This window comes from Nonomuraea sp. NEAU-A123 (assembly GCF_018603905.1).
In the GTDB taxonomy this organism is placed as follows: domain Bacteria; phylum Actinomycetota; class Actinomycetes; order Streptosporangiales; family Streptosporangiaceae; genus Nonomuraea.
The window spans coordinates 228,975-340,882 of sequence record NZ_JAHFZZ010000012.1; the positions used below are offsets into that span (position 1 = coordinate 228,975).

At 69.6% G+C, this 111,908-nt stretch carries 110 protein-coding genes, 1 tRNA gene and 2 pseudogenes (2 of these 113 cut by a window edge); 65 read left to right on the plus strand and 48 right to left on the minus strand.

Features of this window, described 5'->3' with window-relative positions:
* Positions 1–618: the 5' portion of an enoyl-CoA hydratase-related protein gene (locus tag KLK06_RS34355; protein WP_214639751.1), read on the minus strand. Its footprint begins 159 nt before the window's first position; the window shows 618 of its 777 coding nt (coding positions 1–618); it begins with the start codon at positions 616–618; the stop codon falls past the left edge of the window.
* Complete coding sequence (locus KLK06_RS34360) at positions 615–1,391, minus strand: PaaX family transcriptional regulator C-terminal domain-containing protein (protein ID WP_308168574.1); 777 nt, start codon at positions 1,389–1,391, stop codon at positions 615–617. The genes KLK06_RS34355 and KLK06_RS34360 overlap by 4 nt, the downstream gene beginning before the upstream one ends.
* A gap of 179 nt (positions 1,392–1,570) precedes the next feature.
* Between KLK06_RS34360 and KLK06_RS34365 the strand changes: the two genes are divergently transcribed.
* Both KLK06_RS34365 and KLK06_RS34370 read left to right on the plus strand, forming a co-directional pair.
* The gene (locus KLK06_RS34365; RefSeq protein WP_020545024.1) at positions 1,571–1,738 is read left to right on the plus strand and encodes a DUF3117 domain-containing protein; all 168 of its coding nucleotides are present in this window, start codon (positions 1,571–1,573) and stop codon (positions 1,736–1,738) included.
* 79 nt (positions 1,739–1,817) lie between these two features.
* Complete coding sequence (locus KLK06_RS34370) at positions 1,818–3,224, plus strand: leucyl aminopeptidase (RefSeq protein WP_214639753.1); 1,407 nt, start codon at positions 1,818–1,820, stop codon at positions 3,222–3,224.
* A gap of 31 nt (positions 3,225–3,255) precedes the next feature.
* Here the strand turns inward: KLK06_RS34370 and KLK06_RS34375 are convergent, their stop codons facing one another.
* A complete protein-coding gene (locus KLK06_RS34375; protein WP_214639754.1) occupies positions 3,256–3,894 on the minus strand; it encodes an O-methyltransferase in 639 nt (212 codons plus the stop codon).
* Between the two features lie 182 nt (positions 3,895–4,076).
* On the opposite strand from KLK06_RS34375, the gene sigE reads away from it, so the two are divergent.
* From sigE to KLK06_RS34395, 5 genes and pseudogenes are all read left to right on the plus strand, one after another.
* Positions 4,077–4,697, plus strand: a complete 621-nt coding sequence (sigE, locus tag KLK06_RS34380) for an RNA polymerase sigma factor SigE (RefSeq protein WP_372451219.1) — start codon at positions 4,077–4,079, stop codon at positions 4,695–4,697.
* A gap of 1 nt (position 4,698) precedes the next feature.
* Positions 4,699–4,791: pseudogene (locus tag KLK06_RS60375) on the plus strand (zf-HC2 domain-containing protein); the annotation flags it as partial.
* A gap of 27 nt (positions 4,792–4,818) precedes the next feature.
* Positions 4,819–5,235 (plus strand): anti-sigma factor, encoded by a 417-nt coding sequence (locus tag KLK06_RS34385; RefSeq protein ID WP_250906522.1) that lies wholly within the window; start codon positions 4,819–4,821, stop codon positions 5,233–5,235.
* Between the two features lie 196 nt (positions 5,236–5,431).
* The gene (locus KLK06_RS34390; protein ID WP_214639757.1) at positions 5,432–6,985 is read left to right on the plus strand and encodes a trypsin-like peptidase domain-containing protein; all 1,554 of its coding nucleotides are present in this window, start codon (positions 5,432–5,434) and stop codon (positions 6,983–6,985) included.
* A 297-nt stretch (positions 6,986–7,282) separates the two neighbouring features.
* On the plus strand, positions 7,283–7,639 hold the full coding sequence (locus tag KLK06_RS34395; RefSeq protein ID WP_214639758.1) for a sec-independent translocase: 357 nt from the start codon (positions 7,283–7,285) through the stop codon (positions 7,637–7,639).
* A gap of 215 nt (positions 7,640–7,854) precedes the next feature.
* Here KLK06_RS34395 and KLK06_RS34400 read toward each other — a convergent pair whose 3' ends face one another.
* Positions 7,855–8,991, minus strand: a complete 1,137-nt coding sequence (locus KLK06_RS34400; protein WP_214639759.1) for an Mrp/NBP35 family ATP-binding protein — start codon at positions 8,989–8,991, stop codon at positions 7,855–7,857.
* A gap of 158 nt (positions 8,992–9,149) precedes the next feature.
* Between KLK06_RS34400 and KLK06_RS34405 the strand changes: the two genes are divergently transcribed.
* On the plus strand, positions 9,150–9,611 hold the full coding sequence (locus KLK06_RS34405) for a MarR family transcriptional regulator (RefSeq protein WP_308168575.1): 462 nt from the start codon (positions 9,150–9,152) through the stop codon (positions 9,609–9,611).
* On the opposite strand, the gene KLK06_RS34410 is transcribed toward KLK06_RS34405, so the two are convergent.
* Both KLK06_RS34410 and KLK06_RS34415 read right to left on the minus strand, forming a co-directional pair.
* Complete coding sequence (locus tag KLK06_RS34410; protein ID WP_214639760.1) at positions 9,595–10,062, minus strand: DUF1003 domain-containing protein; 468 nt, start codon at positions 10,060–10,062, stop codon at positions 9,595–9,597. The genes KLK06_RS34405 and KLK06_RS34410 overlap by 17 nt on opposite strands.
* A complete protein-coding gene (locus KLK06_RS34415) occupies positions 10,052–11,263 on the minus strand; it encodes a magnesium transporter MgtE N-terminal domain-containing protein (protein WP_308168576.1) in 1,212 nt (403 codons plus the stop codon). Before KLK06_RS34415 ends, KLK06_RS34410 begins: the two co-directional genes overlap by 11 nt.
* Before the next feature lie 96 nt (positions 11,264–11,359).
* Between KLK06_RS34415 and KLK06_RS34420 the strand changes: the two genes are divergently transcribed.
* The gene (locus KLK06_RS34420) at positions 11,360–12,334 is read left to right on the plus strand and encodes a DMT family transporter (protein WP_214639761.1); all 975 of its coding nucleotides are present in this window, start codon (positions 11,360–11,362) and stop codon (positions 12,332–12,334) included.
* Positions 12,335–12,377: 43 nt separating this feature from the next.
* Here the strand turns inward: KLK06_RS34420 and KLK06_RS34425 are convergent, their stop codons facing one another.
* The 3 genes from KLK06_RS34425 to KLK06_RS34430 form a co-directional block, all read right to left on the minus strand.
* The gene (locus tag KLK06_RS34425; RefSeq protein WP_250906422.1) at positions 12,378–12,743 is read right to left on the minus strand and encodes a hypothetical protein; all 366 of its coding nucleotides are present in this window, start codon (positions 12,741–12,743) and stop codon (positions 12,378–12,380) included.
* Positions 12,744–12,873: 130 nt separating this feature from the next.
* The gene (locus KLK06_RS61825) at positions 12,874–13,002 is read right to left on the minus strand and encodes a hypothetical protein (protein ID WP_284735213.1); all 129 of its coding nucleotides are present in this window, start codon (positions 13,000–13,002) and stop codon (positions 12,874–12,876) included.
* A gap of 59 nt (positions 13,003–13,061) precedes the next feature.
* On the minus strand, positions 13,062–14,063 hold the full coding sequence (locus tag KLK06_RS34430; RefSeq protein WP_214639762.1) for an ArsR family transcriptional regulator: 1,002 nt from the start codon (positions 14,061–14,063) through the stop codon (positions 13,062–13,064).
* A 267-nt stretch (positions 14,064–14,330) separates the two neighbouring features.
* Between KLK06_RS34430 and KLK06_RS34435 the strand changes: the two genes are divergently transcribed.
* From KLK06_RS34435 to KLK06_RS34445, 3 genes are all read left to right on the plus strand, one after another.
* Positions 14,331–15,746: a phenylacetate--CoA ligase family protein gene (locus tag KLK06_RS34435; protein ID WP_214639763.1), complete on the plus strand. Its 1,416-nt coding sequence runs from the start codon at positions 14,331–14,333 to the stop codon at positions 15,744–15,746.
* 1 nt (position 15,747) lies between these two features.
* The gene (locus KLK06_RS34440; RefSeq protein ID WP_214639764.1) at positions 15,748–16,611 is read left to right on the plus strand and encodes a hypothetical protein; all 864 of its coding nucleotides are present in this window, start codon (positions 15,748–15,750) and stop codon (positions 16,609–16,611) included.
* 411 nt (positions 16,612–17,022) lie between these two features.
* Positions 17,023–17,781: an ATP-binding protein gene (locus KLK06_RS34445; protein ID WP_214639765.1), complete on the plus strand. Its 759-nt coding sequence runs from the start codon at positions 17,023–17,025 to the stop codon at positions 17,779–17,781.
* 324 nt (positions 17,782–18,105) lie between these two features.
* Here KLK06_RS34445 and KLK06_RS34450 read toward each other — a convergent pair whose 3' ends face one another.
* Both KLK06_RS34450 and KLK06_RS34455 read right to left on the minus strand, forming a co-directional pair.
* Entirely contained in the window at positions 18,106–19,698 is a 1,593-nt protein-coding gene (locus KLK06_RS34450) for an ABC transporter permease (protein WP_214639766.1), read from the minus strand.
* Positions 19,695–20,624, minus strand: a complete 930-nt coding sequence (locus KLK06_RS34455) for an ABC transporter ATP-binding protein (RefSeq protein WP_214639767.1) — start codon at positions 20,622–20,624, stop codon at positions 19,695–19,697. The genes KLK06_RS34450 and KLK06_RS34455 overlap by 4 nt, the downstream gene beginning before the upstream one ends.
* Positions 20,625–20,715: 91 nt before the next feature.
* Between KLK06_RS34455 and KLK06_RS34460 the strand changes: the two genes are divergently transcribed.
* Together KLK06_RS34460 and KLK06_RS34465 are read left to right on the plus strand one after the other, a co-directional pair.
* The gene (locus KLK06_RS34460) at positions 20,716–21,258 is read left to right on the plus strand and encodes a GbsR/MarR family transcriptional regulator (protein WP_250906423.1); all 543 of its coding nucleotides are present in this window, start codon (positions 20,716–20,718) and stop codon (positions 21,256–21,258) included.
* 9 nt (positions 21,259–21,267) lie between these two features.
* A complete protein-coding gene (locus tag KLK06_RS34465; RefSeq protein ID WP_214639768.1) occupies positions 21,268–22,206 on the plus strand; it encodes a CoA ester lyase in 939 nt (312 codons plus the stop codon).
* A gap of 31 nt (positions 22,207–22,237) precedes the next feature.
* Here the strand turns inward: KLK06_RS34465 and KLK06_RS34470 are convergent, their stop codons facing one another.
* Together KLK06_RS34470 and KLK06_RS34475 are read right to left on the minus strand one after the other, a co-directional pair.
* On the minus strand, positions 22,238–22,780 hold the full coding sequence (locus KLK06_RS34470; RefSeq protein ID WP_214639769.1) for a DUF6529 family protein: 543 nt from the start codon (positions 22,778–22,780) through the stop codon (positions 22,238–22,240).
* Positions 22,777–23,505 (minus strand): hypothetical protein, encoded by a 729-nt coding sequence (locus KLK06_RS34475; protein ID WP_214639770.1) that lies wholly within the window; start codon positions 23,503–23,505, stop codon positions 22,777–22,779. Before KLK06_RS34475 ends, KLK06_RS34470 begins: the two co-directional genes overlap by 4 nt.
* Positions 23,506–23,604: 99 nt before the next feature.
* On the opposite strand from KLK06_RS34475, the gene KLK06_RS34480 reads away from it, so the two are divergent.
* From KLK06_RS34480 to KLK06_RS34490, 3 genes are all read left to right on the plus strand, one after another.
* The gene (locus KLK06_RS34480) at positions 23,605–24,606 is read left to right on the plus strand and encodes a CPBP family intramembrane glutamic endopeptidase (protein ID WP_214639771.1); all 1,002 of its coding nucleotides are present in this window, start codon (positions 23,605–23,607) and stop codon (positions 24,604–24,606) included.
* 342 nt (positions 24,607–24,948) lie between these two features.
* Positions 24,949–27,681 carry a hypothetical protein gene (locus KLK06_RS34485; RefSeq protein ID WP_214639772.1) on the plus strand — a complete coding sequence of 911 codons (2,733 nt, stop codon included), beginning with the start codon at positions 24,949–24,951 and terminating at the stop codon, positions 27,679–27,681.
* A 256-nt stretch (positions 27,682–27,937) separates the two neighbouring features.
* Complete coding sequence (locus KLK06_RS34490; RefSeq protein ID WP_308168577.1) at positions 27,938–28,690, plus strand: class I SAM-dependent methyltransferase; 753 nt, start codon at positions 27,938–27,940, stop codon at positions 28,688–28,690.
* 23 nt (positions 28,691–28,713) lie between these two features.
* Here KLK06_RS34490 and KLK06_RS34495 read toward each other — a convergent pair whose 3' ends face one another.
* Positions 28,714–29,556, minus strand: a complete 843-nt coding sequence (locus KLK06_RS34495; RefSeq protein WP_214639773.1) for an SMP-30/gluconolactonase/LRE family protein — start codon at positions 29,554–29,556, stop codon at positions 28,714–28,716.
* Positions 29,557–29,907: 351 nt separating this feature from the next.
* Between KLK06_RS34495 and KLK06_RS34500 the strand changes: the two genes are divergently transcribed.
* Positions 29,908–30,423, plus strand: coding sequence for a GNAT family N-acetyltransferase (locus tag KLK06_RS34500; protein WP_214639774.1), 516 nt, complete (start codon positions 29,908–29,910; stop codon positions 30,421–30,423).
* A gap of 150 nt (positions 30,424–30,573) precedes the next feature.
* On the opposite strand, the pseudogene KLK06_RS34505 reads toward KLK06_RS34500, so the two are convergent.
* The 3 genes and pseudogenes from KLK06_RS34505 to KLK06_RS34515 form a co-directional block, all read right to left on the minus strand.
* Positions 30,574–30,768 (minus strand): annotated as a pseudogene (locus KLK06_RS34505) (LLM class flavin-dependent oxidoreductase); the annotation flags it as partial.
* Positions 30,761–31,162 (minus strand): PPOX class F420-dependent oxidoreductase, encoded by a 402-nt coding sequence (locus tag KLK06_RS34510; RefSeq protein WP_214639775.1) that lies wholly within the window; start codon positions 31,160–31,162, stop codon positions 30,761–30,763. The gene KLK06_RS34510 and the pseudogene KLK06_RS34505, both read right to left, overlap by 8 nt.
* Positions 31,159–32,559, minus strand: coding sequence for an MFS transporter (locus KLK06_RS34515; RefSeq protein ID WP_214639776.1), 1,401 nt, complete (start codon positions 32,557–32,559; stop codon positions 31,159–31,161). Before KLK06_RS34515 ends, KLK06_RS34510 begins: the two co-directional genes overlap by 4 nt.
* Before the next feature lie 65 nt (positions 32,560–32,624).
* Between KLK06_RS34515 and KLK06_RS34520 the strand changes: the two genes are divergently transcribed.
* Positions 32,625–33,050 carry a MarR family winged helix-turn-helix transcriptional regulator gene (locus KLK06_RS34520; protein ID WP_214639777.1) on the plus strand — a complete coding sequence of 142 codons (426 nt, stop codon included), beginning with the start codon at positions 32,625–32,627 and terminating at the stop codon, positions 33,048–33,050.
* Here the strand turns inward: KLK06_RS34520 and KLK06_RS34525 are convergent.
* Positions 33,031–33,537 (minus strand): GNAT family N-acetyltransferase, encoded by a 507-nt coding sequence (locus KLK06_RS34525; RefSeq protein WP_214639778.1) that lies wholly within the window; start codon positions 33,535–33,537, stop codon positions 33,031–33,033. The two genes, KLK06_RS34520 and KLK06_RS34525, sit on opposite strands and share 20 nt — an antisense overlap.
* Positions 33,538–33,661: 124 nt before the next feature.
* Here KLK06_RS34525 and KLK06_RS34530 point away from each other — a divergent pair, with 124 nt between their 5' ends.
* Positions 33,662–34,966, plus strand: coding sequence for an MFS transporter (locus KLK06_RS34530; RefSeq protein ID WP_214639779.1), 1,305 nt, complete (start codon positions 33,662–33,664; stop codon positions 34,964–34,966).
* 30 nt (positions 34,967–34,996) lie between these two features.
* Here the strand turns inward: KLK06_RS34530 and KLK06_RS34535 are convergent, their stop codons facing one another.
* A complete protein-coding gene (locus KLK06_RS34535) occupies positions 34,997–35,392 on the minus strand; it encodes an NUDIX hydrolase (RefSeq protein WP_214639780.1) in 396 nt (131 codons plus the stop codon).
* 73 nt (positions 35,393–35,465) lie between these two features.
* Between KLK06_RS34535 and KLK06_RS34540 the strand changes: the two genes are divergently transcribed.
* The 9 genes from KLK06_RS34540 (at position 35,466) to pqqE (ending at position 42,160) form a co-directional block, all read left to right on the plus strand.
* Positions 35,466–36,092, plus strand: a complete 627-nt coding sequence (locus tag KLK06_RS34540) for a DUF6758 family protein (protein WP_214639781.1) — start codon at positions 35,466–35,468, stop codon at positions 36,090–36,092.
* A 75-nt stretch (positions 36,093–36,167) separates the two neighbouring features.
* The gene (locus KLK06_RS34545) at positions 36,168–36,878 is read left to right on the plus strand and encodes an MBL fold metallo-hydrolase (RefSeq protein ID WP_214639782.1); all 711 of its coding nucleotides are present in this window, start codon (positions 36,168–36,170) and stop codon (positions 36,876–36,878) included.
* 19 nt (positions 36,879–36,897) lie between these two features.
* The gene (locus KLK06_RS34550) at positions 36,898–37,884 is read left to right on the plus strand and encodes a PD-(D/E)XK nuclease family protein (protein ID WP_214639783.1); all 987 of its coding nucleotides are present in this window, start codon (positions 36,898–36,900) and stop codon (positions 37,882–37,884) included.
* A gap of 53 nt (positions 37,885–37,937) precedes the next feature.
* Complete coding sequence (locus tag KLK06_RS34555) at positions 37,938–39,104, plus strand: MFS transporter (RefSeq protein WP_214639784.1); 1,167 nt, start codon at positions 37,938–37,940, stop codon at positions 39,102–39,104.
* Positions 39,105–39,214: 110 nt separating this feature from the next.
* Positions 39,215–39,367: a pyrroloquinoline quinone precursor peptide PqqA gene (gene pqqA, locus KLK06_RS34560; RefSeq protein WP_214639785.1), complete on the plus strand. Its 153-nt coding sequence runs from the start codon at positions 39,215–39,217 to the stop codon at positions 39,365–39,367.
* A 12-nt stretch (positions 39,368–39,379) separates the two neighbouring features.
* Positions 39,380–40,180 carry a pyrroloquinoline quinone biosynthesis protein PqqB gene (gene pqqB / locus KLK06_RS34565; RefSeq protein ID WP_214639786.1) on the plus strand — a complete coding sequence of 267 codons (801 nt, stop codon included), beginning with the start codon at positions 39,380–39,382 and terminating at the stop codon, positions 40,178–40,180.
* A complete protein-coding gene (gene pqqC, locus KLK06_RS34570) occupies positions 40,177–40,848 on the plus strand; it encodes a pyrroloquinoline-quinone synthase PqqC (RefSeq protein WP_214639787.1) in 672 nt (223 codons plus the stop codon). The genes pqqB and pqqC overlap by 4 nt, the downstream gene beginning before the upstream one ends.
* A complete protein-coding gene (gene pqqD, locus KLK06_RS34575; protein WP_214639788.1) occupies positions 40,845–41,084 on the plus strand; it encodes a pyrroloquinoline quinone biosynthesis peptide chaperone PqqD in 240 nt (79 codons plus the stop codon). The genes pqqC and pqqD overlap by 4 nt, the downstream gene beginning before the upstream one ends.
* Entirely contained in the window at positions 41,081–42,160 is a 1,080-nt protein-coding gene (gene pqqE / locus KLK06_RS34580; RefSeq protein WP_214639789.1) for a pyrroloquinoline quinone biosynthesis protein PqqE, read from the plus strand. The genes pqqD and pqqE overlap by 4 nt, the downstream gene beginning before the upstream one ends.
* Here the strand turns inward: pqqE and KLK06_RS34585 are convergent.
* The 3 genes from KLK06_RS34585 to KLK06_RS34595 form a co-directional block, all read right to left on the minus strand.
* The gene (locus tag KLK06_RS34585; RefSeq protein WP_214639790.1) at positions 42,111–43,022 is read right to left on the minus strand and encodes an oxygenase MpaB family protein; all 912 of its coding nucleotides are present in this window, start codon (positions 43,020–43,022) and stop codon (positions 42,111–42,113) included. The two genes, pqqE and KLK06_RS34585, sit on opposite strands and share 50 nt — an antisense overlap.
* 13 nt (positions 43,023–43,035) lie before the next feature.
* Complete coding sequence (locus KLK06_RS34590; RefSeq protein WP_214639791.1) at positions 43,036–43,932, minus strand: alpha/beta fold hydrolase; 897 nt, start codon at positions 43,930–43,932, stop codon at positions 43,036–43,038.
* Between the two features lie 171 nt (positions 43,933–44,103).
* Positions 44,104–46,029: a DEAD/DEAH box helicase gene (locus KLK06_RS34595; protein WP_214639792.1), complete on the minus strand. Its 1,926-nt coding sequence runs from the start codon at positions 46,027–46,029 to the stop codon at positions 44,104–44,106.
* 337 nt (positions 46,030–46,366) lie between these two features.
* Here KLK06_RS34595 and KLK06_RS34600 point away from each other — a divergent pair, with 337 nt between their 5' ends.
* Complete coding sequence (locus KLK06_RS34600) at positions 46,367–47,011, plus strand: ferritin-like fold-containing protein (protein WP_214639793.1); 645 nt, start codon at positions 46,367–46,369, stop codon at positions 47,009–47,011.
* Between the two features lie 62 nt (positions 47,012–47,073).
* Here the strand turns inward: KLK06_RS34600 and KLK06_RS34605 are convergent, their stop codons facing one another.
* From KLK06_RS34605 to ligD (KLK06_RS34625), 5 genes are all read right to left on the minus strand, one after another.
* Entirely contained in the window at positions 47,074–47,307 is a 234-nt protein-coding gene (locus KLK06_RS34605) for a DUF3107 domain-containing protein (protein WP_250906424.1), read from the minus strand.
* An 83-nt stretch (positions 47,308–47,390) separates the two neighbouring features.
* Positions 47,391–48,011, minus strand: coding sequence for a TetR/AcrR family transcriptional regulator (locus KLK06_RS34610; RefSeq protein ID WP_214639794.1), 621 nt, complete (start codon positions 48,009–48,011; stop codon positions 47,391–47,393).
* Positions 48,012–48,073: 62 nt separating this feature from the next.
* A complete protein-coding gene (locus KLK06_RS34615) occupies positions 48,074–48,286 on the minus strand; it encodes a hypothetical protein (RefSeq protein ID WP_250906426.1) in 213 nt (70 codons plus the stop codon).
* Positions 48,287–48,319: 33 nt separating this feature from the next.
* Positions 48,320–49,201, minus strand: coding sequence for a non-homologous end-joining DNA ligase (ligD, locus tag KLK06_RS34620; RefSeq protein ID WP_308168578.1), 882 nt, complete (start codon positions 49,199–49,201; stop codon positions 48,320–48,322).
* Positions 49,198–50,079 (minus strand): non-homologous end-joining DNA ligase, encoded by an 882-nt coding sequence (gene ligD / locus KLK06_RS34625; RefSeq protein WP_250906427.1) that lies wholly within the window; start codon positions 50,077–50,079, stop codon positions 49,198–49,200. Before ligD (KLK06_RS34625) ends, ligD (KLK06_RS34620) begins: the two co-directional genes overlap by 4 nt.
* 81 nt (positions 50,080–50,160) lie before the next feature.
* On the opposite strand from ligD (KLK06_RS34625), the gene KLK06_RS34630 reads away from it, so the two are divergent.
* Positions 50,161–51,033: a Ku protein gene (locus KLK06_RS34630; protein WP_214639796.1), complete on the plus strand. Its 873-nt coding sequence runs from the start codon at positions 50,161–50,163 to the stop codon at positions 51,031–51,033.
* A 317-nt stretch (positions 51,034–51,350) separates the two neighbouring features.
* Here the strand turns inward: KLK06_RS34630 and KLK06_RS34635 are convergent, their stop codons facing one another.
* A complete protein-coding gene (locus KLK06_RS34635; RefSeq protein ID WP_214639797.1) occupies positions 51,351–51,731 on the minus strand; it encodes a hypothetical protein in 381 nt (126 codons plus the stop codon).
* Positions 51,732–52,067: 336 nt separating this feature from the next.
* On the opposite strand from KLK06_RS34635, the gene KLK06_RS34640 reads away from it, so the two are divergent.
* From KLK06_RS34640 to KLK06_RS34685, 10 genes are all read left to right on the plus strand, one after another.
* A complete protein-coding gene (locus KLK06_RS34640; RefSeq protein WP_214639798.1) occupies positions 52,068–52,967 on the plus strand; it encodes an alpha/beta fold hydrolase in 900 nt (299 codons plus the stop codon).
* A 43-nt stretch (positions 52,968–53,010) separates the two neighbouring features.
* Positions 53,011–54,192 carry an adenylyltransferase/sulfurtransferase MoeZ gene (gene moeZ, locus KLK06_RS34645; protein ID WP_214639799.1) on the plus strand — a complete coding sequence of 394 codons (1,182 nt, stop codon included), beginning with the start codon at positions 53,011–53,013 and terminating at the stop codon, positions 54,190–54,192.
* Between the two features lie 78 nt (positions 54,193–54,270).
* Positions 54,271–54,990 carry a hypothetical protein gene (locus KLK06_RS34650; protein WP_308168579.1) on the plus strand — a complete coding sequence of 240 codons (720 nt, stop codon included), beginning with the start codon at positions 54,271–54,273 and terminating at the stop codon, positions 54,988–54,990.
* Positions 54,984–56,300: a S8 family serine peptidase gene (locus KLK06_RS34655; protein ID WP_308168580.1), complete on the plus strand. Its 1,317-nt coding sequence runs from the start codon at positions 54,984–54,986 to the stop codon at positions 56,298–56,300. Before KLK06_RS34650 ends, KLK06_RS34655 begins: the two co-directional genes overlap by 7 nt.
* Before the next feature lie 155 nt (positions 56,301–56,455).
* Positions 56,456–57,256 carry a hypothetical protein gene (locus tag KLK06_RS34660; RefSeq protein ID WP_308168582.1) on the plus strand — a complete coding sequence of 267 codons (801 nt, stop codon included), beginning with the start codon at positions 56,456–56,458 and terminating at the stop codon, positions 57,254–57,256.
* The gene (locus tag KLK06_RS34665) at positions 57,250–58,407 is read left to right on the plus strand and encodes a S8 family serine peptidase (RefSeq protein WP_214639800.1); all 1,158 of its coding nucleotides are present in this window, start codon (positions 57,250–57,252) and stop codon (positions 58,405–58,407) included. The genes KLK06_RS34660 and KLK06_RS34665 overlap by 7 nt, the downstream gene beginning before the upstream one ends.
* Positions 58,408–58,429: 22 nt before the next feature.
* Positions 58,430–58,789, plus strand: coding sequence for a hypothetical protein (locus KLK06_RS34670; RefSeq protein ID WP_214639801.1), 360 nt, complete (start codon positions 58,430–58,432; stop codon positions 58,787–58,789).
* Complete coding sequence (locus tag KLK06_RS34675; RefSeq protein WP_214639802.1) at positions 58,777–59,100, plus strand: MGMT family protein; 324 nt, start codon at positions 58,777–58,779, stop codon at positions 59,098–59,100. Before KLK06_RS34670 ends, KLK06_RS34675 begins: the two co-directional genes overlap by 13 nt.
* 95 nt (positions 59,101–59,195) lie before the next feature.
* Entirely contained in the window at positions 59,196–62,048 is a 2,853-nt protein-coding gene (locus tag KLK06_RS34680) for a CDP-glycerol glycerophosphotransferase family protein (RefSeq protein WP_250906428.1), read from the plus strand.
* Positions 62,049–62,311: 263 nt separating this feature from the next.
* Positions 62,312–63,346 carry an iron-containing alcohol dehydrogenase family protein gene (locus tag KLK06_RS34685; RefSeq protein WP_214639894.1) on the plus strand — a complete coding sequence of 345 codons (1,035 nt, stop codon included), beginning with the start codon at positions 62,312–62,314 and terminating at the stop codon, positions 63,344–63,346.
* Between the two features lie 3 nt (positions 63,347–63,349).
* Here KLK06_RS34685 and KLK06_RS34690 read toward each other — a convergent pair whose 3' ends face one another.
* Together KLK06_RS34690 and KLK06_RS34695 are read right to left on the minus strand one after the other, a co-directional pair.
* Positions 63,350–63,796 (minus strand): GNAT family N-acetyltransferase, encoded by a 447-nt coding sequence (locus tag KLK06_RS34690; protein WP_214639803.1) that lies wholly within the window; start codon positions 63,794–63,796, stop codon positions 63,350–63,352.
* Positions 63,797–63,894: 98 nt separating this feature from the next.
* Positions 63,895–64,332: a nuclear transport factor 2 family protein gene (locus KLK06_RS34695; protein WP_214639804.1), complete on the minus strand. Its 438-nt coding sequence runs from the start codon at positions 64,330–64,332 to the stop codon at positions 63,895–63,897.
* An 87-nt stretch (positions 64,333–64,419) separates the two neighbouring features.
* Here KLK06_RS34695 and KLK06_RS34700 point away from each other — a divergent pair, with 87 nt between their 5' ends.
* Complete coding sequence (locus KLK06_RS34700) at positions 64,420–65,016, plus strand: TetR/AcrR family transcriptional regulator (protein ID WP_214639805.1); 597 nt, start codon at positions 64,420–64,422, stop codon at positions 65,014–65,016.
* Here KLK06_RS34700 and KLK06_RS34705 read toward each other — a convergent pair.
* Complete coding sequence (locus KLK06_RS34705) at positions 64,990–65,652, minus strand: class I SAM-dependent methyltransferase (RefSeq protein ID WP_214639806.1); 663 nt, start codon at positions 65,650–65,652, stop codon at positions 64,990–64,992. The two genes, KLK06_RS34700 and KLK06_RS34705, sit on opposite strands and share 27 nt — an antisense overlap.
* Positions 65,653–65,859: 207 nt before the next feature.
* Between KLK06_RS34705 and KLK06_RS34710 the strand changes: the two genes are divergently transcribed.
* Both KLK06_RS34710 and KLK06_RS34715 read left to right on the plus strand, forming a co-directional pair.
* The gene (locus KLK06_RS34710) at positions 65,860–69,159 is read left to right on the plus strand and encodes an ATP-dependent helicase (RefSeq protein WP_374197170.1); all 3,300 of its coding nucleotides are present in this window, start codon (positions 65,860–65,862) and stop codon (positions 69,157–69,159) included.
* On the plus strand, positions 69,153–72,410 hold the full coding sequence (locus KLK06_RS34715; RefSeq protein ID WP_214639807.1) for an ATP-dependent DNA helicase: 3,258 nt from the start codon (positions 69,153–69,155) through the stop codon (positions 72,408–72,410). The genes KLK06_RS34710 and KLK06_RS34715 overlap by 7 nt, the downstream gene beginning before the upstream one ends.
* Here KLK06_RS34715 and KLK06_RS34720 read toward each other — a convergent pair.
* The 4 genes from KLK06_RS34720 to KLK06_RS34735 are packed head-to-tail and all read right to left on the minus strand — an operon-like array spanning position 72,407 to position 77,654.
* Entirely contained in the window at positions 72,407–73,480 is a 1,074-nt protein-coding gene (locus tag KLK06_RS34720; protein WP_214639808.1) for a type III PLP-dependent enzyme, read from the minus strand. The genes KLK06_RS34715 and KLK06_RS34720 overlap by 4 nt on opposite strands.
* The gene (locus KLK06_RS34725; protein WP_214639809.1) at positions 73,477–75,042 is read right to left on the minus strand and encodes an IucA/IucC family siderophore biosynthesis protein; all 1,566 of its coding nucleotides are present in this window, start codon (positions 75,040–75,042) and stop codon (positions 73,477–73,479) included. The genes KLK06_RS34720 and KLK06_RS34725 overlap by 4 nt, the downstream gene beginning before the upstream one ends.
* Positions 75,043–76,521, minus strand: a complete 1,479-nt coding sequence (locus KLK06_RS34730; RefSeq protein ID WP_214639810.1) for an IucA/IucC family protein — start codon at positions 76,519–76,521, stop codon at positions 75,043–75,045.
* The gene (locus KLK06_RS34735; protein ID WP_214639811.1) at positions 76,518–77,654 is read right to left on the minus strand and encodes a siderophore biosynthesis protein; all 1,137 of its coding nucleotides are present in this window, start codon (positions 77,652–77,654) and stop codon (positions 76,518–76,520) included. Before KLK06_RS34735 ends, KLK06_RS34730 begins: the two co-directional genes overlap by 4 nt.
* A 136-nt stretch (positions 77,655–77,790) precedes the next feature.
* On the opposite strand from KLK06_RS34735, the gene nudC reads away from it, so the two are divergent.
* Positions 77,791–78,765 carry an NAD(+) diphosphatase gene (gene nudC / locus KLK06_RS34740; RefSeq protein WP_308168583.1) on the plus strand — a complete coding sequence of 325 codons (975 nt, stop codon included), beginning with the start codon at positions 77,791–77,793 and terminating at the stop codon, positions 78,763–78,765.
* 62 nt (positions 78,766–78,827) lie between these two features.
* Positions 78,828–79,127: a hypothetical protein gene (locus tag KLK06_RS34745; protein ID WP_214639813.1), complete on the plus strand. Its 300-nt coding sequence runs from the start codon at positions 78,828–78,830 to the stop codon at positions 79,125–79,127.
* Positions 79,128–79,226: 99 nt separating this feature from the next.
* On the opposite strand, the gene KLK06_RS34750 is transcribed toward KLK06_RS34745, so the two are convergent.
* Entirely contained in the window at positions 79,227–79,475 is a 249-nt protein-coding gene (locus KLK06_RS34750) for a glutaredoxin domain-containing protein (protein WP_214639814.1), read from the minus strand.
* Between the two features lie 64 nt (positions 79,476–79,539).
* Positions 79,540–80,346 (minus strand): alpha/beta hydrolase, encoded by an 807-nt coding sequence (locus KLK06_RS34755; protein WP_308168584.1) that lies wholly within the window; start codon positions 80,344–80,346, stop codon positions 79,540–79,542.
* A gap of 249 nt (positions 80,347–80,595) precedes the next feature.
* Between KLK06_RS34755 and KLK06_RS34760 the strand changes: the two genes are divergently transcribed.
* The 4 genes from KLK06_RS34760 (at position 80,596) to KLK06_RS34775 (ending at position 84,869) form a co-directional block, all read left to right on the plus strand.
* Positions 80,596–82,644, plus strand: coding sequence for an ATP-dependent DNA helicase UvrD2 (locus tag KLK06_RS34760; RefSeq protein WP_214639897.1), 2,049 nt, complete (start codon positions 80,596–80,598; stop codon positions 82,642–82,644).
* Between the two features lie 581 nt (positions 82,645–83,225).
* Positions 83,226–84,095, plus strand: a complete 870-nt coding sequence (locus tag KLK06_RS34765; RefSeq protein WP_214639815.1) for an acyl-CoA thioesterase II — start codon at positions 83,226–83,228, stop codon at positions 84,093–84,095.
* 113 nt (positions 84,096–84,208) lie between these two features.
* Positions 84,209–84,472, plus strand: a complete 264-nt coding sequence (locus KLK06_RS34770; RefSeq protein WP_214639816.1) for a hypothetical protein — start codon at positions 84,209–84,211, stop codon at positions 84,470–84,472.
* A 127-nt stretch (positions 84,473–84,599) separates the two neighbouring features.
* Positions 84,600–84,869: a WhiB family transcriptional regulator gene (locus KLK06_RS34775; RefSeq protein WP_103964555.1), complete on the plus strand. Its 270-nt coding sequence runs from the start codon at positions 84,600–84,602 to the stop codon at positions 84,867–84,869.
* 663 nt (positions 84,870–85,532) lie between these two features.
* Here the strand turns inward: KLK06_RS34775 and KLK06_RS34780 are convergent.
* Both KLK06_RS34780 and KLK06_RS34785 read right to left on the minus strand, forming a co-directional pair.
* The gene (locus tag KLK06_RS34780; RefSeq protein ID WP_214639817.1) at positions 85,533–86,186 is read right to left on the minus strand and encodes a response regulator transcription factor; all 654 of its coding nucleotides are present in this window, start codon (positions 86,184–86,186) and stop codon (positions 85,533–85,535) included.
* A complete protein-coding gene (locus KLK06_RS34785; RefSeq protein ID WP_214639818.1) occupies positions 86,150–87,301 on the minus strand; it encodes a histidine kinase in 1,152 nt (383 codons plus the stop codon). Before KLK06_RS34785 ends, KLK06_RS34780 begins: the two co-directional genes overlap by 37 nt.
* 156 nt (positions 87,302–87,457) lie before the next feature.
* On the opposite strand from KLK06_RS34785, the gene KLK06_RS34790 reads away from it, so the two are divergent.
* The 3 genes from KLK06_RS34790 (at position 87,458) to KLK06_RS34800 (ending at position 91,296) form a co-directional block, all read left to right on the plus strand.
* The gene (locus tag KLK06_RS34790) at positions 87,458–88,363 is read left to right on the plus strand and encodes an ABC transporter ATP-binding protein (RefSeq protein ID WP_214639819.1); all 906 of its coding nucleotides are present in this window, start codon (positions 87,458–87,460) and stop codon (positions 88,361–88,363) included.
* The gene (locus KLK06_RS34795) at positions 88,363–90,594 is read left to right on the plus strand and encodes an alpha/beta fold hydrolase (protein WP_214639820.1); all 2,232 of its coding nucleotides are present in this window, start codon (positions 88,363–88,365) and stop codon (positions 90,592–90,594) included. Before KLK06_RS34790 ends, KLK06_RS34795 begins: the two co-directional genes overlap by 1 nt.
* A 351-nt stretch (positions 90,595–90,945) precedes the next feature.
* Positions 90,946–91,296 (plus strand): hypothetical protein, encoded by a 351-nt coding sequence (locus KLK06_RS34800; protein WP_214639821.1) that lies wholly within the window; start codon positions 90,946–90,948, stop codon positions 91,294–91,296.
* Here the strand turns inward: KLK06_RS34800 and KLK06_RS34805 are convergent.
* Positions 91,293–91,892, minus strand: coding sequence for a hypothetical protein (locus KLK06_RS34805; RefSeq protein ID WP_214639822.1), 600 nt, complete (start codon positions 91,890–91,892; stop codon positions 91,293–91,295). The genes KLK06_RS34800 and KLK06_RS34805 overlap by 4 nt on opposite strands.
* Positions 91,893–91,961: 69 nt before the next feature.
* On the opposite strand from KLK06_RS34805, the gene KLK06_RS34810 reads away from it, so the two are divergent.
* Positions 91,962–92,600, plus strand: a complete 639-nt coding sequence (locus KLK06_RS34810; RefSeq protein WP_214639823.1) for a TetR/AcrR family transcriptional regulator — start codon at positions 91,962–91,964, stop codon at positions 92,598–92,600.
* Positions 92,601–92,662: 62 nt separating this feature from the next.
* Here KLK06_RS34810 and KLK06_RS34815 read toward each other — a convergent pair whose 3' ends face one another.
* A complete protein-coding gene (locus tag KLK06_RS34815) occupies positions 92,663–93,337 on the minus strand; it encodes a GntR family transcriptional regulator (RefSeq protein WP_214639824.1) in 675 nt (224 codons plus the stop codon).
* A 282-nt stretch (positions 93,338–93,619) separates the two neighbouring features.
* Here KLK06_RS34815 and KLK06_RS34820 point away from each other — a divergent pair, with 282 nt between their 5' ends.
* The 3 genes from KLK06_RS34820 to KLK06_RS34830 are packed head-to-tail and all read left to right on the plus strand — an operon-like array spanning position 93,620 to position 97,002.
* Positions 93,620–94,963, plus strand: a complete 1,344-nt coding sequence (locus KLK06_RS34820; protein ID WP_214639825.1) for an MFS transporter — start codon at positions 93,620–93,622, stop codon at positions 94,961–94,963.
* A 3-nt stretch (positions 94,964–94,966) separates the two neighbouring features.
* The gene (locus tag KLK06_RS34825) at positions 94,967–95,869 is read left to right on the plus strand and encodes a dihydrodipicolinate synthase family protein (RefSeq protein ID WP_214639826.1); all 903 of its coding nucleotides are present in this window, start codon (positions 94,967–94,969) and stop codon (positions 95,867–95,869) included.
* Complete coding sequence (locus KLK06_RS34830) at positions 95,866–97,002, plus strand: mandelate racemase/muconate lactonizing enzyme family protein (RefSeq protein ID WP_214639827.1); 1,137 nt, start codon at positions 95,866–95,868, stop codon at positions 97,000–97,002. Before KLK06_RS34825 ends, KLK06_RS34830 begins: the two co-directional genes overlap by 4 nt.
* A 52-nt stretch (positions 97,003–97,054) precedes the next feature.
* On the opposite strand, the gene KLK06_RS34835 is transcribed toward KLK06_RS34830, so the two are convergent.
* Both KLK06_RS34835 and KLK06_RS34840 read right to left on the minus strand, forming a co-directional pair.
* Positions 97,055–98,389 (minus strand): AarF/UbiB family protein, encoded by a 1,335-nt coding sequence (locus tag KLK06_RS34835; protein ID WP_214639898.1) that lies wholly within the window; start codon positions 98,387–98,389, stop codon positions 97,055–97,057.
* A 63-nt stretch (positions 98,390–98,452) separates the two neighbouring features.
* Positions 98,453–99,592 carry a ThiF family adenylyltransferase gene (locus tag KLK06_RS34840; RefSeq protein ID WP_214639828.1) on the minus strand — a complete coding sequence of 380 codons (1,140 nt, stop codon included), beginning with the start codon at positions 99,590–99,592 and terminating at the stop codon, positions 98,453–98,455.
* Positions 99,593–99,677: 85 nt separating this feature from the next.
* Between KLK06_RS34840 and KLK06_RS34845 the strand changes: the two genes are divergently transcribed.
* The 3 genes from KLK06_RS34845 to KLK06_RS34855 all read left to right on the plus strand — a co-directional run bounded on the left by KLK06_RS34845 (position 99,678) and on the right by KLK06_RS34855 (position 101,622).
* Positions 99,678–100,457, plus strand: a complete 780-nt coding sequence (locus tag KLK06_RS34845) for an enoyl-CoA hydratase/isomerase family protein (RefSeq protein ID WP_214639829.1) — start codon at positions 99,678–99,680, stop codon at positions 100,455–100,457.
* Between the two features lie 68 nt (positions 100,458–100,525).
* Positions 100,526–101,041, plus strand: a complete 516-nt coding sequence (locus tag KLK06_RS34850) for a M48 family metallopeptidase (protein WP_214639830.1) — start codon at positions 100,526–100,528, stop codon at positions 101,039–101,041.
* Positions 101,038–101,622 (plus strand): DUF2064 domain-containing protein, encoded by a 585-nt coding sequence (locus tag KLK06_RS34855; RefSeq protein ID WP_214639831.1) that lies wholly within the window; start codon positions 101,038–101,040, stop codon positions 101,620–101,622. The genes KLK06_RS34850 and KLK06_RS34855 overlap by 4 nt, the downstream gene beginning before the upstream one ends.
* Here KLK06_RS34855 and KLK06_RS34860 read toward each other — a convergent pair.
* The 3 genes from KLK06_RS34860 to KLK06_RS34870 are packed head-to-tail and all read right to left on the minus strand — an operon-like array spanning position 101,609 to position 104,400.
* On the minus strand, positions 101,609–102,604 hold the full coding sequence (locus KLK06_RS34860; protein ID WP_214639832.1) for an endonuclease/exonuclease/phosphatase family protein: 996 nt from the start codon (positions 102,602–102,604) through the stop codon (positions 101,609–101,611). The genes KLK06_RS34855 and KLK06_RS34860 overlap by 14 nt on opposite strands.
* Positions 102,605–102,640: 36 nt before the next feature.
* Entirely contained in the window at positions 102,641–103,201 is a 561-nt protein-coding gene (locus tag KLK06_RS34865; protein ID WP_214639833.1) for an NUDIX hydrolase, read from the minus strand.
* Positions 103,198–104,400, minus strand: a complete 1,203-nt coding sequence (locus tag KLK06_RS34870) for a zinc-dependent metalloprotease (RefSeq protein ID WP_214639899.1) — start codon at positions 104,398–104,400, stop codon at positions 103,198–103,200. The genes KLK06_RS34865 and KLK06_RS34870 overlap by 4 nt, the downstream gene beginning before the upstream one ends.
* Positions 104,401–104,530: 130 nt before the next feature.
* Here KLK06_RS34870 and KLK06_RS34875 point away from each other — a divergent pair, with 130 nt between their 5' ends.
* From KLK06_RS34875 to KLK06_RS34895, 5 genes are all read left to right on the plus strand, one after another.
* Complete coding sequence (locus tag KLK06_RS34875; RefSeq protein ID WP_214639900.1) at positions 104,531–105,604, plus strand: NAD-dependent epimerase/dehydratase family protein; 1,074 nt, start codon at positions 104,531–104,533, stop codon at positions 105,602–105,604.
* Positions 105,605–105,621: 17 nt separating this feature from the next.
* The gene (locus tag KLK06_RS34880) at positions 105,622–106,047 is read left to right on the plus strand and encodes a molybdenum cofactor biosynthesis protein MoaE (RefSeq protein ID WP_214639834.1); all 426 of its coding nucleotides are present in this window, start codon (positions 105,622–105,624) and stop codon (positions 106,045–106,047) included.
* 10 nt (positions 106,048–106,057) lie between these two features.
* On the plus strand, positions 106,058–107,104 hold the full coding sequence (locus KLK06_RS34885) for a PDZ domain-containing protein (protein ID WP_214639835.1): 1,047 nt from the start codon (positions 106,058–106,060) through the stop codon (positions 107,102–107,104).
* A 132-nt stretch (positions 107,105–107,236) separates the two neighbouring features.
* The gene (locus KLK06_RS34890) at positions 107,237–110,197 is read left to right on the plus strand and encodes a UPF0182 family protein (RefSeq protein ID WP_214639836.1); all 2,961 of its coding nucleotides are present in this window, start codon (positions 107,237–107,239) and stop codon (positions 110,195–110,197) included.
* A gap of 54 nt (positions 110,198–110,251) precedes the next feature.
* Positions 110,252–110,328 (plus strand) — tRNA-Met (locus KLK06_RS34895).
* Between the two features lie 305 nt (positions 110,329–110,633).
* Here the strand turns inward: KLK06_RS34895 and KLK06_RS34900 are convergent.
* Together KLK06_RS34900 and KLK06_RS34905 are read right to left on the minus strand one after the other, a co-directional pair.
* Positions 110,634–111,107 carry a hypothetical protein gene (locus KLK06_RS34900; RefSeq protein ID WP_214639837.1) on the minus strand — a complete coding sequence of 158 codons (474 nt, stop codon included), beginning with the start codon at positions 111,105–111,107 and terminating at the stop codon, positions 110,634–110,636.
* A gap of 217 nt (positions 111,108–111,324) precedes the next feature.
* Positions 111,325–111,908 carry the 3' portion of a hypothetical protein gene (locus KLK06_RS34905; protein WP_214639838.1) on the minus strand. Its footprint extends 619 nt past the window's final position, so only the last 584 of its 1,203 coding nucleotides appear in the window; the start codon falls outside the window, past its right edge; it ends in the stop codon at positions 111,325–111,327.

The following is a 111,908-nucleotide window of genomic DNA, read 5'->3' on the forward strand; positions in this document are numbered from 1 at the left end:
CGCGAACGCCATGGTCGGCCCCGCCGCCAGCCGTACGGCCAGCTCCTGGGCGGTCTTGAGCACGTCGTCGGCGGGCACCACCCGCGTGACCACGCCCAGTTCGAGCGCGCGGGCCGCGCCGAGCGGCTCGCCGAGCAGCAGGAGCTCGCTCGCCCGCCCCAGGCCGACCAGACGGGCCAGTGTCCACGACGCGCCCGAGTCGGGCGCCAGGCCGATCCCGGTGAACGCCATCGCGAACTTGGCCTTCTCCGAGGCCACCCGCAGGTCGCAGGCGAAGGCCAGCGAGGCGCCCGCCCCGGCGGCCACGCCGTTGACCGCGGCCACGACCGGCTTGGCCATCGTGGTGATCAGCTCCACGATCGGGTTGTAGTGCTCGCGGACCGTGTCGGCCAGGCCGCGGCCCGCCTCCAGGTTGTCGGCGTGCTCACGCAGGTCCTGGCCCGCACAGAAGGCCCGCCCCGAGCCGGTGAGCAGCACCGCGCGGACCTCGGGGTCGGCGGCGGCGCGGTGCAGCGCGTCGAGCAAAGCCGTCTTCAGCTCGGCGGTCAGAGAGTTCATCGCGTCGGGCCGGTCGAGTGTGATGGTGGCGACGGCATCGGTCACGTCATAGCGGATCAAGGTAGCTCCCTGTCGACGAACGCGGCGGCCGCGGGCAGCAGGCGGCCCGCCTCCTGCTCGAAGTAGGCCCTGGCCTTCTCGCCCGGCCAGCCGGGTGGCAGGAGTTCCGGCGGGAGGCCGGGATCCTGGAACAGGAAGTTGCGCCATCCGTGCACGAGCCTGCTCCTGGTCGCGAACACCTGATCACCCGGGGCGCCGCCGGGCAGCGCGCCGACCAGATTGGCAGCTTCCGACAGCCAGTGCTCGTACGCCGCGCCGATGGCGGTCAGATCCCAGGCGCGGGCCACCAGTTCGCGCGGGTCGCCCTCAAGCGCCGCGTCGAATCGGTCGGCGTGCACGCTCTCAGTCTCCAGCAGATTGTCCAGTTCGATCGACGAACGCGGACCGATCCAGGTCGTCTCCGACAGCGCGGCGTAACCCAGGAACGTCAGGTCGGCGCGGATCCGCTCCCTGCGCGGACGGTCCTTGACCGGCCCCAAAACGATCACGTGCCACCGGCCACGCCAGCTCAGAGTTCCGGCTCGGTAAATTCTCAACGCCGCCTCGTCCAGGCGTCTGACGCACTTCGGCGTAAGTCCGTAACCAGCGCCTTGGGGCAGCCTGACGGGCTGCAGCCAGCCTTGCCGCACCATGCGGGAAACAGCGGTCCGTACGGCTGGAGCGGCGATTTCCAAGGGCTTCATGAGCCGTACCAGCGCGGCCACGGACGCCTGTCCACCGCGCGAGCGCAGGTGGTCTCCATAGAGGTCGAACAGAGCGGCGCGAGCGTGCACGAAGTCCAGTTTGGACGCCTTCGCCAGCCGGGACAACGCATTCTGGGAGGAGATCGTTACCCATGAGCGCTCTCGATGCGGGAGAATAGGACATCACAGATGACGTGAATGCGTCGGCCATCCTCACGGGCGGTCGAAATCGCGGGCCGCGGGAGCCCAAGGCAGGAAGGGATGCACGCATGGCGGCGATGAAGCCGCGGACCGGCGATGGTCCGCTGGAGGTCACCAAGGAAGGGCGCGGCATTGTTATGCGGGTCCCCCTGGAGGGTGGCGGCCGGCTCGTCGTGGAGATTTCCGCCGACGAGGCGAAGGCGCTCGGCGAGGCGTTGAAGAACGTCGTCGGCTGAGAGTTTCCCGAGACACAGGTCGTTTCCCGGCCCTGGCGTGCATCCGCGCCAGGGCCGCCGACGTTTGAGGTGGAGTTCCGTGCCCATTGAGACCACGGCATCGGTGGTGGCCGACGTCCCAGCGGACGTCGAGCTGCTGGCGGTGCCTTTTGACGCCGATCTCGTTCCCGCCGTCGAGCTCGACCTGCACGTGCCGGTGGCCGCCCTGCTGGCGCACTACGACGCCAAGGGCGAGGCGGGTGAGGTGATCGAGGTCCCGGTGGCGCGGGAGGGCGGTGTCGGCCGGGTGCTCCTGTACGGGGTCGGCGACGGCTCGCCGCGCGCGCTGCGCAAGGCGGCGGCGGCGCTCACCCGCAAGGCCAAGGGCAAGCAGGCGCTGGCCGTGGTGCCGCCGCAGGGCGACGTGACGGCCTTCGCCGAGGCGGCGCTGCTGGCGGCGTACACCTTCAAGATCGGCGCGCCGGGCAAGCTGCCCGTGCGCGCGCTGACGTTCGTGGGCGCCGACGAGGGCTCGGTGCGGCGGGGCGAGACCGTGGCCCAGGCGGTGGCGCTGGCCCGCGACCTGACCAACACGCCCGCGTCGGTCAAGAACCCGGCCTGGCTGGCCGAACGCGCGGCCGAGCACGACGTGCCGGTACGCGTCTGGGACGAGGAGCAGCTCCAGGCGGGCGGCTTCGGCGGCATCGTGGCCGTCGGCCAGGGCTCGGCCAACCCGCCCCGCCTCATCCAGCTCTCCTACACCCCGGCCGAGCCGAGCGACCGGCATGTCGTGCTGGTGGGCAAGGGCATCACGTTCGACTCGGGCGGCCTGTCGCTCAAGCCGAACGAGAACATGAAGACCCAGAAGACCGACATGGCGGGCGGCGCCGTGGTGATCGCCGTGATCTCCGCGCTCGCCCGGCTCGGCGCGCCGATGCGGGTCACCGGCCTGATCGCGTCGGCCGAGAACATGCCTTCGGGTACGGCCCAGCGGCCCAGCGACGTCATCAAGCACTACGGCGGACGCACGGTCGAGGTGCTCAACACCGACGCGGAGGGCCGGCTGGTGCTGGCCGACGCGCTCGCCTACGCCGACGCCGAGCTCGACCCCGACGCGGTCGTCGACATCGCCACGCTCACCGGGGCGATCACCGTCGCGCTGGGCCGCGGCTACGGCGCCGTCTACGCCACCGACGACGACCTCGCCCGGCGGCTGGTCGACGCGGGGCAGGTCAGTGACGACCGGCTGTGGCGGATGCCGCTGATCGACGACTACGCGCCGGCGCTGGACTCGCCCATCGCGGATCTGGCCAACGTCGAGAGCGGTTCCACCTATGGGGCCGGGTCGATCACGGCGGCGTTGTTCCTGAGGGAGTTCGCGGGCAAGCGGCCGTGGGCGCACCTCGACATCGCGGGCGTCGGGCGCAGCACCGTGGACGACGGTGTGCTGACCAAGGGCGCGACCGGGTTCGGCGTGCGCGTGTTGCTGGAGTGGCTGACGCGCTAGGCGTGCGCGGGTTACCGGAGTGGCCGACCCGCTATGAGGCGGTCTTGACGGCGGCGAGCAGTCCGTCGCCCAGGGGCATCAACAGCGCGCGCAGGCGGTCGTCGGACTGCACGAGCTTGCCCAGCTCGCGCAGCGCGACCGTGTCGGGGTCGCGCTGCGTCGGGTCGGCCACACGGTTGTGCCAGAGGACGTTGTCGAAGGCGACGATGCCGCCCACGCGCAGCAGCCGGACGGCCTCGGCCAGGTAGTCGGCGTACTCCTGCTTGGCGCCGTCGGCGAAGACCATGTCGTAGCCGCCGTCGGAGAGCCGGGGCAGCACGTCGAGCGCCCGGCCGGCGATCAGCCGCACCCGCCCGCCGGAGAACCCGGCCTCCGCGAACGCCTGCCTGGCCAGCCGCTGATGCTCCTGCTCCACGTCGACGCTGGTCAGCGTGCCGTCGGGGCGCATGCCGCGCAGCAGCCAGAGACCTGAGACGCCGCAGCCGGTGCCGATCTCGACGACCGACTTGGCGTTGACGGCCGTGGCGAGGAAGCAGAGCGCCGCTCCGCCCCCGGGAAGGATGGGTGTGGCACCCATCTCCAGGCCGCGCAGCCGCGCCGCGTGCAGGATCTCATCTTCATGATGGAACTGCTCCGCATAGGCCAGAGTGGCCTCTACCGGACTGGTCATCGGCCTCCTCCCCCCACTTTCGTGCGATTGGTCACCGATCGCAGCCTAGGGGAGACACGCCGGGACGGGAACTCAAGACGGCCTCGAGGCGTTGCAGGTTTAAACGGGCTTTGCCGGTCCGGAAGGCAGGCAGTACGCACGAAGGGACGAAACCAGGCACTATGGCGGTAGCGGTGGTCCCAATGAGAGGAGTTCTGGTGGACGAAAGTGACCACCAGGCCGATACTCCCGTGTCTGACTGGACTCCTCCCACCTGGGAGGAAGTGGTGCGGACTCACTCCGCACGCGTATACCGGCTGGCGTATCGCCTGACCGGCAACGTCCACGATGCCGAAGACCTGACCCAAGAGGTCTTCGTGCGGGTCTTCAGGTCCCTATCGAGTTACACCCCCGGAACGTTCGAGGGCTGGCTGCACCGGATCACGACGAACCTGTTCCTCGACATGGCGCGGCGCAAGCAGCGCATCCGGTTCGAGGGGCTCGCCGACGACGCGGCCGAACGGCTGCGCGGGCGCGAGCCGTCACCGGCGCAGGCGTTCGATGACGCTCACCTTGAGCCGGACATCCAGGCCGCGCTCGACGCGCTCGCACCGGAGTTCCGGGCCGCGATCGTGCTGTGTGACATCGAAGGTCTGTCGTACGAGGAGATCGCGGCCACGCTCGGCGTCAAGCTGGGTACGGTCCGAAGCCGTATTCACCGTGGCCGGGCGCAGTTGCGGGAGGCGCTCGATCACCGGGCCCCCCGTAATTCCCAACTCCCCCCGCCATCATTCCCATCGGGAACCCGTGGGGAGGAAGTCTGATATGTCGCATCTTGGAGAACGTGTTTCCGCGCTCGTGGACGGTGAGCTGAATCACACCGAACGCGACCGCGCTCTAGCTCATCTGACCTTTTGTGGCGACTGCCGGAGAGAGGTCGAGTCGATGCGGGCGCTGAAGTCGCGCCTGCGCTCGCTCGACGGCCCGGTGATGCCGGCCGATCTCACCATGTCGCTGCTGCGGATGTCCGAGCCCGGCGGCCCGATGCCGCCCAGGGAGCGGCCTTTCCCTACCCGGACGTTCGGCGGGGTCCCGATCCCTGGGCCGTACAGCATCGCCCCGCTGGACAACCGCCCGCGCAGGGACGCGACCGGTGGCGCTTCGGGTCCTGGCCGCGGGGCTAGGCGGCGCAGCACCTATGTGGCGGTCGGCGTGGTCTCCGCGGCCGTCGCGCTCGGCACCTTCTTCGCCGTCTCCGGCGTCGGCCAGAGCGCCCAGGCTCCGCCGGCCGAGATGTTCGAGCAGGCTCGGCACACCCCCACGTCGTCGCCGACCACTACTCTGCCCACCGCCACGCCCTGATCCTGAGGTCCGCTCCCAGGAATGCCTGGGATACTCGGTGTGGCGTAGTCGAGGGTGTCAGGGGCATACGATCTGAGTTCGGGAATCTGTCAGGTGTCCACATATGTTCCAGGATTGCCTGACAATTGCTTTACAACTCTCGTATGCCGTTCACACCATGATTGCGGTGTCCGAGGCAAGGAGTGGTGAGATCTAGATGACCGACGAGTCGCGCCCACCTGAAGGACGCATGCCGTCGGACTTCCCTGACCCACAGGGGCGGCCGGAGTTCCTGCCCGCCGATGATCAGGCGGAGCAGTCTGGATGGCGGTCCGAGACCGCCTCGTTCGAGAGCGGCCGGTGGGGTGACCCGTCAGGCCGTCCCGCGGACACCGCGTCCTATGGCTCCCCGCCCTACGGCACCCCGTCCTACCCGGCCCCGGGCCAGGCGCGGGCCGAGGAGACGCCGCACAACAGCACGCGCGCCTACGAGAGCCCCTACTTCGGCAACCCGGCGGGGGCGCCGCCCTACGGCGGCGACAAGCGCCCGCCGCCACCGCCCAGCGCGCTCGGCATGGGCGCGGGCTGGGCGCCACCGCCCACCGGTCCGCAGGGTGGCTTCGCGGGGGCGCCGGGCAGGCGTGGTCCCGGCACCGGCGTCCTGATCGTGCTGGCCGTCGTCATCGCCCTGGTCGCCTCGGGGCTGGGCAGCGTCGGCACCTACCTGATGACCAGGTCGAGCAGCGGCGGCACCGACCCTTCCTACAGCCTCGGCCCGATCCCGAGCGCCGCCACGAACCGGGCCCCCGACTCCGTCGCCGGCGTGGCCTCGCGAGTGCTGCCCAGCGTCGTCTCGCTGGAGGTCAACGCCAGCAGCGCCGAGGGCGTGTCGGGCTCCGGCTTCCTGATCAAGGACGGCTACGTGGTCACCAACAACCACGTGGTGGCCCCGGCCGCCAAGGGCGGCGACATCCAGATCATGTTCAACAACCGCAAGACCACGAAGGGTCGCATCGTCGGCCGTGACCCGGGCTCCGACCTGGCCGTGGTCAAGCCGGAAGAGACGTTCGGCACGCCTGAGATCAACCTCGGCAACTCCGACCAGGTGGTCGTGGGCGACCCGGTCATCGCGATCGGCTCCCCGCTCGGCCTCACCGGCACGGTGACCACCGGCATCGTCAGCTCACTGAACCGCCCGGTCATCGCGGGCGACGAGAGCGGCACCAGCACCGAGGAACCCGCCTACATCAGCGCGATCCAGACCGACGCCGCGATCAACCCCGGCAACTCGGGCGGCCCGCTGGTCAACGGCAAGGGCGAGGTCGTGGGCGTCAACTCCGCGATCGCCACCCTGAGCCGCTCCATGAGCAGCCAGGGCGGCAGCATCGGCCTCGGCTTCGCCATCCCGGTCAACCAGGCGCGGCGCGTCGCCGAGGAGATCATCACGACCGGCAAGGCCAAGCGCCCGAAGATCGGCATCGTCCTGGACAAGGACTACAAGGGCCAGGGCGTCCGCATCGCCTCGGACCGCGTCGAAGGCCGCGCGCCGGTGGACGAGAACGGCCCCGCCGCGAAGGCGGGCCTCAAGGCGGGCGACGTGATCCTGGAGATCGACGGGCTGACGCTGCAGGACGGCAACGAGCTGATCGCCCTGATCCGCAGCAAGGCTCCCGGCTCCCAGATCACCATCAAGTACCAACGCGCCGGCCAGCAACGCACCGCCAAACTAACGGTCACCGCTGACGACAGCCCCGCGCCGACGCCGTCCTGATCGGTCGAAGACCTTTTTACGGCAGTTTTACGGCAAGCACGGTGGGCCCCACCCACCGTGCGGGGCTGGGCTCTGTCCAGGGGGACGCTCCTCCGGTGGAGGTGGCCAGGCGCCGTGACGAGACGGTGAGACCGCCCGCGTGGTCTGCGGTTGACCGGCGTGTTCTCGGTTTTCCCGGGATGTTGCGGTTTTGAGGTTGTTTGGTCAGGGGCTGGCGGCCAGGGTGAGGGCGATTGCCCTTAGTCTGGAGGGGTCGGGATTGTCCCCGGTCTGGTTGGACTGCGGTAGGAGCTCACGGTGTTCGGACTCGGGTGGTTGGAGGTCGGAGCGCTGATCGTCATCGCGCTGCTCGTCTTCGGTCCCGACAAGCTGCCTCAGGCGGCCTCGCAGGCCGGTAAGACGCTGCGTAACCTGCGCCGGATGGCCAACAACGCGCGAGACGACCTGCGGGCGGGCCTGGGCCCGGAGTTCCAGAACTTCGACCCCAGCGACCTCAACCCCAAGAACTTCGTCCGCAAGCACCTGCTGGAAGACGAAGACGACTGGACCAACAAGTCCCCGCAGCTCGAACCGGCCACCGCTCCTTACACCGCGGAGCCGGTCGACGAGCTGGGCTATGGCGAGCTGCCTCCCTATGACGCGGAAGCCACCTGAGGCGCGCATTCCACGCGGGCGGTCTCACCGTCTCGTCACGGCGCCCCGCCACCTCCACCGGAGGAGCGTCCCCCTGGACAGAGCCCGGCCCCGCGCGGCGGGTGGGGCTCACCGGGCCTGCCGTAAAACAAAGGGCTTGAAAGATTGTAGGGCCCGCTCTGGGAGCGGGCCCTAGCTGCGTCAGCGCCCGCTCTGGGAGCGGGCCCTAACTAGCATCAGCGGTTTGGAGAGAGCCCCAACTGGAGCCCCTTGAGGCTGCTGGAGCGCTTGCTCAGGCCGGCGGCGATGGTGCGGAGCTCGGCCGCGGCCGGAGAGTCGGGGTCCGTCAGCACGAGCGGCTTGCCCTCGTCGGCGCCCTCGCGGAGGCGCAGGTCGATCGGGATCTGGCCCAGAAGGGGGACGCGGGCGCCCAGAATCTGGGTCAGGGCGTCGGCCACGGTCTGGCCGCCGCCCTCGCCGAACACCGAGATGCGCTCGTCGCAGTGCGGGCACGGCAGCCAGGACATGTTCTCGATGACACCGGCGATCTGCTGGTGCGTCTGCGCGGCGATCGAGCCCGCCCGCTCGGCCACCTCGGCGGCGGCCATCTGCGGGGTGGTGACGACGAGGATCTCCGCCGACGGCAGCCGCTGCGCCACCGAGATGGCGATGTCGCCGGTGCCCGGCGGCAGGTCGAGCAGCAGGACGTCGAGGTCGCCCCAGTAGACGTCGGCGAGGAACTGGTGGAGCGCGCGGTCGAGCATCGGCCCGCGCCAGACCACCGCGCTGTTGCCCTCGGGCTTGAACATGCCCACCGAGATGACCTTGATGTCATGCGCCATCGGCGGCATGATCATGTCTTCGACCTTGGTGGGGCGCTCCGAGGCGCCGAGCATGCGCGGCACGCTGTGGCCGTAGATGTCGGCGTCGACGATGCCGACCTTGAGGCCGCTGGCGGCCATGGCGGCGGCCAGGTTGACGGTGACGGACGACTTGCCCACCCCGCCCTTGCCGCTGGCGACCGCGAAGACCCGGGTCAGCGAGCCCGGCTGGTTGAAGGGGATCTCCTTCTCGGGCCCCCGGTTGCCACGCAGCTTGGTCTGGAGCGTCTTGCGTTGCTCGGTGCTCATCACGTCGAGTTCGATCTCGACGCCCGTGACACCGTCCAGTTTGGTGATCGAGGTGGCGACGTCGCGCCGGATGGTGTCCTTCATCGGACATCCGGACACGGTGAGATAGACACCCACGCGCACGACACCGTCGGCACCGATGTCGATGCTTTTGACCATGCCGAGATCGGTGATCGGACGACGGATCTCGGGGTCGATGACGGTGGCGAGAGCTGCCGTCACCTGTTCCTGTGTTGGTGCCATCGAAGTCTCGGCACGAGGGAGTGCCGTCCCTCCTTAGTCGTATATGTGTGACCGGGCGCTGCACGCCGGCGAGGATGCCCCTCCATCGTATGAACCAGGGACCCCGTGCGGATAATCCGAACTGTTTAGGTGTCCGTGCAACGTTCTAAGGTTACTCCGTGACTCTTCAGCGCGACGAGGGCCTGACCACCGAGGAGCTGACGGTCTGGCGGATGCTGCAGCGGGCCCAGGTGCACATCACCCGCCATCTGGAGGCCGAGTTGCTCGTGGCCCACGGCCTGCCGCTGGCCTCCTATGACGTGCTGACCCAGTTGTCGGAGGCGCCGGGGCGGCGGCTGCGGATGAACGACCTGGCCGGCCGAGTGCTGCTCTCGCGCAGCGGCCTGACCAGGCTCATCGACCGGCTCCAGCGCGACGGGCTGGTGGCGCGCGAGGCGTGCGCGAGTGACGCGCGGGGGTTGTTCGCGGTGCTGACGGACCGGGGCGCGGCCCGGCTGGCCGAGGCCACCCCCACCTACCTGCGCGGGATCAGGTCGGAGTTCCTCGACCGGCTGGGGCCCGGTGAGATCCGCCTGGTCCGCGAGATGCTCGCCAAGCTGGCCATCACCGCCGCTCCCTGAGTTCCTCCGTCAGCCGCTGCAGCTCCGAGCGCAGGTAGTCGCGGGTGGCCACCTCACCGATCGCCAGCCGGAGCCCGGCGATCTCGCGGGTCAGGTATTCGACGTCGGCCTGGTTGCGGTCGGCCGCCGCGCGGTCCTGCTCGTACTGGACGCGGTCCCTGTCGTCCTGCCGGTTCTGGGCCAGCAGGATCAGCGGCGCGGCGTAGGAAGCCTGCAGGGACAGGATGAGCGTGAGGAAGATGAACGGGTAGGAGTCGAACTGCAGGTTCGGTGGGGCGGCGATGTTCCAGGTCACCCAGATCGCGACGAACACCGTCATGTAGACGATGAACCGGGCCGTGCCGAGGAAGCGGGCGATCTGCTCCGACAGGCGGCCGAAGGCCTCCGGGTCGTAGTGCGGGCGCAGCGAGCGGCGCAGCGCGCGTGGCTGGTCGAGGCGTTCACTCGTCACGATGGGCCCTTTCTCGCCAGTCCTCGGGAAGCATGTGGTCGAGTACGTCGTCGACTGTCACCGCGCCGACGAGCCTGCCCAGCTCGTTCACGACCGGGGCCGCCAGGAGATTGTAGTTCGCCAGGTAGGAGGCGACCTCGTGCACGGTCAGCTCCGGCCTGATCGGGTCGATCGAGGGATCGATGACCGAGCCGAGCAGCGTGGACGGTGGGTCGCGCAGCAGCCGCTGGAAGTGGGCCACCCCCAGATAGGCGCCCGTCGGCGTCTCGGTCGGCGGCCTGGTCACGTAGACCTGGGCCGCGACGGCGGGCGTCAGGTCCTTCTGCCGCATGCTGGCCAGCGCCTCGGCGACCGTGGCGGTGGGCGGCAGGATGATCGGTTCGCTGGTCATCATGCCGCCCGCGGTGTCGTCGGCGTAGGTGAGCAGCCGCCGCACGGGCGCCGCCTCCTGGGGCTCCATGAGCGCGAGCAACTGGGTCGCCTGTTCGTCGGGCAGGTCGTGCAGCAGGTCGGCGGCGTCGTCGGGGTCCATCGCCTCCAGGACGTCGGCGGCGCGCTCCACCTCCAGCGCGCCCACGATGGCGATCTGGTCGCTGGGCGGCAGCTCCTCCAGGATGTCGGCGAGCCGGTCGTCGTCCAGGGCGCGGGCGATCTCGTTCCGGCGCTTGTCCGGCAGGTCGTGCAGGGCGCTGGCCAGGTCGGCGGCCCGCATCGACTCGAAGGCGGCGATCAGCCCGGCGGCCCCCTGGTCCTTCTGCAGGACGCCGAACCCCGTCACCTCGCCCCAGTCGACGATCCGCGTCTCGCGCCGCCGCTTGCCCCGGTAGACGGCCACCTTGGTGATCTGCCAGAACGACGGCTTGGTCTCCTCCATCGCCACGTCGTAGACGGTCACCGGTTCGCCGTCGAGCCGCACGGTGAGGTCGAGCATCTGGCCGATGACCAGCGTCTCGGTGTCGCGCTGTTCGAATCTGCGCATGTTCAGCCGGCCCGTGAAGATCACGGAGCCCGCCTCGATGCCGCGCACCCTGGTGATGGGCAGGAACACCCGGCGCCGCGGCTGGATCTCGACCACCATGCCGTGCACGCTCGGCGGATTGCCGTCGTGCGGGCCGACCACGACGTCTCGGATGCGGCCGATCTGATCGCCTGCGGGATCGAAGATCGGGGTCCCCGCCAGGCGGGCCACGAAGATCTTCACGTCAGCAGGCTAACAGTGCGGGTGCGTTGCGCTTCAGACACCTGGCATGACAGTATCAAAAGTCGCTTACGGTGATTACTGAGTTGAGGTTTGGTCGTGAAGTACTCAGGGCTTGCGCTGGCTTTCGTGTCCTCGTGCTGTTTCGCCTTCTCCGGGCCGATGGCCAAGTACCTGATCGCCGCCGGGCTGGCTCCGATCGAGGCCGTCTGGGTGCGTATGGCGGGCGCGGGGCTGCTCCTGGTGGCCGTGCTGGCCGTGGTGAAGCCGCGCGCGCTGCGGATCCCGCGGTCCCGGCTGCCGTTCTTCGCCCTGTACGCGTTGGTGGCGGTGGCCGCGGTCCAGTCGCTCTACTTCGTGGCCATCACGCGGCTGCCGGTGGGGATCGCGCTGCTGCTGGAGTTCATGGCGCCGGTGATGGTGGTGCTCTGGGTACGTTTTGTGCGCCGGGTACGGCTGCACCGCGCGGCCTTCGTCGGCGCCGTGACCGCGGTGGTGGGCCTCGCCATCGTCGTGGAGGCCTGGCAGGGCCTGCGACTCGACGCCCTGGGCCTGCTGCTCGCCCTGCTCGCCGGAGCCTGCTGCGCGGGCTACTTCCTGATGAGCGACAGCTTCGGCGACGACATCGACCCCCTCGGGCTGATCGGCTGGGGCCTGGTCGGCTCGGCCGTGATCCTGGTGCCCTTCTCCCGGCCGTGGGACATCCCGTGGGACGCCTTCACCCGCACCGCCGCCCCCGAGGGCGGCCACACGCTGCCGGTGCTCGGGGCGTACCTGTGGATGGTGCTGATCGCCACCATCGCCGCGTACATCCTGAGCGTGAACGCGGTACGGCGGCTGACGGCGGCGGTGGGCGCCACGGTGGCCTCGCTGGAGGTGATCGGCGGCGCGGTGGTGGCGTGGGCGCTGGTGGGGGAGACGCTGGGTGTGTTCCAGATCGTGGGCGGCCTGATCGTCCTCACGGGCGCCCTCCTCGCCCAGACCGCCACCGCCCACCGGCCGGAGCCGAGCCCGCTGCTTGTCAGCCCGGAGCTCCCCAAGGACGAGCTCGAGCGGCCGGTCAGCGCGGTGTGACTCTTGGAGCAGTTGGTCGGCGCGGCGTGGGTCTTCGCGCCGGTCAGCGGGGCGTGAGTCGCAGTACGGTTGACTCGCGCGCCCAGCGGTCCGTCAGGTGTTCGCTGTCGGGGGCGTTGAGCCGGCCCTTGGCCAGCGCCGCGATGGCCTCGGGCGCCGCCGCCTGGTCGACCACCCGGACCTCGGCCTCGAAGTCGGCCAGCCTGGCGCCGTTGTCCTTGCTGCGCAGGATGACCTGGACGGTGTCGAGCCCCACGAGACCCGGCAACTGCTGCTCGCCGCCCCCGGTGACGAGGTAGATGGCACCCTCGTGCCAGGCGTGCCAGGCCAGGCGCGGGCGATCGAGGGTGAGCCAGAGGACGTCGGACTTCTTCGCGCCCTCTTCGATGGCCGCGGCTATGTCGCTCACGCCTCGACTGTACCCGGGCGGCCCGGCGAGACTTCCGTGGTTAGAGCCAGAACATGGAACGACGGCGCAGCCCGGAAACCTGACCGCGCCGCCCCTGTCCGCCGGGAACTATTTCCGGTCTGGTCCCCCATCACACCCGGGACAGCAGGCCGGCGACCATGAAGCGCTCGGCCGGACCGCGGTCGCCGATGGTCGCGCGCATCTGTTCGGCGTAGTAGTCGGCGAGCGTCTTGTACGGCAGTGTCCGCGTGAGACACATGCCGCCATGGTGATCCCCGGTCGTCCATGTTCGTTGCCACAGTGCCGCTGTTTCCGCGCTCAACCAAGGGTGCCTGCCACCAGGGCTTCCCCCAATGGTGTGAGCATGTGCAGCACGGTGTTGGCGATCCTGCGGGTCGTGATGAGGCCTGAGTTCCGCAAGACCCTGGTGTGCTGGCTCGCCGCGGCCGGTGAGATGCCGAGGCGGACGGCCAGGTCGGTGGTTCCGCAGGCGTCGTCGGCCAGCACCCGCAGCATCCTGCTCCTGGTGCGGCCGAGGAGTTCGGCCTGCGAGTCCCGCGGGTCGGCGGGATCGCCGCCGGCCCACAATCCGATGACGCTCTCCCCGGACCGCGACGCCGGATAGACGAGCCGCAGGGGGCACTCAGGATCGCCCGGAGTGAAGCTGAGCATGGGTTCAGGCCCGACGAAAACCGAGGGAACCAGGGTCAGCCCACGCCCGTTCAGGTACTCGTCGGCCATCGAGCCTCCCTTGGTCCTGACCTCCAGCACCGGCGGGTCCCACCGGACGGTCGGCGGATGGAGAGTGGTGAGCAACCGGTCGAGCCCGCCCTCCAGGAGGACGCGGCCCCGCATGGCCCGGTCCGCCTCCAGGTGCGAGCGCAGGCGCGTCCACTCGGGCGCGATGGCGACCTGGTGGAACTCACGCAACGCCGTGACCACCGGGGTCCTGTCCTCAGCCAGCAGGCTCCGCACCCACACGGGAGGGCTGTGTGTCATGCGCGCGAGGAGGGGGCCGATCTCGGTGCGCAGCGCCGCCCGAGGCACAGCGTGCAATCGCTCCAGGCCCTCCTCGACCGTGGGGGCCTGCCCCAGCAGTGCGAAAAGGTCGAGTCCGTGGTGCGTGTCCTGATACAGCGACCCCAGGAGCCGCAGATGGGGAGGCCGGTTCTGGCGGACCCGCCGGAACCACGTCCGGAACATCACGCCCGGCGAGGGATGGCGGAGCAACATCAGTGCGGCGGACGTCTCCGCCAGCGGGCCGAACGTCGGGGCGACATGCGTCTTCCTCAGATCCTCCGCGCTGAAGTGAATCCGCATCGGCTCTCACCCTATTTGTGCCCTGACCAGCGTTATTAAGCGCACGATTCAGGACCGTTGTGTCCTGACAGGCGGCGATTGATGATCAAAGTGTCTCAGAGATCCTGAGATGTGAAAGCCGTTCGGAGACCACCATGCTGAAGATCGCACGTCGTTACGCCCGCTACGCGGCCAGCACGATGACCGCTGTCATGTTCACCACCGGCTGACCGTTCCCGGTGATCGGGGGGTGGCCGCCTGGGCGGCCACCCCAGTGATGGAGGTGACGTGTTCGGCACGATGGTCCGGCAGATCAGGTACGGCATGGCGTTGCTGAGGGGCGGGCGACTCGACCCGGCGGGGCTGCGTGCCACGGTCGCCGATCTGCGGGCGACGATCGAGGAATTCGGCGAGCCAGGCGAAGAAGCGGGAGCGTTGCTTCCCGGTGGCGTCGACCCGGATCTGGAGATCCGCCGGACGATGGCCGACCGCCGGTTGCGCAAGACGGTACGGCAGGCCGCGGCGCACGTGCCGTACTATCGCCGTTGGTTCCGCGAGAACGGCGTCGACCCCGGCGATGTCACGCTCGACACCCTGGACAAGCTCCCGCCGACGACCAAGGCCGCGCTCCGGGGAGCCTCCGCCGACTTCGTGTCCGACGACGCCGAGCCTGTTCTGCTGGCGCAGACGACGGGGACCACGGGCGCGCCGACCAGTGTCTGGTTCTCGCGCTACGAGCTGGAGTTGGCCGCCGCGCTGTCGGCGATGTCGTTCATGATGGTCAACGGCTGCCGCGAACGGCACGTCGTGATGTCGACGATCAGCTCCCGCGCGACGCTGGCCAAGCTCACCGTGCAGCAGGCGCTGGCGATGGTCGGGGCGGGCTTCGCCGCGCTGGGCACGGTCGATCCTCGGATCGCGCTCGACCGGCTCACCGAACATCGATCGCTGCCGGGCAAGGAGCCGCAGGTCACCCATCTGATCACGACGGCCTCCTACCTCGGATGCCTGGTCCAGCTGGTCGAGCGGGGCCGGTGGCGGCCTGCCGACTTCGGGTTGCTGCAGGTGCTGGTGGGCGGTGAGGTGCTCAGCGACCCGCTGCGCCGCAGAGCCGAGCAGGCGTTCGGGGCGCAGATCACCGACACCTACTCGATGACGGAGACGATGCCCACGGCCGGGCTCGTCTGCGAGGCGGAGCACCTGCACCTCGCCCCCGAGCAGGCGCACATCGAGGTTCTCGACCCGGTCACCGGCCTGCCGGCCGCACCGGGCGAGATCGGGACGCTGGTGGTCACGCCGTACACGCAGTACCGCGACACCACGCTGCTGCTCAGGTACGCCACAGGCGACCTGGTGCGCCGCCTGCCGGCCGGCGAGCCGGTGGAGTGCTCGCTGCTGGGGATGCCCGCCACGTCCCGGCTGCTGGGGCGGACGAGCGGCGCGCGTCCGGAGCTCACCACGCGGGCGATGCTCGACCTGCTGCAGGCCGTACCCGACGTGCCGCTCCCTACCCGCTACGCCCTGGACGGGACGGTCCTGCACGTGGTGGCGGGCAAAGCGTCCAGGCCGCAGCTGGAAGACCGTGTCGGCGCGCTGCCTCTGACCGGGCTCGTCCTGGTCGAGGATGCGGTGGACCTGCCCGAACCGTGTCGCGTACGGGCCGACCTGACCGAGGACAGCTTCGAACTCCACCCGGAGACATGACATGCAGGGACTCACGCTGGTAGGCATGGTCGCCGCGATCATCGGGGCGTCCGCCGTGTACCTCCGCCTGGTGGTCATGCCACGGCCGCCGGTCGGGCGGTTCGTCGGATCGGACATCCTCATCATGGCGGCGTTCCTGATCGTGCTGCCCATGGCGTACCAGAACCTGCCGAAATGGCTGGTCGCGCTGCTGTTCGGCCTGGTGTTCACCGTCGCGGCCGCCGCGGCGCTCGGAGGGAGGGCAGGGACTCTGATCGCCTTGGCCCTCGGCGGGTTCGTCCTGGTGGCCCATTACGCCGGTTGGGACGCCGCCAGGGTGATCTCCGGCGACCTGCTGCTCGCCATCGCCGTGGTCGGGGTGACCAACATGTGGGCGCAGACGGGGATGACCGCCGCCCAGGTCACCGCCCTGGCCGCGATCCTGGCCCCCTACGACCTGGTGGCGACCGGGCTGACCTCGGTCACGGCCGACCTGCTGCGGCACCTGGCGGACGCGCCCTTCACGCCCATGCTCGCCGTCAGCACCGGCGACTCCCCGATCGCGGCCGGGCTCGGGGACTGCCTGATCCTCGCGTTGTGGCCGCTGGTGACGACCAAGGCGTACGGCAGGGCCGCCGGGTGGGCCGGCGCGGCCATTGGCCTGGCGGTCGTGGCGGTCGTGATCACCGGGGTGAGCCTCGGCTGGACGCACGGTGGCGTGCCGTTGATGACCCTGCTCGGACCGTGCATCATCGCGCAGTACTTCTTCTGGCGAGCCAGGCTCGGGGGCGAACGCCGCACGTGGGAGTGGCGCAACGGTGTCCGGCCCGGTGCGCGACGTCAACGGGTAGAACCAGCCGTCGCCCGGTCCTTGAGTAACGTGTAACCAGTGGGCTCTCCGTATCAGGAGCGGAACCGCGCACAACGTACGGTGCGACTTCCGCAAGATCCTCGACGGTGCCGATCTGGGTGGTAGGGACAGTACGGCCGTGTAGGCAATCAACTGGCAGCAGCGTGAGGCATCACCAGTAGGTACGGCCCCCGCCACGGAGCGCGGTACAGATCCGTTGGGTGCTTATCACTCACGCATCATCCGGCAGAACGCCCACGCACTCACCGGCAGAACGCCCACGCACTGGTCGGCAGAATGCCCACGCAACCCAGTTGACCTGCGATAATGTCGCAGGTGTGACGGGGCCATCTCTATTCTCGCGACGCGCCGAGGCAATGACACTCGATTTTCGCGCATGGCGCTGATGTCGCCATGCGTCCCTGTCCGCTCCGTAAGCGTGACTACGTGGACCGGGCGCTGCGCGGCGGTTACCCGGAGGCGGTTCGGCGGGATCCCGGACGCAGGCGCAACAGGTTCTTCGACTCCTACGTCACCGATCTGATCACCCGTGATGTGCGCCAGATCTCCGACATCGAACGTCCAGCAGAGATGCGCAGGCTGCTCAGCGTCATCGCGGCCCGGATGGGCGGCTTGGCCGTGGTCCAGTCGATCGCCGGCGACGTAGGACTCCCCAGGATGACGCTTTCGCGCTATCTGGACCTCCTGGAACTGATCTTCGTCATCAAGCGCATCCCGGCCTGGTCGTCGAATCTCACCCGCCGCGCCATCTCCACCCCCAAACTGATCGTCACGGACAGCGGGCTCGGCGGTCGGCTCATCGGAATGTCACCTGATCGCGCCAGGGATGTGACGGCGCCCATCGGCCCACTGCTTGAGAATTTCGCGATTGGCGAGGTAGCACGTCAGCTCACCTGGGCCAACGAATCCGTCCAGCTGTTCCCCTACCGTGACCGCGACAAGATCGAGGTGGACGTCGTTCTGGAGCACGCTTCCGGCGAAGTGATCGGCCTGGAGATCAAAGCCGCGGAAACCGTCCGCGGTGACGACTTCCGCGGACTGCGCCACTTGGCTGACCGGCTTGGAGCAAGGTTTCGGGCGGGGTTCGTCCTGTACACCGGCGAACAGATCCTGCCTTTCGGCGAGAAACTGAGGGCACTACCCATGGCATCTCTGTGGATGCTCGGCACCGCCACCCAATCGTGAATGCTCAGACCAGCTCACTGAAGCCCCTCATGGATGCCAGCCCCGTCACGGTCTGGGAGCCGAGCCGCGACCGTTGTCACCGCCGGCTGTTTCCGGCAAAACGGCAGTGAACGTGAATCCGTGAATGGACGCCGCCGCATGGCCTGGGTGCCCGACGTCGCTACGCCTCCTGGCCGCAGTGCCTTTCGAAGGATGCGGCCGGCCCCGGAAGGCGCGTGGGCGGAGCCCGCGCTTGGGGAGGGCGTCCGAGCGGAGCGAGGGCCTGTGGGGGTGGGGTGGGTCCAGGGCGGCGGTCCTACCCGTGCCCGAAGGCGGTCTTCCGGGTTATCCGAGGTCGCGACGGTGGAGCGCGGCCAGTCCGACAGCGGTGAGCCCGGTGGCGATGACGGCCAGCAGGATCAGCGGTGTCACAGTGAGTTCGGCGACCGGAAGCCCAGGCGTCTGCGCGAACGGCGACACTTTCAAGATCGACGGATCGGCGTGCAGCAGTTCCACCGCGAACTCGAGCACGAGGCACAGAGCGAGCGCCGTATAAGCGATGATCGCGGCGAGTCGGGGCAGCAGGCCGTACACCAGCGCCGAGATGGCGGCCAGCACCAGGACCGAAGGCAGCCGTGTCAGGCTCGCACCCAAGAGCTGTGAGATCTCGCCGCCCAGATCTCCCGTGGAGAGCCCGTGCACCAGACCCATCCCGAGACCGAGCCCGGCGAGCACGATCCCCGACCCGGCCGCGACGATGGCCAGGTGACCGCCTGCCCAGCGCAGCCTGCCGACCGGGCCGGTCAGGATGATCTCGGCACGGCCGGAGGTCTCTTCCGCCCGCAGTCGCAGGGTGGCCTGAATCGCGTAGACCGTGATGACCTGGCTCATCAGGTAGATGACGAAGGCGAAGAAGCCGTCGGCGGGACGGCCACCGCCACCCATCCGCTCGATCAGGCCTCTGAGGGCCTCGCTCGCGTTCAGCTGTTCGGCGGCGCTCCGCGCCACGCCTCCCAGGCCGGCGCCGAACGCGGTGAACGCGACGGTCCAGGCGAGCAGCGTGCCCCGCTGCAGTCGCCATGCCAGGGCGAGCGAGGTGCGCAAGCCCGGCGCCGCGTCGGCGGGACCGAGCCGGGGCGGGAGGATTCCGGCCCCCAGGTCCCGGCGTGCGGATATCCGGTAGGCGCCGGCCACCAGCAGCGAAATCAGGCCGATGACCGGCAGTAGCGGCCAGAGGTGGTCGCCGGCGAAGGGGCGCATGTGCTGGGTCCAGCCGAACGGCGACAGCCAGGCCACCCAGGAGCTCTTCTCGACGTCCGCGGTCGCGCGCACCGCGTACAGGACTCCCATCGCCGTGGCGGCGATGCCGGCGGCGGTACGAGAGCTGTCGGTCAGCTGGGCCGTCAGGCCCGCGAGCGCGGCGAAGACCCAACCGGCGGCGGCGACCGACAGTCCCATCACCAGGGAGCCCCGCGCAGGCAGCCCCTGGCCCATGAGCCCCAGTGCCACGACAAGGGCGGTGACCAGGTTGGCGGCGAACGCCACGGTCAGCGCGGCCGTCAGTGCCGCGTGCCTGCCGACCACGGTCGAGCCCAGCAGCTCGCTACGGCCCGCCTCCTCCTCCGCGCGGGTGCTGCGGATCACCAGGAACAGGCTCGCCAGCGCGATGAGCAGGGCGGCCTGCCCGCGTACTCGCCACACGGCGAGCCCTGCGGCGGACGAGTCATAGATCGGGCCGATCATCATGAGCTGTGTCGGGTCGCCGTTGGTCGTGTGGAGGACCGCCAGGCGCGCCTCTTCGGTGGGATAGGCGCCGGCCACCGAGCTCGCGATGCCGATCACGAGCATCGCCACCAGTCCGAACCAGACCGGTATCCTCACCCGGTCGCGTCGCAGGATGAGCCGGATCAGTCCGCCGGTGCCGGTGAGCGTGGTCATCGCTGCACCGCCGCGTGCTTGCCGGTCGCGCCCGTACCGGACGGATCGTCTTCGTAGTGGCGCAGGAACATCTCCTCCAGCGTCGGCGGCTGGCTGACCAGGCTCCGCACGCCGACCTTCACGAGCTCGCGCAGCAGCGTGTCCAGCGCGTCTCCGTCGACCCGGCAGCGCAGCCGATTGCCCTGCGTCCACAGGTCGTGCACGCCGGCTGATCCGGCGAGCTGGGGTACGGGGCCGGCGAGCTCGGCCGTGATCGAGGTGCTGGTGAGGTGGCGCAGCTCGGTGAGCGTGCCCGTCTCCACCGTGCGGCCGTGCCGGATGATGCTCACCCTGTCGCACAGGGCCTCGACCTCGGCGAGGATGTGGCTGGACAGCAGCACCGTACGTCCCTTGCGCCGCTCTTCCTGGATGCTCTCCTGGAAGACCGCCTCCATGAGCGGGTCGAGGCCGGAGGTGGGCTCGTCCAGGATGAGCAGGTCGGCATCCGAGGACAGCGCCGCGACCAGGGCCACTTTCTGCCGGTTGCCCTTGGAGTAGGTCCGCCCCTTCTTGCGTGGATCCAGCTCGAAGCGGTCAAGCAGTTCGGCTCGGCGCTGGGGGGCGAGCCCGCCGCGCATCCTGCCGAGCAGGTCGATCGCCTCGCCACCGGACAGCGTCGGCCACAGGGTCACGTCGCCGGGCACGTACGCGAGTCGGCGATGCAGTGTGGTCGCGTCTCGCCATGGATCGCCGTCCAGCAGCCGAGCCGTGCCCGAGTCCTGGCGCAGCAGGCCGAGCAGAACTCGGATGGTAGTGGACTTGCCGGCCCCGTTCGGGCCGAGGAATCCGTGCACCTCACCGGCCCGGACCGTCAGGTCCAGACCGTCGAGTGCCCGTGTCCGGCCGAAGGTCTTGATCAGGCCGGACACGGAGATCATGTTTGACATGCTTTGCAGCTTACATGAATTTCACGAAATTCATGAAGTATGGATAACCCTGTAGCCTAGGGCCCATCAGAGACGACGCGCAGGGGTGTGGATGACCGCGAGACCAGGCGACGAGAGCGGCATGATCGAGAGAAGCGGCAACGCGCCCACAGCCGACGCGCTGCGGTTCCTCGAACGCTTCGCCGTGATCATGTCCAACTCGGGTTATCCGCGCATGGCCGCACGCGTGCTCGCGGCGCTCCTCATCGCCGACGACGGCCGGCGTAGCGCCGCTGAGCTCGCCGACGTGCTGCAGGTCGGTCCGTCGGCCGTCTCGGGTGCGGTGAAGTACCTGATGCGGGTCGGGATGGTGACCCGTGAGCGGGACCCCGGAGAGCGCCGTGATCACTACCGCGTCGACCAGACGGCCTGGTACAAAGCGGCAGCGTCGAGTGACGAGGTGTTCCGTCGCTTCGAGGAGGGCGCGCGCGACGGGGTCGAGGTATTCGGTACGGACACGCCCGCGGGCGCCCGGATGGACGAGACCCGGCGCTTCTTCGCGTTCCTCCGCAGCGAGGTCCCCCAGCTTCTGCACAAGTGGAACGAGTTGAACACTCGATCCGCCGGGTGCGACGAGCCAGGGGCAGGGCATTAGCGTGTGCGCATGCGCTCACGTCGATCTGTTCTCGCTGTCCCAGGTAGTAGCCCGAGGTTCCTGGAGAAGGCTCAGACCTTGGCTGTTGACGAGGTGTTCCTCGATCTGGAGGATTCCGTCGCGGCCCTGGCCAAGGACGAGGCTCGCAAGAACGTCGTGACCGCGCTGCGTGAGGGTGACTGGACAGGGAAGACGCGGGTCGTACGCGTGAATGATCTGTCGACGCAGTGGACCTACCGTGACGTGATCGAGGTGGTGGAGGGTGCGGGGGACAAGCTCGACTGCCTGATCCTGCCCAAGGTGCAGGACTCGACCGAGGTCGTCTGGCTCGACACGCTGCTCACCCAGATCGAGAAGACGATGGGGCTGCGGGTGGGGCGGATCGGGATCGAGGCGCAGATCGAGAACGCGCGCGGGCTGGTCAACGTGGACGCCATCGCGGGGGCGTCCAGGCGGCTGGAGGCGCTGGTGTTCGGGCCGGCCGACTTCATGGCGTCGGTGAACATGCGCACGATGGTCGTGGGGGAGCAGCCGCCGGGCTACACCGAGGGCGACGCGTACCACTACATCCTGATGCGCCTGCTCATGGCCGCGCGGATGCATGATCTACAGGTGATCGACGGGCCGTACCTGCAGATCAGGGACGTCGAGGGCTTCAAGCGGGTGGCCAGGCGGGCCGCGGCGCTCGGGTTCGACGGGAAGTGGGTGCTCCATCCGTCGCAGGTGGAGGCGGCCAATGAGGTGTTCTCGCCGTCGCAGCAGGACTATGACCACGCCGAGCTCATCCTGGAGGCGTACGAGTACTACACGACGGTGGAGAAGCGCGGCGCGGTCATGTTGGGGGACGAGATGATCGACGAGGCCTCGCGCAAGATGGCGCTCGTCGTGGCGGCCAAGGGGCGGGCTGCCGGGCTGAGCCGTACGAAGACGTTCAGCCCGGAGAGTTAAGGCCTTCAAGCCGTCAAGGGTCTTCAAGCCGTCAGATCTTGAAGCCGATCGTGGTGAAGAACCAGAACGACGACGTGAGCCAGAGTCCGACCAGCGCGGTGAACGCGAGCCCGCCGATCACGGGCAGCGTCCAGCCGGGCATGCCCCGCCTGGGCAGGGCCAGCATCTTGGCCGTGAACAGCCCGTAGAAGAAACAACCGAGCAGTGAGTGGGCGAGCACCCTGGGCACGTCGTACTGCAGGCCCAGGGCGTACAGGCAGTGGAAGGCGACGGGGATGGTCAGCAGGAAGGCCAGCCGGCCCGACCAGCGATGTACCGCCGGCGGGATGGAGACCCCGAGCCTGCCCCACATGGACAGGGCGGAGATGACCTGGACGGCGGCGAGCACGAACGCGCCCGTCGTCAGCCACACCTTCATCGGCAACGCGGCGGAGAAGCCGGCCGGGCCGACCGCGAAGCCGGTGGGGGTGTGCATGCGCCCGTAGACGCCGAGGGCGATCGCCACCAGGCCGCCGACCAGCAGCGGGCCAAGCAGGGGGGTGATGCTGGTCGGCCTGTTCGCGGTGGCGGTCATTGCATCTCCTGGATGAAGCCGTCGACATCCTTCGGGTAGAGGGTGGTGTCGCCGTCGAGCGGCACCGGGGCGGTTGGCTGATAGGAGTTCAGCTCGGGGATCTGCAACTGCTTCTCGTCGGAGAACGCGGCGCCGACCTGCCTGAAGCCGCCCTGCGGTTGCTTCAGTACGATCCAGCCGGCGCGGATCTTGGCGCCTCTTACCTGCGCGGTCGCGCGGTAGAGGCCAGAGGGTTTGACGACCTTGGCCGCGGAGAAGGTCCACTTCTTGCCGCCGACCTTCATCCAGCCGGTGGCCTTGCCGCCGCCCAGGGTGCCGCCGACAGCCGCGGCGCCGAAGCCCTTCAGGGTGATCTTTCCGTCTTTCTCGTTGCCCTTGAACCAGGCCTCGGTCTTGCCGTCACAGAAATATCCGATGGTCTTGCCGTCGCGCGTGGAGATGGCGATCAGGCCGCCGTTGCCCCGGACGTAGCCTCCGTAGTCCGCCTTGTCGATGGTCTTCGCGGCGGTTTGGGTGGGTTCAGGGGTAGCGGCGGCAGCGGAGGGTTCCGCCGAAGGTTCAGCGGAAGGCTCAGCCGCGGCGGCGGTCTCGGTCGCGGGGGGTTCGTTGGAGGTGGCGGCGGCCGTTGTGTTGGCCGCCGGTGTCGCGGTGATGCTGGCGACACCCAGCCCGACAGCGAGCGCGCCGCCCGCTATCAGGGTGATGACAGGTCCCAGCCTTGACATGAACTGCTCCCAGGGTCGAAATGCTTACTCCACCGAGCATCCGCTCAAACTAACGGATCGTCTGTGAACTAATGCTCATCTCCCGGACAGAATGTAGAGATGCAGGAAAATCCTGGACCCCAGCTTCCGTACGGAACGCAGCCGCCGGGCCGACCGGCATACCCCTACCAGCCGCCGCCCGTGCCCGCTCGGGAGCCCTGGTTCCTGCCGATGCCCCAGGGCGCGCGGTACGACCACCTGGCCAGAGTGAGTGACCGCGGGCCATGGCGGGAGATCGTCGGGACGATCGTGGTGGCCATCGCGTTCGTCGTCATCGGAGCGGTGGTGCTGTTCTTCGGCGCGGTGCTGGCGACGATCTTCGGCATCCCCGCGCCGCTGAGGCCCGACCAGCTGTTCGGCGATCCGGTGTTCGGGCTGGTCGTGGTGTTGCTCTCGATCGCGGCCGTGCTTCCCTCGGTGTTCGGTACGGTCGCGCTCGTCCAGCGGCGGCGGCCCGGGTCGCTCTCCTCGGTCGCCGGGCGGTTGCGGTGGCCGTGGCTGCTGCGCTGCCTGGTGCTGGCGGTCATCGCCCTGGTGCTCGGGCAGGCCGCCCAGGCCGTCGCGACGATGGTGACCGGGGAGCAGGTCACGGACCTCTTCGGCTGGGCCGGGTGGAACGCGTTCCTGCCCTCGCTGATCGCGATCGCGCTGCTCGTGCCGTTCCAGGCCGCCGCCGAGGAGTACATCTTCCGCGGCTGGATCCTGCAGGCGTTCGGGGCCCATCTGCGGAACCCGATCTGGGGGATCCTGCTGGGTTCGGCGCTGTTCGCGGCCCTGCACGGGTACACGTGGGCCGGGCTCGTCGACGTGTTCAGCTTCGGCGCCCTCATGGGGTGGCTGGCGGTGCGGACCGGAGGGCTGGAGGCGCCGATCGCGCTGCACGTGACGAACAACATCCTCGCGTTCGGGCTCAGCGCGGCCGCGGGGCAACTGGACAAGGCGCTGCAGCAGGGGGAGGTGCCCTGGCAGGCGCTGGCGGGGACCGTGGTGCAGTTGAGTGCGTTCGCGGTTGGGGTGATGTATCTAGCTAAAAAGCGGTCAGTTAGCACTGTTTCGGGATAAATAGATAGCTGGTGCCAGGAATCTCGCTAGAGAGGTCTCGCCATTCGGGCTCAGTCGTGTTGCTCTGGATCCTGTGAGTGGGCGAGGATTCTGGAGGTGATCATCTCGGCGAGGCCGGCCTGGAACGATCCGGCATACCTCTACCGGGCTCGTTCGCTCAGTTCGATCAGTACGTACTAGGAGGTGCGAAGAGTGGCCTCCGGCCCCAGCGACCCGCCACGGCGACCGCCGGGTGACGACGACCCCCGGCCTGAGCAACCCGCCGACCCGCAGGCCGCGAGCGAACCCCGGATCCGGCACTCCCCGCCGGGTCCCAGCGATGATCGGACTCGGGGCTTACCCGTGTCCTCCCCCTGGGGTATGCCGCCCTTCTCCTCCCCCGTCCCCGAGGACGAGCCTTCGGACCCGCCCAAGGGGCGCCGGCCGTACAGCTCCCCGACGGCGGAACCCGAGACGGAGCCGCGCCGCCGCCCCCGCCGGGTCGTGAACCATCCCGACAAGCTGGTGGCCAGTGGCCCGCCCCGTCCCGAGGCCGAGCCCCAGGACGAGGACGTACCCCGATCCTGGTTCGAGACGGAGGACCAGCCCCAGCGCAAGGCCCCGTACAGCACGCCGGACCCCGAAGACCTTGACGAGCCGGAGCCCGAGGCACCTCTGGAGGAGGCCGAGGAGGAGGGCGAGGTGCGGCGCGTCGGCCGCCCGCCCGCCGGGCGGCCCACGAGGCCGGACCTGCTCGTCGCCTCGGGCCCGCCGCGGCCCGGCGGCTCCAGCGGCCGGCACCATCGTGGCCCCGCTCCGTCGGCGATCCGCAGGGCGAGTCCGGTACGTCGGCGCAGCCTGGCCGCGCCGGCGGCCGTTCTCCTGGCGCTGGTCCTGCTCGTGACCGGGGGCGTGCTCGTGTGGCAGTGGCGCTCGTCCGACCAGCCGGGACTGGCGCTGTCCGACGGCACGGAACGCTCGGGTGACGAGCTGTTCACGGTGCCCTCGGCGGGTGACGGCTCCGACCAGAAGCTCAACGACATGACCTCCGTGGGCCGCGCCGTGGTGGCCGTCGGCAGCGACACGACGAACCCGACGCCGCGGCCGCTGTTCCTGTTCTCGCCGGACAGCGGCAAGACCTGGCAGCTCGGCCAGGTCAGCGGATCGAGCACCCCGACGGTCCAGCGGGTCGTGGGCGGCGCCGGCCGCTGGCTGGCCAGCGGCGGCGACGGGGTGGGCGGCGAGCGCGGCCTGTGGACGAGTACCGACGGGTTCAGTTGGTCGGCCGTGGAGCAGAGCGGCCTGTCGGCGTTCAGGAACGGTGACCTGATCTCCGGCATCGCCAGGACGTCGTCGGGGTTCGTCGCGGTCGGCCGTACGACGCTCGGAAACGGCGGAAGCGGACCCGCGGCCTGGCAGTCGCCGGACGGGCGCGCATGGGAGCGGGTGGACACGAGCGGTCTGGGCGTACGCGAGCTCAGGGCGGTCGTGGCCAAGGGCAACACCGTCGTGGCCATCGCCGAGTCCGGCCAGGGCGACGGCTCGCGGGTCGTCAGGTCGAGCGACGGCGGCGCCACCTACCAGGCCACCGCGTTCCAGTTGCCCGAGGCCACGACCGGGTCGTCGGTGGCCGTCCTGCCCAAGCAGTTCGTCCTCGTGCCCACCAGAAAGCGGACGATCACCGGCGACGTGCGCGTCTACTGCTCGCCGACCGGCGCGCAGTGGGCGCAGTGCGGCTCGATCCGCGGCCTGAGCGGTACGAGCCCCGGCATCGATTCGCTGATCAGCTACCCGTCCGGCATCGCCGCGGTCAGCCAGGCGAACCTCGGCAAATACTCCATCCTGACCAGCTCCGACGGGCGTGGCTGGGCCAAGCGGACCGACCTCGGGAACCTGCCGGGCGCCACGCTGCGCGGCTTCACGATCTCCGACTCGGGCACCCTGTTCGCGGGCGGCGACCAGGCGACGGCGGACGTCGAGAACCAGCTCGTCCTCATGACCGCGCCCCCGCGCGGCGACGCGACGCGCATCCGGCTCGCCGGCGTCGACGGCCTGTCGAGGATCGCCCGCCAGACCACCCGCCTGGCCGGTCACGACGGCCGGTACGTCGCGGTCGGCTCGGCCTCCGGCGACGCGGGCATCTGGACCAGCCTGAACTGGCAGTCCTGGACCTCCATGAGCCTCGGCGGGACGAACCAGCAGATACTCGACGATGTCGCGTACGGCCGCCGCGGCTGGCTGGCCGTCGGCAGCACCCAGGCGGACACGTCGGTCACCGACCCGCTCCTCGTGTCCTCCGAGGACGGCCGCACCTGGAAGCGGGTGGCCGCCTCCGGCGACCTGGCACGGACCCAGGACCATCCGTACCTGGGCCTGCACGTCGTAGCCGCGGGCGAGGCGGGCTACGTGCTGGCCGGCGAGGACAGGAACGCGGCGGGCACGCCGGGCGCCGCGCTCTGGTTCACGCCTGACCTGCGCAAGTTCACCCGGTCGAAGAAGCTGCCGCAGGGCGGCTCCGGCGTGCGCGTGTACGACGTGGCCGCCACGCCGTCCGGATATGTCGCCATCGGCGGCTCGGGCGGTGGCGACCAGGAGAGCGCCGTGGTCTGGTTCTCGGAGGACGGCGTCAACTGGAAGTCCCGCGACCGCGTCTCGCCCCCGGAGGCGAGTTCCGCCGGACTGCGGCAGGTAGTGGCGTACCAGGACAAGATCATCGCGATCGGGACGGCCCAGACCCCCGGCTCGCGCCGCGCCTTCGCCGCGGTCTCAGAAGACGACGGTACGACCTGGCGTACGGCGTGGCTGCCGGCGGACCAGGCGGCGGCCGTGTACGACCTCGCGGCGGCGGACCAGGGGCTGGTGGCGGTCGGCTGGCACGGCACGCCGGGGGAAGGCGACAGCGCGGTCTGGCTGTCTGAGGATGGTTTGACGTGGAACCGGGTGGATCTGACGAAGGGACGGCTGGCGGGGCAGGGGATGCAGTGGCTGGCGGCGGTGACGGTGATGGGGTCGGAGGTGGTGGCTTTGGGGCGTTCTACGACCTACAACGCCGACCACATGATTCTTTGGACGTCGTCCCTGTCCTCTGACCGCTGACCCCAAAAGAATTTCGCCTGGGGTCGCAAAAGGGGCCTCGCTGTGCTCCCAGGAAGCCCCGTAGGCGCCCCTGACGGAGGCGCTGCCGAGCGGCGACCGCCTGCCTTGAGGAGATCATGCGACCCCTCCCCGCGGCGTCTTCAGGCCGCCCTGCAGCCCTTATGGATACCCCCTCTGACGTGGGCAAACGCAACGTAAAGCCGGTAAAATTCGAGGGTCCGGCCGCGTGGGCGGCTGTGGTCTGAGGAGGCTATGCGTGATCCGCGATATCCGTACGGCGGACGACGTTCTCAGCATGCTGGACCGGCTTTTCGCCGCGGATGCCGACCGATGGACTCCGAACGCCGCCACTTGGTGGGACAGGTTCTACTCTGACCGCTCCACGCAGATCCCCTTCTTCGTGGCCAAGCCGGACGAGAGCCTGGTGTCCTACCTCGAGCGCGGCCTGCTCGCCCCGGGCCGAGCCCTGGATCTCGGCTGCGGGCCAGGGCGCAATGCCATCCATCTCGCCTCACTCGGGTTCGAGGTGGACGCCGTCGATCTGTCCCCGGCCGCCGTCACCTGGGGCGAGGAGCGGGCCCGCGAGGCCGGCGTCGAGGTCCGCTTCCACCGCGGCGACATCTTCTCCGTCGCACTGCCGCCCGGCCAGTACGACCTGGTCTATGACTCCGGCTGCCTCCACCATCTGCCGCCGCATCGCCGGGTGAGTTACCTGAGCCTGCTGGACCGGCTCCTCGTGCCCGGCGGTCAGCTCGCCCTCACCTGCTTCGCCGCCGGAGCCATGGGATCCGAGCTGTCCGACGAGGAGTTCTATCGCCAGGGTCGCCTGGACGGCGGGCTGGCCTATACGCCTGAGGCGCTGCGCTGGATCTTCTCGGACTTCACGGAGGTCGAGTCGCGGCCCATGAAGGAGCAGTCGCCCGACGCGCCGGTCTTCGGCGTTCCCTTCCTGCTTGCGGCGTTGTTCCGGCGCCCGGAGACCTCTTCGGCCGCGCGCACCGAGCCGTGACCGCTCGACGTGCGCGGACACCTTTACGGCCAGCCGGCGCCGGGCACCTCGACCTCAGTCGAGAGCACCTGGCCGGTGCCGGGCGGCACCATCTCGGGCATGCCCCGCCACTCCGCCGCCACGATGAAGAGCGTCGTCCGGTCCTCGCCGCCGAGTTCGCAGGCGAAGGCGCCGCGGTCGAGGTCGATGGTCCGCACCTTCTCGCCGCCCTCGCGGACGCGCACGCACTGCCGGTTGGGCACGTCGGCGTACCAGACGGCGTCCTCGGCATCGACGCAGATCCCGTCCGGGACGCCGTCCCCGAGGTCGGCCCATACCCGGCCGTTCGAGAGGCCGCCGTCGACGCCGATGTCGTACCCCATGAGTCTTTTGCCGTACGAGTCGGCCACGATCAGCGTTGAGTTGTCCCGCGTCACGGCCATCCCGTTGGGAAAGGAGATGCCGTCGGCCACGTCACGTGCCAAGCCGTCGGGGCCGACGTGTGTGACGGCCCCGGGAGCGAACGCCCCACCGCTGAGCATGTCGAAGCCCGCCCGGTCGACATAGGTGTTGCCGCGGCCGTCGATGACGATGTCGTTCCAGCCGGCCCCGATGGCGGTCAGATCGGCGTGGGTCGCCAGCGATCCGTCAGGTTCCAGGCGCAGCAGCAGTCCCCGCGCGGAGTCGACGATCACCATCCGCCCATCAGGCTGCCAGGCCGTGCAGAGGGGTATCGAGTCCACCCGGGCCACGACTTCGTGCTTGCCGTCGAGGTCGAGCGCGATCACCTCGCGCGCGGTCCAGTCGGAGAAGTAGAGGCGGCCGTCGTGCCAACGTGGCGACTCGAGCAGCCCGAGATCGGTGAGCCAGGTACGCAGTTCAGACATGAAGACTCCCTTCGCGACGTCCATGATCCTGACGTCTATGAGGACGTGGAGAGCGCGAGCAGTGCACGTTTGCTGGCATTTGTAAGTGACGTAGAAGCCGAACGGCTCGTTTCGACATCCGCGGCGGGACAAAACTTCGGTCTTCTGCTCAGCCCCCGTCCCCGGGGCGCAACGGTTTGCCCGAACCGCCCGTATGTTGCTAATGTCGCGCCAGCGCGAGAGGCGCGTGATCGCCGTGTGACGAGGGAGGTTGATGAATATGGCTGCCAGCAGCCGTCATCAGCATGCCCTTGTCCGGCCCGCGCGAAGCTAGCGCGGTCCGGGTCGTACCAAAACGACCAGGAGTCACACGTGTCATCTTCCCCTTCACCGACCCACACCGATCTGACCACGGCCCGCCTCATCCTGCGGACGTGGACCGACGGTGAGGTCGCCGCCGTCCTGGACGGCACCCGCCCGGCGCACTGGGCCGCGGACTTCCCCGCCGAAGGCGATCACGTCATCGCCGGCCTCTTCGCCGAGCACCCCGCGTGGCTGGGCGAATATGGCCACCGTCAGGTCATCGAGCGCGAAAGCGGCCTGGTGGTCGGCTCGATCGGCCTGTTCTGGCCGCCCAGCGACGGCATCCTCGAGATCGGGTACGGCATCGTGGCCTCCCGGCGAGGCCGCGGCTACGCCCCCGAGGCCACCCGGGCCATGGTGGCGTTCGCCCTCACCGCGCCAGGCGTGCACACGGTGTGCGCCGATGTGGAACTGTCGAACCCGCCCTCGATCCGGGTCCTGGAGAAGGCTGGTTTCCAGCAGTGGAGCGCTGAGGAACAGACCATCCGGTTTCGTGTCATAACCGCTGATCTGTCCCAAAGGTGACATTAGCCGCGCCGAGTGCCCAAGCGGCGGCCGACGGGCTGCGGCTCCGGCGCTCGGCGCGGCACAGCCATCCGCTCGCTGCGGACAAAAATAACAGTTGATCATGGAAAAAATTCCCGCATGAATCCAGGGACGATTGAGCCGCACGCGGGTCGTGGCGGCCGCGACGTAGGAGAGCAGCGTCCAGGTGTCCAGGAACGCCGGTTGGTATGGATGGTCCTGGAAGGTGACCAGGTCGGCGCCCGCCCGCTCAGCGGCCTGTACGAGCCGTACGACGGCGCCGGGATCCTGGGCGGCGGGCGTGATGTTGGCGGCGAACAGCAGGTCGTGGCCATAGTCAGCCATCGACGCCTCCTTCGATGTCGCGGGCGCGATAGGTGTCCTCGATCGTCCGGCCGTCTTCCAGACCCCAGCTGACGATCCGCGCCGGGTACAGCAGGATCCGCGCCTGGGCACCCGGGAAGGCCTCGGCGCGACCCCGTACCTCCACCCCGCGCGGCCGCCAGGGCGGCAGGACGTCGTCGACGACCAGCGCCGCCCGGCCGGTGCGCACCACGTCCCGGAACTTCTTGGACCGGCCGAAATTACGCCCGCCGATCTCGATGACCGTGCCGGTGCCGTTCAGGGACCAGCCGACCGGCATGACATGCGGCATGCCGTCGGGGCCGACGGTGGCCAGGCGTCCCAGTCGCCGTTCGCCTCGCAGGTAGGCCAGTTCGAGCTCGCTGAAGACGCTCATGCGCGTACCGGGGTGCGCCGAACGGCGAGAGGGGAGATCGCGGCTCCCATGACCGCTGTCGCGGCACCCAGCCAGAACAGGGTGGTGAAAGCGGAATCGGGCACTCCTGAGGCGCTGCTGGAGGTATTGGAGGCGATCAACGCGGCGGCGAGCTGGCTGCCGACGACGCCGCCGACGGTGCGGGCGATGTTGTTGATGCCGTTGGCGGTGCCGGTCCGGGTCAGCGGCACGATGTCGGCGATCAGCTTGGGCAGCGAGCCCATGACGAGCCCAGAGCCCGCTCCGATGACCGCGTAGAACGCCAGGTGCTGCCACTCGGCGGTGTGGCCGAGGGCGAGCAGCGCCGACCCCGCGACGAACAGCAGGAACCCGCCCGCCAGCGGCCAGCGCGGCCCGAGCGCCGCGGAGATCCGGCCGATGGCCATGCCCGCCGGGATGATGGCCAGCATGCCCGGCAGCATCAGCAGCCCGGCGACGGTGATGGACGCCCCGAAGCCGACCCCGCCCCGCTGCTGGGCGAACAGCGGCATCGCCACGTAGAAGAAGTACGACCCCGCGCCGAACAGCAGCGCGGCGACATGCGTCGCGAGCATCGGCCGGTCGGCCAGTTCGCCGACGTCGACGAGCGCGTCGCTCCTGGCCCGCTCCACAGCCAGGAGCGCGGCCAGCAGCAGCACGCCAAGCACGAACAGCCCGAGCACCTGCCCCGAGGTCCAGCCCCATGCGGGCCCCCGCGTGAGGCCGAGCAGCACCGCGACCAGGCTGAGGCCGAGCAGTGCCGCACCGGGCAGATCGAGGCCGCCGGTCGCCCTGTGGAGGCTTTCCGGCACCCATCGCGACACCATCAGCAGGCTCGTCAGCGCCAACAGCGCGCCCAGGACGAACAGGTAGCGCCAGGACAGATGATCGGCAAGCAGTCCGCCGACCACCAACCCGGCACCCGCGCCGGCACCGACGATCCCGGAGACCAACCCCATCGCGAACGGCAGCCGTTCGCGGGCCAGCGTTTCACGCAGGATCGCCATCGACAGCGGCACCACCGCCAGTGCCGCGCCCTGAACGACGCGGGCGGCGATGAGCTGGCCGATGTCCTGAGCCAGCGCCGCCCCGGCCATCCCGACCGCGTACGCGACGAGCACGCCGATCATCACCCGCCGCTTGCCGTGCAGGTCACCAAGCCGACCCAGCAGCGGGGTCAGTACGGCGCTGGACAGCAGGAACGCGCTGAGAATCCAGGCCGACCACGTCGGGGTCGTGCCCAGCTCCCGGGTCAGCAACGCGAGGGCGGGGACCACCACCGTCTGCATGAGCGAATAGCCGAAGACGGTCGTGGCGAGCGCAACCAGGACTCGATTGGGGTTCGGGGCGGCCATACAGGAGCCCTCCAGTTCGTACAACGAATTGTTGGTAGTACGAACTAGATTAGTTGGGAGTACGAACCATCGTCAACTACACTCGAACCATGACCACCACGACGGGCCTGGGGTTCGCTGCCGCACTGGTGCGTATGTCGCATCTGGTGCAGCGCGAATTCGCCGACGTCAGCCGCCAGCACGACCTCACCCCGCAACAGACCCAGCTGTTGTGCATGCTGATCGGCGGCCCGGTCGGCATGACGGAGCTCAGCAAGCTCCTGCACCTGGAGAAGTCCAGCCTCACCGGACTCGTGGATCGGGTGGAGCGACGCGGGCTGGTCGCCCGGGTGGCCGACCCGCGCGACCGCCGCGCCTGTCAGATCGAGCTGACCCCACAGGGCACGCAGCTGGCCAACGACTCGCACGGGGAGATCACCAGAAGGCTCGACGCAGTGGCCGAGGTGCTGTCGCAGGACGACCGGGATCGGCTTCCCGTGGTCGTCGCGCAGCTTCTCACGCAGCGCGATCTCTGAGGGGCAGCTTCTTCGCCATCACCAGCTCCCGCAGTCCGTTCGGCAGCTCGTCGCCGATCTGGTCCGTGTCCTCGAACCCGTTCCGCCGATACAGCGCGATCGCCTTCTCGTTGAACGGTGCGACCGCCAGTTCCAGGATCTCGGCGCCCACCTCCACGGCCCACGACTCCACGGCTCCGATCAGGCGGTCGCCGACTCCGTGCCCCCGCGCCGCCGGGCCGACCCACATCGAGATCAGTTCGGTCACGCCTTCGCGGTCGCCCGGGATGCCGCTGGCCATCCCGGCGGGCTTGCCGTCGAGCAGGGCGATCAGGTTCCGTGAGCCGGGGATGCTCAGGCGGGCCCGCCAGCGCTCCTCGCGGTCGCCGTCGCCCTGCCAGTCCGCGAGCGGGACCCCGAACGCGTACGGCGCCTCCTCCAGCGCGACGAGTCGAAGCTCTCGCCAAAGGGGCCAGTCGTCAGCCGATAGCTCCTGCAATTCGATCATCCAGGCAGGTTGCTGCCCCGAACGTCCTGATCGCAACCGGATTAAGCGGCAGTTGAAGGTAATTGACACACTTCTTGACATCTATGAAGCTTGTCGTCATTCCGGATAGCCGAAAGGGCACCAGATGACGGCGACGGCCCGTGACCCCCAGCACATCGACCCCGCCCGCTCCCGCCGGGCCCTGATCGCCGGTTCGATCGGCAACTTCATCGAGTGGTACGAGTTCGGCGTCTACGGCTATTTCGCCACCATCATCGCCGCCAACTTCTTCACCCCCGCAGGCGCGAGCGACGCGGAAGCGCTGGTCAAGACCTACGCCTCGTTCGCCCTGGCGTTCTTCTTCCGGCCGCTCGGTGCCGCGCTCTTCGGCAGGCTCGGCGACCGGATCGGCCGCAAACCCCTGCTCATCCTGGTGGTCCTGCTCATGTCGGGCGCCACTGCACTGATCGGGGTGCTCCCGACGTACGCCACTCTGGGCGCGGCGGCTCCGTGGCTGCTGACGCTCGTCCGGATCGTGCAGGGGCTGTCGGCCGGAGGGGAGTTCGGCGGGGCGGTTTCGGTCATGACGGAGTTCGCGCCGCGCGGCAGGCGCGGGTTGTACGGGTCGTGGCAGTCGTTCACCGTGGCGCTGGGGCTGCTCGGGGGAGCGGGCGCGGCGGCCGTGCTCGCGACCGCGCTGCCGCAGCAGGACCTGGCCGACTGGGGATGGCGGGTGCCGTTCCTGCTGGCCCTGCCGCTCGGCCTCGCGGCGCTCTGGCTGCGGCTGCGGCTGGAGGAGACGCCGTCGTTCCAGCGGGTGAGTACGGCGGGACCGCTCACGAAGCCGACCGCCGGTGAGATGACCAAGGCGATCGTGCTCGGCATCGGGCGGCTCATGGGCTGGTCGGCCGCCGGGTACACCTTCCTGGTCGTCATGCCCTCCTACCTCCAGACCACGCTGAACGCCACCTTCCAGCAGGCGCTGATCGCCACGGTGCTGGCCAACCTGGGGTTCGCGCTGGCGATCATCCCGGCGGGCGTGCTGAGCGACCGGATCGGCAGGCGGCCGGTCATGCTGGCGGGGGCGATCTCGGTCATCGTGCTCGCCTTCCCCCTGCTGAACCTGCTCCAGGACCCCGGCGCCCCGAGCTGGGCCAAGGGACTGGCCGTGCTGGTGGCCGGGGTCGCGGTCGGTCTGATGGCGGGGCCGGGGCCGGCGATGCTGGCGGAGATGTTCCCGACCACGGTCCGCTACACGGGCCTGGGGCTGGCGTACTCGCTGTCGAACGCGGTGTTCTCCGGGTCGGCGGGTCTGATCATCACCGAGCTGATCAAGACGACCAAGGACGTCGACATCCCCGCCTATTACGTGGTGGCGGCCTGTGTCGTCAGCGCCGTGGCACTGCTGAGCCTCCGGGGCGGCGACCATCGTGCGGACCTGCGCTCCTGAGGCGGGTCTGGGGCGGGCCTCAGGCGGGCGTCATGCCGGTAGCGCGTCCCATGCGGTCAGCGCCTCCATCAGGCCGTCCGTGAGGACGAGCCGTGCCAGGTCCTCCCGGGAACACCAGCGGGCGTCGGCGGCGTCGTCGCCCGCGGTGAGCGTGCCGTCGGTGACGGTGGCGCGGTAGTCGCGGATCGCGTACGTCACGCCGTCCGGCCCGGGGCGGTCCACGGTGCCCACGAGGGGGCCGACCGTGACGAGCAGGCCGGTCTCCTCCAGGATCTCGCGTCGCAGGGCGTCGGCGTCCGTCTCGGCGGGCTCCACCCGGCCGCCCGGGATCGACCACAGGCCCGCGCCCGGCGGGTGACCGCGCTTGATCAGCAGGAGCCGGTCCGAGGCGTCGACGATGATCGCGCCCACGCAATTTACGCGCACAGAGTCAAGATTACGACCAGACACAGGATGCGGCCTTGACGTGGCGGTACCCGAGGACGCAGCGTGAGTAGCTGTGAGAGCGGTTCCAACCTGCCCACGGTGTTTTGGCCCGCTTCACGGGCCGAGTGCCTGGTCGAGTGCGTGGCGATGCGATGCGCACGGTGATGTCCTGCCCTACCAGCCGCCCTGGCCGCCGTCCGACAGGGCGGTCGAGGTGCTGCGGAAGAGTTCGATGGTGCCCGTGTGGCTGCCATGGCCGTTGCCGCCCGGCTGGCTCGTCACCGGCTTCGCGGAAGCGGGCGACGAACGTACCGGGGGCCGGGCCAGCGTGGTCGCTCTCAGCGGGCCTTCGCTGACCCAGGGGCCCGCCGACCTGCTGATCATCGCCGAGGAACCCGGCGTCGGGCTGGGCGCCGCGTTCGCCGGACTGGGCGGGCCCGATCCCGGAGAGGGGTTCGACTCCGGGCCGCCGAACGCGAAGATCGAGGTGCTCGGGCACCCGGCGGCGCTGTGGTGCGTGAGCGCGGGAGCCGACCGGGCCGTCTACGCCGGCGAGGCGAGGGGCAACTGGCTGTGGACGATCGCCTGGCCCGCCGAGGCCGGATGCCTCATCGCGCTGGCCGAACTGAGCCTCCACGACCTGCGCGATCTCGAGCTCGACCTGCCTTTCGGCGCCTTCTCCCCGAGGCTGGAACAGTAGGTACGAGCCCGGCACCGGACGAGTCACCGCCAACGCGATTCGCGTCGTCACTCAGACGGACTAGAGTTCGGAGACGTGACAGCGCGTATCGAGCGAGTGGTGAGCGAGGGTGTCGTCGACGTCGACGGCACCGAGCACAAGGTCGAGAACAACATCTGGATCGTCGGCGACGACGAAGAGGTGATTGTGATCGACCCGGCGCGTGACGCCGACAAGATCCTGGAGAAGGTCGGCGAGCGAGAGGTGCTCGCCGTGATCTGCACCCACGGTCTGCCCGACCATGTCGGCGCCGCCATCGAGGTGGCCAGCAGGGACGAGGCGGTGATCGCCCTCCACCCCAAGGACAAGCCGCTCTGGCGGGAGACCTGGACCGAGACCTGGCCCGACATCGACATGGAGGACGACGGCATCTTCGCCGTGGCCGACGTGCGGCTCGATGTCATGGAGACGCCCGGCGTCTCGCCCGGCGGGGTCTCGCTCTACTGCGAGGGTCTCGGGGTGGTGTTCACCGGTGAGACGCTGCAGGCCGACGGGCCCGGCAAGATCGGTGGCGAATACCCCGACCTCAACTACCAGCTCAACGCGATCGGCGCGCGGCTGTTCACGCTGCCCGCCGAGACGCGGGTGCTGGCCGCCCACGGCGACGAGGTGACGATCGGCGACCTGGAGCCGCACTTCGGCGACTGGCAGCACAGCGAGTCGGCCGACACGGACGAGGGCCCGCTCACCGACGGCACCAAGGCCGCCGGGATCAGGCTCGATCCGGGTGACGGCCGGAGTGTATGACCAGCTTCCGCTGGAAGGGATGCCGCGACGGCTCTATTCGTGCACGCCGTCGCGGCTGAACGCCTGGCTCGACTGCCGCCGCCGCTACCGGTTCACCTACCTGGACCGGCCGCAGCCGTCCAAGGGGCCGGGGTGGGCGCACAACAGCGTCGGGGCCAGCGTGCACAACGCGCTGGCGGCCTGGTGGCGTGAGCCGTACGAACGGCGGACACCGCTGACGGCGGCCATCCTGCTGACCAACGGGTGGATCACCGAGGGGTTCAGGGACGCGGACCAGTCGGCGCAGTGGCTCGGGCGCGCCCGCGACCTCGTGTCCGGATATGTCGGCACACTGGATCCGTCGGATGATCCGGTCGGCGTCGAACGTACGGTGGCCACGCGCACCAAGATCATCGCGGTGTCCGGCCGCATCGACCGGCTCGACCGGCGGGGTGACGAGCTGGTGGTGGTCGACTACAAGACCGGGCGCCGGCCCCTCACCCAGGACGACGCGCGGTCCTCGCTCGCGCTGGCCATCTACGCGATCGCGGCCTCCAGGATGATGCGTACGCCGTGCCACGCGGTCGAGCTGCACCACCTGCCGACCGGCGAGATCATCGAGTGGCGCCACACCGATGAGTCCCTCGCGCGCCATCTGGGACGCGCGGAGGAGGTCGGGGTCGAGGCCGCCACCGCCGACGAACGCTACCGCGAGGTGATGGGCGCACCGGGCCCCGTACGCGCCCGCTCCTCCGGCGCGGCGAGCAGCCGGACATCCAGTACGACGTCCGCCCCGGCCCTCGGCACGACCGGAAGCGGCGGCCCGGCGACCGGCGGCTCTGGTGGGCCCGGTGGTTCTGCTGGGGAGCGCCCGCACGTCGGGCCCCCGGCCGTGTCGTCCGAGCTGGACGCGGTGTTCGCCCCCAACCCCGGCCCGATCTGCGGCTGGTGCGACTTCCGGCGGCACTGCCCCGAAGGCATGGCCGCCGCCCCCGAGCGCCGCCCCTGGGACGGCCTGGCCGAATAACGACGGCAACCCGACCATGACCATGGTTGGACATATCCGGTTATGGTCGGGTTGTGGGTCGGGTGGGGCGCTTGCCGGTGGCGGTGGCGCTCGGTGCGTTGTTCAACCCACTGAACTCCTCCATGATCGCCATAGCCCTGGCCCGCATCGAGACCGAGTTCCACGTCGGCGTCGTCGCCGTCACCTGGCTGGCCGCGGGCTTCTACCTGACCGCCGTCGCCGTGCCGCCGGTCATGGGCGCGCTGGCCGACAGGTTCGGTCCCCGGCGGGTGTTCTGCGTCGGGCTGATCATGGTGGGACTGACCGGTGCCCTCGCCGCCGTGGCCCCCTCCTATCCCGTCCTGGTGGCGGCCCGGCTGCTGCAGGCGTTCGGGAGCTGCGCGACGCTCCCGGCCGGGATGGCGATCATCACGGCGACGGCGGAGCAGGGGCGGCCGCCGCCCCGCGTCATCGCGATGATCTCGATGGTGCTCACGGCCAGCGCGGCCGCGGGGCCGGTGCTGGCGGGGTTCCTGGTCAGCTTATGGGGGTGGCGGGCCATCTTCCTGGTCAACGTCCCGCTCGCGGCTGTGGCGCTCATTCCGGCGTTGCGCTGGCTGCCCAAGGTGGCTCCGGTTCGGCGGCGGCGGGCGTGGTTGCCCAGGCCGCGGCCCGCGCTGCTGGCCACCTATGGGCTGTTCGCGCTGGTCAATGTGGTGTTCTATCTGGCGTTCATCATGGTGCCGCTCTGGGCGCAGCGCTCGGGCGGGCTGCCGCCACATCTCGCGGGGCTGCTGGTGCTGCCCATGGCCGTGTCGGCGATCGTCATGACGCCCGTGGCGGTGGCGCTGGCCGCGCGGGCGGGGCTGCGGGCCGTGCTGCTGGCGAGCGCGGCGCTGCTGCTGGCCGGGTCGTGCGCGATGTTCTGGGCCGGGCCCATCGGTCTGGTGCTGGTGACCACGTCGTTGATCGGTCTGGCGTCCGCGTTCAGCCAGTTCGGCCTGAACTCGCTGGTGTTCGTACACGCCGACCGGAACGAGACCGGCATGGCCGTGGGCCTCTTCCAGGCGTCGCGCTACATCGGAGCCGCCACGGCGGCCTCGATCACCGGCGTGCTGTTCGACCCCGCGGGCATGGGCCCCAGCGGCTGGGTCATGGTCACGGCCTCGACACTCATCCTGCTCGCCGGATTGGTCATCCCCGTCGAGACATCGGATGAAGAATCCCGTCAAAACCATTAAGACCCGGCTTTAAGGCGAAATTTCCCGGCATAGATCCGATCTAAGCCATTGACGGCGAGCGCCATGAGCGGTCATATCGGGTGTAACCCCCTACTGAAAGGCAGGTGCGCATGTCCCAGCCGAAGGAGCAGGGCAAGCAACCACCCAGGATCCACGCGAAGAAGGTCAGGGCCCGCGGCGAGGAGACGACCTGGCACAAGCCCGACTACCAGGTCGTCGAGGCATCGATGGAGATGACCGCGTACTTCCTGGCCACCAGGTAACCGGGCACCGCCATGCGACTGCAGGTGCTCGGCACCGCGGCCGGTGGCGGCGTGCCCCAGTGGAACTGCGCGTGCCCTGGCTGCTCCGGGGCACGCGCTCATCCGGGCCGCCGCAGGCGCCACGCCAGCCTGGCCGTACAACTGGACGACGGTTGTTACGTCGTCAACGCCACGCCCGACATCGCCGACCAGATCGAGGCGTGCGCGTGGCTGCGGCCGGGACCGGGGCCGCGCGAGTCGCCGCTGAAGGGCGTCATCCTCACCGACGCCGAGCTCGACCACACGATCGGCCTGCTCAGGCTCCGGGAGGCGGACGAGCTGGAGGTCCGCTGCACCCCGGTGGTACGGCAGGCGCTGCGGCCCTTCGCCGACATCCTCCGCCCCTACCTGCGGCTCTCCTGGGCCGACGCCGATCTCATCCCGATATCGGCCAAGCGACCCCGGTACGCCGGCTCCCCGGACGCCCCAGACTGGGTGTCCGCCCTGCGCCTCATAGGGGGAGCGGTGGTCTACGCGCCCGCCATGGGCGTGTGGCCCGACGAGCTGGACGAAGCCGAATGCGCCATCATCGACGGCACGTTCTGGGACGACGAGGAGCCCCGTCGTACCGGAATCTCGGAGAAGACCGCCACCCAGATGGGCCACCTGCCGATCGAGGCGACCATGGAGCGCCTCTCCCGGCTGCCGGGCCGCCGCCTGTACACCCACCTCAACAACACCAACCCCCTCGTGGACCCGGCGGCCGAGCAGCACAAGGTGCTCGCCGAGCTGGGGATCGAGGTGGCCGCCGACGGGATGGTGATCGACCTGTGAACGGCTTCGAGGCCGAGCTGCGTGCCGTACCGGAGAAGCGCTACCACCACCTGCACCCCTTCAACCAGCGCATGCACGCCGGCGAGCTGACCCGTGACGAGCTGCGGGGCTGGATACTCAACCGCTTCCACTACCAGCGGCACATCCCGATCAAGGACGCGTTCATCCTCAGCAAGCTGGAGACGCCCGAACTGCGCAGGACGTGGCTGCGCCGGATCCAGGACCACGACGGCACCGCGCCGGGCGAGGGCGGCATCGAGCGGTGGCTGCGCCTCGGCGAGGCCGCCGGGCTGGAGCGGGCCCTGCTGCTGTCGGGCGAGGGCGTGCTGCCGGGTGTGCGGCTGGCCGTCGACGGCTACGTGAACCTGTGCCGCCACGGCTCCGCGCTCGAAGCCGTGGCCGCCTCGCTGACGGAGCTGTTCGCACCGGACCTGATGCGCACCAGGATCGCCGCCTTCGAGCGGCATTACCCGTGGATCGACCCCGAGGGGCTGCGTTACTTCCGCGTACGCGTCTCTCAGGGCCGCCAGGACAGCGGCGAAGCCCTCGCCCTAGTCCTAGAGTGGGCACAGACCCGCACAGACCAGGAGAGGGCCATCACGGCCCTCGGCTACAAGTGCGACGTGCTGTGGGCGCTGCTCGACGCGGTGGACAAGGCCTACCGATGACCTGGCGCCCGGCACTGTCCCGCGCGGCCATGCTCCGCCACGATCCGGTACGGCAGACCGACCTGCTGATCGTGCCCGAGCGGATCGTCGTGCTGAACGAGGAGGCGGCGGCCATCGTCGGCCTCTGCGACGGCGAACGGACCGTGGCCGACATCGTCGCGGAGCTCCCCGAGGGCGCGGAGGCGGATGTGGTGGAGTTCCTCGACCGGGTGCGCGCGGAGGGGTGGCTGCGGTGAGCGCGCCCTGGGCCATGCTGGCCGAGCTCACGCACGCGTGCCCGCTGCGCTGCCCGTACTGCTCCAACCCGGTCGAACTGGCGGCCAGGTCGAGCGAGCTGAGCACCGGCGAATGGCAGCGGATACTCGCCGAGTCGGCGGCGCTCGGCGTGGTGCACGCGCACCTGTCCGGCGGTGAGCCGCTGCTCAGGCCGGATCTGGCGCCGATCGTGGCGGCGGCCGAGGGGGAGGGCGTCTACACCCAGCTCGTCACCAGCGGCGTCGGGCTCACGGAGCGACGGCTCGGCGAACTCGCCGAAGCGGGGCTGCGGAGCGTGCAGCTCTCGGTCCAGTCGGCGACCGGCGCCGAGTCGGACCGGATCGCCGGAGTCGCCTCGTTCGCGCGGAAGGAGCGGGCCGCCGCCGTCGTGGCGGCGAGCGGGCTGCCGTTCGGGCTCAACGTGGTGCTGCACCGGGAGAACCTCGACGCCGTCGGCGAGATCATCGAGCTGGGACTGTCGTGGGGCGTGGCGCGCATCGAGCTGGCCAACACGCAGTTCTACGGGTGGGGGCTGCTCAACAGGACCGCGCTGCTGCCCACCAGGGAGCAACTCGCCCGCGCCGAGGCAACAGTCAAGAATTATCGGGAAAAAACGGATGTCGAGCTGATCTGGGTGATCCCCGATTACTTCGACGGGGTGCCGAAGCCCTGCATGGGCGGCTGGGGCGCGATCTCGATCACCGTCGCGCCCGACGGCCGGGTGCTGCCCTGCCCGGCGGCCTACGACCTGCCGCTGGAGCTGCCGAACGCCCGTGACCACTCGATCGGCTGGATCTGGGAGCACTCGCCCGCGTTCAACGCCTACCGGGGCACCGGCTGGATGCGCGAGCCCTGCGCGAGCTGCCCGCGCAAGGAGCTCGACTTCGGCGGCTGCCGCTGCCAGGCGTACGCGCTCACCGGCGACGCCGGCCGCACCGACCCGGCCTGCGGGCTGTCACCCGACCACCATCTCCTCGACGAGCTGGCCGGCGGCGGCACGTGGACCTTCAGGCGGCCAGCGCCTTCGGCCAGCGGCGCGGATCGGTCAGCCCCCTGAGCCCCTTGCCGGTGTCGTAGCCGGCGGCACCGAGCCGCTCGCGGGCGGCCCGCAGCATCTCCCTGGTCGACGGCATGAACGCGTGGTCGTGCAGCGGCTCGGGCAGTGAGTTCATGGCGAGCCGGAACGCCTTCAGCCCGGCGGTCACCGTGGCCCGCGGCACCTCCGGCAGCACGCCGTACATCCGCCTGGCCCAGTCCGGCAGCGTGTAGTAGCACAGCGCGCCGAACGGGAAGTAGGCCGGTTTGCCCGGCGTGAGTGCCCGCAGCTCCTGCGGCAGCCTCGGCCAGAGCAGGAACCGCACGGTCGAGGCGGCCTCCTCGGTGACGCGCAGGGCGGGGCGTACCTGCTTGAAGTAGGCGTCCATCTCCGCGCACGAGCCGGGCACGTCCTCGGGGTGCAGGCCGACGTAGGAGGCGCTCCTGCGCTGTTCCCGCAGGTAGGAGTCGGCCTGACGCTCGGTGAGCCCCAGCCCGCCGCGCCTGGCCACCTCCAGGTAGGACGAGACCTCCGCGCAGTGCACCCAGAGCAGCAGTTCGGGATCGTCGACCCGGTGCGTCCTGCCGGTGTCGGGGTCGCTGACGCGCAGGCTCTTGTGGATGCCGCGCACCCGTCGGCCGATCTCGTCGGCCTCGGCCGGACTGCCAAACGTCGTGCGGCCCACGAAGTCGGCGGTGCGGCGCAGCCGGCCGAACGGGTCCTGCTGGAAATTGGAGTTCTGCCAGACGCCGCGCATCGCGATGGGGTGCAGCGCCTGGAGCATCAGGCCGCGCACGCCGCCGACCCACATGGTGCGGTCGAGGTGCACCAGCCAGGTCGCGCTGTGCGGCGGCTGGACGACGATGTCTTCGCTACTCGTCATAGTAAGTAGATAATTACACGGCATTGGACCATGTGTCCAAGTGTGGGCTCTCGGTGGCGTTCCAGAACCGGATCAGCGCCGCGGCCGTGGTCTCCGGAGCCTCCACGGCCGGCGAGTGGGCCGCGCCGGGCAGGACCACGCACTCGGCCTCCAGCCTGGCCGCCATCTCCGACTGCAGCTCGGCCGGCCAGCCGTCGTCGTGCTCGCCGTACAGGACGAGTGTGGGCACCTCGATCTGCCTGAGCTCGTCGGTACGGTCGGGCGCGCTCAGCGTCTGCTCGGCCATCCGCGACAGGGCGGTCGGCGAGTTGGCGAGCAGGCGCTTGCGCAGAAAGGCGATGATCTCGTCGGGGACGCCGTTGGCCAGCGCCTCGGGCTCCATCTTGCTGGCCCAGACGTGCTCGAGCCCCAGGATCGGGACCTCCTTCAGGAGGGCCCGGCCGTTGCGCGCCCGCGCCCCCACGATGCCGGAAGGACCCGAGCTCATCAGGGTGAGTGAGGCGAACTTCGTCCGGCCGTCGATGACCGCCTCGCGCGCGACGAGCCCGCCAAAGGAGTGTCCGACCAGGTGCATCGGCTCGTCGCCGCCGCCGGTGAGCAACTGGGCCAGCAGGTCGACGTCGGCGCCGAGCGCGGCGCACGTGTAGGCGCCGGGGTCGTCGGGACCCGGCGTCTCATACTGCCCGCGCAGGTCGACGGCCACCACCCGGCGGCCCGACTGGGCCAGCGTCTGCAGGACCGCGATGAAGTCTTCCTTGCTGCCGGTCAGCCCGGGGATCAGGAGGGCGGGCCAGCGCTCCACCACACCGCTGACCGGAAGCGCCTCAAGGGCCGCGAACGTGCCCTGGGCCGTTTCGATCTTGTGCGGTGCAACGCCAGGAGGCAGGTCGAGGAATCGCGGCGTACTCACGTGAGGCAACAATACCCAGAGGTCAGGGCCTCGACACCGGCATACCCGGTACGCTGGTGCGAGTTCGCGGAAAGTTGTCCAGGTATGGGGTGGAAACGAGGCAGGCGCGCACCGCGGGATGCGGTGCACGCCTGCTTTTGTCAGCCTTCAGTCCCTGCGTCTGCCAGGTGTCTAGCCGACGCGGCGGCGGTTGCCACCGCCGTTGTTGTTGCTACCGCCGCCACGCGGCTGGCGGCGCGCCTGCTTGCGCTCGGTGGCCGCCGACGGGGCGATGTCGTCGTCGTCCGTGGCCAGGTCGGGTGACTGGAAGATCACCATGAACGGGCTCGCGGGGACGATGCGGTCCGCGTCCTGGCGCACCGGGGGCGGCGGCGTGGAGAAGCTCGTCTCGGCGATCGGTGCCCGTTCCATGACCCGCTCTTCCACGACCTGCTCCTCCATGATCCGCTCCCCTGCGGGAGCCTGCTCGGCGACCTGCCTGCGCTCGGCGGCGGGCTTGCGCTCCCTGACGGGCTTCCGCTCGGCTGCCGGCTTGCGCTCGGCCACGGGCTGCTGTTCAGCCACGGGCTTCTGCTCGGCCTGCTGCTCGACAACCGGCTCGCGGTCGGTGAGCGGGGCCTCCGGGGCGGCGGCGAGGGCGTTCTCGATGGCGGCCGATGCGGCCCCCCTGCGAGTGCGACCACGCCGCGGCTCGGTGGCCGCCTCGATCTCGTCAGCTGAAATGATGGCTGGTGTCTCCTCCGTCTTTCTGGCGGCCGCCTTGCTGGAGCGACTGGGCACGGGCTCGACCTCCGGCGTCTCGACGGGTGCGGTGCCCTCTTCTGCGGGCATTCCGCCGCGGGTGCGGCGGCGCTGACGCGGCGTGCGCGGCGGACGCTCCTCGCGTTCGTCACGGCGGCGACCGCCGTTGCGGGTGCGCGTCCTGCCGGTCTCGCCGAGATCCTCGATGCGCTCCGCCGACAGGCCCGCCCGCGAACGGCTGGCATGCGGCAGGACGCCCTTGGTGCCCTTGGGGATGTTGAGCTCGGTGAAGACGTGCGGCGAGGTGGAGTAGGTCTCCTCGGGTTCGGCGAAGTCGAGCCCGAGCATCTGGTTGATCATCTTCCAGCGGGTCATCTCCTCCCACTCCACGAACGTGACCGCGATGCCCGTGCGCCCGGCCCGGCCGGTGCGGCCGGTGCGGTGCACGTAGGTCTTGTCGTCGGTGGGGCAGTCGTAGTTGACCACGTGGGTGACGTCGTCGATGTCGATGCCGCGGGCCGCCACGTCGGTGGCGACCAGCACGTCGATCTTGCCGCTGCGGAACGCGCGCAGGGCCTGCTCGCGCTGGCCCTGGCCGAGGTCGCCGTGGACGGCCGCGACCGCGAAGCCGCGGGTCTCCAACTGCTCCGCGACCATGTCGCAGGCCCGCTTGGTCTCACAGAAGACCATGGTGAGCCCGCGGCCCTCGGCCTGGAGCAGCCGGGCGACGATCTCGATCTTGTCCATCCGGTGGGCGCGCCAGACGATCTGGCGAACCTGCGGATGCGGGATGCCCTCGCCGCCCTCGCCGTTCTCGTGCTCGGCCCGCACATGCGTGGGCCGGTTGAGGTACTTGCGCGACAGCGCGACGATCTCGCCGGGCATGGTCGCCGAGAACAGCATGGTCTGCCGCTCGTCGGGGATCAGCTTGAAGATCCGCTCGATGTCGGGCAGGAACCCCAGATCGAGCATGCGGTCGGCCTCGTCGAGCACCAGCGAGGTGATCTGGCTGAGGTCGAGGTGTTTCTGCTTGACCAGGTCGAGCAGGCGCCCAGGGGTGCCGACGATGACGTCGACGCCCGCCTTGAGCGCTTCGACCTGCGGCTCGTACGCCCGGCCTCCGTAGACGGTCAGGACCCGCGAGCCGAGCTTGCCGGCGGCGGTGACCAGGTCTTCGCTGACCTGTACGGCCAGCTCGCGGGTGGGCACGACGACCAGCCCGCGTGGCTTCTTACGGTTCTTACGCGGTTTGCCGATGCCCTGGAGCATCGCGATGCCGAACGCGTAGGTCTTTCCCGTGCCTGTGCGTGCCTGACCGATCAGGTCCTGGCCGCTCAGCGCGAGCGGGAGTGCCATCTCTTGGATGGGGAACGGTGTGGTGATGCCCTCTGTCTCGAGGGCATCAGCGATCTCAGGTGTGACTCCGAGGTCTCGGAAAGTCGTCAGCGTGGCCTGCCTCAGTCTCAAATGAAGGCGGGCCTGCCGGGACCGACGGGCGGAAAACAAACCCCGTGCCTGGGTCCTCGCGGTAGAGCCAGCCCTCTCGCGTCATCGCGACCGCAGACCCGGGAGTGGGGGGTTAACGGGGAATTCCCCCGAATTAACACAGTGCGGTCGCACTTTCACAGAGCAGTGTACTCGATACCACAACGTTGGCCGAGTTTCAGAATGTTCCCGAAGTACGCTGCCTTCCATGAACGAGTCTCCAGGAGTCGTCGATCTGCTCGGTGTGCTGGCTTATGCCGAGCTCAGCGCCTTCGCGCGGATGACCGAGGACGCGGCGTCCCTCGCCCCTTCCTTGGCCGATCAGGTCGCGCTCAGCGAACTGGCCGTGGCCGAATACGCCCACTTCCGCCTCTTGCACGACCGGCTGACCGAGCTCGGCGCCGATCCCGAACAGGCGATGTCGCCGTTCGTCGAGGCGCTGGAGGCCTGGCACACCCAGACGGCCCCGGCCGACTGGCTGCAGGCACTGGTCAAAGCGTACGTAGGTGTGGGCATCGCACTCGACTTCTACCGGGAGGCGGCCAGGCACCTCGACCCGTCGATCGCGAAGCTGGTCGATGAGGTGCTCGTGGACGAGGGCCGCTCGGAGTTCGCGGTGGAGCGGGTCAGGGCCGGGCTGGTGGCCGACCCGACGGCGAGCGGCCGGCTGGCGCTGTGGGCGCGACGGCTGGTCGGCGAGGCGCTCAGCCAGGGGCAGCGGGTCGCGGCGGCCCGGCCGGAGCTGGCACTGCTGCTGGTCGAGCCGGCCTCCGACGACCAGGCGCAGATCTCCCGGTTGTTCGCCAAGCTGACCGAGGAACACGGCAAGCGGATGGCCGCCCTGGGCATCTGAGTGTCTGGACCGCTCCGCTCAAGCGAGGGTACGGCGCTTGCCGCCGCACCCCGCTCGAGCCGCTAGAGGGTGCCTCCGAAGCCGACGGGCCTCGACTCGTCCTCGCCGATCTCGATGAAGCCGATCGACGCGACCGGCACGATCACGCGCCGCCCCTTCGCGTCAGTGATGGAGAACACGCCACGATCGGCGGCGAGCGCGTTTCTGATCTCCTCTTCGACCTGCTCGGAGGATAGTTCGGTCTCGACGACGAGTTCGCGGTGTACGGAGCGTACGCCGATCTTGACTTCCATCATGCTCCCTTTCGACGGGACAGGCTCATCCCATCGTCGCCGCTGATCGGCCCCGAAGAGCGGTTGATCGCGCCCAGCGAACGGGTTTAAGCCGTACGCGGAAAACCGCTGATGCCGCGCCAGGCCAGCCGGGCCATGAGCTGCTCGGCGGCGTCCTTCGGAATGGAGCCGTGCGTGGTCACCCAGTAACGGGCGCTCACCTCGGCCATGCCGACCAACCCGACACCGAGCAGGTGCGCCTCGTCGCTGGTGCAGCCGGTGTCCTCCTGGATCACCGCGCTGACCATTTCCGCGCATTCCTGCAGCGAGCGCTCCACGCGCTGGCGCACCGGCGCCACGTTGCGCAGGTCCGACTCGAAGACGAGCCGGAACGCCTCGCCCTGGGTGGAGACGAAGGAGTAGAACGCGCTGAACGTGGCCTGCACGCGGAGTTTGTTCTCGTGCGTGGACGCCAGCGCCTCGCGGCAGCGGTTGACCATGTCGTCGACGTGCAGGTCGAGCAGCGCGAGGTAGAGCTCCAGCTTGCCGGGGAAATGCTGGTACAGGACGGGTTTGCTCACCCCTGCCCGGTCAGCGATCTCGTCCATGGCGGCCGCGTGATAGCCGTTCTCCACGAACACTTCCTGCGCGGCGCTGAGTAGCTGCCTGCGGCGGGCCAGTCGGGGCAGCCGAGTGCCCCGGGGCTTGGCGTCCGGGGTTGCGGTCACGCTGGTCTCCATGGGTCTCTGAGTCGGCTGTTCGGACATCCTACGTGCGGCTCAGCGGCTGATCAGCGATAGTCGTCATCATCGAGGTCCACCTCGCGGGCCTGCTCGGCAGCGTCGGCGGGATCGACCTCCAGCGGCGTCTCCCGGAGCATCCCGCCTCCGGCGCCGCGAATCAGGAGGTGCTGTTCGGCGGCGTCGGCCTCGGGAGCCTCGACCGGGAGTTCTTCCAACTCGTCGAAGGGGCGGTCGTCCCCACGTACGTCCATCTCCGACATTGCAGTCCCCTTCTAGGTGCGGACGGAACCAGACTACGCCTGACCGAAAAGGTCGCCGAGTTCCTCGACTCTGGCCAGCACGTCGTGTGTCGCGAACACCAGGTCCTCCGGATGCTCGCAGCCTTCGACCTCCTTCCACAGCAGCGGCGTCGAGACCGTGGGCCGCTCCCCGGCCCGCAGCGAGTAGGGGGCCACGGTGGTCTTGGCCGGGTTGTTCTGGCTCCAGTCGATGAACACCTTGCCGGGGCGGGCCTTCCTGGCCATCACGCTGACCACCTGCTCGCCGTGCGCCTTCTCCAGCATCTGGGCCAGCCTCTTGGCGTACGCCGAGGGCTCCTCGCGGCCGTCCCAGTCCGCGTACAGCTGCATGCCCTTGTTGCCGCTGGTCTTCGGCCGGGCGGTGAGGCCGTCGGCGCGCAGCACCTCGCGCAGCATGAGGGCCACCCGGCAGCACTCCACGATGGTCGCCGGAGCGCCCGGGTCGAGGTCGAACACGAGCGTGTCGGGCGGCAGCGCCTCGCCGTCGGCGGACACCCGCCACTGGGGCACGTGCAGCTCCAGGGCCGCCAGGTTGGCGTAGTAGACGAGCGCGGGCAGGTCCTCGATGACGGCGAAGTCGATGGTCTCGCGGTTCTTGGTGCTGCCCGGCACCGGCAGCGTGACTCTCCTGATCCAGTCCGGGGTGTGCTCGGGCGCGTTCTTCTCGAAGAAGGACTGGCCGGTCACGCCGTTCGGGTAGCGCTTGACGGTGAGCGGCCGGCCTTCGAGGTGCGGCAGGAGCGCGGGGGCGACGCGGCTGTAGTAGTCGATCACCTCGGCCTTGGCGAATCCGGCCTCGGGATAGAGCACCTTGTCCAGGTTGCTCAGCGTCAGCTGCCGTCCGCCGACCTTCACCGGCACCTTCTGGGGGCTCACAACCTCACCTCCGAAGGGAGTTTGTCCGGGCGCAGCCCACGCCACACGGGGTGGCGCAGTCGCAGGTCGTCGGTCCACATCGTGTAGGCCACCTCCCCGACGAGCTCGGGTCTAATCCATCGGTTGCGCCACGGGACGACGTTCTGGAAGGGACTGTGCGGGATCTCCAGCGGTCGCAGGAACGCGTCGAGCTGGTCGAGCACGTCCTCGGTGAAGCCGGTGCCGACGTGCCCGACGTACGTCAGGCCGTGCTCGGTGAACACGCCCATGATCAGTGAGCCGACCCCGCCCGACCTGCGGCCCTTGCCGGGTTTCCAGCCGCCGATCACGACCTCCCGCGTGCTGAGGTGCTTCACCTTGATCCACCATGGCGAGCGTGTGCCCGGCCGGTACGGCGCGTCGAGCCGCTTGGCGACCACGCCTTCGAGCCCCTGCTCCTTGGTGGCGGCGAGCAGGTCGGACTCTCCGGGGAAGTACGGCGGGGCGCCGACGTCCAGCTCGTCGAGGAGGCTGCGCCGGTCGCGGTACGGCAGGTCCAGCAGCGTGGTGCCGTCGAGGTAGAGCAGGTCGAAGGGCAGGTACGTGACCGGGTACAGCTTCAGCATCGTCTCTTCCGGGTCGGTGAGATGCATGCGGTGCTGCAGTCGTACGAAGCTGGGGCGGCCACGCGGGTCGAGCGCGACGACCTCGCCGTCGATCACCGCATTCTTCACTCCGAACCCCGAAATTTCGGGATACCGGCGGGTGTAGTCGGCTCCGTGCCTTCCCGTCACCTTCAGGGCCCCGTTCCGGTGGAGGATGGCGCGGATGCCATCCCATTTGACCTCCAGGCCATACCGCTCGCGATCCTGAGGTAGTTGCCCAGGTACAGCGAGCATTGGTTCGATTGGGTATGGCATTGGTTGCCCCATGGGGGGTATGTGCCCATATGGCGAGCCCGCTAGAGCTGAGGAGTGCCCATGCGCAGCATCTGGAAAGGGGCGATCTCCTTCGGCCTCGTCACGATTCCCGTCAAGCTCTATTCGGCGACCGACCAGAAGGACGTCACCTTCCACCAGGTGCACCGCGAGGACGGCGGCAGGATCCGCTACAAGCGCGTGTGCACGCTCGACGGCGAGGAGGTCCCCTACTCCGACATCGCCAAGGGTTATGAGCTGGCCACCGGCGAGATAGTGGTGCTGACGGACGAGGACTTCGAGGACCTGCCGCTCAGCACGTCACGCAGGATCGACGTCCTCCAGTTCGCGCCGGCCGAACAGATCGACCCGATCTACTTCGCCAAGTCGTACTACCTCGAACCGGACGCGCAGGGCGCCAAGCCGTACGTGCTGTTGCGCAACGCCCTGGAGAGCTCGGGGCAGGTCGCGGTCGTCAAGGTGGCACTGCGGCAGCGGGAGTCGCTGGCCACGCTCAGGGTGCGTGACGGGGTGTTCGTGCTGGAGACCATGTACTGGCCGGACGAGATCCGCGTGCCCGACTTCGGGTTCCTCGAAGAGGACATCGAAGTGCGGGCCCAGGAGCTCAAGATGGCCGAGTCGCTCATCACCACGATGGAGGCGGACTTCGACGCGACCGAGTACCACGACGCCTACCGCGAGGCACTGCAGCAGGTGATCGAGGCGAAGGTGGAGGGCAAGGAGGTCGTCGCGCCGCCGGTGGGCGAGGAGGAGGCGGGTCCCGCCGTCGACCTCATGGCCGCGTTGCGGGCGAGCGTCGACGCGGCCAAGCGCGAGCGTTCCGGCGCGGCCGCCAAGCCCAAGAAGACCGCCAAGGAGTCCAAGGACGCGGGGGAGAAGGCCGCCCCCAAGCGCAAGGCCCGCAAATCCGCCTGATCGGGCGGTGCGCCCGGAAAAGGCAAGGCGCCTTCGGCTTGACCGCCGAAGGCGCCTTTATGTTCACGCATCCAGGAGAGAAGCGACTTTATCGGAAGAGTTCCGGTTCGCCGCTCCCCTCAATGCCATGGGAATGAATTCCCGCCGAGTACGGACGCGTGGTTGTGGCGACTTTCCTGAGTGCCTGTGTTCTTTTATGAGAACACGGGCACTCAGCACGCGTCCGGAACTCACCTCAACCGGAGAACCGGTTGCATGGCTACCTCTTCGGACCCTATCCGGCGACGCTTATCCCCGGATGGGCCGTCTCTGCGTTGTTACTGAACCGCGCGCTCGGCCAGGGCGCGCTCGCGCTCGTCCTCGCGGTCGAAGTTGAAGTTGCGAGCGTGCGCGTCCGCGTCAGAGTCGCCGCGGACGTTGTTGGTGTTGCTGTTGTGCAGGTGGATGTGGACCTTGACGTGGCCGCCGCGGTGGTGCCTACGGCCCCAGCCGCCGCCCCAGCCGCCGCCCCAGCCGCCCCAGCCGCCACAGCGCCGGTGGCAGCCGCCGCCCCAGCCGGCGACGACACCCGCGTCGGTGGCGGCGGAGGCCGTGGCGTTGGCGGACGATGCGGTGGTCAGCGCGCCCAGGCCGATGACGCCACCGGACATTGCCGTGCTGATCGCGAGCCCTGCGAGGACACTCTTGAACTTGGGCATTGAATTCCCCCCTAAAGGATCGGTTGCCCCGTTCCAGATATTTACCGGACTGAACGGTAAATATCTTGGATGGCGACTAATGCGTCATCCGTGCTGATTTATTTCCGTCGCCCCAGCGGATAAACGGCCCTTGTTGTGTTTTGCTATACGCTAACTCTCTCATTGCTCTTATTAAGCATTTATGAAATGAAATGAAATGATTTGTCCGTTTTGGGGGCGGCGGCTCCGCGTGCCTCTGTGTGAATGGCGTGCGCATAAATGCTAATAAAGGAGCATTTGTCCGAAATGTAAGCTGGAGGGCGAGGACGGCTATCGTTGAGTGAGCGAGGAGGACGCATGGCAGCAGCGCCGATCCCGCACTGGCCAGGACGCATGTTCGGCTCGGTGCACGTACGAGCGACCCCGGAAGGCGCCGCCGAGAAGGCGGTCTTCGTCCACGGCCTGGCCGGTGCGGCCACCAACTGGACCGACCTGATGGACGAGCTGAAAGACCTCGTCACCGGCTACGCCATCGACCTGCCCGGAGCGGGGTTCTCGCCCGAGCCGGCCGACGGCGACTACACCATCGCCGGGCACGCCCGCGCGGTGATCGGCCTGCTGCAGGAGACCGGTCCCGCGCATCTGTTCGGCAACTCGCTGGGCGGCGCGGTCGCCGTCAGGGTGGCCGCCACCCGCCCCGACCTGGTCCGCTCGCTCGTCCTCATCTCGCCGGCACTGCCCGACCTGCGGCCCAGGTACGGCCCGATACGCGTCGCCGCCGCGGCGCTGCCCAGGCTGGGCGAGTGGGTGGCCGGCAAGCTCCGGCTGATCCCCGCCGAGCAGCGGATCAAGGCCTCCTTCGCCATGGTCTGGGCGGATGTCGCCGCGGTCCATCCGGTACGCCTCCGCGACGCGGTCGAGGAGCAGCGCAGGCGCGACGCGCTGGCCTACGCCGCCGCCGCCATGATCGGCTCGGCCCGGGGCATCGTGGCCGAGTACTTCCGCCGCGGCGAGGAGAACCTGTGGCGTCAGGCCGCCCTCATCGAGGCGCCCACCCTGATCGTCCACGGCAGGCACGACCGGCTGGTGCGTCCCGCCATGGCCGCCAAGGCAGCCCGTACGTTCCGGCAGGTCAGACTGGTGCTGTTGCCGCGCGCCGGGCACGTGGCGATGATGGAGACGCCCCGTGTGGTGGCCGCGGAGGCACGCCGTCTGATCGGTGAGACGCGGTTGGGGAATGCCCGACTCGCCAACTAGGTTTCACAGGGGGATAGGTCCCCCTGGAACGGGAGCGTAGAAAGTGTCGTTGCCACCACTGGTCGAGCCGGCCGCAGAGCTGACCGTCGACGAAGTGCGCCGCTACTCACGTCACCTGATCATTCCCGACGTGGGGATGGCCGGGCAGAAGCGGCTGAAGAACGCCAAGGTGCTCTGTGTGGGCGCCGGTGGCCTGGGGTCGCCCGCGCTGATGTACCTCGCCGCGGCGGGTGTGGGCACGCTGGGCGTCATCGACTTCGACGTCGTCGACGAGTCCAACCTGCAGCGCCAGATCATCCACGGCCAGTCCGACGTGGGCAAGCCGAAGGCCGAGAGCGCCGCGGCCACGGTCCGCGAGATCAACCCGCTGGTCGACGTCATCATCCACAACACGGCGCTGACCAACGACAACGTGATGGAGATCTTCTCCGGCTACGACCTCATCGTCGACGGCACCGACAACTTCGCCACGCGCTACATGGTGAACGACGCCGCGGTGCTGCTCGGCAAGCCGTACGTCTGGGGCTCGATCTACCGCTTCGACGGCCAGGCGAGCGTGTTCTGGGCCGAGCACGGCCCCTGCTACCGCTGCCTCTACCCCGAGCCCCCGCCTCCCGGCATGGTGCCGTCGTGCGCCGAGGGCGGCGTGCTGGGCGTGCTGTGCGCCTCGATCGGCTCCATTCAGGTCAACGAGGCGATCAAGCTGCTCACCGGCATCGGCGACCCGCTGGTCGGCCGGCTGATGATCTACGACGCCCTGGAGATGAAGTACCGCGACGTCAAGGTCCGCAAGGACCCCGAGTGCGTGCTCTGCGGCAAGAACCCGACGGTCACCCAGCTCCTCGACGACTACGAGGCGTTCTGCGGCGCGATCTCCGACGAGGCCGCCGAGGCCGCGACGGGCTCGACGATCACCGCCCGCGAGCTCAAGGCCATGCAGGACAACGGCGACGAGATCTTCCTCGTCGACGTCCGCGAGATCAACGAGTACGAGATCGTCTCCATCCCCGGCGCCACGCTGATCCCCAAGGGTGAGTTCCTCAACGGCTCGGCCCTGGAGAAGCTGCCGCAGGACAAGCGGATCGTGCTCCACTGCAAGTCGGGCGCGCGCTCGGCGGAGGCGCTGGCGATCGTCAAGAACGCCGGTTTCTCCGACGCGGTGCACGTCGGCGGCGGGGTGCTCAGCTGGGTCAAGACCGTGGACCCCAGCCTGCCCTCCTACTGAGCCCGGTCCCCGAGGTCCTTTCCCTGAGGGTCCGGTTTCTGCGGATGGCGGCTGGTCGCCCGCATTAAGGTCGATGGCGTGAACGACGCTCGCCCCTGGCCCGCTCTCGTGGTGGCCTCCGTGCTGACGATGGTCTGCGCGGTGGCCGCCGGAGTCTCGGCCAGTGCGGCGGGCTCGGAGCTGTCACGCGGCCCGAGCACCGCCGAGCTGCACGCGGCGGCCAAGCGGGAGGTCGCCGAACGCTGGCGTACCTGGGCGACCGGGCGCATCTTCCCGGCCAGCCTGCCCTACTCCGCCGAGCAGGGCGGCCAGGAGCGGGCCAGCCGGGTCGGCATCTCACCGGGTTTCGCCTGCGCCGGCTCCGTCGACTCGAAAGCCGCCAAAGCCCTGCGCAAGGCGGGCTGCCGGGGGGTGCTGCGCGCCACCTACATCGACGCGCTGCAAGGCGTGCTCGTCACGATCGGCGTCGTGGCCCTGCCCGACGAGTTCGAGGCCGCGCACGCCAAGACCGCCTTCTCCGCCGCCGGCGCTCCCGTGCCCGGCCTGCGGCCGCTGGCCTTCAAAGGCACGGTCTCCAACCGTTTCACCCCTTCCGTACGCCAGGCCGGCTCCGTACGTCAGGCCGGCCCGTACCTCGTGCTGACCACGGCGGGCCAGGTCGACGGCCGGCCGGCGCGCTCCGTCGGCGAGCAGCGGCCGGCCATCTTCGCGTTCGCCAGTGAGATCTCCGAGCGGGTCCTGGCCGACCTGAGCACGCCCCGGATGCCCGACTGCGCCTCCCAGGAGTGGCGGTGCTGACCCGTGCGGCCGTGTTCATCGCGGCGGTGGTGCTCTTCAGCGCGGGGTCCGCGCTGGGCGTCTTGGGCGCCGGGTCCGCGCTGGGCGTCTTGGGCGCCGGGTCCGCGCCGGGCGTTTTGGGCGCCGGGTCCGCGCCGGGCCTCCTGGGTGCCGAGGCGGCCCTGGCCGACGACGTGCGCGGCGGCCAGCAGCCGGTGATCAGCACGCTGGAGCTGAACAAGGCGTGGCGGGTCAGCAAGGGCGCGGGCGTCACCGTGGCCGTGCTCGACTCGGGCGTCGATCCCCGCCACCGCGACCTGGCCGGCTCCGTGACCGTGGGCCGGGACTTCACCGAAGGCGCCAACCCGCCGGGGGTGCCGCCGCGTCGCCTGCACGGCACGTACATGGCCTCGCTGATCGCCGGCCACGGCCACGGACGCCAGAACAAGCTCGGCGTGATCGGCGTGGCTCCCAAAGCGCGGCTGCTGTCGGTCCGGGTGATACTGGAGGACGAGGAACCGGGGTTCAGGGAGTTCAACACCGCCGCGCGCTTCGAGAACGTGGTGGCCAGGGGCATCCGCTACGCGGTCGATCGGGGGGCGCGCGTGATCAACATGTCGATCTCCAAGGAGCTGGCGACCCAGGAGGAGCGGGCGGCCGTACGCTACGCGATCTCCAAGGGCGTCGTGCTGGTGGCCGCCGCGGGCAATGACGGCGCGGGCGAGCCCGACGAGACGGGATTCGCCCCCTATTCGTACCCGGCCGCCTTCCCCGGCGTCGTGTCCGTGGGCGCGACGGACCGGCGGCTGCGCCGGGCGACGTTCTCCAACTGGAACTCCTCGGTGCTGGTGGCCGCACCCGGCGTCGACATCATGGGCGCGGGCCCCGGCGACGAGTACTGGGTCGGCAGGGGCACCTCCCAGGCCACCGCGCTGGTCTCCGGAGTTGCCGCCCTCATTAAGGCCAAATATCCGGAAATGTCGCCGCCGCTGGTCGCGCAGGCCATGACCGCGAGCGCGACCGACCGGCCCCCGGGCGGCTACGACACCGGCACCGGCTTCGGCGTGGTCAACGCCGCCAAGGCGCTGGCCGAGGCGGGCCGGCTGGCCAAGTACACCGAGACGGCCGCGGGGGCGCAGGCACAGGACCCCGCCCGGCCGCTCGGCGGCGGCTCGGCGGGGCGGATCGAGGTCGTCAGCAGGGACCAAGCGCGGGTCAAGGTCTATGGGACGATCGCCTTGGCGGCCGCCCTCGGCGCGCTCTCCTCCATGGGGGCGATATTCGCCCTGGTCAGGCGCGTGCGCCGCGCTCAGAGCGGCCAAGACGCATGATCCGTCCGCTTAGGGGGACGAAATAGACACGAACCGAGCCTGGGAACGAGGCGGTGGTGAAGGCACGTAGGTCCACCTCAGGGTTGCCGCGCGCCGGGGGAGCCACATCGGGACGGAAGAACCCGCTCGGTGCTCCAGCCGGCCGCCGATCCCGCGTGCGCGCGTGGCCGGCGGCCAAGGGCCGCGCCAGGGCGGCGTCCAGGGAGCGCGTGGAGCAGGCCGTGCTCCAGCAGGGTGTGCGTTTTCGCCGCCTGTTCGTGATGCTCGTCGGCATCGTCGTGGTCATGTCGGCCGTCCTCGTGCTCCTCGGCACGATCGGGCTGCTCGAGGAGACCAGGTCGCGCCCGCTGACCGCGGCAGAGCAGAACCAGTACAAACAGGAGGAGATCGCCAGGCGCTGGCAGGCGTGGCCCGCGACCGGCGTCTTCCCGGAAGAGGTGAAGTACGTCGGGCTCGACAAGGCCCAGCAGTACGCCCGGCGCGTCGGCATCGCACCCCAGACCGAGTGCGGCAGGGCCGTCGACCCCTCCGTGGCGGGCATCCTCGACGACCATGGATGCGTGACCATGCTCCGCGCCACCTACGTCGACCAGACGGCCACGTTCGTCTTCACGGTCGGCGTGGCCGTACTGAAGGACGAGGAGTCCAGGCTCTCGGCGACCGAGCAGCTCACCCAGGACGACCGGGTCGGCGTGCTGCCCGTGGCCTTCCCCGGCACGGTGACCGAGCGGTTCGGGGTGGATCAGCGCCAGCGCACCGGCTGGGTGGGCGCCGGGCCGTACATCGTGTTCTCGACCGCGGGCTACGCGGACGGCAGGACCCGGGCGGCCATCCCGCCGGAGGAGATCCTGCACAGCGAGTTGTGGCCGGCGGCCAAGTCGATCGGCAACCAGATCGCCTACTTCCTGGCGGACCCCCCGAAGGTCCCGCCCTGCACCCAGGGGAACGTGTGCTGACCGTTGTACGCGCGCTGACCGCCGCCCTGGTCATGCTGCACGCTCCGGCGGCCCCGCCCGTCAGGGACCAGCAACAGTGGGTGCTCGACGCGCTCAACGTCGAGCAGGCGTGGACGGTCACCAAAGGCAAGGGCGTCACCGTGGCCGTGGTCGACAGCGGCGTCGACGGCACGCTCAAGGAGCTGCGCGGCCGCGTGACCGCCGGTCCCGACATGGCCGCGGCCACCGTCGAACGTTCGGCCAAGCCCGGCAAGCACGGCACCGCGATGGCCGCGCTCATCGCCGGGTCCGGGGCCGACGGCGGGCTGATCGGCGTGGCGCCCGAGTCGGGCATCCTCTCCCTGGCCCTGGCCCTCGACGACGACCCCACCGGCGACGTCATCGACCCCAAGCAGCAGGAGCGGACCTCGCTGGAGAGCCCGCTGGCCCGTGCCATCCGCTACGCCGCCAACCACGGCGCCAAGGTCATCAGCATGTCGATCGGCACGTACGGGCCGCTCAAGTCCGAGCGCGAGGCCGTCTCCTACGCGCTCGACAAGGGCGCCGTGCTGGTCGCCGCCGTCGGCAACGACGGGCAGACCCAGTACGCAAAGGACAACGGCACCTCGTTCTGGAGCTTCCCCGCGGGCTATTCGGGGGTCATCGGTGTGGCGGCCGTCGACAAGCAGGGCAAGGGCGCGACGTTCAGCAGCGACAACCTGTCCGTCCTCGTCTCCGCGCCGGGCGTGGGCGTGCCCATCGCCAAGCGCAAGGGCGGCTACGAGCTTTCGGAGGGCACCAGCGCGGCGAGCGCGCTCGTGGCCGGGGTGGCCGCGCTGGTCAAGTCGCGCTATCCCGCCATGCCGCCCGAGCAGGTCGCGCAGGCCCTGGCCGCGAGCGCCAGGGGACGGCCCGCTGCCGGATACGACGACAAGACCGGGTTCGGCGTGGTCGACGCCGGTGCCGCGCTCAACGCGGCCGAACGGCTGGCGGGGGAGCAGCGCAACGTCGTCGTGCCCGAGGACCAGCACTTCGGCGTCGGCGAGGACTCACCCGTGCCGTCGCGGCCGGGGCCCGATCCGTGGCGGCTGTGGCTCTACGGAGGGGGCGTCCTGGTGGCCTTGATCATGTTCTGCGGAGCCATCATCGTCCTCAATCAGCGCAGAGAGTAAAGATCCGCTATGGTCGCGCGTCATGGGATACGAGCTGCGCGTAGTTCGTGAAGCGCCCCTGGCGTTCGCCGAGCTCGCGAAGGCGATCGCGCCGGCCGGTTTCGGGCTGCGCGGGTCGGACGAAATCGTCGCCGGACACGCCGGTGACACGCACGTCGTAGGGCACTGGCGCGATCAGGTGATCGGCGAGCCGGGCTCCGACTGGCAAGTGGCGCAGCTCATCCGGCTGGCGGCCGCGCTCGGCGCCAGGCTCGTCGGCGAAGACGGCGAGCGCTACACCGTGCGCGACGGCATCGTGGAACTGGTGGCCGGCGGTACGGTAGTCGAAATCGGTAAATACCACGAGATCATCGAGGCGGGGCCCAACGCATGGAGTCCGTGAACCCGTTCGCCGAACGGGTCCTCGAGGTGGTGGAGTCCATCCCGCCGGGCATGGTGATGTCCTACGGCGACATCGCCGAATATCTCGGCGAGGGCGGCCCGCGTCAAGTCGGGCAGGTCATGTCGACCTGGGGCGGCGGCGTGCCGTGGTGGCGCGTGGTGCACTCCGACGGCACCGGCGCGGCCCCTGACCATGTGCGACGCTGCCTGGAGCACTGGCGCGACGAGGGCACCCCGTTGCGCGGCGAGCGGGTCGACATGCGGCAGGCCCGCTGGGACGGGCGTTCAGCCGATTCTAAGAAACGAGTTTGACCTGCGGATTCGCTCGTTAAGCGAATCCGTTGCACGTTAGTCCCCTTACGATGGCATGAACCAGTGATGGCGGTTCGAAAGGCGGTGCCTTACCGATGGCAACCGGCGTCACAGCCCTGAGTCAGGGCGGCGATCAGATCGCCGATCGCCTGAAGGCTGTCCAGGATCTCTGTGACCGGGGTGAGCCGCTCGACGCGGTCATGCGGGCCGTCGGATCGGGTGGCCAAGACTCGGCGTTCGACGCCGAGGTGCTCAGCGGACCGCTGGGCGCCCGGATGGACCTGGCGGTCAAGCGTGGCGCGGCCCGCAGGCGCGAGCTCGTCACTTTGCTGCGCCCCTACCTGGCGGCCGTGGACACGGGGGTCAAGCGTGACCTGCCCGTCGCCCGGCGCCTGATCTGTCACCTCATCGAGCACCGCCCGGACGACGAGCTGGTCGACGGCGAGACGCTCACCAAGGTCGTGGCGGCGGCGAGCGAGCCGTCCAAGCGGATCCGCGAGGGCCTGCGCTGGTACGCCGACCTGCCGTTCCGTGACGAGCTCCCGTCCAGCCTCTACCGGCTGCGGCGCGCCGACATGGTGCCCGTGACCCACATCGACGACATCGTGTGGGTCAACGGCAAGCTGCGCGTAACCGGCTTCGCCTACCTGGCGGGCCTGTCCGTGCGCAGCCGCCGGTTCAACTGGGCGACCGTGGTGCTGCGCGGGCCGCGCTGGCTGCCTCCGGTGCGCATGCGCACCCGCCGGGTGCTGGCCCCCGAGGCCACGCACGGCGCGCGCGAGCCGGGCTGCAACTACGACTGGTCCGGGTTCACCGCCGAGCTCAGCCCCTGGTCCCTGCGCTGGCGCGGAGCCGTGCGCGACATCGTGCACGCCGTACGCAGGCGGCTGCGCCACCGGCCCGCCGTGCACGACACCACGACGTGGCGGGCCGAGATCGTCTTCTACAGCCGCGGCGCGCGGGCCACCGGCCTGCTGCGCGGCGCGTCCCCCGGCCGCACCGAACGTCCCGCCGGCCTCAAGCTCCAACCGGGTCTGTGGGTCAGACCGGTGTGGACCTCCGACCGGGCGCTCCAGGTCGTCCTCCAGCCCAACCGCGCCGAGCTCGCCGGGGTCTCCGTCGAGGGTGAGCGCCTGGAGCTGAAGATCTTCCTGCCCGGCCGTACGGTGACCAAGGGTCATGCCCGGCTGGGCGGGCACCGCATGGCCGCCGAGTTCACGCCGGTGGCCAACGGCACCGAGGTCCTGGTCAGCCTGGCCGTGCCCGCTCTGTTGCAGGAGAAGGACGGGCGGCGGCTCTGGGTCGAGCCGAAGGGCGACCCCGCCGCGTCCGTCATGCTCGCCGACCTGGTGGAGACCAGGGCGCCCGCCGGAGACCGCGAGATCACCGTGCTGGGCGACCGGCGCGACCGCGTGCTCGTCTCCGCGCACCGCATCCGCCCGGTGATCACCTCGGCGGTCTGGGAGGGGCCCGCGCTGGTGCTGCGCGGCGACTACCCCGACGCGGCCGGGCCGCGCGTGCTGACGCTGCGCCACCGGTCGGGGCTGTCCTACCACCTGCCGATGGTCCGTACGGGCGACCAGTTCTCCGTACGTCTCGAGCCCGCGTCGATGGACCGCTTCGGCGAGGTCGTGCCGCTGTCGTCCGGCACCTGGAACATGTCGGTCCGGCACCCGTCGGGGGAGATCGTCCCCCTCCGCGTGGACCACGCGGCGCTGCCCGACCTCGACGAGGACCCGCGCGCGTCCGAGGGGCGGTCCTTCCGGATGCTCTCGACGCGTTTCGACGTGCCGGTGGTGGCGGTCGAAGAGGAACGGCCGGCCGACGAGAAGGGCGTCGCGGGCACCCACGTGCTGCGGCGGGTCTTCTACCCGGCGCAGCGCACCGAGCCGCTGACCGACGCGACCGTCTACGTGGTCAACGACGGGCGCCTCTACGCGGACAGCGTCCGGGCCATCTACGAGGAGCGGGTGCGGCGGGGCGACGACCGCGAGCACATCTGGATCGTCAAGGACGGGGCGTTCACCCCGCCTCCGGGCACGACGTCGGTGCGGGCCGGCAGCCGTGAGCACCACGCTGCGCTCGCCCGGTCCCGATTTATCGTGACAAATGCGTTTTTGCCAGTTTGGTTCCGCTCCCGCGAGGACCAGGTCGTCCTGCAGACCTGGAACGGCACTCCGGTCAAGCGCATCGGCAACGACCAGCCCCACATGGCCCGCGACCCCCGGCCGCCGATCTGGCACCGGCAGGCGACCGAGGTGCGTGGCTGGGACGTGCTGCTGTCGCAGTCGCCGTGGGCCACGCCGGTGCTGCGGCGGGCGTTCGGCTACCAGGGCGAGATCCTGGAGAGCGGGCTGCCGCGCAACGACGTGCTCAGCTCGCCGGACAGAGACTCGCTGGCGGCCGCGGTGCGGGCGCGGCTGGGCCTGGTCGAGGGCAAGCGCGTGGTGCTGTACGCACCGACGTGGCGCGACTACGACCGCAAGAACGCCATGGTCAAATTCGACCTGGCCAAGGCCCGCGAGGCGCTGGGCGCGGACCACGAACTCCTGGTCAGAGCCCACCCCATGCAAGCCATGCCCGCCGTCCCCGACATCGCCCACGACGTCACGACTTATCCCGATATAGCGGATTTGCTGCTCGTGGCGGACGTGCTGGTCACGGACTACTCCTCGGTCATGTTCGACTTCGCGGCCACCGGTCGGCCGATGGTCTTCTACGGGTACGACCTGGCGAAATACTCGTCGAAGCGAGGCCTGTACATTGACCTCCCGGAGCAGGCGCCGGGACCGGTGCTGTCGACGTCGGCTGAGGTGATCGACGCCCTGCGCTCGATCGACTCGGTAGCAGCGGCCCACGCGGACCGCTACGACGCCTTCCGCGCCACCTTCGCCCCCAGGGACGACGGCAAAGCCGCGGCCCGAGTCGTAGACCGCCTGTTCTCCTGACGCCCCAGGGCACTTCGCCCTGGGGCCTCAGACCCGTCACCAAAGGGCTTCGCAGGGGCGCTTCGCAAAGCCTGACCGGCTGTCCCTGGCCCGGATTCTGGCCGCCGCCGACTTCGCCGATCACTTCTCCTGCATCGAGACGTTCCGCCGAGCGCGAAGATCGCTAGATGCTGCTAGCGTCACGGATTTGATCAGCTCATTTCGGCTCTGGACATCAACATCCGGGCCGAGGACAAGGACAATCCATGCCGCTGTTGGCTCGCATGCTCTCCGCGCCCCTGTTCGTCGACGTCCGGGCCGGTGCGGTCGCCAGCGTCGGCACGCTGCTGACTGACCTGCAGATCGCCCGGCAGGGCCGGGCGGCCGTCGCCGTCGGTCCCAGCCAAGGCGACGGGATCTGCGAGGAGTTGCGGATCGATGGGGCCGAGGTGTTCCGAGTTCCCGACGGCAGCCTCGCCGCCGCTGTCGAGCTCGGGCAGCAGTTGCGGGGCGGCCAGTTCGAAGCGATCGCGGGCATCGGCGGCGGTAAGACCATCGACGTGGCCAAGTTCGCCGCGCACATGGCGGGCATCCCGATGGTGGCGGTGACCACGAGCCTGGGCCACGACGGCATCGCCTCACCGGTCAGCACGCTGCGACACGAGTCGGGCACGGGTTCCTACGGCGTCGTGATGCCGGCGGCCGTCCTGGTGGATCTCGATCGCGTCCTGTCCGCCCCGGCGTCGCTGTCCACGGCCGGGATCGGCGATGCGATCAGCGACCTGTCCGCGGTGGCCGACTGGGAACTGGCCGCCGCCGAGGTCGGCGAGCACACCGACGGGCTGGCGGTGGCGATGGCCAGGTCAGCGGCGCTGGTGGTCCTGCATCAGCCGGGGCAGGCCCGGACCGACGAGTTCCTCACCGTGCTGGCCGAGTCGCTGATCCTGTCCGGGATGGCGATGGGGGTGGCCGGGTCGAGCCGGCCGGCCAGCGGCGGCGACCACGAGATCATGCATGCCGTCAACGAGCTCCACCCTGGCACGGCCAGCCACGGCGAACTCGCCGGAGTCGGTGCTTTGTTCTGCACCTACCTGCGTCAGGACGAAGACAAGGTCGAGCTGATCTCCGCCTGCCTGGAACGGCACGGGCTGCCGCGCACTCCCGGCGATCTCGGCTTGTCGGACGCCGACTTCGCCAAGGCCGTGGCGTACGCGCCGCGGACCCGTCCGGGCCGGTACACCATCCTCGAGCACCTCGACCTGTCCGAGGCTCAGCTCGCCGATCACGTGGAAGCCTACGTCAAGGCCGTCGCGGGCTGATTCTTATCGCGGCAGGTCGATCTGGTACTTGATGAAGCCACGGTTCTCGGCCACCTTGTCGTACAGGTGCCGTGCGGTGGTGTTCGACTCGTGGGTGTTCCAGTACACGCGGCCGCACCCACAGTCCTTGGCCCAGTCGGCCACGGCCGCGATCAACGCGCGCGCCACGCCCTTGCCCCGTACGTCCTCAGCGGTGAACAGGTCCTGCAGGTAACAGACGTCGGTATCAGGCGCCGACGTGCTGGGGTGGGGGAAGAAATGCGTGATGCCCACGAGCCGTCCATCCAGCGTCGCTCCGAGGGCGTGTAGGCGCGTGTCCGCCTGGAACTCCTGCCAGGCCCTCTCGTACATCTCGTCCGGCTCGACGCGCTGGTAGAAGTCGATGTAGGCCCGGAACAGGCCCTCCCAGGCGATCCGGTCGGACGGGAGGAGCTTGCGGATGATGATCATGTTGCTCCCCCTGGGATGACCGGTCGCGGCACGCCACAGGTTAGGGGCAAGTGGTCTGCTGTGTTACGGCCACTCTTGGGGGAAAGCCAAGGGCCACTTCACACCGTCGTCAGTTCGGCGAGCAGGTCCTTGACCCCGTCGAAGGCGATCGCGCCGTCGAGAGGGTTGGAGTAGCTGCGGCACCAGGCGATCAGCCCGTCACGGACGCGGGCGACCATGATGATGGAGAAGGCGAACCGCTTTCCGGTGGACAGGACGGTGCCGTGGAGCTGGTACTCGGCGATGACGACCTCCGGATCGGCCGTCTCGTGGATGTGGACGCCCTCCACGGAGTCGAACCTCTGGATCTGGGCGCCCTCCCTGAGGTGGTGCCGGAAGGGCTCGCGGCCGACCTCGGGGTGCGGAACACCCGGCGGCAGGAACGGCAGCTCGAAGACGGCGTCCTCGGTGAACAGATCGGCCGTCTCCGGCACCGGGCCCTTGGCGTAAAGGGCGAGAAGACGCTCGATGACCTCGCAGGGTGCGGCAGTCGACATGGCATACTCCTTCGGAGAGAATAAGCGGGGCGTCCGCACCGGTTAATATACGGGGCGCCCGCCCCGTTTGTCTACGAAGAGGTTGGGATGGGTGACGTGAGCGGCGAGCGGCCACTGCGGGCTGATGCACGGCGGAACAGGGAACGGGTCCTCGAGGCGGCCCGAGCGGCCTTCAGTGCCGAGGGCAGCGGTGTGTCGCTGGACGAGATCGCCCGCCGGGCGGGGGTGGGTCCGGGCACGGTCCACCGCCATTTCCCGACCAAGGAGGTGCTCTTCGAGGCCGTCGTCGTCGACCATCTCCGGCAACTGGCCGACGAGGCCGAGGCCGCGCTACAGGCCGAGGACATCGGCGCGGTCTTCTTCACTTTCCTGCTGCGGATGATCCGCGAGGCGGGCGTCAAGAAGGACCTCACGGACGTGCTCTCCGGCGCCGGGGTCAAGCTGAGCGACACCACCCGGAAGGTGGCCGCCGACCTGCGGGAGACCTTCGCGAAACTGCTCGCCCGCGCTCAGCGGGCCGACGCCGTACGGACCGACGTGGACGCCGGGGAGGTGCAGGCGATCGTCCTGGCCGCACTCACCGCTGAACAGGCCGGCGTCGCGCACCCCGGTCGCATGGCAGCCCTCGTATGTGACTGCCTGCGTCCCCGGTCGGGGTCACTTGTTCAATTCGATGTCCAGTGAGAGGGGTGTCTCCTGGATGTCGAACGTTCTGAAGTCCGTGTGGGAGATGAGGGCCGCGAACTGCCTCTTGTCGTACGCCTGCCTGGGCAGGACCGACCGCAGGATGTAGCGGGTGATCGCCCGGTTCATCGGGCCGAGGCGCATGTGGGCGACGTCCGCGTCGACTGCCTCCTTGGAGACGTCGCGGCGCAGGTCGTTGATGTAGGCGCGGCCGCCGGGGCGGAGTACGCGGTGCATCTCGCGTAAGGCGCCGACGGGGTCGGAGAAGTTCTTGAAGGCGGCGCAGCAGACGATGAAGTCGAAGCTCGCGTCTTCGAACGGCATGGCCGAGACGTTTCCGTGGTGGAAGTCGATCTGGACGCCCGCCTCCGCGGCTTTCTGCCGGGCGATCTGGACGAAGGACGCGCTGACGTCGAGGCCGGTGACCGTGTAGTCGCCGGTTCTGGCCAGTTCGATGGCGAGGTAGCCGGGGCCGGGGGCCACCTCCAGGACGTCGGCGCCTGCCGGGACGCGTGCCACCACGGCTCGGGTCTGTTCGGCGAACCTCGACAGGTTCTTGCCGGTGTTGTTCGCGTACCAGCGGGCGACCGTTCCTTCCATGCCGATGCCCTTGTAGCCCTTGTCGGTTCGAGTCATGACCTCTCCAGGGTGCTGGGATGTTAGTGCGCTACAAGTCACGATATATCGCATTAGCCGTCAGTCAAGATATGTCGCGAGATTGGCGCCGAGGCTGCGGCGTGTCGGCGAGTGCCGCGACTTTTCCGCCGGTAGCGTTGGCCGATCGCGTGGTAGAGAGGTCAACTCGGCACGATCTACCCCTGTGGTCTGGTGGAATCTAGTGTTGTGAGTGCTCAGACCTGGCGGTTGGTGCGGCGTGGGCGCGGGGGACCCGTGGCGGCCCCTGTGCTCGATGAGCACCAGCGTGCCGTGGTTCAGCACCGAGGCGGACCGCTGCTCGTCCTGGCCGGTCCCGGCACCGGGAAGACCACCACGATCGTCGAGAGCGTGGTCGACCGGATCGAGCGACGCGGGATGGATCCCGAACGCGTACTCATCCTGACATACAGCCGCAAGGCGGCCGGTGAGCTGCGTGAACGGGTCACCGGGCGGCTGCGCCGCACGACCAGGACTCCGCTGGCACTCACCTTCCACAGTTACGCCTACGCGCTGCTGCGGCGGGAGGCGGTGCTGGCCGGTGAGGCGCCGCCGCGGCTGCTCACCGGGCCCGAGCAGCTCCTGGAGATCCGGCGGCTGCTGCACGGCGAGCTGGAGGACGGCGCCCGGGAGTGGCCGGTCGCGTTGCGCGAGCCGCTCAAGACGCGCGGGTTCGCCGAGGAACTCCGCGACTTTCTGTCACGCGCGGGCGAGCGCGGGCTGAGCGGCGAACGGCTGCAGGAGCTCGGCAGGCAGTACGGCAAGGCGGACTGGGTGGCGGTCGGCCGGTTCCTGGAGCGGTACGAGGTGCGGTTCGACCTCGATCCCGAGCCGGCGCTCGACTACGCCGAGTTGATCAGGGCGGCGGCGGGCGTGCTCGCCGATCCGGAGGTGCGCCGGCGGGAACGGGCGGCGCACGATGTGGTCTTCGTGGACGAATACCAGGACACCGATCCCGCGCAGGAGTTCCTGCTGCGGCAACTGGCTGGTGACGGGCGCGACCTGATCGCGGTCGGTGACCCGGACCAGTCGATCTACGGGTTCCGGGGGGCCGATGTGCGGGGGATCCTGGGGTTCCCGCAGCGGTTCCCGACCCGTGACGGGCGGGACGCGCCGGTGGTGGCCCTGCGGGTGTGCCGCCGGAGCGGAGCCGATCTCCTGACGGCGTCCAGACGGGTGGCCGACCGGCTACCCGCGGCCCCGACCCCCGACGCCGTCACGGCCGAGGTGCCGACATCCGAGAAGTCGGCGTCCGATGCCGTCCGGGTTGGGGAGCGGCGCTCGCGCGGGCATCGGGAGTTGCTGTCGCTGCCCGAGATGGAGGCCGGCGAGGTACGGGTGCTGCTGGCCGACAGCACCAGCCAGGAGGCGGCCGTCGTCGCCGACACGCTGCGCCGGGCCCACCTGATCGACGGAGTGCCGTGGCATCGGATGGCGGTGCTCGTCCGGTCGGCGGCCCGTCAGGTGCCGTTGCTGCGGCGCGCCCTGGTCAGCGCGGGCGTGCCGACGATGGTGGCCGGTGACGAGGTGCCGATCGCGCAGGAGCCCGGGGTACGCCCGCTGCTGACGATGCTCAGGATCGCCATCGACGCGGCCGAACTCGACGAGGGAGTGGCCGAGGAACTGCTGACCGGCCCCCTCGGCGGCACCGACATGATCGGCGTACGACGCCTGCGGCGCGCCCTGAAGATCGCCGAGAACGAGGCGATGGCCGCACTGGGAGACGAGACGACGGCCGCGGACACGGAGGCGACGGACGACGCCGCACCGCCGCCGTACCCTTCCCTCCAAGCGCGCACGTCCGGAGAGCTGCTGGTCGCGGCCGTGAAGGACCCGCGGGAGCTGACCCGGATAGAGCCCCACATAGCCGTCCCCGCCGAACGCGTCGCCAAGCTGCTCGCCGTGGCCCGCCAGGCCGTACGCGACCAGAGCGGCGCCGAGGAGGTCCTGTGGGCCGTCTGGCACGAGAGCGGCCTGGCCGAGAAGTGGACCGAGCTGAGCCTGTCGGGCGGGGCCAGAGGAGCGCAGGCCGACCGGGACCTCGACGCCGTGGTCGCCCTGTTCGACCATGCCGCCAGGTTCGTGGACCGGATGCCCAAGGCGGGGCCCGAGGTGTTCCTGGACGATCTGGCCGCGCAGGAGATCCCCGGTGACACGCTGGCCGAGCGGGCGCCCGACGGCGACGCCGTCCGGGTGCTGACCGCCCACCGGTCCAAGGGCCTGGAGTGGGACGTGGTGGTGGTCGCGGGCGTGCAGGAGGGCGTGTGGCCCGATCTGCGGCTGCGCGGCTCGATGCTGGGCGTGGAGGACCTCGTCGAGCTGGTCGAGGGCGGGCAGCCGAACGCCGCGTCGCTGGCCTCCAAGCTGCTGGCCGAGGAGCGGCGGCTGTTCTATGTGGCGGCCACCCGCGCCCGTCGCCGGCTGGTCGTCACGGCCGTCGGCGGGGAGGACACCGACGAGCGGCCGTCCAGGTTCCTCAGCGAGCTCATGCCGGGCGCCGTCGAGGCCGCCACGGTGGACGACAGGGCGCGGTGGCTGAACATGTCCGCGCTCGTGGCGGACCTCCGCAGCGCAGTGACCGATCCCACTAAATCGGCAAAAATCCGGAGCAAGGCCGCCCACCACCTCGCCCGCCTGGCCGCGGCCGGAGTCCAGGGCGCTCATCCCAACGACTGGTACGCCCTCACCCCCATGACCGACGACCGCCCCTTGAGCTGGCCCGACGACATCGTCAGGATCTCGCCGTCAGCGGTCGAGAGCTTCACCAAGTGCGGCCTGAGATGGCTGCTGGAGACGGCCGTCGGCGCGGCGGGCACCAGTTCGGCCCAGGGCCTCGGCACCGTCATCCACGCGCTGGCCGTGCTCGCCGCCACCGACCTGCCCAGCGAGGACCTGCTCGGCAAGCGCCTGGACGAGATCTGGAACGAGCTCGACTTCGGCGGCGTCTGGTTCAACCGCAAGCAGCGCCAGGTGGCCGAACAGATGATCACCAAGTTCTGGCGCTGGCACCAGGAGAACCCACGCGAGCTCGTTGCGCTCGAAGACGCGTTCACCGCCACGGTCTCCGACGGCGTGCAGATCAAGGGCCGGGTGGACCGCGTCGAACGTGACTCGGAGAACCGCGCGGTGATCATCGACCTCAAGACCGGCAGCGCGAAGCCCAAGGCGGGCGAGCTCGACCGCCACCCGCAGCTCGGCGTCTACCAGCTCGCCGCGCTGCTCGGCGCGTTCGCCAGGCACGGCATGACGGAGCCGGGAGGCGCCGCGCTGGTCCAGGTCGGCAAGGCGGCGGGCAAGCACGACGCGCTGGAGCAGGCGCAGGGCGCGCTGGCCGACGACAAGAACCCCGGCTGGGCCAAGGACCTGGTCGACACCGTGGCGATCGGCATGTCGGGCCCGTTCTTCCAGGCCAAGGTGAACGACGGCTGCCGCACCTGCGCGGCCAGATCCAGTTGCCCCGTCAACGACAACGGGGGACAGGTGTGCTGAACCCGGTCGAGCTGGCCGAGAAGCTCGGCATCCTGCCACCCACCCCCGAACAGTCCCGCGTCATAGAGGCCCCGCTCGAACCCATGGTCGTCATGGCCGGAGCGGGCTCGGGCAAGAGCGAGACCATGGCCGGCCGGGTGGTCTGGCTGGTGGCCAACGGCCTGGTCAGGCCCGAGAACGTGCTCGGCCTGACGTTCACCCGCAAGGCCGCCGCCGAGCTGGCCACCCGGGTCCGCGAACGGCTCAACGGCCTGGCCGAGGCGGGCCTGGTCGAACCCGGACTGCTCGACAACGAGCCGACCGTCTCCACCTACCACGCCTACGCCGCGCGCCTGGTCACCGACCACGCCCTGCGCGAGGCCCTCGAACCCACTATGCGCCTGGTCACGCCCGCCGTCTCGTGGCAGCTCGCGTCCAGGGTGGTGGCGATGTACGACGGGCCGATGGACAAGATCGAGCTCGGCCCGCCGTCGGTCACGGCCGCCGTCCTGGAGCTCGCGGGCGAGCTGTCCGAGCACCTGCGCACCGCCTCCGACGTGCGGCGGGTGGGCGAGTGGCTCGATGAGAGATACGCCGGCCTGAGCGGCCGGACGACGCTGGCCCAGCGCAAGCCGATCACCGTCCAGGCCGCCAGGAGGCAGCTCCTGCCCCTGGTCGAGGCGTACGAGCGGCTCAAGCGCGCCCGTGAGGTCATCGACTACGGCGACCAGATGTCGTTGGCCGCCAGGATCGCCGCCCGCCACAAGGAGGTCGGCGAGATCGAGCGGTCCCGCTTCTCGGTGGTGCTGCTCGACGAGTACCAGGACACCAGCCACGCCCAGCTCGTGCTGCTCAGATCCCTGTACGCGGGCGGCCACCCGGTCACCGCCGTGGGCGATCCCTGCCAGTCCATCTACGGCTGGCGCGGCGCGTCGGCGGGCAACCTGCGACGGTTCGCCCAGGACTTCCGGACCGGCTCCGGCGACCTGGCCCCGGTACGGCAGCTCAGCGTCAGCTTCCGCAACGGCGACCGCGTCCTCGACGTCGCCGCCCGCGTCCAGTTGCCCCTCCGCATGGAGGCTCGCGAGGTGCCGGTCCTCGTCCCCGGCGCCAACCGCGTCGACCGGGGGCGCGTCACCTGCGCCTTCCACGAGACAGCGGAGGACGAGGCGAAGTGGATCGCCGACGGCATCCACAAGATCCTCGGCCAGGAGGTCGCACCCGACGGCCTGCCCTGGGGCGAGAAGGAACGCAAGAAGACGCTCGCCGTACAACCCCAGGATGTGGCGATTCTCGCGCGTAAGCGGTCGCAGTTCCCCGCGCTGCGCAGAGCGCTCGAAGAACGCGACATCCCGGTCGAAGTGGTCGGGCTCGGCGGGCTGCTGACCGTGCCCGAGGTCAACGACATCGTCGCCACGCTCCGGGTCCTCTACGATCCGACCGCCGGTGACGCCCTGGCCAGGCTGCTGGCCGGGCCGCGCTGGCGGATCGGGCCCGCCGACCTGCGGGTGCTCGGCGAGTACGCCAGGGAGCTGAACCGCGAGGCCCGCGAGTCGCGCCGCGAGCGGGACCCGCTCGAGCAGGTGGTCGCCGACCTGGCGGAGGAGCGCGGCAGCCTGGTCGACGCGCTCGACGAGCTGCCCGACCGGGAGGCGTGGCTGGAGTCGTTCTCGCCGCTGGCCAGGACCAGGCTTGTCGCGCTGGCGTACGAGCTGCGGCAGCTCAGAGCGCACACCGCCCAGCCGCTCCCCGACCTGATCACCGAGGTCGAACGGCGGCTGGGCCTCGACATCGAGGTGGCGGCCCGGGGCGGCACGGTCAGCGCCTTCGCCGCCAGGGCCGACCTCGACGCGTTCCAGGACGCGGCCTCCCGGTTCGCCGGCGACGCGGAGGATCCGACGCTCGGCGCGTTCCTGGCCTACCTGCAGGCGGCCGAGAGCGAGGAGTTCGGGCTGGAGGCCGGGCGGGTCGGCGAGAGCAACAGTGTCAAACTGATGACCGTGCACGCCTCCAAGGGCCTGGAGTGGCCGATCGTGGTCGTCCCCGGACTGTCGCAACTGGTCAGCTCGAAGGGGACGATCGCGACCGGCAGCATGTTCCCCGCGACGCCGGTCATGAACAGCCGCTGGACCGACAACCCGCGCAAACTCCCCTACCCGCTCCGCGGCGACGTCGCCGACCTGCCGCGCCTGACCGGGCTCACCAAGGAGGAGCTGGCCGCGTTCGACGAGAGCTGCCGCGACCGCGACCTGATGGAGGAGCGGCGGCTGGCCTATGTGGCCGTCACCCGGGCCCACTACCACCTGATCGCCTCCGGCTACCGCTGGGGGACCGCCTCCAAGCCGCTGGAGCCGTCGGACTTCCTGCTGGAGATCCGCGACACCAGCGACCGGGTCGCGTTCTGGGCGCCGGAGCTCGCGGCCGGGGTGACCAACCCGCTGCTTGCCGAGCCCGCCGAGGCCGTGTGGCCGGTCACGCCGGAGGGCCTGCGCTACGAGTCGGTGCTGGACGGCGCGCGGCTGGTCGAGGACGCGCTGGCAGGCACGCTCGCTCCGGCCGAAGACGAGACGCTGCGCGCCTTCGAGGAGGAACGCGTCCGCGCCTGGGAACGCGACACCGACCTGCTGCTCCGCGAACGCGAGCTGCACCGCAGACGCGCCTCCACCACCGTCGAGCTGCCCTCGAAGCTGACCGTGTCGTCGCTGGTCACGCTGGCGGCCGACGCGCGCGAGCTGGCCCGCAGGATCCGCCGTCCCGTCCCGGTCAAGCCCGCGCCGCTGGCCCGCCGCGGCACGTCGTTCCACAAGTGGCTGGAGACGCGCTGGGACCAGCAGCGCCTGCTCGACGACTTCGACCTCGACCTGGTGGACGAGCTGGAAGAGGCCGATGTGCGGCTGGCGGAGCTGCAGGAACGCTTCGAGGAGAGCGAATGGGCCGGACGCCGGCCGTTCGACCTGGAAGTGCCGTTCGAGACCATGATCGCCGACCGGCTGGTGCGCGGCCGGATGGACGCCGTCTTCGAGCTGCCCGACGGGCGCTACGAGGTCGTCGACTGGAAGACCGGCGCGCCGCCGAGCGGCAAGGCCGCCCGCGCCGCCTCGGTGCAGCTCGCCGCCTACCGGCTGGCCTGGTCCCATCTGGCGGCGGTGCCGCTGGAGCGGGTGGGAGCGGCCTTCCACTATGTCCGGGCGAACCAGACCGTACGCCCGGTGGACCTGCTCGACGCCGACGGCCTGGTCGCCCTCATCGAGGCGGTCCCCGTCTCCTCCTAGTCCCGCAGGTAGTGGAAGCCCGGCTTGGGGTGCATGAGGAAGTCGTGGTGGGAGATGTTCCAGGCATAGGCCCCGGCCATCTCGAACACCACCGTGTCCCCCACCCGCACCGAAGTCCTGATTTTTCGGGCGAAAACGTCTTTCGGGGTGCACAGTTGGCCGACCACGGTCACCGGCTCGTCCGTCAGGGCGGGGCCGTCGCCGGTGGGCAGCACGGTGAAGGGCTGGTCGTGGCTCTTGGTGACAGGAGTGCGCAGGTGATGCGTGCCGCCCAGCACGATCGCGTACGCCTCGCCGCGTACCCGCTTCACGTCCACGACCTTCGTGACGTAGTAGCCGCAGTACGCGGTCAGCGCCCGGCCCGGCTCGACCCGTACCCGCTGCCCGGCCCGGCGCAGCGCCGCCAGACCGGCGCCGTAGGCCCGCCAGTCGAACCGGGACTCCGGCGCGGCGTAGGAGACGGCCATGCCGCCGCCCAGGTTGACCTCGTCGTGCTCGGTGTCCAGCAGCGTCCCGGCCAGCCGCAGCAGTTGCGGCGCGTCCAGGCCACTGGCCAGGTGGCTGTGCAGGCCGCGCAGTCGTACGCGGTCGGTGAAGAGCGGGAGGCACTCGCGTACGCCCGCCTCGTCCATGCCGAACGGCCCGCTCATCGTCAGCGCCGCGCCCTCGACCGGCAGGTCCGGGTTGAGCCGGAGCAGGACGTCGGCCTCGCGGCCGGCGGCGAGCAGCCGGCGCAGCTCGTTGGGCGACTCGACGTGCAGGCGGTGGCAGGGCAGGCGCAGCTCGGCGTCGGTCTTGCCGGGGCCGCCGAGGGCCAGCGGCTTGCCGGGTAAGAGGGCCGACACGTGGGCGTGCTCGCCCCCGGACGACACCTCGAAGCCGTCCACGTGCCCGGCCAGCGTCTGGAGCAGCTCGGCGGCCGGATTGGCCTTGACGGCGTAGTACAGCTCGACGCCGGGCAGCGCCTGACGTACCCCTGAGGCGTGCTCGTGCAGCGCGGGCAGGTCGTAGACGTAGGCGGGCACGTCACCGAGCCGCAGGGCGGCTTCGCGGATTCTCGGCGTGATCACGCGAGCGGGTTCGCGATCGGGACGTATCCGGCGGTCCGGTCGGCGGCCCTGGCCCAGCGGACCGTCAGGTTCGCCTTGGCCGGGAGCGGCGCGCCGGCCAGCAGATCGGACAGCGGGAGCGGCCAGCCGAGCGCCCCGGCGTGACGGGAGAGCACGTCCCGGGCGATCCGCCACAGCTCGCGCAGCAGCTCGTCGTCGTCGCCCGCCAGCGTGGCGGCGATCTCGGTGAGGTGGTTGACCAGCAGGCAGTAGACGACGCGGGCCCAGCCGCGCTCCGCGTCGTAGCTCAGGGCCTGCGCCACCTTCGCGGGCACCCCGTCGAGCGCGTGGCGGCCGGAGACGAGCTTGGTGCCTTCCAGGTCGCGGAAGAGCGCTTCCACGGGCAGCCCCGAAGCGTCCAGGCCGACGAGGACGTTCTGCAGGTGCGGTTCGAGGATCACGCCGTGCGTGAAGTACAGCTCCAGCACCGGTGGCGCCACCACCGAGACATAGGCGGTCCACCAGGCGAGCGGATCACCCGCGGGCGCCTCGAGCGCGAGGGCGCCGGACAGGACCGGAGTGACGCCGGGGGAGCACACGGCCCACGGGCTGGCCCGGACGATCACGCCGAGCCCTTCGAGCAGGCGGGTGCCGAGCGCGGCGGAGCGGTAGCCCGGCTCGGGCAGCCAGCGGGTGCCCGGATGCGCGGCCGAGACCGCGTCGAACACCGGCGCCAGGCGCGAGGTCAGCTCCACCGCGCCGGCCAGCTCGTACCAGGCGTTCTTGCGCACGCAGTTGGTGATGCGGACATCGAGGCTGAACTTCAGGCACGACTCCGCCGCGGGCGCGTAGACGGTCCGCACCGACGAGGTGGGCACGACCACCGGGCCGGGACCCAGATCGATCAGCTCGCCGCCGAAGACCGGGCGCAGCAGGTCGAGCTGCCACGGGTGGGCTGGCAGCAGCCGGTAGCCGGCCGGCGCCTCGCCCAGCAGGTCGAGGGCCGACGCGTCGCCTTCCTCCGCGACCACGTCCGCGCGGACGCCGAGCAGCCGGACGGGGAACTCGGCGTGCGCCTCGGGCGCGTACCGCAGCCAATCGGCGCCGCCGCGCGACTTGGGGCTCGGGTGGAACGGATGCCCGTAAACCAGCGCCTGCTCGGACGCCAGCCACGGGTCGGCGGGCGCCATGGCCTCGGGCCGGGCCGCCAGGATCGCGGCGACCGCGTCCCTGCTCGCGGCCACCTGCCCGGCGAACTCCCCATTGGTCTCGGGAGCCGCGTGCCCGGTCAGGTCGGCCTCCGCCAGTCGTACCAGCTCGTCGGTCGCGAGCGGGTGCCAGACGCCGCCGTCCAGACGCTCGGGCGGTCCGGCGAACCGCAGCGCGGCCCCGCCGTGCGTACGGACCCGCAGCAGCGTGCCCCCGACCCGCAGCAGCAGGTACGGCGGCGCGGGCCAGACCAGGCCACGCGGCCCGGCCACCTCCCGCACGCAGCACCGCAGCAGGGCGCCCAGCGTCGCCTCCTCGGCCAGTGACGCCGGCGACGCCGGCGAGACCGGCGAGTCGAGGACCAGACCGTGCATTCAAGCTCTCCTCAGATAGTTGGGCCCGCTGGTGCCGTAGAACTTGTTGATGTCCCGCGCCCCGGAACGTTCCTTGGCCACGAGAGTCCCCGCGGTGATCATCGACTTGCCGGTGAGCCGGGCCGCGTCGAGCGTCCTGGCCCGCAGCAGCCTGGCCATGGGGTCGTCGCCGTACTCGTCGAGCGCCTCGGCCAGCGTGTCGCGCAGCAGCGCGGACGCCTGGGCGGGCGGCAGGGCCCCGAACACGATCGCGGCCGCCGCCAGGTGCAGCGTGATGGTCACGAACACGTCGGCCAGGGCATGCGGATCGTCGGTGAGCATCCGCTCGTCGCGGAACGCGGGCACCTCGATGCCCGCCGCGGCCAGCCTCGCGGGAGACGCCAGCAGCCCGTCGTTGTCCTTGACCAGCAGCTTCATCCGCCCGTCCCGGAACACCAGCGACAGGTTCTGCTGATGGGCCTCCAGCGCGACGCCGTACCGGACGAAGAGCCGGACGTTCCAGCGCAGCAGCAGGCGCAGATAGCCGGGCAGCACGTCGCCCACCTCCTGGAGCACCCCGGGAGCGTTGAGCGCGGCGACGGGCACCATCCGGCCCTCCGGCAGCCTCCGGACCATCCAGGCGAGATACTCGTGCCCGGCGTGCGCGTGGGTCTGCTCGTCGGCGACCAGCACATCGGGATCGGCCAGGCGGCGCAGCAGCAGCTCGGCCAGGGCGCCGTCGTGGAGGGTGCCGGGCTTGATCGACCGTCGGTTCCGCGCCCCCAGCGTGCTGGCGGGCAGCGGCAGCTTGAGGTGGGTGCGGGCGTCGAGCTCCACGGTCCGCATCGACAGCGTGGGCCGTACGGTCAGCCACGGCTCGTCGAACAGCCGTACCCCGTCGACCTTCCGCACCTCGCCGACGGCGAGCGGATGAACCGGGAACAGCGCCTCGTCGGCCGCCACCTCATGGACCGCGTGCGGCGGGCGCACCGCGGAGCCCGGCGCCAGCAGCCGGCGCGGCACCGCCGCCCAGCGCAGCTCGAACGACGGCGCGAACTCGGGCGCGTACGCGGGCAGCGCGGAAGCAGGCACCCCCAGCCGCGCCCGCGAGGTCGGATACACCGGATGGTCGACGAAAGCCGCCAGCGACTCGTAGGACGGCCCCCTGCCGAGTACCTCGGCTCTGTGCGCGTCGTGCAGCTCCAGCGCGGCCAGCGCCTGCGCGCACTCCTCGGCGAACGCCGCCACCCCCTGCGCGTCGGCCGGATCGGCCACCTCGGCCAGCGTGCCGAGCACCTCCGCCAGCCCCAGCCGCTCGCCGGGACCGACCACGAAGTCCTGGAACAGCAGCCCCGGCACCAGCCGCACCCGGCGCCCGCCGGCCAGCTCCAGCTCCACGCCGTCACGGCTCCTGGCCACCCGCGCGGACAGCCCGCCGTAGTCCTCGCGCAGCAGCGCGTCCAGCACCCGCGAGGCCAGGTACGCCTCCCGCGAGCTCATCCCACGACCCACGGCCTGGCCGCCCGGAAGCCCTCGATGGCCGCGTCCACCCGCGCCCGGTCCGGGCCGACGGCCCTGATGACGCCGAGGTAGTCGCGGTTCGTGTGGGTCTGTTCGACGATGTCGCCGATCGCCCGCAGCGGCCGGTGCCACAGCCTGACGCCTTGGGAGACCAGCTCCTCCGCGCCGGGCGCCGACGTGATGGTCCCCGACCGGTCGGCGACCAGGCTGACCGCACTGCCGAACCTGGACGTATCCGGCACGGCAGGCACCGTCTCACCCAGATGCACCCGCAGGATCCACTCGAACACCGGCACCCCCAGCACATCGGCCAGCAGGAAGTCGCAGTGGTCGCCGATCACCCGATAGTTCACCTCGACGATGCGCGGCCCGGCCGGGGTGACGACGTACTCGGTGTGGCACGCGCCGAACCCCACCCCGAGCGCCGCCAACGCGGCCAGAACATGCTCACGAGGCCCGTCCGGCGCCCAGTCCAGCCGTTCCTCGACGAAGTACGGCAACGGCCCGAGCGTCGTCCCGAACCCGCCGAGCACCCGCACCCCGTCGGCGTCCCCGAGCGTCTCCAGCGTGCGCAGCGGCCCCTCGAGGTACTCCTCCACGACCAGCGCCTCGCCGGGCCGCCGCTTCCTGACCGTCGCCACCGCGCCGGCCAGGTCCCGCTCGACCAGCAGCACGTCCTCGCTCGCGACCCCCTCGCGCGGCTTGACGACCAGCGGGTACGGCAGGCCGTCGGGCACGGGGTCGCCGGGAGCCAGCCGTACCGACGAGACCCGTTCGACCCCGGCCTCGGCGAGCCGGCGGCGCATCAGGAACTTGTTCTTGGCCGCCAGGCAGGCCCGCCAGTCCTTGCCGGGCAGCCCGAAGTAGGCCGCCGCCAGCGCGGTCTCCACCTGGAGGTGGTCGGAGTTGGAGAAGATCGCGTCCGGCCGGCCGAGCTGCTCGATCGCGTCGATCACCGCCCGCGGGTCGCGCACGTCGCACGCGAGGGCGCCCGGATGCCGCTCCGGCCGGTCAGTGAGAATCGTCACACTACAGCCCAGCGCCTCGGCGGCGGGCAGGAACCCGTCGGTCACCGAATCGGTCGGTTTGAGCGCGGTCAGGTAGAGCCGCAACGCGAAGGCACCCCCGAGGATCAGGTAAGGCTAACCTAACCAGCCGATCCTAGCCGTTGGGAGATCATCCCGGATACCAGACCCCGCATTCGGTGGCGGTCATAGGATGACATGGGATTTGGGAAGGGTGGGGCCTGTGGAGACGCGAGCGGAAGAGCAACTCATCGGACCGCTGCTCCTCGCACGCGGCACCATCGACAGATCGTCCGCGCTGCGGGCGAACGCCGGTTGGCTGGAGCGCGCTTGGACCGATCCGACGACCAGGGTGCTGGTGATCGACGACGGCCAGACTCTGGTCAAGCGCGCCGGTGACGAGGTGCACGCGGTCCTTTACAGCACGGCCGAGGCGCCACCGGGCGAACGGTATCTGCTGGGGGTCGAGGACGAAGTCGCCTACTTCGCGGTCGCCGCGCCGCTGCCCGGCTCGCGGACCGGCGACACCAACGGCCGCGTCACGATGCCGATGAGCCTGCGCGACGCGGGCGAGGGCGAACTGGTGGTCGCGGGCCTGCGCCAGGTGGGCGGCCTGCTGGGCGACCGCGACGCGGGCCTGCTGGTCTACGCGGTGGCGCTGGAGGCCTGGCACTCGACACACGAGTTCTGCCCGCGCTGCGGCAGCCGTACGGACGTGCAGGCGGGCGGCCACATCCGGGTCTGCCCGCGCGACGCCAGCCAGCACTTCCCGCGCGTCGACCCAGCGGTGATCATGCTCATCCGAGACGAGGACGACCGCTGCCTGCTGGCCCGCGGCCCGCAGTGGCCGGAGGGCCGGCTGTCGATCCTGGCCGGGTTCGTGGAGCCGGGGGAGTCACTGGAGCACGCCGTCATCCGCGAGGTGGCCGAGGAGGTGGGCGTCACCGTCGTCGACCCGCGCTACCTCGGCAGCCAACCATGGCCCTTCCCCCGCAGCCTGATGCTCGGCTTCTTCGCCCGCGCCACCACGACCACCCTCACCCCCGACACCGAAGAGATCGCCGAGGCCCACTGGTTCTCCCGCGAACAACTGGTGGAAGCCCTGCAATCAGGCGAACTCCGCCTCCCCCCACCGGTCTCGATCGCCCGCCGCCTCATCGAGACCTGGTACGGGGGACCGCTGTCCGGAGACTGGTAAGCCACGGTCACTTAGCGTAAATTCGAAGACGCCTTCGGTAGCGAAAGGCTAAGCTCATGCCCATGGAAGAGACTCACATCCAGCAGCTCCTGGACCTCGAACGGCAGAAGCTGGCCATCCAAATCGCCGCCACGGAGGTGTGGATAGACGACAAGGTCAAGGCCTCGGAGGGCCGCATCATCGCAGCGGTCACGGGCGCCATCACCAACGCGGTGGTGGAGCTCAAGGGCGACATCATGGACGTGCGATCCGAGCTCAGGGGGACACGCGCCGAACTCAAGGCCGAGATCCATGATGTCCGGACCGAGCTCAAGGCCGAAATGGTGCGCCTGGAGCACAAGATCGACAACCATCTGAACTAAAGGGGACCTGGGTGAAACTAGCACCCAGGTCCTCGTGGCCATGTTAACCACTTTCTCGGGCTCCAGTCTCTCGCTGGAGCCCGAGCCCGTTAAAAAACCTCAGGCCGCCTGGAGGAGCGCCTTCACTTCGCGGGCCGACGGATTGGTGCGGACAATCCGCCCGGCGGGCGTCTCGATCACCACGGTGGGCACTACTTGGTTGCCGTTGTTGACGCTCATCACGAACTCGGCGGCATCGGGATTCCGCTCGATGTCGATCTCGTCGAAGCTGATCCCTTCGCGGGTGAGCTGCGACTTGAGTCGCTTACAGGGACCGCACCAGGTGGTGCTGTAGACCGTGAGCGCCATGTGGACATCCCTTCGAGGCGAAAACCGGCGATCCGTGCAACAACCTGGAAGGCTCCGGTAATCCCTATCCGATGCGCTCGGCGATCCACTGCTGCACGCGCTCGGCGACGCCCATCTCGCGATAGAGGGGCGCGCTGTGCGCGACACCGGGCGCGGTGAAGATCGTCACCGGCACCCCCACCTGGCCAAGCATCTCCTTGAGCAGCTGACTCTGCGACGGCGGCACGAACTCGTCCGTGGAGTGCACGGTCAGCACCGGCGCGTCGTTGTGGCTGGCGTGCCAGGCCACCTCCATGCTGGCCCAGACGCGCGAACACTTGCCCCTGGGCAGACAGCCGCCGGCGAGCTGGATCGCCGAGTTACGCAATTTGCGCTTGTACGGGTCCGGGGAGTTGGCGCCGTCGGCGTAGGCGCGCAGCGGCGAGATGATCGGCGAGAGCCCGACCACTCCCTTGAGCCCGCGCTGCCCGTCGCCGTACGTGCCGATCGACGCGGCGATGTGCCCGCCCGCCGAGAAGCCCACCACGACGTACTTGTTCGGGTCGAACGACCAGCGCTCGGCGTGCTTGCGCGCCAGGGCGATCGAGGCCAGCGCGTCGATCCGCTGCGCGGGCCACGCCGCCTCGCCAGAGAGCCGGTAGTTGATGTTGAAGACCGTGTAGCCGAGGTCGGCGTAACTCCGGGCGATCTCGGTCATCTGCTTCTTGTCGCCGCTGGACCACCAGCCGCCGTGGATCAGGAAGACGCCGGGGCGCTTGGTGCCGTCCGGGGTCCACCAGATGTCCATGTCCTGGCGGCGGCGCGCGCCGTACGAGATGGTCTCGGTGGATAAACCGCTCAGCCCGTACGGGTCGGGAGATGTGGTCGACACGGGGCCCGGGGTGGGATCCTTCGTCGCCTGCGCCGTCATCGGCGTCAACACGACGGCAGCGAGCGCGCAAACGCTCACGAAAACCGCTGTTCGCACGGCCTGCCCTTTCCCCCATGCAGTTGGTCGGGCCCCATTGTGGGGGAAGATACCCGTTCTTCGCATCTCGGCGACGATTCGGACGACGGGCGGCATGTTGCCAGAATGGAGCCCTTCACCGCCACTGGCTGGGAGGATTGACAGGTGACCAACGTGGACGATGTCCTGTCCGGCCTCGACCCGGAGCAGCGCGAGGTGGCCGAGGCCGTGCGTGGGCCGGTGTGCGTCCTCGCAGGTGCGGGCACGGGTAAGACCCGGGCGATCACCCACCGGATCGCCCACGCCGTGCGCAGCGGGATCGTCGACGCGCCGAGCGTGCTGGCGGTGACGTTCACCACACGGGCGGCGGGGGAGCTCAGGCAGCGGCTGCGGGCGCTGGGGGCGCCGGGGGTGCAGGCGCGTACGTTCCACGCCGCGGCGTTGCGGCAGCTCACCTACTTCTGGCCACGGGTCATCGGCGGCGAGGCCCCGTCGGTGATCGAATCCAAGCTGCCGATCCTGATCGAAGCCTGCCGCCAGATCCGGAAAAATCCGGATCGGTCCGAGTTGCGGGACATCGCGGCGGAGGTCGAGTGGGCCAAGGTCACCCAGGTCGGTCCCGAGGACTACGCCGCGGCCGCCGCCAAGTCCGCAAGGACGCCCCCGGTGCCCGCCGAGGAGGTGTCCCGGCTCTATGAGGCGTACGAGCGGATCAGGCGCGAGAGGCACCTGGTCGACTTCGAGACGATCCTGGAGCTGACGGCCGCGGTGATGACCGAGCACCAGGAGGTCGCCGCGCAGATCCGCCAGCAATACCGCTACTTCGTCGTCGACGAATACCAGGACGTCAACCCGCTGCAGAAGCTCCTGCTCGACACCTGGCTCGGCGGACGCGACGACCTGTGCGTGGTCGGCGACCCCAACCAGACCATCTACTCCTTCACCGGCGCCTCGCCGCGCTACCTCACGGGCTTCGCCGTCGAACACCCCAAGGCCGCCGTCATCAAGCTGGTCCGCGACTACCGTTCCACCCCCCAGGTGGTCAACCTGGCCAACCTGGTCATCGCCAAGGGCCGCTCCGCGCACCGCCTCGACCTCGTCGCCCAGCGGCCCGACGGCCCCCGACCGGTCTTCGCCGACTACGACGACGAGCCCGCCGAGGCCGCCGGCGTCGCCAGAGCGATCAGGAAGCTGCTCGACCAGGGCGTCAAGTCCCGCGAGATCGCCGTGCTGTTCCGCGTCAACTCCCAGTCGGCGGCCTACGAGGAGGCCCTGTCCAAGGCCGAGCTCCCCTACGTCCTGCGCGGCGCCGAGCGCTTCTTCGAACGTCCCGAGGTACGCCACGCGGTCGTGCTGATGCGCGGCGCGGCCAGGTCCGCCTCCGAAGAGCCGCTGGCCACGGAGGTCCACCACATCCTGGCGGGCATCGGCCTGACGCCCACGGTGCCGGGCGGCGGCAAGGCGCGCGAGAAGTGGGAGTCCCTCAAGGCGCTGGCCGACCTCGCCGAGGACATGGCCGCCGATGGCGCCGACCTCGCCGCCTACGTCGCGGAGCTGGAGCGGCGCGCCTCCGAGCAGCACGCCCCGCCCGTCGAAGGGGTGACCCTGGCCTCCCTGCACGCCGCCAAGGGGCTGGAGTGGGACGCGGTCTTCCTCGTGGGGGTCACGGACGGGATGCTGCCCATCGTGTACGCGGAGACGCCGGAGCAGATCGAGGAGGAGCGGCGGCTGCTCTATGTGGGGGTGACGCGGGCGCGCGAGCACCTGTCGATCTCGTGGGCCCTGGCGCGCGCGCCCGGCGGTCGCAAGGGCCGCCGCCCGTCGCGCTTCCTCGACGGCCTCACCGGCCGTCCAGCGCGTGCCGGCGCCGTCTCCGGCACTGTTTCCGGCTCTCCTTCACGGGAGCGTCGCGCGGTCGCCGTTCCGGTCAGTTGCCGGGTCTGCGCCAAGACGCTGGTCACGGCCACGGAACAGAAGCTGGGGCGGTGCGCCACCTGCCCAGCCGATTATGACGAGGGGCTGCTGGAGCGACTCAAGGCGTGGCGCGCCACGACGGCCAAGGAGGCCAAGCTGCCGCCGTACGTGGTGTTCACCGACGTGACACTGCAGGCCATCGCCGAGCGCGCGCCGGTCACCGAACAGGACCTCCTGTCCATTACGGGCATCGGCCGCGTCAAACTCGACCGCTATGGGGATGCCGTCCTCGCACTGTGCCGCTCCTGAAACCCTTCCTCCAGCGCGCCATCGACGCCACACGGGCCTCGTACAACGTCGGTCGGACGGAGATGTCGGCCAGGCGGAGGTGTCGGTCAGACGGAGACGTTGGCCAGGCGGAGACGTCGATCAAGCGGAGATGCCGCCCTACGCCGCGGAGGCCGACCTGACCAAGGTCGAGACCAACGGGGACGCCTCGGTGTCCGGTGCCCGGCTGCCGGCGACACCTCGGCGTCTGGCGTCCGCCTGCTCGACCCGGCGCCGGTCTCCGCTCTTTCTTGTACGGCAGGCACGGGAGGGCGCCAACCGCAGTCCGTGGCTGAGGGCCTTCCAGGGATACGGTTACCAGCTTCCCCGGCCGGCCGCCGTCACGTCGCGTCGATTGGCCATGTCCGTGGGTTCTCTGCCCGGTCGCTTCGTCCCCTCAGCCGGTTGCCCCTTCGCGTCGGGTGCCGACCCCGGCCCCTAGGGAGATCCGCTGTCCCGGCGTGCCTCACCCCAGGGAGCCGGAGCGGTGGTGGGGTACCGGGTTGGTGGGAGGTTGGGGGGCACGCCAGACTTGGGGCCAATGGTTGTTGTTTGGGGGAATCGTGAACGAGGCGTTGAAGGAGCTGCTCGATCTGCTGGACCTGGAGCAGATCGAGCTCGACATCTTTCGCGGGCGTAGCCCGGAGGAGCGTATCCAGCGTGTCTTCGGTGGTCAGGTGGCCGCGCAGGCGCTCGTCGCCGCCGGGCGTACCGTGCCGTCCGACCGGAACGTGCACTCGCTGCACGCCTACTTCATCCGCCCCGGCGACCCGTCCATCCCGATCGTCTACAACGTCGAGCGGCTGCGTGACGGGCGGTCGTTCACCACGCGCAGGGTCCAGGCGATCCAGCATGGCAAGGCCATTTTCACCATGTCCGCGTCGTTCCACATCTTCGAGGAGGGCGTCGAGCATCAGGCGTCCGTGAAGCCGGCCGTACCCGATCCCGAGACGCTTCCGACCTTTCAGGAACGGATGACGGAGATCGTCGGCGTCAACGCCGAATACAAGGAATGGCTGAGCCGGCCGCGGCCGGTCGACGCGCGTTATGCCTCGCCCCTGACATGGGAGGCGTTCCAGAACCCCGAGCTGCGCAGCGCCGAGACCAACGTATGGTTCCGCTATGACGCGGAGCTCGGCGACGATCCGCTGCTGCACGTGGTGCTGGCCGCCTACGCGTCCGACTTCACGCTGGTCGACACGATCCTGCTCGCGCACGGCATGGCGTGGGGCGCGTCCGATGTCGTGGGGGCCTCGCTGGATCACGCGATGTGGTTCCACCGGCCGTTCAGGGCGGACGACTGGTTGCTCTATGCACATGAGTCACCCTGGTCTGGGGGAGCGAGGGGGCTCGCGCGGGGTGAGATGTTCACTGCGTCCGGTGACCTCGTCGTGTCGGTCGTTCAGGAGGCCATGATCCGTGTGAAAAAGTAACAACATCGCAGGTAGAAAATATGTTGCCGGTTCTCCGGTTCCCGGTTTAGGGTCATGGTCAAGCGAGTCGGACAGGTCCTGTCCGACGATCTCATGAGTGGAGGTGAGTCCCAGTGATCAGCATCAAGATGTCGGCCACGCAGTGGCTCGCCTTCGCATGCCGTGACCTGGTGAGGCTCGTTGATGGGCCGGCCAAGCTACGGCACCAGAAGTCTGCCCGTCGCCAGGAGCCCGCCGCGTTCACGCACGCCCACTATGGCGTGGCCGCCCCGAGCGCTCCCGTCTACGTCGCAGGCAGTGAATTGCCGACCCAGCAGAACACCAAGGGTGGACTGCGCGGTCCGCATCCCTGGAGGGATGTACCGGTCATAACCTGACCGGTAAATAGCCTCCAGGCCGCGGATCCGCAGACAGGATCCGCGGCCTCTTTGTTTGTCCGTGATCCCCCAACCACCCACGAGGTGCCCGACCAAGATCAAAAAGATCGATCAAAAGGAGAACGTGATGGGGGCGAAGACGATCATGGACCTGATCGACGAAGCCAAGATCCCCTGTCGTACCGACCCTGACCTGTGGTTCGCAGAGTCGCCGGAGGACGTGGAGTTCGCGAAGGCGCTCTGCGGCGGCTGCCCGATCCAGAAGGCCTGCTTGGCTCGCGCGCTCGAGCGCGAGGAGCCGTGGGGCGTTTGGGGCGGCGAACTGATCCTCCGGGGGACCGTTGTTCCCCGCAAGCGGCCCCGCGGCCGTCCGCGGAAGCACCCGGTCGCTGCCTAACCCCTGATCCCCCCAACCCCCAACCCCCCAACCGCTACGAGCAGAAAGCAGACAGACAGATGAATCCGTTCTCCGCAGGGAGCCTCAAAGTGCCGTATCTTTCCCATGAACTGGTAAACGACCGAATACAAACGCTCCACCGCGAGGCCGAGGAGCAACGTCTCGCCACGCGAATCCGTCGTGTGCAGCGTGCACGTCGCAGCGTCGAGCGGGCGAATGAGCGCCTCACCCGGGCTCTGAGCCAGGAGGTCTGAGACGGAAGATCCTGCCGCCGGCGCAGGATCTCCCGTTGATTCGCACCGTGTGAGTGACGGTCTGAGTAAGTGAGCGGCCGGGCGCATCCAGCGCCCGGCCGCTTTAGCGTTCGAGACGGAGGCAAGCCGCGACGAGAACGTCCGCCGACCGTGGGGCAATCAGCGGCGAAATGGCCATTCGTACAGGCAATAACCGTACGGCCCGCGGCCCATGGCCCATGGTTCACGGCCTGCGGCTCATTTCACGGCCCACTGCCCACGTCTGAACGGGACGTCCAGCGTTTGCTGTACAGTCCGGCCGCGATCGGATCGACCGCTTCGGTACGCCGGTGACATTTGGGGTCATCGCGTGAGGGCTATTGGCAATGACGTGTGCTTTTGGTGACGTCAACCTCACGAGACAGAACGACTAGCCGGGCTCGGCTTCGAGGTAGGCCAGGACCGCCATCACCCGGCGGTTGTGGTCGTCGGACGGGGGCAGCCCCAGCTTGGCGAAGATGTTGTTGGTGTGTTTGCCGATCGCTTTGTCGGTGACGAACAGGCGGGCCGCGATCGCGGCGTTGGACATGCCCTCGGCCATCATCGCGAGCACTTCGCGCTCTTTCGGGGTCAGCTCGCCGAGCGGCTCGTCCCGCTCCCGGCGGACGAGGAGCTGAGAGATCACCTCAGCGTCCATCGCGGTGCCACCAGCCGCCACCCGGCGCACCGACTCGACGAACTGCTCCACATCGCCGATCCGGTCCTTCAACAGGTAGCCCACCCCGCCGGAGTGGTCGGACAGCAGCTCACGGGCATAGAGCTGCTCGACGTACTGCGAAAGGATCAGAACCGGCAACCCCGGCAGCCTCTTGCGAGCCTCAAGAGCGACCCGCAGCCCCTCGTCCGTCAGCGTCGGCGGCAGCCGTACGTCGATCACCGCCACGTCCGGCTGATGCCGGATCAGCGCGTCGAGCAGCATCGGCGCGTTGTCGACGGCCTCGACCACCTCGAAGCCGTGTGCCGACAGCAAGCGGACCAAGCCGTCTCTCAGGAGTGCGAGATCTTCGGCGATGACAACGCGCACGGTAACTCCATGATGAGTTGGCTTGGGCCGCCGGGGGGACTGGATATGGCGAGTGTTCCGTCGAAGGCTGACAAGCGACGTCGGATGCCATCGAGGCCGGTGCCGGCCGCCGGGTGGGCGCCGCCGCGTCCATCATCGCCCACGGTCAGCCGCAAGACGCCTGCTTGGTGGCACAGCCGTACCCACGCCCTGGTGGCGCGGCTGTGCTTGGTCACGTTGGTCAGGGCTTCGGCGGCCGCGAAGTAAACCGCGGACTCGACGGGGGCTTGCGGGCGGGCAGGCAGGTCGATGTCGATCTGCACCGGGATCGGGCAGAGCAGTGCGGCGGCCTGGATCGCCCCGGCGAGCCCTCGGTCGGCGAGCACCGGCGGGTGGATGCCGCGCACCAGGTCGCGCAGGTCGTTGAGGGCTTGCCCGACGGATTCCCACGCCTCTCCTACCAGCTCGCGGACTTGATCGGGGTCGTTTGTGCTCTTGGCCAGCCCGAGGTTCATCCGTACTGCGATCAGCCTGGCCTGCGCGCCGTCGTGCAGGTCGCGCTCGATCCGGCGTATCTCGGCGGCCTGCGCGTCGATGGCCGCCGCCCTGGACTCGGTCAGCTCCCTGACCCGCCGGGCCAAGGAGGGGGCCGGGCGTAGCAGGAGCTCCGCCAGGCGGGCCTGCAGCGTGTGCAGCAGCGGGATCGCCGCCACCGCGATCGCCAAGAAGGCCAGGATCGCCAGCGAAAGAGTGATCGTCTGCCACCGGCTGTTCTCCAGCGGGCGCAGGTTGAGGATCACGCCGACGAAGGACAGCAACGTTCCGATGGTGATCACGCAGGACGGCCCGACGAGGGCGTGGACGGCCAGCCAGGTCAGGTCGCGCCCGGTCCGGCCGCGCCGGTGCGGTTCGGGGATCTCGTGGCCGAGCGCGCGTGCCGCCCAGGCGCGCTGAAAGCGGGTCAGGGCCCGGACCGGGGTCAGCGCCCGGGTCAGCAGAGGAAAACCGAGGCCGCCCACCGGGATCAGCGCCGCACAGCCTGCCAGCAGGGCGAGCAGCAGCCAGGCCGCCACGCCTGTGGCGGCGTTCAGCAGCAGCCCAGCGGCTGGTTGGAGGAGGTGGCGAAGCCTGGTCACGCCAGCATTCTGCCCGCTCGGCGGCGCGAGGACGGTAGGTCCAGCCCTACCACGGCGGGGGCGAAATCCCACCTTCGAGGGTGGGCGCAGACCGATGGAGGAATGCGAACCACACCTCGAAGCTGGATGCCGGCACCCGACGACGAGGGGGATCTCATGATCGAAGTAACTGGCCTGACAATGCGGTACGGCGAAGCGCTCGCAGTCGATGACCTGACCTTCGTGGTGAAACCGGGCTTGGTGACCGGTTTCCTCGGCGTCAACGGCGCGGGCAAGTCCACCACGATGCGGGTGATCCTCGGGCTGGAGGCGCCCGACAGCGGGACCGCCCTCGTAGGCGGCCGGCCGTATGGCTCGTTGAAGGAGCCGATGCGGGAGGTGGGCGCGTTGCTGGATGCGGGCGCGGTGCACGGCGGGCGGACCGCCGCCGCGCATCTGTGGTGTCTGGCCCGCAGTAACGGCATCGGTCGCGGGCGGGTGGGCGAGGTGCTGGAGCAGGTGGGGCTGGCCGAGGTCGCCGGACGGCGGATCGCCGGGTTCTCGCTGGGCATGCGCCAGCGGCTCGGCGTCGCCGCCGCGCTGCTGGGCGATCCCGGGGTGCTGATGTTCGACGAGCCGGTCAACGGGCTGGATCCCGAGGGCATCCGCTGGATCCGCGAGCTGATGCGCCTGCTGGCGGGCGAGGGCCGCACCGTCCTGGTCTCCAGCCACCTGATGGGCGAGATGGCGCTCACCGCCGACCACGTCGTGGTCATCGGACGCGGCCGGTTGATCGCCGACACCACCATGTCCGAGATGCTCGAACGGTTCCAGCGCGGCGTGCTGGTCCGCGCGGCCGCCCAGCGGACGCTGGCCGACGTCCTGCGGGTGGACGGCGCGAGCGTGTGCGAGGAGGACGGTGGGCTGTCGGTGAGCGGCCTTTCCGCCACGCGGATCGGCGAGCTGGCCCTGTCGCGTGGGATCGCGCTGAGCGAGCTGACCCCGCGCAGCGCCTCGCTGGAGGAGGCGTTCATGGAGCTGACCGAGGAAAGCGTCGAGTTCGGCGCGGGGAGGGCCGCCTGATGATCGACGCCATCGTCTCCGAGTGGCTGAAGTTGCGCTCGCTGAGATCCAATCTGTACCTCCTGGCCTTTTCGGTGCTGGCCGTGCTGCTCTGCGCCGGGCTGGCGTTCATGGTCTCCCGCAGCTTCGACAATCAGGCAGGCGACGAGAGGCTGGTCTTCACCAGCATCGGCGCGGGGCTGGGCGCCGGGCTGCCGGTCGCCTACTTCGTGATGGCCGCGCTCGGCGCCCTGTCGATCACCTCCGAGCATGCCACCGGCCTGATCCGCACGAGCCTGGTGGCTGTGCCGAGGCGGCAGCTGTTCCTGTTCGCCAAGATCCCGGCGCTGGCGGCCGTCACGCTGGTCGCGGGCGAGGTGCTGGTGTTCGCCATGCACGTGGCCGCGCAGGCCGTGCTGGGAGATCGTGCGGGGCAGGTCCTGCTCGACGGCCGGACGCTGGGCGTCTCCCTCACGGATCCGGGAGTGGCGGCCGAGCTGCTGGTCGCCGGGGCGGTCATGCCGCTGGTCGCCATGGTCGGGCTTGGCCTGGGGGCGGTGATCCGCTCCACGGCGGGTTCGCTGGTCGCGCTGATCATGGTCCTGTTCGTGCTGCCGGTGGTGGCGCAGACGCTGCCATCGCCGTGGAGATCGCGGATCGGCTCCTTCATGGTGGAGAACCTGCCGAATCAGATCGTGGCCGGGGACGGACCGGGCATCCTCCCTCCTCTCGCGGCCCTCGCCCTGCTGCTCGCCTACCCGGTCGTGGCGCTCACCGCGGGAGCGGTGGCGATCGCCGTCCGAGGGCGCGGAATCCGGCCGCTGGTCGTGGGCGGGCTGCTGGCCGCCTTGCTGGCCGCGGTGACGGCGATTCCGTCCAGCGCCGCGGCGTCCGCGCTGTCGTGGAAAGCGTGCGGCGGCGACCTGGAGTGCGCCTCGGTCCAGGTGCCCGTGAACTGGTCGAAACCGTCGGGCCGGAAGATCTCCATCCGGATCGCCCGCCTGCCGGCCACCGGGACGCATCGCAGGATCGGCGCGGTGTTCACCGTCCCAGGCGGGCCCGGCGGTTCGGGCATCGACGATCTGAAGAAGTCCGGCGGCAACTTCACCCAGTTGCGACAGCAATTCGACGTGATCACCCTTGAGCCTCGCAATACCACCGACCTGGGCGTCATCCCGTTCGACTGCTTCGCCACCGGTGCCTGGATCACCGTGCCCGACAATCGTCCCGAATACGACAGGCTTGCCGCGAAGAACCGGCAATACGCTGAGCAGTGCCGCAAGGCCGACCCTGAATACTTCGACAACCTCGACTCGGGCTCCGTCGCCAGAGACATCGAGGCGATCCGGGTGGCGCTGGGCGAAGAAAAGCTGAGCTTCCTGGCCACCTCCTACGGCGGGGTTGTCGCCACGACCTATGCCCGGCTGTTCCCCGGCGCCGTCCGCGCGGTCTACGTCGACGGCGGCGTCGACCACCTCGCCGACCATGCCACGGACCTGCGGATGAGGTACGCGGCGATCGAGGGCCAGTTCACCCGGCTCAGCGCCTGGTGCGCGTCCAGCGATGCCTGCGCTCTGCGGGGGCGTGACGTAGGCGCCGTCTGGCGTGACCTCACCGCGGCCGCGGACCGTTCGCCTGTTCCGGTGAAGGAGACACAGGTCGCCTACAGCGGGTTCGACTTCAAGGTCGCCGCCGCTCCCGATGTGATCAGCCCCGGCCCCGCGCCCGACTTCCCCAACTGGCAACGGTTCGCCAGGGTCGTCGACCAAGCCGTGAAGGGAGACGCCTCGGGCTTCGCCGACTACGTTGAGCAGGCCACGAAGAGCAAGAAGGTTCCCTCGTTCAGGGGCATGGACGCGACTCACTGCACGGATGGGCTGGGCTTCGCCAGTTACGAGGAGTTCCAGCAGGTGAAGGCGCTCGATCAGCAGCTCTCACCGAACTTCGCCGGAAACGAGCTCTGGCATCCGCTCGGCTGCGTGGGCTGGCCGGCCCCGGTCACCAATCCCGCCAAGCCGCTGCCCGCCGACCGACTACCGCCATTCCTCGGGGCCGGCACCTGGACCGACCACGCGGACGTCGCCGACACCGTGAGCCGAGTGCCCGGCTCGTCCACGGTCCGTTACAACGGATCTGGACACGGCCTCTACCTCACCGGCAACCAGTGCACCATCTCCTACGCCAACCGGTACCTCACGTTCCTCCGCCTTCCGGCAAAGGGGACCGTCTGCGAGCCACCGACCATCAAGTGACTGGTTTCAGACGGTTTTGTGGTGACACGGGAGCCTAATCGATCTCCGGCCTGCTGGAGGGCCGGGCCGGCGCGTTCCTACGGGCCGACTGGCGTCAGCTAGGAGAGCAAGCGCCGCTCCCGCTCGGGACCGTAGAACTGTTTCACGACGCTCCAACGGGGATGTGCGAGCGACGCTTGGGGGTTGCGGTGTTCGCTCGGCAGGCGCAGGCGCAGGCGCAGGCGCAGGCGCAGGCGCAGGCGCGGCTGCGGGGCCGGGTCTGCGGGGCCGGGTCTGCGGGGTCTGCGGGGCGGGGTTGCGGGGCCGGGTTAACGGGTGCGGGTCTACGGGGGCCGGGCGGATGGGGCGCAGGTGGTGGAACTGCTGGCGGCGTGCGTGATCGGGGCGATCCTGGTCTTCGACGAAGGTTCGGTACGGCCGTGTGACCTCGCGCCTGGCGGATTGACGTGGTCGGAGCGGCGGCCGATCAATCGTCGGGGCCTGTGGCGTGGTTTGGTGCGTTCCGGTGGTGTGGTCGCGTATTTCGTGGCGGTTGTGCACTGCTGGCGGTGGCTGATCAACTGTCGGGGCCCGTGGCGCGGTTCGGTGCGTCCTGACACGTGGCCGCGTTTTCCGCAACGGTCGTGCACCGCGAAGCTCCCGAGGTGCCCGAACGGCGCCTCGGGAATCGCGTCGACAGTGACGTCGGTGCTGGTGAGCTAAGCGGTCACTTGTCGTCGGGTGGGAAGGGGTGCGGCTTTCTCCTGGGCCGACCAGAGGCGGGCCGACATCCAGGCGATCCCAGCCGCCGCCAGCGCCAGGCCGATCAGGTAGACGGGGAGCGGGACCATGTTCCGCAGTGCGCCGGGGATCATGCCGACTGCGTAGAAGATGACCCCAAGGGGTGGCAGGGTGCCCGTGCGCAGGGCCGCCGCGCTGAAGGTTACAACCCCGGCCAGTAACACGACCGAAGTAATGAGGAACGCCCGCCCGGTGCCTCCGGCCAGCAGTTCGGTTACCTTGGCGCCGTCCAGGAGCGGGAAGACGTAGTGCAGGGTGTACTCGATTGCGTAGGCCCCGGCCAGCCCGGCGGCGTTGAGCAGGTAGCCGATCAGGCCGAGGGTGCCGGACGTACCGCGAATGAGCAGGTAGAGGCCGGTGATCGCGAGTAGGCCGGTCAGTGCCGCGAAGGGGGCTATGGCGTGGGTGAGGGTGGTTTCCGGCAGCAGGCCCGCGCGGCGGAAGACGTTGATCACCAGCAGCACCGCGGAGGCGAAGCCGGCCGTGGCGGTGGCCCGGTAGAGAGCCGATGAACGCATGTCGGAGTCCCTTTCTCGGAGGGGATAACGCTCGTTATCATGCGCGTTATGAGCCAATAGGGTGAGAGGGTGCCGAGAGATGTAAGCACCTCGAAAGAAGTTGGCGAGCTGCGCGGAGACCTGCTGGAGGCAGCCGTTCGCGTTCTCCGTGAGCAAGGGGCGCCGCACCTCACGCTCCGGCGCGTCGCCGAGGAGGCGCGGACGTCCACGATGGGCATCTACACGTGCTTCGGCGGTCGGGCGGGGCTGCTGGAGGCGGTCTATCGGTACGGGTTCGACGTGCTGCGAGAGATGCTGCTGGGCTCGCTTCACGGTCATGCGGAGCCGCGTGATCGGATCATGGCGGTGGCCTATGGATACCGGGAGTTCGCGCTGGCCGATCCGGCGCTCTACGCGTTGATGTTCGAGCGGCCGCTGCCCGACTTCGATCCCTCGCCCGAGCTGCGGCAGGACGCGCTCGGGCGGACGTTCAGCCTGCTGACGGAGGCCATCGGGGCGACGGGATCGGAAGATCCCACGCGGATGGCCTATCTGGTGTGGACCACGATCCACGGCCTCGTCAGCATCGAGCTCACCTGCTCGGGGCGCAGCCCGCTACCCGGCTGGTTCTTGGACTCACGGGAGGAGGGTGGCCGCGTGCTCGCCGACGGGGTGAGCGCCCTGCTCAGAGGCCTGCGCCAACCGGGCGAGCCCGCCGGTTCCGGCTAGCTCTCCAGGCGGCTGGCGGTTCGGTCGGTCTAGCTGTCCGGGCGGCTGGCGGTTCGGTCGGTCTAGCTCTCCAGGCCGCCGGCGGCTTTTACTCGGTCGACGAAGCAGCTCATGTGGTCGCGCAGCAGGGCGGCGGCCTCGGGGGCGGAGCCGGATTGGGCGGCCTGGAGGATCTGGCGGTGTTCTTCGGCCTCCGATTCCCAGGTCGGTACCCGGACCCAGGCCGCCGCGGAGATCAGGGCGGTCTGGTCGCGGAGGGCGTCCAGGGTGCTGACGAGCAGGGGGTTGCCGCAGCCCGCGTACAACGCGCGGTGGAAATCGCGGTTGGCCAGGCTGCGATCGGCCCGGTCGGCGGCCTCGTCGGCGCGGCGCAGCGCCTCGGCGGCGGGGGTGAGATCGGTTCCGCGCTGGACCGTGCGGGACAGCGCCTCCGGCTCCAGCAGGAGGCGCAGGTCGTAGACCGATTCCATCAGGGCGGTGTCGACCTGGCGCACCGACGCGCCCTTGTACTCGCTCATGGTGACCAGCCCGGCGCCCGCGAGGGTCTTGAGCGCCTCGCGCACGGGGGTTTTGGACACGCCGAGCTGCTGGGCCAGCTCGGTCTCGACCAGAGCCTGGCCGGGCTGGAGCGCGCCGGTCAGTATCGCGTGCTTGATCACCTCCAGGGCGACCGTGCCCCGCGAGGACATGGATCTGGCCTGTCCGACGAAGATCGGAGATGCGACGACCTCACTCATAACGCCAAAGATATCTTACATCGCATCTCGTATATGACCGGAATCTAGGTTACAGTCGCGTGAATTAGGACTTCAGGGACTTCCCCGTACCGAGAAGGGAGATCGTGACGGGGTCGTCCGGTGTGGCCCGAGGACACGGACCACACCGGCACAACGGCTCCGCTTCCTTGAACACACACCGGACCGCACGGACCCCGGGAACGCCGTTGGCGCGGCGTGGCCGGGAACGCATTCCGGCCGGTCCGGCGTGGCCACTGCACTGACCTGCAGCATGGAGCTTGAATGCAGTCTAACTCCGCCATGCCCGCCCCGACCGTCCCCGCGACAGCGCGGCCCGCACGGTCTCGACTTCGCTGGACCATCGTCGCGCTCTCGGGCGCCGGTCTCGCGATCGCCTACCTCGACCGGTCCAGCCTCAGCGTCGCCAGCACGTACATGCAGCGAGACCTGGGCTTCGACCAGACCATGAAAGGGATCCTGCTCTCCTCGTTCTTCTGGACGTACGCGATCTTCCAGCTGCCCTCCGGCTGGCTGCTCGACCGTTTCGGCCCGCGGGTGATCTATCCGATCGCCGTCGTGTGGTGGTCGCTGTGGACGGCCGCCACCGCCCTGGCCCACGGGTTCGGCACGCTGATCATCTGCCGGCTCGGCCTCGGCATGGGCGAGGCCCCGGTGCAACCCTCCAACATCAAGGTGGTCTCCGCCTGGTTCCCGCGCAGGGAACGCGCGCTGGCCTCCAGCCTGTTCGACACCGGGCAACAGGTCGGCGTCGCCCTGTCCGTCCCGGTGGTCACGGGGCTCATCGCCGCCTTCGGATGGCGCGCGGCCTTCGTCGTGATCGGGTTGACCGGCATGGTGTGGGTCATCGGCTGGCTGATGATCTACCGCTCGCCGCAGGAACATCCGAAGATCTCCCAGGCGGAGCTCGACTACATCGAGGGCGGCGACGCGGCCGTGCCCGAGACCGGCCCGCCGATGCGCTGGCTGTCCCTGCTGCGTTACCCCACGGTGTGGGGGCTGGTGTTCGGCTACATCTGCCGCTCGGCCACCGGCGCGTTCTTCCTCACCTGGTATCCGAGCTACCTGGTGGAGGATCGGGGCTTCACCATCCTCCAGCTCGGGGTGTTCGGCTCCATCCCGGCCGTGCTCGGGATAGGCGCCACGATCGCGGGCGGCGCCTTCTCCGACTGGCTGGTACGGCGCGGCGTCCCCATCGCCCGGGCCCGCAAGATCCCGATCATCAGCGGAATGCTGCTCGCGTCCACGATCGCGCTGACGACGTTCGTCCCCGGAAACGTGGCCGTCATGGTCCTGCTGTCCGTCAGCAACTGCGCCCATTCCTTCGCCGGCGCGGCCATCCTCAGCCTGCCGGCCGAGGTGGCCCCGTCATCCTCGGTGGTCGGCTCGGTCGCCGGCTTCCAGAACTTCGGCTCGCAGATCGGCAACATCATCAGCCCGATCCTCATCGGCGTCTTCCTGACGTTCAGCGGCAACTCCTACACCGGGCCGATGCTCTTCGCGGGCGCGATGGCGATCCTGGGCACGCTGATCTACGGGTTCGTCGTGAAGATCCGGCCGCTCAACGAGGGTGTGGTTCCGGTTGGGCCAGCAGAGAGCAGGGGTTGATCGATGCTTGACCTGACCGAGAAGCTGGCCGACGTCGTGGCCGTCACCGTGACGCCGTTCGACGCGGACGGCGCCGTCGACCTCGACACGAACGCCAAACTGATACGGAGGATCGTCGAGGCGGGCGTCAACGTGGTCACGCCCAACGGCAACACCGGCGAGTTCTACGCCCTCACCCCGGACGAGCGCCGCCGGGTGCTGGAGTCCACCGTGGCCGCCGTCGGGGAGGACGCCGCCGTGCTCGCCGGGGTCGGCCTCGACGTCGGGAGTGCCATCGAGGCCGCGCGGCACGCCCGCGACCACGGCGTGCGCATGGTGATGGTGCACCAGCCCGTCCACCCGTACCTGTCGGCGGAAGGCTGGGTGGACTACCACCGCGAGATCGCGAACGCGCTCCCCGACATGGGCGTCGTCCCCTACATCCGCAGCCCGCGCGTCGCCGGGGCGCAGGTGGCGCGCCTCGGCGAGGCGTGTCCGAACGTGATCGGCGTCAAGTACGCCGTCCCCGACCCGGTGCGCTTCGCCTCGGTCGCGCGTGATGGTGGACTGGACCGGTTCGCCTGGTTGTGCGGGCTGGCCGAGCCGTACACACCGGCGTACTGGGCGGTCGGCGCGCGCGGCTTCACCTCCGGCCTGGTCACCGCGGCACCGGAGCTGACGCTGCGGATGCGCGACGCGCTGCGCGCGGGCGATTTCCCGGCCGCGATGGAGGTATGGGACCTGATCAGGCGGTTCGAGGAACTGCGCGGCGCGAACGCCTCGGCCGACAACGTGTCGGTCGTCAAGGAGGCGCTGGCGCAGCTCGGCCTGTGCCGCCGCGATGTGCGCCCGCCGAGCCGCCTGCTGCCGCCCGACGTACGGGAGGAAGTGGCCTCGGTGCTGGCGACTTGGGGAGGGCAGAAATGAAGATCACCGCATTGAAGACCTACATGCAGCGGGTCGGAGAGCGCCCGCGCCTGCTTGTGAAGATCGATACCGACGAGGGGGTGTCCGGCTGGGGCGAGGCGTACAACCACGGCCCCGACCACGCGCTGATCCCGGTGCTGGAGTACATGTTCCAGCAGATCGAGGGCGTCGATCCGCGGCGGGTCGAGTACGTGGTGCGCAGGCTGATCCAGGAGGCCCGGTTCCCGCCGGGCGCGATCGGGCTGGCCGCGATCGCGGCCATCGACCAGGCGTTGTGGGACATCTCCGGCAAGGCCGCTGGGCTGCCGGTGTATATGCTGCTCGGCGGGCAGGTACGCGACCGCGTCCCGGTCTACTGCGGCGTCTACACCGCCCCCGACCCGCCGGCCTGCCGTGACCTGACCCAATCGCTGAACGAGCGGTACGGCTTCACCGCCTTCAAACTCAGCCCGTACCGCCGCGACCTGTACGCCGGGCGCTGGGGCAACGTCTGCCGGGAGGCGGCGGACTACTTCGCCGAGATCCGCTCGACCAGTCCGCCCGAGTGGGAGTTCGCCTTCGAGGGGCACGCCCGGATCTTCGAGCCGCGCCAGGCGATCCAGCTCGGGAACGCGCTGGCCCCCTACGACCCGCTGTGGTTCGAGGAGCCCATCCGGCCGGAGTACATCCCCGCCTGGGGTCACTTGCGCTCCCAGCTCGACGTGCCGCTGGCCACCGGCGAGTCGCTGTTCCTGCCGCAGGACTTCCTCGCCCTGCTGACGGCGGGCGGCGCCGACATCGTCCAGCCGGACATCTGCGTGGTCGGCGGCCTCGCGCAGATGCGCAGGATCGCGGCCATCGCCGAGGCGCATTTCGTGAGCGTGGCCCCGCACAACCCGATGGGCCCGCTGGCGACCGCGGTGAACGTGCACTTCGCCGCCACGCATCACGGGCTCAAGATGCTGGAGTACAAACCCGACGAGACGACCTGGTGCCCGGACCCGTACCTGCCCGTGGACGGGTACCTGGAACTGCGCCCGGATCGGCCCGGCTGGGGAGTGGAGATCGACGAGTCAGCGCTGAAGGCGGATGACTACGTCCATTGGGGGCGCGTCCTGCCCATCCGCCCCGACGGCTCGACCGGCTACGTGTGACCGGCAGCCCGCCGTCGTGGAAGTGGATCACGACGGCGGGCCCGCGCCCAGCTCAGCTGACCGGCAGAGCCTCGTCCTCGGGGTCGTCGGCGAAGCCCGGAACCCAGCGGATCGCCTCGTCGCGAAAGCGGGCCGTGGTGCCCAGCTGGCAGAGGACGCCGACCCCCGCCGCATGGACGCGGTGGATGAGCACGTATGAGACCGGCAGGTTGAGCTGGCGGACCACGTTCGTGGGGCGGAGGTCGGTGACGCTGGCCGCCTGGGCCTGGAACCATTCGCGGCTGAAGGTGAACTCCTCGACCGCCGTCGGCTCGACGTAGGGGGAGAGGAACGAGCGCAGGGCGTCGCCGTCCACCTCGATGTCGGGGCGGATGAAGCCCTCGGCGCGCAGGCCCGCGACCACGCTGTCCATGTCGCCCTGGTTGAAGATGCGGGTCAGCTGGCCGAAGGACCTGGGATAGCCGTCAGGCAGGCGGTTGACGGCGCCGAAGTCGAGGACGCCCAGCTTGCCGTTGTCGAGCATGCGGAAGTTGCCGGGGTGCGGGTCGGCGTGGAGCATGCCGACCCGGGCCGGTGAGCAGAACAGGAAGCGGACGAAGAGCAGGCCCGCGTGGTCGCGCTGCTCCTTGGTGCCGTCGGTGATGACGCGGGACAGGGGAGTGCCGTCCATCCATTCCGTGACCAGCACCATCTCGTTGGCGGCGACCACGTCGGGGACGTGGAAGTCGGGGTCGTCCTTGAAACCGAGCGCGAAGGCGTGCTGGGCCTCGGCCTCGCGCAGGTAGTCGAGCTCCTCGGCGATGCGCTCACGGAGCTCGGCCAGCACCGCCTTGATGTCGAGGCCGGGCAGCACCACACCGAAGAGCTTGCCCAGCCGCGCCAACTGGGTGAAGTCACCGAGCAGGGCCTTGCCCGCACCCGGGTATTGGATCTTCACCGCCACGTCGCGGCCGTCGTGCCAGACCGCTCTGTGCACCTGTCCGATCGAGGCGGCGGCGGTCGGCCGGTCGTCGAACGACTCGAAGTAGTCTCGCCAGCCGTCACCGAGCTGCTCGGTGAGCACCTTGTGGACCGTGGCGACCGGCAGCGGCGGGGCTGATTCCTGCAGCTTGGTGAGCGTGGCGCGATAGGGCCCGACGATCTCCTGAGGCAGGGCCGCCTCGAAGATGGACAGCGCCTGCCCGACCTTCATCGCGCCGCCCTTGAGCTCCCCGAGGACCTTGAAGATCTGCTCGGCGGTGCGCTGCTGGATCTCCTGGGCGACGATCTCGGCGGGCTTGCCGCCGATCCGCTTGCCGAGCCCCAGGGCGGCACGGCCGGCGAAGCCGAGTGGAAGGGTGGCAAGCTTGGCGGAACGCGTAACGGCGCGGCGCGGCAGATCGCTCACACTGATGCGCGGCATCCTGGCTGAGACACCGCTTCCCCCCTTCGAGGTTCCCCGGACCCATCGTCAGCCCATTGCTGGTGACTGACATGACCATTCTGGGCGATAGGGATGGTTTCGCATACAACGACATTGTGGTTGCTGTATCCATGACCTGGTTTTCCATCGCCAATCAGGCATGATGTCCAATGTGCCGTTGGTCACAACGGGGTCGCGTCCGTCGATGTGAGCGAGCGCGTGACCCGTGGCCGAGGCCGCCACCAGCGTGGCCATGGTTGTGTCGCAGGCGATCTCGCCGGGCGGATAGCCGCCCAGCCGCGCGGTGACGATGGGCCACGCGGGGTCGGCATCGCGCCGGGCCAGGTCGAGGCAGTGCAGGCAGGCGGTCTCGCCCGGAAGGACGAGCGGCCCCACGCAACCGTGTCCCTCGAAGGCGGCCACGAGCAGGTGGGGGATGCCGAGAGCGGTCAACTCGTTGACCAGCACGCCGTCCAGCGGGGCGACCGGTGCCAGGACCACCAGATCGGGACGGTCGTAGCCATCGCCCAGGTAAGGGCCACCGGCCTGCGCGTTCGTCGCCGGCATCGAGGGCGTCCCGGGAATCTCGGAGTCGCCGGCCGGAGCCACCGTGTCCGGGGGCAGCGGGCCGCCGGAGGTGAGGCGTCGGGCGAGCGCCGCCGCCCCGTCCTGGCGGCTCATCCCCAGCTCCGACCACGTCAGCCCGCCAGGCGCGAGGTCGCACGGCCGTACCGGACCTTCGTCGAAGACCCGGATCGCCCCGATCCCGGATGCCGCCAGCAGCCCCACCACCTGCGCTCCCACCCGCCCGGCCCCGTAGACCCGCACCCGCGCCCGCCGCCGCCGCGCGAACACCGCCGCCCCGTCACCGGCCAGATCGAGGACATCCAGATCGGGAGCCAGACGATCACGCTCACCGAGCGAAAGCCGAACGGGCGGGACCGCCGCGTCGTCCAGCACCCCCTGCGCGGCGAGCCGATCCAGCAGCGCCCGGCAGGCCGCCTCGCCCAGTCCCGAGGCGGCGCCGTCACGCAGAACCTGCCCCAGATCGCGGGTGCCGTCGAGCTCCGCCACCCACTGGTGCTCCGAGCCCGTCACCAGGACGGAACGCAGGGGATGCGCCCCCAGTTGCAAGGTCTGCTCGTCACGGACGATCCGCCGGAGCGCGGGTTTCACACGTGGCCTCATGGCGCGCAAGACTGCCACCCCGATCCAAGATCCCGAGTGCCTTACGAGCCGCCTGTGGATAACTCTCCGCCGTTACGCTCCCTCCATGAACGAACTCCTGGTGGACCGCAGAGACGACGGGACCGTACTGATCACCCTCAACCGCCCCGACAGGCGCAACGCCATGACGGACGGCATGACCGGCGAGTGGCGCGAGACCATGGCCGCCCTGGCCACCGACACCGGCATCCGCTGCGTGATCGTCACGGGCGCCGGCACCGCGTTCTCCTCCGGCGGCGACCTGTCCTGGCTGGGCGAACGCGGCGCGGAGACCGTGCCGAAGCTGCGCGACCGGATGCTCGCCTTCTACCGCACCTGGCTGGCCATCACCGAGTTGGAGGTGCCGACCATCGCCGCCGTCAACGGCCCGGCGGTGGGGGCGGGCCTGTGCGTGGCGCTGGCCTGCGATCTCGTGTACGTCGCCGACGACGCCAAGCTGCTGGTCCCGTTCACGAAGCTCGGTCTGCATCCCGGGATGGCGGCCACGTACCTGCTGCCGAAGCGGGCGGGCGCCCTCGGCAGGGAGATGCTGCTGACCGGCCGCACGGTCACGGGACAGGAAGCCGCGGTTAAAGGTCTGGTAAATCAATCTTTCCCGAAACATGACCTTATGGCGGAAGTAGAGGCCCTCGCCCAGGCCATCGCGCAGAACGCCCCGATTGCCACAAGACTCACCAAGGTCGCCCTGAACCAGGACCATCCACACCTGGAAGCCGCACTGCGCTGGGAGTCCCTCGCCCAGCCGGTGACCATGGCATCCGCCGACATGATCGAGGGGCTGGTCGCGCATCGGGAAAGGCGCATGCCCAAATTCACCGGGTCTTAATCATCTGACCAGCAGAAACAACGACTCCCCCTCTGTGGAATTTCGCCAGTCTCGGCTACCGTGCATATGTGCCCCCCGAGACAGTCGAGGTCCGTCGCAGTTCTCGTCGCCGGCGTACGGTCTCCGCCTACCGCGACGGCGACAAGACGATCGTGCTCCTGCCTGCCTGGCTGAGCGGCGAAGACGCTGATGAATGGGTGAGCCGGATGCTCGATCGGCTCGCGGCCAAGGAGAGCCGGCGAAGACCGACCGACGAAGCCCTCCTGGAGCGAGCCAAGGAGTTGTCGGCGAAGTATCTCAACGGCAGGGCCATGCCGGACAGCGTGCGCTGGGTGGACAATCAGCAGCATCGATGGGGATCATGCACCCCGGAGAACGGCACGATCCGGATCTCGACCCGCCTCAAGGGTCTCCCTGAGTGGGTCATCAACTACGTGATCATCCACGAGCTCGTACATCTGCTCGTTCCCAGCCACGGCGCCAGGTTCTGGGCGCTGGTCGAACAGTATCCCAAAGCAGAACGGGCGCGCGGGTTCCTCGAAGGATTCTCCGCCGCCGCCCATACGGCACCGGAGGAGTGTTGACGCGCATCGCCGCGGTTCTCGTACGGCAGAGCATGGCGCAGGCGGCCCCCGAGGGCGTGGACCCGGACGAGTTCCTGGAGGCCATGGCCGAGGACACCTACGAGATGGTCGCCGGCCTCGAACTCGTCACGCCCGTCCTGGTCACCAGCGTCCCCGGCCTCGACGAGATCGTCTGGCCCGGCACCGAAGTGATCATGATCGACGAGGATGAGCCGCTCAAGGCCGTCATGGGCCGGTTCGCCGGCGACCAGGCCGTGGTGATCGGCGCCGACGCGCCCGACCTGCCGCCCCTGCTGGTCGGCAAGCTCTTCCGCGAGCTCGGCCGGGCCCAGATCACGCTCTGTCCAGCCGAGGACGGCGGAGCCGTGGCCCTGGCCTGCGGCCTGCCCATGCCCGGATGGGCCGGTCCCGATCTCGACGACCCCGACCCGGTGACGACCCTGCGCGCCCAGGCGCCCGGTCGCCGCATGGTGGCCACCGGCCCCGGCTGGCACCGCCTGCGCACCCCCGAAGACGTCACCCGCCTCGACCCCGGGCTGGAGGGCTGGGACAACCTCAGGGCCCTGCTCAAGGCACGCTGAGCTCCGCGAACACCGCCCGATGGTCGGTGTCGGGCACGGTGTGCACGCTGACCTCCTTCACGCCCACCCGCTGGTCCACCAGCACATGGTCGATCGTGATGATCGGCGGCACCCGCTTGTTGGCCGGCCAGGTCGGGATGAGCCCGGCCCCGACCTGATCGGCGGCGTCCTTGTAGCCGCGCGACAGCAACCGGCGCATGGGCGTGTGGTCGAGCGTGGCGTTGAAGTCGCCCGCCAGGATCCGCACCGTGTCACCCGAAGCGGCGGGGAGGTCGTCCAGGGCCTCGACCCAGTTCGTCACCTGGGGACCGAGCGGCGGAAAGGGATGCACGTCCACGAACTCGACCGGCTTGCCACCGGGCAGCGAGACCATCGCCGCGGGCATGTTGTGCCCGATCGGCGGTATCAGGTGGTAGATCGGCTTGAGCGGATGCTTGGAGTAGAGCCCGCTGCCGCTCGCGGACCACTCATCCTGCAGCACCCGGTGCGGCATCAGACTGGACAGCCCGGCCGCGTCGAGCGCCTCGACGCCCGAGGGCGTGAGCTCCTGAGTGCTCAGCACGTCCGGGTCGAACCGGCGCACCAGGCCGATGATCGTCTCCGGGTCGGCCCTGCCGAACAGCATGTTGATGGTGAGCACCCGGAACGGCCGGCCCGCCGTGGCGTCCGCCGTACCCAGAGCCCGGGGGAGGACGACGAAGCCGAAAGCGGCCGTCGTGAGCAGCGCCACCGCGGCCGCGGCGCGCTTGCGGGTGAGCGCGGCGATCATCAGGGGGACCACCGAGCCCGCGGCGGCGTACGGCGTGGCGGTCATGAGCTGGGTGGCCAGCGAGCCGCGTTCGAGCCCCGCCACTCTGGTCGCCGCCCAGGCCGCGAACGGCGTCACGGCCAGCCAGGTCAGCGTGGTGCCGGGGAATTTGCGCCGTTTCCGAGGGGGCGTAACGATCGTGCCGCCGACCGAGTTTTCGGCTGAGGTGTGCACATTGCCCCCTTGGAACGGTACAAGCCCAGGCGGACTCTAACCGAGCGCGCGGGTATTTGCCGTAAGCGCCACGCGGCCACGTGCCGCCAACCGGCGGGTCGCCTCATCGGAGAGCTCCGGGATCTCGTCGAGCGGGAACCAGCGCAGGTCGAGAGACTCCTCGCTGATCACCGCCTCGGCGTCCGCGGGCGCCACGGCCGCGTACTCCACGTCGAGATGCCAGCTGTGCGGGGGGTGGCACCAGACCTGGTGCTTGTCGACGGCCAGCGGGCCGGGCAACAGCTCCAGGTTGGAAATGCCCGACTCCTCCACCGCCTCGCGCAACGCGGCAGCCGCAAGGGAGGTGTCGGAGATTTCGCAGTGACCACCCATCGGCAGCCACATGCCAGCCTTGGGGTGCAGCGTCAGCAATACCCGCGCGCCGTCGTGCGACAGCACCGCGGTCGTCGCGGTGAGATGCCCCGGCACGCACTCGCGCAGCATCGCGTCGTCGTGCGTGCGCAGGTGATCGAGGAACTCGGCGCGCAGTGACTCCTCGCCGGGCGTGGGCGCGGCCCAGCCGGAGAGCACGGCCACCGCGTCGTGGCGCAGGCTCAACTCTGATCGTCCTCGTCGGGCTTGGCGTCCAACTGGGAGATGTCCCAGGCGGCCTCGCCGCGGACGAACGCGTCGGGGTCGTCGAGGTCGTCGGCCTGCGGCAGCAGGTCGGGGTGGCCCCACAGCGCGTCGCGCCCGTCGATGCCGCGCTCCTCCTTCAGCGCCCGCCACAGCGTCGCCGCCTCGCGCAGCCGCCTGGGCCGCAGCTCCAGCCCGACGAGCGTGCCGAAGGTCAACTCGGCCGGGCCCCCGGTCGCGCGGCGCCGGCGTACGGTCTCGGCCAGGGCGACGGCCGAGGGCAGCTTGCCGTCCGCGGCGTCGTCCACCACGGTGGCCACCCAGCCCTCGACCAGGGCGAGCATGGTCTCCAGGCGGGCCAGCGCGGCCTTCTGCCGCTCGGTCTCCTCGGGCTTGAGCAGCGCGCCGCCGCTCAACGCCTCCTGGATGGCCTCGGGGTTGTTGATGTCGAGCCCGCGGATCTGCTCTTCGAGCGCCGAGGTGTCGACCGTGATGCCCCTGGCGTACTCCTCGACGGCGCCGAGCAGGTTGGCGCGCAGCCACGGCACGTGCTGGAACAACCGGTGGTGCGCGGCCTCGCGCAGCGCCAGATAAAGCCTGATCTCGTCGGCGGGATGCTCCAGGCCCTCGCTGAACGACGCGATGCCGCCGGGCAGCAGCGCGGCGGTGTCGGACAGCGGCAGGCCGATGTCGGTGGTGCCGATCACCTCGCGGGCGAGCGAGCCGAGGGCCTGGCCGATCTGCTGGCCGACCATCATGCCGCCCATCTGCTTGAGCATGCCCATCAGCGGCCCGGCCATCTGCTGGGCCTCCGGAGGCAGGCCCGCGCCGCCGAGCGCGCCGCCCATGGTCTCGACCATGCGTGCGGCGATCGGCTCGCAGAGCGTGCGCCACACGGGCACGGTGTTCTCGATCCACTCGGACCGGCTCCACGCCTGCGGGTTGGACACACCGCTGGGCAGTGTCGTCGCCTCGTTCAGCCACAGGTCGGCCAGGCGCAGCGCCTCCACGATCTGGCGGCGCTCGCCTTCCATGACGCTCGGATCGCTCTCGGCGACCACGGCGTGGCGGGCGATGTTCTTGGCCATGTCCCAGTTGACAGGGCCGGAGCCCTGGGGCGCCGACAGCATGTCGGCGAACTGGCGCATCGCCTGAGCCATCTGCTCAGGGTTGCCGAACATGGCGAACGGGTTCTCGTTGGGGTCGTTTTCGCGACCTGGCAGGTCAGTCACCGCTCTACCTCGTGCAGGATGGAGGAGTCCACATCCGCCACGTTAGTCGTCCTACGGCGGATCAGTGCAAAGTGAGGACCTGGTGCCTACCTCGAAACGCCCGCGCCACCCCGTCGTCGCCGTCACCGGGGCCGCCTCAGGCATAGGCCGGGAGCTGCTCGCAAAGCTCGTGTCCTCCGCGGATTTCCGCAGGGTGGTGGCCATTGACGAGGAGCGCGGTGACGTCCAGGAAGCCACCTGGAGAGTGATCGACGTGCGGGATCCGCTCTTGGCGAACCGCATCTCCGACATCGACGTCCTGGTCCACCTGGCCGGTGACTACGCCGTCGACGCGAACCCCGCCGAGCGGCGCGCGTACAATCTGCGAGCTGCGCAAACGGTGCTCACCGCGAGCGCCGCCGCGCGCGTCCGGCGCGTCGTGCTCGTCACGAGCGCGATGGTGTACGGCGCCGCGCCCGAGAACGACGTGCCCCTGCCCGAGGTGGCCCCGGTCGCGGCCGAACCCGACACGGGGGTCGTGGGCGACTATCTGGAGATCGAGGCGCTCGTACGCAGATCGTCGCGGACCCACCCCGGCCTGGAGGTGACCGTCCTGAGGCCGGCGGCCGTGGTCGGTCCCGGCATCGACACGGTCATCACCCGCCATTTCGAGTCGCCCAGGCTGCTCACGGTCAAGGGCTGTTCGCCGCGCTGGCAGTTCTGCCACGTCGACGACCTGGTCTCGGCGCTGGAGCTGGCCGCGCGCGGTGTGGTGACCGGCGTGGCCGCCGTCGGCTCCGACGGGTGGCTGGAGCAGGAGCAGGTCGAGGAGCTGTCCGGATTGCGGCGCTTCGAGCTGCCCGCGGGCCTCACCTTCGGTACGGCGCAGCGCCTGCACCGGCTGGGCATCACCCCGGCCCCCGCGACGGACCTGCACTACGTCGTCTACCCGTGGGTCGTCGACGCCACAGCGCTGCGTGAGGCGGGCTGGAAGCCCGTCTGGACCAACGAGGCCGCGTTCGAGCAGCTTCTTGAGCTGCGCGAGAAGAGGACCACCGTGGTCGGCAGGCGGCTGCCGGTCAAGGAGGCCACGCTCACGGCCGCCGGCGCCACGGTCGCGGTCATCGGCACCGCCGCCATCGTCCGCCAGGTGCGCAAGAAGCGCCGTCTGTGAATATGTAGGCTCTTTCCGTGGACGTCATCCGGTTGCTCGGGATTCGCGAGACCTCGCTCTCCGTCGACGAGGTGCTGGCCGCCGTTGGGGACCACGCGGCAGGAGGCACCACGCTCTTCGTCGGCACCGTGCGAGAGCAGGACCACGGCAAGCCCGTGACCAGGCTCTCCTACTCGGCGCACCCCTCGGCCCTCGACGCGCTGCGCCAGGTGGCGGAGAAGGTGGCCGCCGACTTCCCGGTCACCGCGCTCGCCGCCGTCCACCGGGTCGGCGATCTGGAGCTCGGCGACATCGCCGTGATCGTCGCGGTCGCCTGCCCCCACCGGGGCGAGGCTTTCGAGGCGTCGCGCAGGCTGATCGACGACCTCAAGTCGCAGGTCCCGATCTGGAAACACCAGATCTTCGCCGATGGGTCGGCCGAGTGGGTCGGTGCCTGCCAATAAGCTCGTCCTCATGTCGCGACGCGCCTTGACCCTCCTGGTTGCGGGCTTCCTCGTGCTGGCGCTCGGTGTCGCAGGGGCTTTCCTGCCCGTCCCGTACGTCGTACTGAGTCCTGGACCGACCGAGAACACCATCGGCGAGGTCGAGAAGAAGCCCGTGATCACGATCAGCGGGCATCAGACCTATCCGACGGACGGTGCGCTGAGGCTGGTCACGGTGGCTTACCAGGGCGGCCCGAGCAGCAGGATCGATCTGCTGACCGCGTTGCGCGGCTGGGTCGATCCGACGGTCGCGGTCGTCCCCGAGGAGACCATCTTCCCCAAGTCCCGCTCGCCCAAAGAGGTCGAGGAGGAGAACACGGTCGAGATGACCAACTCCCAGGACTTCGCCACCGCGGCCGCGCTGACCGAGCTCAAGATCCCCTTCGGCATGATCGTCACGGTCGCGTCCACGGAGAAGGGCAAGCCGGCCGACGGCAAGCTGCGGAAGGGCGACGAGATCAGCGCCGTCGACGGCAAACCGGTCGCGGACGTCAAGACCATCAGCGACGCCGTCAAGGCGCACAAACCTGGCGAAAGCGTGGCCTTCGCCGTCACCAGGGGCAAGGACAAGACCGACATCAGCCTGCCGACCGTGGTGGGTCCCTCGGGCCAGGCCGTCGTGGGTGTGGTCATGCAGGAGAGCTACAAGTTCCCGTTCAAGGTCGACATCAACGTGGGTGACGTCGGCGGGCCGAGCGCCGGGCTGATGTTCTCGCTCGGCATCCTCGACAAGCTGACCCCCGGCGAGATCACTGGTGGCAAGGACATCGCCGGCACCGGCACGATCCAGGCATCGGGCGAGGTCGGGCCCATCGGCGGCATCGCCCAGAAGATGGTCGGCGCCCGCAAGTCCGGCGCGACCGTGTTCCTGACCCCGGCCGACAACTGCGCCGAGGCCATGAAGGCCGTCCCCGACGGGCTCCGCCTGGTGAAGGCCGAGACGCTGCACGCGGCGGTCGGCGCGCTCGACGCGCTACGCACGGGTAAAGGCGATGTGCCCGCTTGCGCTGCCGGATGAAACTTCTGGCGATCGCCATGCGTTAGCCGTACGGCTGGCACAGCGGTGTAGGTTGCCAGACACGGACCGTTTGTTCAACACGACGAGGGGTTGGCCTTGAGCTTCCGGACCCCAGGAGCCGGCGGCAGGGCAATGCGCTTGCCCCGCCGACCGCGACTGCTTCTTCCGGTCGCGATCGCACTCGTGGCGATTGTGGCGCTATTTTTCCTATTTTCCGGTATTTATACCGATTTTTTGTGGTTCGACACGGTCGACCCTTCCGTCGACTACACGTCCGTCTTTTCGGGCGTCCTGCTGACCGAGATCGTGCTGTTCCTGGTCGGAGCGGTGCTGATGGTCGGCATCGCCGGCGGCAACATGCTGCTGGCCTTCCGGATGCGGCCGATGTTCGGCCCCGCCATGTTCGGCGGCGGCAGCGGCGCGGACCGTTACCGGATGGCGCTCGACCCCCACCGTAAGCTGATCTTCATCGTCGGCATGGGCCTGCTCGCGCTCTTCGCGGGCTCGTCGTTCGCCGGGCAGTGGCAGACCTGGATGGAGTTCATCAACGGGGTGCCCTTCGGCAAGACGGAGCCCCTGTTCGGGATGGACATCTCGTTCTTCATGTTCGACTACCCGTTCATTCGGATGGTCCTGAACTTCCTGTTCACCGCCGTGATCATCTCGATCATCCTGGCGGGGATCACGCACTACCTCTACGGCGGCTTCCGGCTGCAGTCACCGGGCGTGCACGCCTCGCGCGCGGCGCGTGCCCACCTGTCGGTGCTGCTCGGCGTGTTCGTGCTGCTCAAGGCCATCGCCTACTGGATCGACCGATTCGGGCTGGTCTTCTCCGACCGCGGCTTCGTGCACGGCGCCTCCTATACGGACGTCAACGCGGTGCTCCCGGCGAAGACCATCCTGGCGATCATCGCGTTGATCTGCGCCGCGCTGTTCTTCGCCGGTGTCATTCGGCCCGGCGGCATGCTGCCCGGCGTCTCCTTCGGCCTGCTCGTGCTCTCGGCCATCCTGATCGGCGGCGTCTATCCGGCGCTGGTCGAGCAGTTCCAGGTCAAGCCGAACCAGCAGCTCAAGGAGACGGCCTACATCCAGCGCAACATCGACGCGACACGGGCCTCGTACAACGTCGACCAGACGGAGATACTGCCCTACACCGCGGAGGCCGACCCGACCAAGGTCGAGAGCAACGGCGACGCCTCGGTGTCCGGTGTCAGGCTGCTCGACCCGGCGCTGGTCTCCGCGACGTACGAGCAGACCCAGCGCATCCGCGGCTTCTACGGCTTCTCCGACCAGCTCGACGTCGACCGCTACCCCGATGCCTCGGGCAAGCAGGTCGACCACGTCGTCGGCGTACGCGAGCTGCTCGGGGTGCCCGAGGGCCAGAACAACTGGATCAACAACGCCCTCGTCTACACCCACGGTTACGGCATCGTGGCGGCGCCCGGCAACGAGGTCGACCCGGGCGGCCTGCCCGACTACGACGCCAAGGACATGCCGGTCATGGGCCCGCTGGTCAACACGACCAAGCTGAAGGAGTCGCGGGTCTACTTCGGCGAGAGCCCGGCGTCCTCCGAATACGTCATCGCCGGCGGCAACCCGAAGAACCCGCAGGAGCTCGACTACCCGGAAACGGGTGGCACCGGCCAGAAGAACACCACATACACCGGCAAGGGCGGCGTCCCGGTCGGCTCGTTCCTCAACCGGCTCGTCTACGCGGCCAAGTACGGCGAGAAGAACATCCTGCTCTCGGGTGACGTCAACGACAATTCCAAGATCCTGTACGTGCGTAACCCGCGCGAACGGGTCGAGAAGGTCGCACCGTTCCTGACCCTCGACGGCAACCCCTACCCGTCGATCGTCGACGGGCGGATCACCTGGATCATCGACGGTTACACGACCTCCAACGAATACCCGTACGCGCAGAGCGAGAGCCTGGGCGACATGACCAGCGACACGACCACCGGCCGCCGCGTGGTCGCCCAGCAGCCGCAAGACAAGATCAACTACATCCGCAACTCGGTCAAGGCCACCGTCGACGCCTACGACGGCACGGTCACCCTGTACGGCTGGGACGAGAACGACCCGGTGCTCAAGACGTGGAGCAAGGCCTTCCCCGGCATCATCCAGCCGCAGTCGAAGATGAGCGCCGACCTCAGGGCCCACGTGCGTTACCCGGAAGACCTGTTCAAGGTGCAGCGCTACACCCTGTCGCGCTACCACATCACCAACCCCGCCGCCTTCTACAGCGGCCAGGACTTCTGGAACATCCCGAGCGACCCGTCACAGGGCGAGAACACCAAGCAGCCGCCCTACTACGTGACGACGACGATGCCCGTCCAGAACCAGGCGCCGACGTTCTCGCTGACGACGACGTTCGTCCCGAAACAGGGACCCAACCTGGCGGCCTTCATGGCGGTCGACTCGGTGGCCGGCCCCAACTACGGCAAGCTACGCATCCTGCGAATGCCGTCCAACACCCCCATCCCGGGCCCCGGCCAGGCACAGAACGCCTTCCAGAGCCGATTCGCCGGCGAACTGAACCTGCTGGGCGTCGGCGCCTCCTCGGTCCGTTACGGAAATCTGCTGACCCTGCCCTATGCGGGCGGGCTGGTGTACATCGAGCCGGTGTACATCCAGGTCGCCGCCGGTGGCGGGCAGGAGCCGTACCCGATCCTGCAGCGCGTCCTTGTGTCGTTCGGCAGCAAGATCGGTGTTGCCCGGACCCTTCCGGAAGCTCTGAAACAGGTCTTCGGCGACGGACAACAGCAGCAGACGCCACCCAACAACGAGCAGGTGAAACCCAACCAGAACACCACGGCTCTGAAGGCGGCGATCGACAACGCCCAGAACGCCTACAACGAGGCCCAGAAGGCGCTGCAGTCAAGTCCGCCCAACTGGGACGCCTACGGTAAGGCCCAGAAGCAGCTGGAAGAGGCACTGAAGGCTCTGGAAGGGCTGGGTGCTCTGCCGAGCACCACCGCCACCCCGACGCCGTCACCGTCGGCCTCTCCGTCGTCCGCACCGTCGTCGTCACCCTCGGTGTCGCCGTCGGCGTCCGGCTCTCCGACGGCGACACCGACGGCCAGCCCGTAGGTTCCTCGATTTGCGTCCACCCCGCGCCACCTATAGTCTTTAGACACACACCGACGCGGGGTGGAGCAGTTCGGTAGCTCGCTGGGCTCATAACCCAGAGGTCGCAGGTTCAAATCCTGCCCCCGCTACCAAGTCGAAAAGGCCCTTCAGGATAATCCTGAAGGGCCTTTTCGCATGCCCTGTCACAAAGGGCTTCGTACGGGGTGCATGGCAGCCTATTGTGGCTGCTCACGAACTTTGCTGAGTCGGTCGCCTTTCCATCCACCGTGACTCGACCTTTTAGCGGTACGTCGCGATTACCGAGGCCGGTCGCGAGTATGTGCGCTTGCACGAGCGGCTTGATCACGTCAGGCAGGACGGCGCCGCGTCTGACCGGGAGCGCCGCGGCGGGACCACGTCGGCGCAGTACGCGGTTCGGTGACCAAACGGGTCGAGGCTAACCGGCCGACCCGCCCCCATGGGCAAGGACGGCACAGTGTCCGAGACCCGCGAGACCGCACATCGTCAGCTCGACCACTACTCCGGTCAAGACCCACTGAGGCCAGGTCTGGACCGGCCCATCGCCGTCGGACACCCAGAGTACGAAGATCAAGTTGGCGAGTCCGCAGAGCAGGAGTCCAGCGCTCAGGCGGATGTATGCACGGCGGGGGATCGACCGCCCTAATCGCCACAGGAGCATTGGTAGGGAGAACATGGCGAAAGTGCGCATCGCGCCGCCCGCGAAGGTGCCCATGAGGTGACCAAGAGGCGCTTGGAAGTAACCGTGGTCGGCCCAGTCGTACTTCTTGGCCAGCCATGAGCCGGTTGCCCACATCAGCGTGAGAATCACCAAAATGACAAGGAACTCGCTGATGGACTCAGGGAACGAAGCGCTTCGTTTTCGATCTTCGGTGGAAGGCGTGTCGCTCATGGTGCCCTTCGGAGAGATGCCCGGCGCAAGTCTCGCCGAGCTGGCCCGGTACTCAGATCGGACCAATCTTCCCGAATTGTTCTCATGAGGATCAAGGACGGCCGCGTGGCCCGAGCTTACGGGCCACGCGGCGGGCGTGCGGTCTGAGGTCTTGCCCCCCGTCCCCGCCACTCGGGCCACGCCTCACCATCGACAGGGCTGTTCGCGCCCGCCCCCGTCAGGGAATCCTGGACAGATCGATCACATACCTGCCGCGTTCCGTCCGGTACGTCATCATCCGTCCGGCCCGGTCGGCGACCGGGACCTCGCCCTGACTGGCTTCATCCCCGATGCCCAGGTCAGCCAACGTCCCGGTCTTCAGGTCGTAGAGCCCTAGACCCGGGGCGTCGCTTCTGAGGTTGCGCACGTAGAAGCGACTCTGGCCGGGCGGCTCCGGGATCTGGTAGCCGGTCGGCACCTCCTGCTGTTCCGAGCCGTCCCGCGCCCGGGTGAACGCCCTGCTGCCGTTGCCCATCGTCGAGAGGCAAGACCGCACACCGCAGGCGAGCAACTTCTCTCCCCTGCGGGCAGGGGCCGCGTCGCTGGTCTGCCCGGTCTCCAGGTTGACCAGGTGCGTGAACGGGGCTCCGTCCTTGGGGCTCCACGAGCCCGGCGAGCCTGCCCATGGCCAGGACAGCAGGTGTAAATCGGTCCCGCGGTCGATCGGCGTCACCTGGCCCCCGTCCAGGGGAACGCTGAACACCCCGCCCTTCATCACGGAGAACACGATCGTGCCCTTCGCCACGGCGAGGCTGTCGATCA

Coding starts and splice junctions, on each gene's coding strand:
- KLK06_RS34885 (WP_214639835.1), top strand. CDS start 106,058: ATGTCGCGACGCGCCTTGACCCTCCTGGTTGCGGGCTTCCTCGTGCTG.
- KLK06_RS34520 (WP_214639777.1), top strand. CDS start 32,625: ATGACCACCACGACGGGCCTGGGGTTCGCTGCCGCACTGGTGCGTATG.
- KLK06_RS34455 (WP_214639767.1), bottom strand. CDS start 20,624: ATGTCAAACATGATCTCCGTGTCCGGCCTGATCAAGACCTTCGGCCGG.
- KLK06_RS34495 (WP_214639773.1), bottom strand. CDS start 29,556: ATGTCTGAACTGCGTACCTGGCTCACCGATCTCGGGCTGCTCGAGTCG.
- KLK06_RS34820 (WP_214639825.1), top strand. CDS start 93,620: ATGCAGTCTAACTCCGCCATGCCCGCCCCGACCGTCCCCGCGACAGCG.
- KLK06_RS34525 (WP_214639778.1), bottom strand. CDS start 33,537: ATGATCGAATTGCAGGAGCTATCGGCTGACGACTGGCCCCTTTGGCGA.
- KLK06_RS34730 (WP_214639810.1), bottom strand. CDS start 76,521: ATGAGCTCGCGGGAGGCGTACCTGGCCTCGCGGGTGCTGGACGCGCTG.
- KLK06_RS34725 (WP_214639809.1), bottom strand. CDS start 75,042: ATGCACGGTCTGGTCCTCGACTCGCCGGTCTCGCCGGCGTCGCCGGCG.
- KLK06_RS34870 (WP_214639899.1), bottom strand. CDS start 104,400: ATGTTCGGCAACCCTGAGCAGATGGCTCAGGCGATGCGCCAGTTCGCC.
- KLK06_RS34400 (WP_214639759.1), bottom strand. CDS start 8,991: ATGGCACCAACACAGGAACAGGTGACGGCAGCTCTCGCCACCGTCATC.
- KLK06_RS34585 (WP_214639790.1), bottom strand. CDS start 43,022: ATGACGAGTAGCGAAGACATCGTCGTCCAGCCGCCGCACAGCGCGACC.
- KLK06_RS34680 (WP_250906428.1), top strand. CDS start 59,196: ATGGCAACCGGCGTCACAGCCCTGAGTCAGGGCGGCGATCAGATCGCC.
- KLK06_RS34450 (WP_214639766.1), bottom strand. CDS start 19,698: ATGACCACGCTCACCGGCACCGGCGGACTGATCCGGCTCATCCTGCGA.
- KLK06_RS34685 (WP_214639894.1), top strand. CDS start 62,312: ATGCTCTCCGCGCCCCTGTTCGTCGACGTCCGGGCCGGTGCGGTCGCC.
- KLK06_RS34600 (WP_214639793.1), top strand. CDS start 46,367: ATGAACGAGTCTCCAGGAGTCGTCGATCTGCTCGGTGTGCTGGCTTAT.
- KLK06_RS34550 (WP_214639783.1), top strand. CDS start 36,898: ATGCCGCGACGGCTCTATTCGTGCACGCCGTCGCGGCTGAACGCCTGG.
- KLK06_RS34815 (WP_214639824.1), bottom strand. CDS start 93,337: ATGAGTGAGGTCGTCGCATCTCCGATCTTCGTCGGACAGGCCAGATCC.
- KLK06_RS34695 (WP_214639804.1), bottom strand. CDS start 64,332: ATGTCGACTGCCGCACCCTGCGAGGTCATCGAGCGTCTTCTCGCCCTT.
- KLK06_RS34900 (WP_214639837.1), bottom strand. CDS start 111,107: ATGAGCGACACGCCTTCCACCGAAGATCGAAAACGAAGCGCTTCGTTC.
- KLK06_RS34635 (WP_214639797.1), bottom strand. CDS start 51,731: ATGCCCAAGTTCAAGAGTGTCCTCGCAGGGCTCGCGATCAGCACGGCA.
- KLK06_RS34365 (WP_020545024.1), top strand. CDS start 1,571: ATGGCGGCGATGAAGCCGCGGACCGGCGATGGTCCGCTGGAGGTCACC.
- KLK06_RS34375 (WP_214639754.1), bottom strand. CDS start 3,894: ATGACCAGTCCGGTAGAGGCCACTCTGGCCTATGCGGAGCAGTTCCAT.
- KLK06_RS34690 (WP_214639803.1), bottom strand. CDS start 63,796: ATGATCATCATCCGCAAGCTCCTCCCGTCCGACCGGATCGCCTGGGAG.
- KLK06_RS34830 (WP_214639827.1), top strand. CDS start 95,866: ATGAAGATCACCGCATTGAAGACCTACATGCAGCGGGTCGGAGAGCGC.
- KLK06_RS34840 (WP_214639828.1), bottom strand. CDS start 99,592: ATGAGGCCACGTGTGAAACCCGCGCTCCGGCGGATCGTCCGTGACGAG.
- KLK06_RS61825 (WP_284735213.1), bottom strand. CDS start 13,002: ATGTGTCTCACGCGGACACTGCCGTACAAGACGCTCGCCGACTACTAC.
- sigE (WP_372451219.1), top strand. CDS start 4,077: ATGAGAGGAGTTCTGGTGGACGAAAGTGACCACCAGGCCGATACTCCC.
- KLK06_RS34605 (WP_250906424.1), bottom strand. CDS start 47,307: ATGATGGAAGTCAAGATCGGCGTACGCTCCGTACACCGCGAACTCGTC.
- KLK06_RS34775 (WP_103964555.1), top strand. CDS start 84,600: ATGGGGGCGAAGACGATCATGGACCTGATCGACGAAGCCAAGATCCCC.
- KLK06_RS34480 (WP_214639771.1), top strand. CDS start 23,605: ATGCAGGAAAATCCTGGACCCCAGCTTCCGTACGGAACGCAGCCGCCG.
- KLK06_RS34890 (WP_214639836.1), top strand. CDS start 107,237: ATGCGCTTGCCCCGCCGACCGCGACTGCTTCTTCCGGTCGCGATCGCA.
- pqqB (WP_214639786.1), top strand. CDS start 39,380: ATGCGACTGCAGGTGCTCGGCACCGCGGCCGGTGGCGGCGTGCCCCAG.
- KLK06_RS34440 (WP_214639764.1), top strand. CDS start 15,748: ATGCAGGGACTCACGCTGGTAGGCATGGTCGCCGCGATCATCGGGGCG.
- KLK06_RS34470 (WP_214639769.1), bottom strand. CDS start 22,780: ATGACCGCCACCGCGAACAGGCCGACCAGCATCACCCCCCTGCTTGGC.
- KLK06_RS34750 (WP_214639814.1), bottom strand. CDS start 79,475: ATGGCGCTCACGGTCTACAGCACCACCTGGTGCGGTCCCTGTAAGCGA.
- KLK06_RS34595 (WP_214639792.1), bottom strand. CDS start 46,029: ATGGCACTCCCGCTCGCGCTGAGCGGCCAGGACCTGATCGGTCAGGCA.
- KLK06_RS34670 (WP_214639801.1), top strand. CDS start 58,430: ATGGGATACGAGCTGCGCGTAGTTCGTGAAGCGCCCCTGGCGTTCGCC.
- KLK06_RS34825 (WP_214639826.1), top strand. CDS start 94,967: ATGCTTGACCTGACCGAGAAGCTGGCCGACGTCGTGGCCGTCACCGTG.
- KLK06_RS34390 (WP_214639757.1), top strand. CDS start 5,432: ATGACCGACGAGTCGCGCCCACCTGAAGGACGCATGCCGTCGGACTTC.
- KLK06_RS34795 (WP_214639820.1), top strand. CDS start 88,363: ATGATCGACGCCATCGTCTCCGAGTGGCTGAAGTTGCGCTCGCTGAGA.
- KLK06_RS34510 (WP_214639775.1), bottom strand. CDS start 31,162: ATGAGCGTCTTCAGCGAGCTCGAACTGGCCTACCTGCGAGGCGAACGG.
- KLK06_RS34640 (WP_214639798.1), top strand. CDS start 52,068: ATGGCAGCAGCGCCGATCCCGCACTGGCCAGGACGCATGTTCGGCTCG.
- pqqA (WP_214639785.1), top strand. CDS start 39,215: ATGTCCCAGCCGAAGGAGCAGGGCAAGCAACCACCCAGGATCCACGCG.
- KLK06_RS34460 (WP_250906423.1), top strand. CDS start 20,716: ATGACCGCGAGACCAGGCGACGAGAGCGGCATGATCGAGAGAAGCGGC.
- KLK06_RS34805 (WP_214639822.1), bottom strand. CDS start 91,892: ATGCGTTCATCGGCTCTCTACCGGGCCACCGCCACGGCCGGCTTCGCC.
- KLK06_RS34530 (WP_214639779.1), top strand. CDS start 33,662: ATGACGGCGACGGCCCGTGACCCCCAGCACATCGACCCCGCCCGCTCC.
- pqqD (WP_214639788.1), top strand. CDS start 40,845: ATGACCTGGCGCCCGGCACTGTCCCGCGCGGCCATGCTCCGCCACGAT.
- KLK06_RS34675 (WP_214639802.1), top strand. CDS start 58,777: ATGGAGTCCGTGAACCCGTTCGCCGAACGGGTCCTCGAGGTGGTGGAG.
- KLK06_RS34630 (WP_214639796.1), top strand. CDS start 50,161: ATGCGCAGCATCTGGAAAGGGGCGATCTCCTTCGGCCTCGTCACGATT.
- KLK06_RS34430 (WP_214639762.1), bottom strand. CDS start 14,063: ATGCGGATTCACTTCAGCGCGGAGGATCTGAGGAAGACGCATGTCGCC.
- KLK06_RS34745 (WP_214639813.1), top strand. CDS start 78,828: ATGGAAGAGACTCACATCCAGCAGCTCCTGGACCTCGAACGGCAGAAG.
- KLK06_RS34845 (WP_214639829.1), top strand. CDS start 99,678: ATGAACGAACTCCTGGTGGACCGCAGAGACGACGGGACCGTACTGATC.
- KLK06_RS34465 (WP_214639768.1), top strand. CDS start 21,268: ATGCGCTCACGTCGATCTGTTCTCGCTGTCCCAGGTAGTAGCCCGAGG.
- ligD (WP_250906427.1), bottom strand. CDS start 50,079: ATGCTCGCTGTACCTGGGCAACTACCTCAGGATCGCGAGCGGTATGGC.
- KLK06_RS34475 (WP_214639770.1), bottom strand. CDS start 23,505: ATGTCAAGGCTGGGACCTGTCATCACCCTGATAGCGGGCGGCGCGCTC.
- KLK06_RS34705 (WP_214639806.1), bottom strand. CDS start 65,652: ATGACTCGAACCGACAAGGGCTACAAGGGCATCGGCATGGAAGGAACG.
- KLK06_RS34615 (WP_250906426.1), bottom strand. CDS start 48,286: ATGTCGGAGATGGACGTACGTGGGGACGACCGCCCCTTCGACGAGTTG.
- KLK06_RS34385 (WP_250906522.1), top strand. CDS start 4,819: ATGCGGGCGCTGAAGTCGCGCCTGCGCTCGCTCGACGGCCCGGTGATG.
- KLK06_RS34790 (WP_214639819.1), top strand. CDS start 87,458: ATGATCGAAGTAACTGGCCTGACAATGCGGTACGGCGAAGCGCTCGCA.
- KLK06_RS34700 (WP_214639805.1), top strand. CDS start 64,420: ATGGGTGACGTGAGCGGCGAGCGGCCACTGCGGGCTGATGCACGGCGG.